141 protein-coding genes and 1 pseudogene (1 of these 142 cut by a window edge) are annotated in these 104749 nt (G+C 58.4%); 85 read left to right on the top strand and 57 right to left on the bottom strand.

Features of this window, described 5'->3' with window-relative positions:
- The 4 genes in view from IB232_RS21990 to IB232_RS21975 are tightly spaced (at most 14 nt apart) and all read left to right on the top strand, a layout consistent with a single transcriptional unit that may run on beyond the window.
- A protein-coding gene (locus tag IB232_RS21990; RefSeq protein WP_192400690.1) for a DotH/IcmK family type IV secretion protein crosses the window boundary here: on the top strand, positions 1–1094 show its 3' portion. It extends 511 nt beyond the left edge of the window; only the last 1094 of its 1605 coding nucleotides appear in the window; its start codon lies beyond the left edge, outside the window; the stop codon is at positions 1092–1094.
- 14 nt (positions 1095–1108) lie between these two features.
- Positions 1109–2977 carry a hypothetical protein gene (locus IB232_RS21985; protein WP_192400689.1) on the top strand — a complete coding sequence of 623 codons (1869 nt, stop codon included), beginning with the start codon at positions 1109–1111 and terminating at the stop codon, positions 2975–2977.
- A complete protein-coding gene (locus IB232_RS21980; RefSeq protein WP_034023930.1) occupies positions 2974–3438 on the top strand; it encodes a hypothetical protein in 465 nt (154 codons plus the stop codon). Before IB232_RS21985 ends, IB232_RS21980 begins: the two co-directional genes overlap by 4 nt.
- The gene (locus IB232_RS21975) at positions 3435–3800 is read left to right on the top strand and encodes a hypothetical protein (RefSeq protein ID WP_034023929.1); all 366 of its coding nucleotides are present in this window, start codon (positions 3435–3437) and stop codon (positions 3798–3800) included. The genes IB232_RS21980 and IB232_RS21975 overlap by 4 nt, the downstream gene beginning before the upstream one ends.
- 168 nt (positions 3801–3968) lie before the next feature.
- Here IB232_RS21975 and IB232_RS21970 read toward each other — a convergent pair whose 3' ends face one another.
- Positions 3969–5606: a DNA topoisomerase gene (locus IB232_RS21970; RefSeq protein WP_192400688.1), complete on the bottom strand. Its 1638-nt coding sequence runs from the start codon at positions 5604–5606 to the stop codon at positions 3969–3971.
- A 630-nt stretch (positions 5607–6236) separates the two neighbouring features.
- Here IB232_RS21970 and IB232_RS21965 point away from each other — a divergent pair.
- The 11 genes from IB232_RS21965 (at position 6237) to IB232_RS21915 (ending at position 11356) form a co-directional block, all read left to right on the top strand.
- On the top strand, positions 6237–8039 hold the full coding sequence (locus IB232_RS21965; protein WP_192400687.1) for a DNA cytosine methyltransferase: 1803 nt from the start codon (positions 6237–6239) through the stop codon (positions 8037–8039).
- 163 nt (positions 8040–8202) lie between these two features.
- Positions 8203–8463, top strand: coding sequence for a hypothetical protein (locus IB232_RS21960; RefSeq protein WP_192400686.1), 261 nt, complete (start codon positions 8203–8205; stop codon positions 8461–8463).
- Entirely contained in the window at positions 8460–8672 is a 213-nt protein-coding gene (locus IB232_RS21955; protein WP_192400685.1) for a hypothetical protein, read from the top strand. The genes IB232_RS21960 and IB232_RS21955 overlap by 4 nt, the downstream gene beginning before the upstream one ends.
- Before the next feature lie 12 nt (positions 8673–8684).
- Positions 8685–8870 (top strand): hypothetical protein, encoded by a 186-nt coding sequence (locus IB232_RS21950; RefSeq protein ID WP_192400684.1) that lies wholly within the window; start codon positions 8685–8687, stop codon positions 8868–8870.
- Positions 8871–8886: 16 nt separating this feature from the next.
- Positions 8887–9339 (top strand): hypothetical protein, encoded by a 453-nt coding sequence (locus tag IB232_RS21945; RefSeq protein WP_192400683.1) that lies wholly within the window; start codon positions 8887–8889, stop codon positions 9337–9339.
- A 111-nt stretch (positions 9340–9450) separates the two neighbouring features.
- A complete protein-coding gene (locus tag IB232_RS21940) occupies positions 9451–9591 on the top strand; it encodes a hypothetical protein (protein ID WP_192400682.1) in 141 nt (46 codons plus the stop codon).
- 18 nt (positions 9592–9609) lie between these two features.
- Entirely contained in the window at positions 9610–9825 is a 216-nt protein-coding gene (locus IB232_RS21935; protein WP_192400681.1) for a hypothetical protein, read from the top strand.
- A gap of 293 nt (positions 9826–10118) precedes the next feature.
- Positions 10119–10382: a hypothetical protein gene (locus IB232_RS21930; RefSeq protein ID WP_192400680.1), complete on the top strand. Its 264-nt coding sequence runs from the start codon at positions 10119–10121 to the stop codon at positions 10380–10382.
- A gap of 17 nt (positions 10383–10399) precedes the next feature.
- Positions 10400–10654, top strand: a complete 255-nt coding sequence (locus IB232_RS21925; RefSeq protein ID WP_192400679.1) for a hypothetical protein — start codon at positions 10400–10402, stop codon at positions 10652–10654.
- Between the two features lie 16 nt (positions 10655–10670).
- The gene (locus IB232_RS21920) at positions 10671–10922 is read left to right on the top strand and encodes a hypothetical protein (protein WP_192400678.1); all 252 of its coding nucleotides are present in this window, start codon (positions 10671–10673) and stop codon (positions 10920–10922) included.
- A 146-nt stretch (positions 10923–11068) separates the two neighbouring features.
- The gene (locus IB232_RS21915; protein ID WP_192400677.1) at positions 11069–11356 is read left to right on the top strand and encodes a hypothetical protein; all 288 of its coding nucleotides are present in this window, start codon (positions 11069–11071) and stop codon (positions 11354–11356) included.
- 65 nt (positions 11357–11421) lie between these two features.
- On the opposite strand, the gene trfA is transcribed toward IB232_RS21915, so the two are convergent.
- On the bottom strand, positions 11422–12303 hold the full coding sequence (gene trfA, locus IB232_RS21910; RefSeq protein WP_192400676.1) for a plasmid replication initiator TrfA: 882 nt from the start codon (positions 12301–12303) through the stop codon (positions 11422–11424).
- 126 nt (positions 12304–12429) lie between these two features.
- Here trfA and IB232_RS21905 point away from each other — a divergent pair, with 126 nt between their 5' ends.
- The 11 genes from IB232_RS21905 to IB232_RS21855 all read left to right on the top strand — a co-directional run bounded on the left by IB232_RS21905 (position 12430) and on the right by IB232_RS21855 (position 20102).
- Entirely contained in the window at positions 12430–13059 is a 630-nt protein-coding gene (locus IB232_RS21905) for a hypothetical protein (protein ID WP_192400675.1), read from the top strand.
- Between the two features lie 16 nt (positions 13060–13075).
- Positions 13076–13564, top strand: coding sequence for a DotD/TraH family lipoprotein (locus IB232_RS21900; protein WP_045665609.1), 489 nt, complete (start codon positions 13076–13078; stop codon positions 13562–13564).
- Between the two features lie 13 nt (positions 13565–13577).
- Entirely contained in the window at positions 13578–14441 is an 864-nt protein-coding gene (locus IB232_RS21895; protein ID WP_192400674.1) for a type IV secretory system conjugative DNA transfer family protein, read from the top strand.
- Positions 14438–15748, top strand: coding sequence for a type IV pilus twitching motility protein PilT (locus IB232_RS21890; RefSeq protein ID WP_192400673.1), 1311 nt, complete (start codon positions 14438–14440; stop codon positions 15746–15748). The genes IB232_RS21895 and IB232_RS21890 overlap by 4 nt, the downstream gene beginning before the upstream one ends.
- The gene (locus IB232_RS21885; RefSeq protein ID WP_045665612.1) at positions 15745–16011 is read left to right on the top strand and encodes a hypothetical protein; all 267 of its coding nucleotides are present in this window, start codon (positions 15745–15747) and stop codon (positions 16009–16011) included. Before IB232_RS21890 ends, IB232_RS21885 begins: the two co-directional genes overlap by 4 nt.
- Complete coding sequence (locus tag IB232_RS21880) at positions 16011–16427, top strand: hypothetical protein (RefSeq protein WP_073666291.1); 417 nt, start codon at positions 16011–16013, stop codon at positions 16425–16427. Before IB232_RS21885 ends, IB232_RS21880 begins: the two co-directional genes overlap by 1 nt.
- A 70-nt stretch (positions 16428–16497) precedes the next feature.
- Positions 16498–16806, top strand: a complete 309-nt coding sequence (locus IB232_RS21875; RefSeq protein WP_139274996.1) for a hypothetical protein — start codon at positions 16498–16500, stop codon at positions 16804–16806.
- A 55-nt stretch (positions 16807–16861) separates the two neighbouring features.
- Positions 16862–17662, top strand: a complete 801-nt coding sequence (locus IB232_RS21870) for a helix-turn-helix domain-containing protein (protein ID WP_192400672.1) — start codon at positions 16862–16864, stop codon at positions 17660–17662.
- 11 nt (positions 17663–17673) lie between these two features.
- Positions 17674–18111: a hypothetical protein gene (locus IB232_RS21865; protein WP_192400671.1), complete on the top strand. Its 438-nt coding sequence runs from the start codon at positions 17674–17676 to the stop codon at positions 18109–18111.
- Between the two features lie 143 nt (positions 18112–18254).
- On the top strand, positions 18255–18680 hold the full coding sequence (locus IB232_RS21860; protein WP_192400670.1) for a hypothetical protein: 426 nt from the start codon (positions 18255–18257) through the stop codon (positions 18678–18680).
- A 27-nt stretch (positions 18681–18707) separates the two neighbouring features.
- Complete coding sequence (locus IB232_RS21855; RefSeq protein WP_192400669.1) at positions 18708–20102, top strand: hypothetical protein; 1395 nt, start codon at positions 18708–18710, stop codon at positions 20100–20102.
- Positions 20103–20117: 15 nt separating this feature from the next.
- Here the strand turns inward: IB232_RS21855 and IB232_RS21850 are convergent, their stop codons facing one another.
- From IB232_RS21850 to IB232_RS21835, 4 genes are all read right to left on the bottom strand, one after another.
- The gene (locus IB232_RS21850; RefSeq protein WP_192400668.1) at positions 20118–20960 is read right to left on the bottom strand and encodes a metallophosphoesterase; all 843 of its coding nucleotides are present in this window, start codon (positions 20958–20960) and stop codon (positions 20118–20120) included.
- Positions 20961–21234: 274 nt separating this feature from the next.
- Positions 21235–21594 (bottom strand): hypothetical protein, encoded by a 360-nt coding sequence (locus tag IB232_RS21845; protein ID WP_192400667.1) that lies wholly within the window; start codon positions 21592–21594, stop codon positions 21235–21237.
- Between the two features lie 8 nt (positions 21595–21602).
- Positions 21603–22769 (bottom strand): tyrosine-type recombinase/integrase, encoded by a 1167-nt coding sequence (locus IB232_RS21840; protein WP_192400666.1) that lies wholly within the window; start codon positions 22767–22769, stop codon positions 21603–21605.
- A 96-nt stretch (positions 22770–22865) separates the two neighbouring features.
- A complete protein-coding gene (locus tag IB232_RS21835; RefSeq protein ID WP_192400665.1) occupies positions 22866–24551 on the bottom strand; it encodes a hypothetical protein in 1686 nt (561 codons plus the stop codon).
- A gap of 150 nt (positions 24552–24701) precedes the next feature.
- Here IB232_RS21835 and IB232_RS21830 point away from each other — a divergent pair, with 150 nt between their 5' ends.
- The 13 genes from IB232_RS21830 (at position 24702) to IB232_RS21770 (ending at position 34571) form a co-directional block, all read left to right on the top strand.
- Positions 24702–25745, top strand: a complete 1044-nt coding sequence (locus tag IB232_RS21830; protein WP_192400664.1) for a type II secretion system protein J — start codon at positions 24702–24704, stop codon at positions 25743–25745.
- A 35-nt stretch (positions 25746–25780) separates the two neighbouring features.
- A complete protein-coding gene (locus IB232_RS21825; RefSeq protein ID WP_192400663.1) occupies positions 25781–26395 on the top strand; it encodes a type II secretion system protein in 615 nt (204 codons plus the stop codon).
- 10 nt (positions 26396–26405) lie between these two features.
- Positions 26406–27215, top strand: a complete 810-nt coding sequence (locus tag IB232_RS21820) for a hypothetical protein (protein ID WP_192400662.1) — start codon at positions 26406–26408, stop codon at positions 27213–27215.
- Entirely contained in the window at positions 27215–29092 is a 1878-nt protein-coding gene (locus IB232_RS21815) for an ATPase, T2SS/T4P/T4SS family (RefSeq protein WP_192400661.1), read from the top strand. Before IB232_RS21820 ends, IB232_RS21815 begins: the two co-directional genes overlap by 1 nt.
- Before the next feature lie 41 nt (positions 29093–29133).
- Positions 29134–30180 carry a type II secretion system F family protein gene (locus IB232_RS21810; protein WP_192400660.1) on the top strand — a complete coding sequence of 349 codons (1047 nt, stop codon included), beginning with the start codon at positions 29134–29136 and terminating at the stop codon, positions 30178–30180.
- A gap of 9 nt (positions 30181–30189) precedes the next feature.
- Positions 30190–31326: a hypothetical protein gene (locus IB232_RS21805; RefSeq protein WP_192400659.1), complete on the top strand. Its 1137-nt coding sequence runs from the start codon at positions 30190–30192 to the stop codon at positions 31324–31326.
- Positions 31316–31852 carry a hypothetical protein gene (locus IB232_RS21800; RefSeq protein ID WP_192400658.1) on the top strand — a complete coding sequence of 179 codons (537 nt, stop codon included), beginning with the start codon at positions 31316–31318 and terminating at the stop codon, positions 31850–31852. The genes IB232_RS21805 and IB232_RS21800 overlap by 11 nt, the downstream gene beginning before the upstream one ends.
- Positions 31853–31854: 2 nt before the next feature.
- A complete protein-coding gene (locus IB232_RS21795) occupies positions 31855–32403 on the top strand; it encodes a hypothetical protein (RefSeq protein ID WP_192400657.1) in 549 nt (182 codons plus the stop codon).
- Entirely contained in the window at positions 32400–32990 is a 591-nt protein-coding gene (locus IB232_RS21790) for a hypothetical protein (protein ID WP_034023621.1), read from the top strand. The genes IB232_RS21795 and IB232_RS21790 overlap by 4 nt, the downstream gene beginning before the upstream one ends.
- A gap of 289 nt (positions 32991–33279) precedes the next feature.
- On the top strand, positions 33280–33585 hold the full coding sequence (locus IB232_RS21785; RefSeq protein WP_192400656.1) for a hypothetical protein: 306 nt from the start codon (positions 33280–33282) through the stop codon (positions 33583–33585).
- Positions 33586–33601: 16 nt separating this feature from the next.
- Positions 33602–33907, top strand: a complete 306-nt coding sequence (locus tag IB232_RS21780; protein ID WP_192400655.1) for a hypothetical protein — start codon at positions 33602–33604, stop codon at positions 33905–33907.
- Between the two features lie 58 nt (positions 33908–33965).
- Complete coding sequence (locus tag IB232_RS21775) at positions 33966–34349, top strand: hypothetical protein (RefSeq protein WP_192400654.1); 384 nt, start codon at positions 33966–33968, stop codon at positions 34347–34349.
- Positions 34350–34358: 9 nt separating this feature from the next.
- The gene (locus IB232_RS21770) at positions 34359–34571 is read left to right on the top strand and encodes a hypothetical protein (RefSeq protein WP_192400653.1); all 213 of its coding nucleotides are present in this window, start codon (positions 34359–34361) and stop codon (positions 34569–34571) included.
- Positions 34572–34581: 10 nt separating this feature from the next.
- Here IB232_RS21770 and IB232_RS21765 read toward each other — a convergent pair whose 3' ends face one another.
- A complete protein-coding gene (locus IB232_RS21765) occupies positions 34582–34953 on the bottom strand; it encodes a hypothetical protein (protein ID WP_192400652.1) in 372 nt (123 codons plus the stop codon).
- An 11-nt stretch (positions 34954–34964) separates the two neighbouring features.
- Positions 34965–35612 (bottom strand): hypothetical protein, encoded by a 648-nt coding sequence (locus IB232_RS21760; RefSeq protein WP_153575600.1) that lies wholly within the window; start codon positions 35610–35612, stop codon positions 34965–34967.
- Between the two features lie 144 nt (positions 35613–35756).
- On the opposite strand from IB232_RS21760, the gene IB232_RS21755 reads away from it, so the two are divergent.
- Positions 35757–36068, top strand: coding sequence for a hypothetical protein (locus IB232_RS21755; protein ID WP_192400651.1), 312 nt, complete (start codon positions 35757–35759; stop codon positions 36066–36068).
- Between the two features lie 223 nt (positions 36069–36291).
- On the opposite strand, the gene IB232_RS21750 is transcribed toward IB232_RS21755, so the two are convergent.
- Together IB232_RS21750 and IB232_RS21745 are read right to left on the bottom strand one after the other, a co-directional pair.
- Positions 36292–37449, bottom strand: a complete 1158-nt coding sequence (locus IB232_RS21750; RefSeq protein WP_192400650.1) for a hypothetical protein — start codon at positions 37447–37449, stop codon at positions 36292–36294.
- 13 nt (positions 37450–37462) lie between these two features.
- The gene (locus tag IB232_RS21745) at positions 37463–37744 is read right to left on the bottom strand and encodes a hypothetical protein (RefSeq protein WP_192400649.1); all 282 of its coding nucleotides are present in this window, start codon (positions 37742–37744) and stop codon (positions 37463–37465) included.
- 188 nt (positions 37745–37932) lie between these two features.
- Between IB232_RS21745 and IB232_RS21740 the strand changes: the two genes are divergently transcribed.
- Both IB232_RS21740 and IB232_RS21735 read left to right on the top strand, forming a co-directional pair.
- A complete protein-coding gene (locus IB232_RS21740) occupies positions 37933–38505 on the top strand; it encodes a hypothetical protein (protein WP_153575603.1) in 573 nt (190 codons plus the stop codon).
- Positions 38502–39431 carry a nucleotidyl transferase AbiEii/AbiGii toxin family protein gene (locus tag IB232_RS21735; protein WP_192400648.1) on the top strand — a complete coding sequence of 310 codons (930 nt, stop codon included), beginning with the start codon at positions 38502–38504 and terminating at the stop codon, positions 39429–39431. The genes IB232_RS21740 and IB232_RS21735 overlap by 4 nt, the downstream gene beginning before the upstream one ends.
- Here the strand turns inward: IB232_RS21735 and IB232_RS21730 are convergent, their stop codons facing one another.
- Both IB232_RS21730 and IB232_RS21725 read right to left on the bottom strand, forming a co-directional pair.
- Positions 39432–40124 carry a hypothetical protein gene (locus IB232_RS21730; protein ID WP_192400647.1) on the bottom strand — a complete coding sequence of 231 codons (693 nt, stop codon included), beginning with the start codon at positions 40122–40124 and terminating at the stop codon, positions 39432–39434.
- Complete coding sequence (locus tag IB232_RS21725; RefSeq protein WP_192400646.1) at positions 40121–40699, bottom strand: hypothetical protein; 579 nt, start codon at positions 40697–40699, stop codon at positions 40121–40123. The genes IB232_RS21730 and IB232_RS21725 overlap by 4 nt, the downstream gene beginning before the upstream one ends.
- 121 nt (positions 40700–40820) lie before the next feature.
- Here IB232_RS21725 and IB232_RS21720 point away from each other — a divergent pair, with 121 nt between their 5' ends.
- From IB232_RS21720 to IB232_RS21710, 3 genes are all read left to right on the top strand, one after another.
- The gene (locus IB232_RS21720) at positions 40821–41666 is read left to right on the top strand and encodes a hypothetical protein (protein ID WP_192400645.1); all 846 of its coding nucleotides are present in this window, start codon (positions 40821–40823) and stop codon (positions 41664–41666) included.
- Positions 41667–41670: 4 nt separating this feature from the next.
- Positions 41671–42939, top strand: coding sequence for a DNA methyltransferase (locus IB232_RS21715; RefSeq protein WP_192400644.1), 1269 nt, complete (start codon positions 41671–41673; stop codon positions 42937–42939).
- 330 nt (positions 42940–43269) lie between these two features.
- Entirely contained in the window at positions 43270–43662 is a 393-nt protein-coding gene (locus IB232_RS21710) for a hypothetical protein (protein ID WP_192400643.1), read from the top strand.
- A 26-nt stretch (positions 43663–43688) separates the two neighbouring features.
- Here the strand turns inward: IB232_RS21710 and IB232_RS21705 are convergent, their stop codons facing one another.
- The 10 genes from IB232_RS21705 to IB232_RS21660 form a co-directional block, all read right to left on the bottom strand.
- Positions 43689–43997 carry a hypothetical protein gene (locus tag IB232_RS21705; RefSeq protein WP_192400642.1) on the bottom strand — a complete coding sequence of 103 codons (309 nt, stop codon included), beginning with the start codon at positions 43995–43997 and terminating at the stop codon, positions 43689–43691.
- 10 nt (positions 43998–44007) lie between these two features.
- Positions 44008–44733, bottom strand: coding sequence for a hypothetical protein (locus IB232_RS21700; protein WP_192400641.1), 726 nt, complete (start codon positions 44731–44733; stop codon positions 44008–44010).
- A gap of 14 nt (positions 44734–44747) precedes the next feature.
- Complete coding sequence (locus IB232_RS21695; RefSeq protein ID WP_192400640.1) at positions 44748–44906, bottom strand: hypothetical protein; 159 nt, start codon at positions 44904–44906, stop codon at positions 44748–44750.
- A gap of 14 nt (positions 44907–44920) precedes the next feature.
- Positions 44921–45298, bottom strand: coding sequence for a hypothetical protein (locus IB232_RS21690; RefSeq protein ID WP_192400639.1), 378 nt, complete (start codon positions 45296–45298; stop codon positions 44921–44923).
- A 13-nt stretch (positions 45299–45311) separates the two neighbouring features.
- A complete protein-coding gene (locus IB232_RS21685; RefSeq protein ID WP_192400638.1) occupies positions 45312–45662 on the bottom strand; it encodes a hypothetical protein in 351 nt (116 codons plus the stop codon).
- A gap of 15 nt (positions 45663–45677) precedes the next feature.
- Positions 45678–45947: a hypothetical protein gene (locus tag IB232_RS21680; protein WP_192400637.1), complete on the bottom strand. Its 270-nt coding sequence runs from the start codon at positions 45945–45947 to the stop codon at positions 45678–45680.
- Positions 45948–45952: 5 nt separating this feature from the next.
- Positions 45953–46606, bottom strand: a complete 654-nt coding sequence (locus IB232_RS21675) for a hypothetical protein (protein ID WP_192400636.1) — start codon at positions 46604–46606, stop codon at positions 45953–45955.
- Positions 46607–46623: 17 nt separating this feature from the next.
- Positions 46624–46860, bottom strand: a complete 237-nt coding sequence (locus IB232_RS21670; protein WP_192400635.1) for a hypothetical protein — start codon at positions 46858–46860, stop codon at positions 46624–46626.
- A gap of 112 nt (positions 46861–46972) precedes the next feature.
- Positions 46973–47320 carry a hypothetical protein gene (locus IB232_RS21665; protein ID WP_192400634.1) on the bottom strand — a complete coding sequence of 116 codons (348 nt, stop codon included), beginning with the start codon at positions 47318–47320 and terminating at the stop codon, positions 46973–46975.
- Between the two features lie 369 nt (positions 47321–47689).
- On the bottom strand, positions 47690–48163 hold the full coding sequence (locus IB232_RS21660; RefSeq protein WP_192400633.1) for a hypothetical protein: 474 nt from the start codon (positions 48161–48163) through the stop codon (positions 47690–47692).
- Positions 48164–48277: 114 nt separating this feature from the next.
- Between IB232_RS21660 and IB232_RS21655 the strand changes: the two genes are divergently transcribed.
- From IB232_RS21655 to IB232_RS21630, 6 genes are all read left to right on the top strand, one after another.
- Positions 48278–49036: a hypothetical protein gene (locus IB232_RS21655; RefSeq protein ID WP_192400632.1), complete on the top strand. Its 759-nt coding sequence runs from the start codon at positions 48278–48280 to the stop codon at positions 49034–49036.
- 16 nt (positions 49037–49052) lie between these two features.
- Entirely contained in the window at positions 49053–49736 is a 684-nt protein-coding gene (locus tag IB232_RS21650; RefSeq protein ID WP_192400631.1) for a hypothetical protein, read from the top strand.
- A gap of 61 nt (positions 49737–49797) precedes the next feature.
- Positions 49798–50004: a hypothetical protein gene (locus tag IB232_RS21645; RefSeq protein ID WP_192400630.1), complete on the top strand. Its 207-nt coding sequence runs from the start codon at positions 49798–49800 to the stop codon at positions 50002–50004.
- Positions 50005–50008: 4 nt separating this feature from the next.
- Positions 50009–50767 carry a GIY-YIG nuclease family protein gene (locus tag IB232_RS21640; RefSeq protein ID WP_192400629.1) on the top strand — a complete coding sequence of 253 codons (759 nt, stop codon included), beginning with the start codon at positions 50009–50011 and terminating at the stop codon, positions 50765–50767.
- Between the two features lie 36 nt (positions 50768–50803).
- Positions 50804–51238, top strand: a complete 435-nt coding sequence (locus IB232_RS21635; protein WP_045666324.1) for a hypothetical protein — start codon at positions 50804–50806, stop codon at positions 51236–51238.
- Positions 51225–51800 (top strand): hypothetical protein, encoded by a 576-nt coding sequence (locus IB232_RS21630; RefSeq protein ID WP_192400628.1) that lies wholly within the window; start codon positions 51225–51227, stop codon positions 51798–51800. The genes IB232_RS21635 and IB232_RS21630 overlap by 14 nt, the downstream gene beginning before the upstream one ends.
- Positions 51801–51921: 121 nt before the next feature.
- Here the strand turns inward: IB232_RS21630 and IB232_RS21625 are convergent, their stop codons facing one another.
- Positions 51922–53253: a HipA domain-containing protein gene (locus IB232_RS21625; RefSeq protein WP_192400627.1), complete on the bottom strand. Its 1332-nt coding sequence runs from the start codon at positions 53251–53253 to the stop codon at positions 51922–51924.
- A 235-nt stretch (positions 53254–53488) separates the two neighbouring features.
- Here IB232_RS21625 and IB232_RS21620 point away from each other — a divergent pair, with 235 nt between their 5' ends.
- The 11 genes from IB232_RS21620 (at position 53489) to IB232_RS21570 (ending at position 58243) form a co-directional block, all read left to right on the top strand.
- Positions 53489–53869: a hypothetical protein gene (locus IB232_RS21620; RefSeq protein ID WP_192400626.1), complete on the top strand. Its 381-nt coding sequence runs from the start codon at positions 53489–53491 to the stop codon at positions 53867–53869.
- Positions 53870–53883: 14 nt separating this feature from the next.
- Positions 53884–54168, top strand: coding sequence for a hypothetical protein (locus IB232_RS21615; RefSeq protein WP_192400625.1), 285 nt, complete (start codon positions 53884–53886; stop codon positions 54166–54168).
- A 183-nt stretch (positions 54169–54351) separates the two neighbouring features.
- On the top strand, positions 54352–54531 hold the full coding sequence (locus IB232_RS21610) for a hypothetical protein (RefSeq protein WP_192400624.1): 180 nt from the start codon (positions 54352–54354) through the stop codon (positions 54529–54531).
- Positions 54532–54544: 13 nt separating this feature from the next.
- Positions 54545–54778, top strand: a complete 234-nt coding sequence (locus IB232_RS21605) for a hypothetical protein (RefSeq protein WP_192400623.1) — start codon at positions 54545–54547, stop codon at positions 54776–54778.
- 10 nt (positions 54779–54788) lie between these two features.
- The gene (locus tag IB232_RS21600) at positions 54789–55100 is read left to right on the top strand and encodes a hypothetical protein (protein WP_192400622.1); all 312 of its coding nucleotides are present in this window, start codon (positions 54789–54791) and stop codon (positions 55098–55100) included.
- Between the two features lie 20 nt (positions 55101–55120).
- Complete coding sequence (locus tag IB232_RS21595) at positions 55121–55741, top strand: hypothetical protein (protein WP_192400621.1); 621 nt, start codon at positions 55121–55123, stop codon at positions 55739–55741.
- 20 nt (positions 55742–55761) lie between these two features.
- Positions 55762–56130 carry a hypothetical protein gene (locus IB232_RS21590; protein WP_192400620.1) on the top strand — a complete coding sequence of 123 codons (369 nt, stop codon included), beginning with the start codon at positions 55762–55764 and terminating at the stop codon, positions 56128–56130.
- Positions 56082–57236: a helix-turn-helix domain-containing protein gene (locus IB232_RS21585; RefSeq protein ID WP_318652303.1), complete on the top strand. Its 1155-nt coding sequence runs from the start codon at positions 56082–56084 to the stop codon at positions 57234–57236. Before IB232_RS21590 ends, IB232_RS21585 begins: the two co-directional genes overlap by 49 nt.
- A 5-nt stretch (positions 57237–57241) precedes the next feature.
- The gene (locus IB232_RS21580; protein ID WP_192400618.1) at positions 57242–57562 is read left to right on the top strand and encodes a hypothetical protein; all 321 of its coding nucleotides are present in this window, start codon (positions 57242–57244) and stop codon (positions 57560–57562) included.
- Positions 57559–57849: a hypothetical protein gene (locus tag IB232_RS21575; protein WP_192400617.1), complete on the top strand. Its 291-nt coding sequence runs from the start codon at positions 57559–57561 to the stop codon at positions 57847–57849. The genes IB232_RS21580 and IB232_RS21575 overlap by 4 nt, the downstream gene beginning before the upstream one ends.
- Positions 57850–57910: 61 nt before the next feature.
- On the top strand, positions 57911–58243 hold the full coding sequence (locus IB232_RS21570; protein WP_192400616.1) for a hypothetical protein: 333 nt from the start codon (positions 57911–57913) through the stop codon (positions 58241–58243).
- Between the two features lie 195 nt (positions 58244–58438).
- Here IB232_RS21570 and IB232_RS21560 read toward each other — a convergent pair whose 3' ends face one another.
- From IB232_RS21560 to IB232_RS21525, 8 genes are all read right to left on the bottom strand, one after another.
- Entirely contained in the window at positions 58439–59356 is a 918-nt protein-coding gene (locus IB232_RS21560) for an Abi family protein (protein WP_192400615.1), read from the bottom strand.
- A 165-nt stretch (positions 59357–59521) separates the two neighbouring features.
- Positions 59522–59704 carry a hypothetical protein gene (locus IB232_RS21555; protein WP_192400614.1) on the bottom strand — a complete coding sequence of 61 codons (183 nt, stop codon included), beginning with the start codon at positions 59702–59704 and terminating at the stop codon, positions 59522–59524.
- Positions 59705–59954: 250 nt separating this feature from the next.
- Positions 59955–60887: a hypothetical protein gene (locus IB232_RS21550; protein WP_192400613.1), complete on the bottom strand. Its 933-nt coding sequence runs from the start codon at positions 60885–60887 to the stop codon at positions 59955–59957.
- 38 nt (positions 60888–60925) lie between these two features.
- A complete protein-coding gene (locus IB232_RS21545; RefSeq protein WP_192400612.1) occupies positions 60926–61186 on the bottom strand; it encodes a hypothetical protein in 261 nt (86 codons plus the stop codon).
- A 21-nt stretch (positions 61187–61207) separates the two neighbouring features.
- Entirely contained in the window at positions 61208–61894 is a 687-nt protein-coding gene (locus tag IB232_RS21540) for a hypothetical protein (RefSeq protein ID WP_192400611.1), read from the bottom strand.
- Complete coding sequence (locus tag IB232_RS21535; protein WP_192400610.1) at positions 61891–62229, bottom strand: hypothetical protein; 339 nt, start codon at positions 62227–62229, stop codon at positions 61891–61893. The genes IB232_RS21540 and IB232_RS21535 overlap by 4 nt, the downstream gene beginning before the upstream one ends.
- A gap of 15 nt (positions 62230–62244) precedes the next feature.
- Complete coding sequence (locus IB232_RS21530) at positions 62245–62865, bottom strand: hypothetical protein (RefSeq protein ID WP_192400609.1); 621 nt, start codon at positions 62863–62865, stop codon at positions 62245–62247.
- Positions 62866–62929: 64 nt separating this feature from the next.
- Positions 62930–63292 (bottom strand): DUF4031 domain-containing protein, encoded by a 363-nt coding sequence (locus tag IB232_RS21525; protein WP_192400608.1) that lies wholly within the window; start codon positions 63290–63292, stop codon positions 62930–62932.
- 132 nt (positions 63293–63424) lie between these two features.
- On the opposite strand from IB232_RS21525, the gene IB232_RS21520 reads away from it, so the two are divergent.
- The 4 genes from IB232_RS21520 to IB232_RS21505 are packed head-to-tail and all read left to right on the top strand — an operon-like array spanning position 63425 to position 69486.
- Positions 63425–63751: a hypothetical protein gene (locus IB232_RS21520; RefSeq protein WP_192400607.1), complete on the top strand. Its 327-nt coding sequence runs from the start codon at positions 63425–63427 to the stop codon at positions 63749–63751.
- A gap of 10 nt (positions 63752–63761) precedes the next feature.
- Positions 63762–65648, top strand: coding sequence for a PcfJ domain-containing protein (locus IB232_RS21515; RefSeq protein ID WP_192400606.1), 1887 nt, complete (start codon positions 63762–63764; stop codon positions 65646–65648).
- 37 nt (positions 65649–65685) lie between these two features.
- Positions 65686–66777, top strand: a complete 1092-nt coding sequence (locus tag IB232_RS21510) for a DUF5677 domain-containing protein (RefSeq protein WP_192400605.1) — start codon at positions 65686–65688, stop codon at positions 66775–66777.
- A gap of 39 nt (positions 66778–66816) precedes the next feature.
- Positions 66817–69486 (top strand): LPD23 domain-containing protein, encoded by a 2670-nt coding sequence (locus IB232_RS21505; protein ID WP_192400604.1) that lies wholly within the window; start codon positions 66817–66819, stop codon positions 69484–69486.
- Here IB232_RS21505 and IB232_RS21500 read toward each other — a convergent pair.
- The 11 genes from IB232_RS21500 to IB232_RS21450 form a co-directional block, all read right to left on the bottom strand.
- The gene (locus IB232_RS21500; protein WP_192400603.1) at positions 69483–70013 is read right to left on the bottom strand and encodes a hypothetical protein; all 531 of its coding nucleotides are present in this window, start codon (positions 70011–70013) and stop codon (positions 69483–69485) included. The genes IB232_RS21505 and IB232_RS21500 overlap by 4 nt on opposite strands.
- 22 nt (positions 70014–70035) lie before the next feature.
- On the bottom strand, positions 70036–71307 hold the full coding sequence (locus IB232_RS21495; protein ID WP_192400602.1) for a hypothetical protein: 1272 nt from the start codon (positions 71305–71307) through the stop codon (positions 70036–70038).
- A gap of 18 nt (positions 71308–71325) precedes the next feature.
- Positions 71326–71667, bottom strand: coding sequence for a hypothetical protein (locus IB232_RS21490; RefSeq protein WP_192400601.1), 342 nt, complete (start codon positions 71665–71667; stop codon positions 71326–71328).
- 62 nt (positions 71668–71729) lie between these two features.
- Positions 71730–72827 carry a hypothetical protein gene (locus IB232_RS21485; RefSeq protein WP_192400600.1) on the bottom strand — a complete coding sequence of 366 codons (1098 nt, stop codon included), beginning with the start codon at positions 72825–72827 and terminating at the stop codon, positions 71730–71732.
- 2 nt (positions 72828–72829) lie between these two features.
- Complete coding sequence (locus tag IB232_RS21480; protein ID WP_192400599.1) at positions 72830–73072, bottom strand: hypothetical protein; 243 nt, start codon at positions 73070–73072, stop codon at positions 72830–72832.
- 27 nt (positions 73073–73099) lie between these two features.
- On the bottom strand, positions 73100–73525 hold the full coding sequence (locus IB232_RS21475; RefSeq protein WP_073666219.1) for a TraR/DksA family transcriptional regulator: 426 nt from the start codon (positions 73523–73525) through the stop codon (positions 73100–73102).
- A gap of 16 nt (positions 73526–73541) precedes the next feature.
- Entirely contained in the window at positions 73542–74153 is a 612-nt protein-coding gene (locus IB232_RS21470) for a hypothetical protein (RefSeq protein WP_192400598.1), read from the bottom strand.
- 332 nt (positions 74154–74485) lie between these two features.
- Complete coding sequence (locus IB232_RS21465; RefSeq protein ID WP_192400597.1) at positions 74486–75028, bottom strand: hypothetical protein; 543 nt, start codon at positions 75026–75028, stop codon at positions 74486–74488.
- A gap of 18 nt (positions 75029–75046) precedes the next feature.
- Complete coding sequence (locus IB232_RS21460) at positions 75047–75613, bottom strand: hypothetical protein (protein ID WP_192400596.1); 567 nt, start codon at positions 75611–75613, stop codon at positions 75047–75049.
- 2 nt (positions 75614–75615) lie between these two features.
- Positions 75616–76173: a hypothetical protein gene (locus IB232_RS21455; RefSeq protein WP_192400595.1), complete on the bottom strand. Its 558-nt coding sequence runs from the start codon at positions 76171–76173 to the stop codon at positions 75616–75618.
- Positions 76174–76175: 2 nt separating this feature from the next.
- Complete coding sequence (locus IB232_RS21450) at positions 76176–77129, bottom strand: OmpA family protein (RefSeq protein ID WP_192400594.1); 954 nt, start codon at positions 77127–77129, stop codon at positions 76176–76178.
- A 130-nt stretch (positions 77130–77259) separates the two neighbouring features.
- Between IB232_RS21450 and rdgC the strand changes: the two are divergent.
- The 4 genes and pseudogenes from rdgC to IB232_RS21435 all read left to right on the top strand — a co-directional run.
- A pseudogene (gene rdgC, locus IB232_RS21445) lies at positions 77260–78177 on the top strand (recombination-associated protein RdgC); the annotation flags it as partial.
- Positions 78163–78414 (top strand): DNA translocase FtsK, encoded by a 252-nt coding sequence (locus tag IB232_RS23630; protein WP_318652305.1) that lies wholly within the window; start codon positions 78163–78165, stop codon positions 78412–78414. The pseudogene rdgC and the gene IB232_RS23630, both read left to right, overlap by 15 nt.
- Positions 78415–78428: 14 nt before the next feature.
- Positions 78429–78932, top strand: a complete 504-nt coding sequence (locus IB232_RS21440; RefSeq protein ID WP_318652302.1) for a hypothetical protein — start codon at positions 78429–78431, stop codon at positions 78930–78932.
- Positions 78929–79417 carry a hypothetical protein gene (locus tag IB232_RS21435; RefSeq protein ID WP_192400592.1) on the top strand — a complete coding sequence of 163 codons (489 nt, stop codon included), beginning with the start codon at positions 78929–78931 and terminating at the stop codon, positions 79415–79417. The genes IB232_RS21440 and IB232_RS21435 overlap by 4 nt, the downstream gene beginning before the upstream one ends.
- A gap of 36 nt (positions 79418–79453) precedes the next feature.
- Here IB232_RS21435 and IB232_RS21430 read toward each other — a convergent pair whose 3' ends face one another.
- Both IB232_RS21430 and IB232_RS21425 read right to left on the bottom strand, forming a co-directional pair.
- Complete coding sequence (locus IB232_RS21430) at positions 79454–79756, bottom strand: hypothetical protein (protein WP_225592470.1); 303 nt, start codon at positions 79754–79756, stop codon at positions 79454–79456.
- 175 nt (positions 79757–79931) lie between these two features.
- Entirely contained in the window at positions 79932–80534 is a 603-nt protein-coding gene (locus IB232_RS21425; protein ID WP_225592469.1) for a 3'-5' exonuclease, read from the bottom strand.
- A 75-nt stretch (positions 80535–80609) separates the two neighbouring features.
- Here IB232_RS21425 and IB232_RS21420 point away from each other — a divergent pair, with 75 nt between their 5' ends.
- Both IB232_RS21420 and IB232_RS21415 read left to right on the top strand, forming a co-directional pair.
- Positions 80610–81617 carry a hypothetical protein gene (locus IB232_RS21420; protein WP_192400590.1) on the top strand — a complete coding sequence of 336 codons (1008 nt, stop codon included), beginning with the start codon at positions 80610–80612 and terminating at the stop codon, positions 81615–81617.
- Positions 81618–81791: 174 nt separating this feature from the next.
- Complete coding sequence (locus IB232_RS21415) at positions 81792–82394, top strand: hypothetical protein (protein WP_192400589.1); 603 nt, start codon at positions 81792–81794, stop codon at positions 82392–82394.
- Between the two features lie 51 nt (positions 82395–82445).
- Here IB232_RS21415 and IB232_RS21410 read toward each other — a convergent pair whose 3' ends face one another.
- The 5 genes from IB232_RS21410 to IB232_RS21390 form a co-directional block, all read right to left on the bottom strand.
- Entirely contained in the window at positions 82446–82952 is a 507-nt protein-coding gene (locus tag IB232_RS21410; RefSeq protein ID WP_192400588.1) for a glyoxalase superfamily protein, read from the bottom strand.
- Between the two features lie 172 nt (positions 82953–83124).
- The gene (locus tag IB232_RS21405) at positions 83125–84114 is read right to left on the bottom strand and encodes a DNA-binding protein (RefSeq protein WP_192400587.1); all 990 of its coding nucleotides are present in this window, start codon (positions 84112–84114) and stop codon (positions 83125–83127) included.
- Positions 84092–84652, bottom strand: coding sequence for a hypothetical protein (locus tag IB232_RS21400; RefSeq protein WP_192400586.1), 561 nt, complete (start codon positions 84650–84652; stop codon positions 84092–84094). The genes IB232_RS21405 and IB232_RS21400 overlap by 23 nt, the downstream gene beginning before the upstream one ends.
- Positions 84653–84719: 67 nt before the next feature.
- Positions 84720–85346 (bottom strand): hypothetical protein, encoded by a 627-nt coding sequence (locus IB232_RS21395; protein WP_192400585.1) that lies wholly within the window; start codon positions 85344–85346, stop codon positions 84720–84722.
- A 38-nt stretch (positions 85347–85384) separates the two neighbouring features.
- Entirely contained in the window at positions 85385–86005 is a 621-nt protein-coding gene (locus tag IB232_RS21390) for a 3'-5' exonuclease (RefSeq protein ID WP_192400584.1), read from the bottom strand.
- Positions 86006–86104: 99 nt separating this feature from the next.
- On the opposite strand from IB232_RS21390, the gene IB232_RS21385 reads away from it, so the two are divergent.
- The 7 genes from IB232_RS21385 to IB232_RS21355 all read left to right on the top strand — a co-directional run bounded on the left by IB232_RS21385 (position 86105) and on the right by IB232_RS21355 (position 91167).
- Positions 86105–86878 carry a TraX family protein gene (locus IB232_RS21385; protein ID WP_192400583.1) on the top strand — a complete coding sequence of 258 codons (774 nt, stop codon included), beginning with the start codon at positions 86105–86107 and terminating at the stop codon, positions 86876–86878.
- Between the two features lie 12 nt (positions 86879–86890).
- Positions 86891–87043 (top strand): hypothetical protein, encoded by a 153-nt coding sequence (locus IB232_RS21380; RefSeq protein ID WP_192400582.1) that lies wholly within the window; start codon positions 86891–86893, stop codon positions 87041–87043.
- Between the two features lie 142 nt (positions 87044–87185).
- Entirely contained in the window at positions 87186–88193 is a 1008-nt protein-coding gene (gene yejK / locus IB232_RS21375; RefSeq protein WP_192400581.1) for a nucleoid-associated protein YejK, read from the top strand.
- A gap of 5 nt (positions 88194–88198) precedes the next feature.
- Positions 88199–89827 (top strand): DNA sulfur modification protein DndB, encoded by a 1629-nt coding sequence (locus IB232_RS21370; protein ID WP_192400580.1) that lies wholly within the window; start codon positions 88199–88201, stop codon positions 89825–89827.
- A 2-nt stretch (positions 89828–89829) separates the two neighbouring features.
- A complete protein-coding gene (locus tag IB232_RS21365; RefSeq protein ID WP_192400579.1) occupies positions 89830–90042 on the top strand; it encodes a hypothetical protein in 213 nt (70 codons plus the stop codon).
- Positions 90043–90318: 276 nt separating this feature from the next.
- Positions 90319–90546 carry a DUF6354 family protein gene (locus tag IB232_RS21360; protein WP_192400578.1) on the top strand — a complete coding sequence of 76 codons (228 nt, stop codon included), beginning with the start codon at positions 90319–90321 and terminating at the stop codon, positions 90544–90546.
- Positions 90547–90855: 309 nt separating this feature from the next.
- Positions 90856–91167, top strand: a complete 312-nt coding sequence (locus IB232_RS21355; RefSeq protein ID WP_192400577.1) for a hypothetical protein — start codon at positions 90856–90858, stop codon at positions 91165–91167.
- A 477-nt stretch (positions 91168–91644) separates the two neighbouring features.
- Here IB232_RS21355 and IB232_RS21350 read toward each other — a convergent pair whose 3' ends face one another.
- Both IB232_RS21350 and IB232_RS21345 read right to left on the bottom strand, forming a co-directional pair.
- Positions 91645–92058 carry a hypothetical protein gene (locus IB232_RS21350; RefSeq protein ID WP_192400576.1) on the bottom strand — a complete coding sequence of 138 codons (414 nt, stop codon included), beginning with the start codon at positions 92056–92058 and terminating at the stop codon, positions 91645–91647.
- The gene (locus IB232_RS21345) at positions 92055–92429 is read right to left on the bottom strand and encodes a hypothetical protein (protein ID WP_192400575.1); all 375 of its coding nucleotides are present in this window, start codon (positions 92427–92429) and stop codon (positions 92055–92057) included. The genes IB232_RS21350 and IB232_RS21345 overlap by 4 nt, the downstream gene beginning before the upstream one ends.
- A 211-nt stretch (positions 92430–92640) precedes the next feature.
- Between IB232_RS21345 and IB232_RS21340 the strand changes: the two genes are divergently transcribed.
- Together IB232_RS21340 and IB232_RS21335 are read left to right on the top strand one after the other, a co-directional pair.
- Positions 92641–93519, top strand: a complete 879-nt coding sequence (locus IB232_RS21340; RefSeq protein ID WP_192400574.1) for a hypothetical protein — start codon at positions 92641–92643, stop codon at positions 93517–93519.
- Between the two features lie 175 nt (positions 93520–93694).
- The gene (locus tag IB232_RS21335; RefSeq protein WP_192400573.1) at positions 93695–94060 is read left to right on the top strand and encodes a histone-like nucleoid-structuring protein, MvaT/MvaU family; all 366 of its coding nucleotides are present in this window, start codon (positions 93695–93697) and stop codon (positions 94058–94060) included.
- Positions 94061–94103: 43 nt separating this feature from the next.
- Here IB232_RS21335 and IB232_RS21330 read toward each other — a convergent pair whose 3' ends face one another.
- Positions 94104–96332: a ThiF family adenylyltransferase gene (locus IB232_RS21330; protein WP_192400572.1), complete on the bottom strand. Its 2229-nt coding sequence runs from the start codon at positions 96330–96332 to the stop codon at positions 94104–94106.
- The gene (locus IB232_RS21325; protein WP_192400571.1) at positions 96329–97519 is read right to left on the bottom strand and encodes a metallohydrolase; all 1191 of its coding nucleotides are present in this window, start codon (positions 97517–97519) and stop codon (positions 96329–96331) included. The genes IB232_RS21330 and IB232_RS21325 overlap by 4 nt, the downstream gene beginning before the upstream one ends.
- A 130-nt stretch (positions 97520–97649) precedes the next feature.
- On the opposite strand from IB232_RS21325, the gene IB232_RS21320 reads away from it, so the two are divergent.
- Positions 97650–98531 (top strand): WYL domain-containing protein, encoded by an 882-nt coding sequence (locus tag IB232_RS21320; protein WP_192400570.1) that lies wholly within the window; start codon positions 97650–97652, stop codon positions 98529–98531.
- A complete protein-coding gene (locus tag IB232_RS21315) occupies positions 98524–99090 on the top strand; it encodes a hypothetical protein (RefSeq protein ID WP_225592468.1) in 567 nt (188 codons plus the stop codon). The genes IB232_RS21320 and IB232_RS21315 overlap by 8 nt, the downstream gene beginning before the upstream one ends.
- Before the next feature lie 157 nt (positions 99091–99247).
- Here IB232_RS21315 and IB232_RS21310 read toward each other — a convergent pair whose 3' ends face one another.
- Together IB232_RS21310 and IB232_RS21305 are read right to left on the bottom strand one after the other, a co-directional pair.
- On the bottom strand, positions 99248–100144 hold the full coding sequence (locus IB232_RS21310) for a ComEC/Rec2 family competence protein (RefSeq protein WP_192400569.1): 897 nt from the start codon (positions 100142–100144) through the stop codon (positions 99248–99250).
- A gap of 64 nt (positions 100145–100208) precedes the next feature.
- Positions 100209–100994, bottom strand: a complete 786-nt coding sequence (locus IB232_RS21305) for a hypothetical protein (protein WP_192400568.1) — start codon at positions 100992–100994, stop codon at positions 100209–100211.
- A 699-nt stretch (positions 100995–101693) separates the two neighbouring features.
- On the opposite strand from IB232_RS21305, the gene IB232_RS21300 reads away from it, so the two are divergent.
- Together IB232_RS21300 and IB232_RS21295 are read left to right on the top strand one after the other, a co-directional pair.
- Positions 101694–102140, top strand: a complete 447-nt coding sequence (locus tag IB232_RS21300; protein ID WP_192400567.1) for a hypothetical protein — start codon at positions 101694–101696, stop codon at positions 102138–102140.
- Positions 102141–102437 (top strand): hypothetical protein, encoded by a 297-nt coding sequence (locus IB232_RS21295; protein WP_192400566.1) that lies wholly within the window; start codon positions 102141–102143, stop codon positions 102435–102437.
- Between the two features lie 86 nt (positions 102438–102523).
- Here the strand turns inward: IB232_RS21295 and IB232_RS21290 are convergent, their stop codons facing one another.
- Together IB232_RS21290 and IB232_RS21285 are read right to left on the bottom strand one after the other, a co-directional pair.
- Positions 102524–103390, bottom strand: coding sequence for a hypothetical protein (locus IB232_RS21290; protein WP_192400565.1), 867 nt, complete (start codon positions 103388–103390; stop codon positions 102524–102526).
- Between the two features lie 171 nt (positions 103391–103561).
- Positions 103562–104167 carry a TetR/AcrR family transcriptional regulator gene (locus tag IB232_RS21285; RefSeq protein ID WP_192400564.1) on the bottom strand — a complete coding sequence of 202 codons (606 nt, stop codon included), beginning with the start codon at positions 104165–104167 and terminating at the stop codon, positions 103562–103564.
- Positions 104168–104749: the final 582 nt, after the last annotated feature.

Here is a 104749-nt window from a genome sequence, read left to right as displayed (position 1 = left end):
CCACCGATGGTGTGAAAGACAGTCTGAAGCTGATCGTTGATGGCGTGCCAACCGGGAGTGCTCCGCTGCTTCAGCCGAACCGGGTTGCGATCGATCACCAACTCATGAATGCATTGGGGCAGTCTCCCGGACGCAACTGGACCAGCCTGAAAGTCAAGGATACCGAGAGCGTTCCATTCAGTATCAGCTACTGGCTATCCCCCAACCGCGAAGACGCCATCATCCGTCTGCGCGGGGCCTCCATGGTAGGCCCGGACTGGTTGACCGAGACCCGCGATGTCGACGGTGTTACTCGTGTCTATCGCTACCGCGCACCGATCCCCCTGATGATCCGCACGCGAGACAGTGCCGGTATTGAGTACCAGGTTCATCTCGAAAATCCGGCGGACATCCTTGCCGGGCGCGAAGGGTCGAGGACGATGACCGTCAAACGGACTTCCCCTGAGCGACCGCCCATGGATTCGGCCCTGCCTTTCGAAGAGCCGCTCGGCCTCGTCGGTCGTGATCGGGTTCAACGTATAGCCCCTGCAAGCAATGGCGCTCAGGAGTCAGTGAAGACGTATGAATCGTTCGACGGTAAGGGCGTTCGGACCAACCGTGTTCAGATCGTCAGCGACCTCACTATCAATCGCGACACAGCTGCGCGCCTGATTGAGGAAACACACCGCAACAGGCCGATCCCAGTTCCCGCGGCCAACGCCGAAAAGGCTTCCAACGTGCAGGTAAGTGCGGTAGCCGCTGAGAAACCCCTCGTGGCCAAGACCGTATCGACTGCCGGCACGACTACAGCTGCCACAGCAACCACCACCGTTCTTCCGAGCGTCGTGGCCACCGCGGCACCCGTTGCAAGCGGTGTCACGTTCAGCGTTCGTAACGGAGGCCTGTACGAGAACCTTTTCCGCCTGACCCAGGAAGCGAAGTGGAACACGCCCATTTGGGATCTGGGCGAGCAGGACAAAGTTGTTCAGGGAGGCTACGTGATCAACGCCCCGACCCCTGAAGAAGCGATCGCAAAGTTCCTGGAGCCCTATGCCGACTCCTACCGCTTCAACGTCCAAATCAGCCCGCTCGAAAAGAAAGTTTGGCTCCACTAAAAGAGAGATCGCCCATGAACACTATCGCGAAATTGGTACTGACAAGCGTCATCGGTGCGGCCCTCTCGGGCTGCTTGCAGAACATCCCGAAAGGCGAGGATGGCGGCAACTACGCCAAGCTGACCGAAGAGTTGAATCAACTCAAGGCGCAGAGCGAGGAATCACAGCGCAACCAGCGCATTAAGATCACCAATGGTCCGCTGATCACTGGCAAAACCATGCCGCTCAAACGTGCGCCATGGCTATCCGAGCGCCGGGTCACCATGAAAGTCAGCGCTCCGCTGAATGGCCTTGAGGTGGTCAAGATGCTGCAGGCCCAGGGCCTCAACATCACCAGTTCCATGCCGCTGGATGGCTTTACCTATGCAGGTTACGGGTTCACGAGCGTGGATGCCGAGACAGCCATGCGCCTCATCTTCCCTGCGATGGGGCTCGACTATGCGGTAGATAACGACCGCCGCATCATCACCATCGTCCCGATGCGCCCGAAGCAGTGGACGTTGAACATCAACTCGCAGCGCTCCACCAACTACTCCTCGGCGTCCTTGAGTGGCACCCTTGATGTCGGTGCGTCGCTGGCCAGTTCTCTGAACTCGGCCTCCGGCGCCGGCGGCGTCAATGGTGGTTCGATGGGGGGGCTGACATCGAGCAGCACGTCTACCGGTGAAGGCGAGGGCGATCGCGAAGGCAGTTCGAAGCTGGAGTCGAAATCTGACTTCTGGAAATCCATGAAGGAGGAGCTCGAATCCAGAGTTTCTGTGTTGGTCCCGGTTGCCAGCGGTGCTGTTGTACCTGGTGTGATCAACTCCGGCGCGGGCATGCCCATCAACGGAATGCCTCCACTCCCGGTCGGTGGCATGGATCAAATGGCTGCAGCCATCCCGGCCGCGGGGTCGGACATGTACCGTTCGCAGAAGCTGGGCACGGTAAGCGTCAACCCGGATACCGGCACGATCACTGTTCAGGCTCCCAAGTGGCTGCAGGCAGAGATCGACGAGTACATCAAGGGCGTCGAGCGCGAGTTCAACACCGCCATCCACTTCGAAGGCCGCCTGATCCTGGTGTCCACCACCAAGGACAAATCGGAAGGTCTGGATCTCACGGCGTTTGCCTCGTTCGCAAATGGCGAGCTCGGCATGATCATCAACAACAACCCGGCTGGTGGCATCACGATCTCTCCCCCTCTGCCTGGCACTCCGGGAAATCCTCCCGTCATGACTCCTGGTGGCAGTGTGATTGGTAGTACCGGCATCGGTTTCTCCAAACTCACAGGTAATCCGGCGAACCTCTTCGTCAACTACCTTTCCTCAATCGGCGACGTTACGGTAACCCAGCGCCCTGCACTGGCCACCACCTCTGGTGCTCCCGCGGAGTTCCGCCGGATTGAAACCGACCTCTTCAGCCAGGTAAGTCAGAGTGCGGTAGCTGGTACTGACAGCAGCTCGGTAGCCACCACCAACACCCAGATCCCGATTCGCTTCGGCACCCTGCTGCGAGTGAACCCGAAGATCGATCTGGACAGCGGTATCATCCGCACCCAGCTGACGCTGAACGTCGCGGTACGCTCGCAGGTCAAGACCATCGACCAGTATCTGACTGACGCCAACGGCACCACCAAGGTCCCAACCACCATCACGCTGCCTGCCAATATCGATTACAACGGTGAGGCACTGCTGCGCGACGGTGACACCATCATCATCGGCGGCCAAATGGAGACCGATGAAACCAATTCCGGTTCTGGGGTAACGGGCTATGAAAAGGCCGGCCCGTTTGGCGGCCTGATTGGCTCTACCAAGAGCCAGAAGCGTGTCTCGACCTACTACTTCGTGTTGACTGCCCGTGTCTATGAGCGCAGCAACGAGCACCGAGTGCCTGGCGCATGAGCAGCGCCCGGCGAATTGATCTCACGCCTGGATCTGTCCAGGCGTTCTGGAAAGAGCGGGAGCCCAAGTTGCTCTCGTTCTTCGAGCAGATGGATAACAAGGAGCACTGGGCGCTGCGTGACATCGACGCAGAGTTCAGCGCCCTGTACGCGGAGGTTGCCCATCTCCTGCAGGTGTACGAGCAGAGTAGGGGCCTAGAGGAGCCGCTGGTGGCAGAAGCGGTTTCTCAACTAACCGCGGCGGCCGCAGCTCTCCCATGTTCAGCATCATCGAGATTCTTCGAGTGGATTGGCGAGCAGTCCCTGGAACTGCCCTATATCCTTCTCGAACACGCCCATCAGAACAGCAAGCTGGATCCCAACTGCAGTGTCATCTGGCAGCGAGCTCGAATGATCGCGCGCTACCAGATACTCAAGGACATCGTGGCGGAGATTACCGGCAACGGAGGCATTCCAGCGTGAACACCTACGAGTCGCTTCGGCTTTGGACGAACGATCCGCTTATTGGATCTCCTGCTCAGGAGATCCTGTCGATCGCGGAACGCCATAAGGCGCCGGCGACACCAACCCGGGTAAGACCGGAAGAGTTCGACATTCCATTCCCGTATCGGTATGACCCGGAGGATGAGCAGCGAGTACAACTCTTCCGGCGCATCGGTGTGTTGTTCGCTGCGCTGGATATCCACTGCTACTGGAACGACGGTCGCCAGGTAATCGGCGTGGCATTGTCGCCCGAGGATCCAATCAGCAAGGCCTGGTGCGCTTTCAATGAGGATGCGATGGAGGTACTCCTCGCCTTCGTTCTGTCGAAGGACCTGTCGTAGGAGCTAGGACGGCAAGCTTTAGTTCGCAGCCGCCGCCGCTGTAACGAGAAAGGCACCCGTGAGGTGCCTTTTTTGTGCCTGCTTGTCCCATCTGAACCAGGTTTTCGAGTGAGATAAGGACTAGCAGCATGTACACATAATCACAAATATGTGACTTTGCGTGCACGGCTATGGGCCCGCTACGTCCATTTCCATGTCCGCGGTTGGTTCATACAGGGGGAGGCCACTCTCGTCTTGGGCTTGGTCCCTCGACAACTCCGCAGAAGCCTCTCGCGCAAGAACACGAAGCGCCTGGTAATCCAGATTCAGCCGATGGATCCCTTCGTAGACGGCAGCGGAAACCCGTTCAAATGGAACCCCATCGAAGAAGTGATCCAGATCTTCTGGGCCCAACAGGCCGGGGTAGTTCTGCTGCAAATACGTCAGAACAGCCTGGCCTTTGTTCGAGAGAGTGCCGTTCTCCTGGATCCATCCCCGGGAAAGCGCCTTGTCGATGTGGCCCACTATGGTCGAGGGCCGACCAATTCCCTGTTCAACCATCCTCTCCATGACCGCTGTATCAAGAGGGATCTTCACAAGCTTTACAGGCTTGATGAACTCCTTCTCTACAACCAGCCAACCGGCGGTGTCCGGGATATCCCGCCAGATTTTCACCTTGATGTCTGGCAACCCCTGCTTGGCCAGGAACGATGAGATCGCCGACTGTTCGACCTCGATCGATTTTACCTTCGCATCGGGCGAAAGGGAGGCGAAAGCACGCCTGGTGAGCAAACCTATGGCTGCGTCGAGCTGGGAGAGCCCTTCCAAACTGTTTGCATTGAAATGAAGGGGGTCGCAAGGGTAGATCGCTTCGTGAGCGCCTGGGGTCTCTCTGGGGCCCGAGGGAGGGAGCCGGGAAACACGTACTCGTTTCCCTAGTTTCCTCATCGCGCTCTCCAGCATTACTTGCGTAGGAGGCGAGATGTCTCTGGAGTCAGTCCGTGGATAGCTGATTGCACCTCTTTCGTACGCCGTCTGAATCAGTTTCTCAGCTTCAGAAAGGCTTACGTTGAGTTGGTTCGCAACCAGGATCAGGGCGTCAGCACCCGTCATCATCGCCGGCGCCGGTTTGGTGGTGAAAACTTCTCTGGTGTGGCCCATCAAGGCCGGATCCATTCGACGAAAAGCTTCGTCGATGGCGGCAAGTGATGCCTCTTTCCCTGAGGAACCTTTCCCCCAGATTCGCCAGCCAGGCTGGTCTGGGTGTGTTCCCGCAACTTTGCAGGTTGGCAAGGGCTGCCGGCTGACAGACTGGACGATCTTGCTGCTGATCCGCCCAGCGATCTGCCCAGCTACGTTTCGATTGCTGCACAGAAAGCCGATGGCTCGATCTATACCGCGTCGAGCCATCACGGCCACGCAGGTTTGCCGATTGATGGCCCGCGGTCTCTGAAGCGCCTGAGATATTCCGTCAGCGTTCAGTGCTGAAGTCACCACCCTCTGAATACTCGCTTTTGATCCTGAAGAGACGAGCACGCTGTTGACCTGTGCCGCGATCAGTTCCCCTTCTCGATCAGCGTCTGTCATGACGTAGATCTGGTCCGCGTCTTTGAACTTTTTCGTGAGGTGGCTGATGGTGCGTTGAGAGGTAGGTGTCCAGCGTTCAGGCGTCAGATCGTTTGGGTTGAGACCCAGCTGATCCTTTGGCATGTCGTAAAGAGCGCCCCCTGTAGCGACGACCTGAGCATTGATCCTGAGCTCCGATAGGATTTTCCTCAGAGAGCGGATCTTGCCTGGGGCCTCAATAACGAAAACCGTGTTTGGCATTGAATTACTACCAGAATTGCAAAGCGATTGATGGTCATTCTATGCCGGGCGACTGGTACTTGCCATCAAAGGATTTCAATTCAAGGGATGATTTGCGCTTTGCTGCGATCCCGCTGGGTCGGAGGTCCTTGCCCTATATAAATATCTTTTTATTAAACATATAGGGGGAGCTGTAAATTTACGAAACTCCATATAAATCAGTGTCTTGCTGCGTTAGCATTCGAATAAACCAACCTCGTATGACGAGATTTACCAACCTCGTATGACGCAGAAAACCAACCTCGTATGACGAGGCCCCTATCTCGTATGACGTACTCCGATCTCGCATGACGATTTCTTCTGAAGGTGATTGGCGCAATCAGCCTCGTATGACGAGGCACGACGATATTTCCAATCTCGCATGACGCATCCTGTGGATAAGTCGCTATTACTATGAATAAATCTACGCTTGTTCAGCGTCGAAATTTTGACATAGCCCGAAAGCTATGAGGTATCAGCGCGTGGTCGAGCAGATCAAGAAGCTGGAATCATGAAGCATTTTCATCGTCCTTATCCTGGACAGTGATGTGCTTAGCCTGGCATCCTTCATTTGCACTGATAATTCACTATCGCAGTTGCAAAGAGAGATAAATGCGCGGCTACTACATCAAGAATATCGGTCAGAATCGCGGTAGGCCTCGCATCTGGCTGCAAGGCTCTGAGGTGTCGCGAGCGGGATTACGCTCCGGTGATTCGTACTCGGTACACGTCACTGGCGGCAGTATTGTGCTGCGGGCGGACCCGAACGGTGACCGCGTTGTTAGCGCCAAGCCGGCTGGAAGCGCAGATACCCTGCCGATCATTGATATCAACAGCCAGGAACTTTTAGCGTTATTTGATGGCATGGCCGCCATCAGAATGGTTCAGCGAGATGGCGAGATCTACCTATCTCCCATTCCGACTGAGCTGCGAAAGAAGGATCGGCTCCGCCGGCTCCGGGCCAAGCTTGAGTCTGGTCAGCCTCTGAAGCTGGGTAGCATGTCACATGGTGGCGGGATTCTCTCCCACGCTGTCCATGAAGGGCTTGAAGAAAACGGAGTCGATTCTTCCCTGGCCTGGGCGAATGAAATTCGACCAGAGCTCATTGAGCACGCCAGTCGGCGCAATCCCCTGTGGACCAGTGACACCATTCCGATCGCGGCCCCTATGCAGGAGTTCGCTTTCGACCAGCGCGCGATGACGCATTTGCCCCAGACAGATATCGCCGAAGCTGGCTGGCCCTGCTCGGGGGCGTCCAAGCCCGGCCGAGCCAAGAGAGGCACCTCAATGCCCGAAGAGCATCCCGAGGTCGGCCACCTGGTGGTCAGCGGGTTGATGATCATCGGTCGTGCGAACCCCGCCATTTTCCTTCTCGAAAACGTGGTCCCTTATTCGAACTCGGCAAGTGCGGCGATTCTCCGGAGTCAATTGCGCGACTTGGGGTACGAGGTTCACGAAAAAGTTCTGCGCGGAAGTGATTTCAATGCTCTCGAAAATCGAGAGCGGTGGTGCCTTGTTGCGGTTACAGAAGGGTTGCATTTCAGTTGGGACATGCTGCAGATCCCGGAGAAGGTCGACCTGCGTTTGTCGGATGTCCTGGATGACATTCCGCTGGATGACCCCCTTTGGGGCGAGATGCGCGGTCTCAAAGCCAAGCAGGAGAGGGACCTAAAGGCAGGCAAGGGGTTCGTCATGCAGGTGTACGACGAAGACTCTCAGCGCGTAGGCACCATGAGAAAAGGCTATGCACGCTGTGGGTCGACTGACCCGAAGTTGCGGCACCCTATGAACCCCGATTTGCTGCGGCCTTTCACGGTGGGGGAGCATGCTCGACTGAAGCAGGTTCCCGAAGAGCTGGTGGAAGGGCTTTCTCGCACCGTTGCACATGAGGTCCTGGGCCAGAGTGTCAACTATGAGCCCTTCCGCGCTGTTGGTGCCGCGGTCGCCCAATGTATTGAGGAATTCGCGCAGTCTCTGGAGAACCGTCCGGCCAATCGCGACGAGCTTGCCCAGGCAGTGGCTTCGGAGTTGCTGGAAACTGCAGGTCTGGTACTCAGCGAGATCCGCAAGCCCGTGCGAGGAGTTCGCTACCAGGGGCCGATCACTGTCCTGGATCTGGGGGTGGCCATCCAGGACATTGGCAACAACGTCGGAATCATCTACCGGGTAGATCAACTCATCACGCCAGAGGGGCGCGTTCCGTCGCTCGGGGATGTCGTGGAGGTCGTCCAGAAACTGGGCAAGAGAATGGATGTGAGATGGCTCACCAGCCAGGAAGTACCCTCTGCGCCCAGTGTAGATCTCCAGGCCCGACTCGGGGAGCTTGGATATCCGCCAATTCAGGCGCCGGCACAGCGCATTGATGTGGAGGAGGGCCATGTTCAGGCTGGCCAGAGTTACAGTTTTGAGTGGTAGCTATGGCTGGCTGCGATGATTTTCGGTGTGCAGGCCGTTAGAGCTCTTCCACATGGCACTCGCCGAGGCGGCCAGCATGGTCGCGTTACGCTTAATCTCTCGCCTTGACGAGTTCTGATTAACAGAACTATAGTGGGCTGGAGAAAGTGGAGGAGTTCCGATCATGACCACCGAATCAATTCTGGATACCGAGGGCAAAGCGCTGCTGCTGGGAGCGATGTACTGCTGTGTTAGCCAGCGCAACGGCTACACCGATTTCGGGCGACTTGTCCGCTATTGCGGCAAAGACGTTGAGTCGGGTCGTGATCTGTTTGCCGATGCCGATACGTGGGAAGAATGCTCGATCCATGGCGAAGGCCTGGCACCTCAGCTGTGCCCGGCTGTCGATCCAACGACTCAGGGCTGGCCGAAGCTTGCCGCATGAAGGAAATCGACATGCTTCAACTCACCCAGGATCAAGTGATGCCTGCTCCTCGCTGGACATTTGCCTGCACTCGCTGCGCATGGACAGGCGATACCCCGGACTTGGTTGGGTTTGGGCACTACGCGGATTGCCCGGATTGCGGTCACTCCTGCACAACTGATGAACCCAGTTTCGAGCCGGCTGCCGGTCAGCTCGATGGCAACCAGTGACTGAGGAAGGCAATGAGCATTAGCAAGAGCGACCGTATCGCTGCGTTGGAAATTGCTTGCCGGGCCGAGCGGGATTCGGTCGAGCGCGCAGAGAAGTCTGGCAATTGCGTTGCTGCTGCGATCAACCGAAATCGTCTAGAGATGGCCGAGAGTCGCCTTTCTGCTGCGGTTGATTGCCGGTCAAGTGATCATCAATGAGTGATAGGAAGCGCCCATGAGTAGGCACCCCCGAACGATTCCAGATCGCGCTGTTGCCGTCGCAATCATTGATGTGCTGGCAGAGAGTATGGGGGCGTCCTTCAGTCCTTGCGCCTTCTACGATGACGACGCAGAGATGCTGGACGACATTGACCGTTTGCTTGTCGAGAGGACAGGCGTTTCCCTGGTCAGGGGCCGGGTCTATGCCTATGTGCATCGCAGACTTATGCGGGTTTGCAACCAACTGGAGAGTTGGGGCGTGCTGGCAGGGAAAGCCACGAGGAACCCTGACCACCAGTACATCGGAGAGCCGAGCGGCTGGAAAGACTTCTGGCTGGCCAACCCAAGCACCGCGAAGCGTCTTCGGCCTGACCTTTACCCAGAATACAAGAATGATTGCGCCAGTGGGCCAGAGTGGGAAATGGATTGGCTTCTGCGTCGCGCTTACCCAAAAAAAGACGCTGCGTAGTCCGCAGCACAAAGTTCAGGAAAACGCCATGAGCAAATCGACCCCGATGACTCTGCCTGCCGATGTGCTGGCTGGTCTGTAATTGGCACCGGCCAGGTGCTGCACGCATTCATGGGGCTTTGCCCTGACCAGGTGGAAGGTGACCAGGTGCGTGATGACGAATGCCCGGCTTGCCGTCTGCTGATTGCTGCCGACCAGGCCCTGGCCGCTGCTGGCCTCGCTCTTCCGGTTTATGCGCCGGAGAGCAACTGAAGTAACGAGGAAACCGCGATGAATCAGTGGTTCTACAGCCATCTTCCGAAAGTTTGGGGCCGCTGGTGGGCTGCGCGACTTCTGGCCACCACCGCATGCTCGGAATGGCTGCGTGCGGATAATCCAGATTTCACGCGCTGGCAGCGAGTGAAGCGCAACGCTCTCTGCCTGGGCTTATTTATCGCTCCGGGCAAGCTGCCTCTTTCCATCACTAAAAAGCCAAGCGCTCAATAGTTCAAGGAAACCCACGCGCCATGCCTACCGTTCTGTGTACTGCAAGAACCAAGAGCGATGATTGCTTCGAGATCGTCTTTGATCCGCTGAGCAGGAGTCCTTTCACTCTGGACTGTGGTTGGACGCGGCAAGGCTCCAAGCAGTTCATAGAACTGCCCCGCATGTACCGCACAGCGCGAGGCGCCCGACAAGCGGCTGCCCTGTTGGCAGGAGAGAGCCTGGATTGGAAAGACCCCGCTCCCAGTGCACCGGCCAAGCCCGAATAACGAGAAAAACGCGTAGGAGCCCGCTCCATGATCGAGCCGACCCCCGCCCAGGTCGCCGCGCTGGCCTTGCCTGGTGAAACCTGGGAGGCAGCACGGCCGCGCGTGCGGCGGCTGCTGGCGGCGGTGAAGCAGTGCGTGCCGTGCCGGCACTGCGACCCCGAGGACCTGGCGCGCTATCGTTTTGCGCCGGGCTGGGTGGATGAAACGACTGCTTGGGCCGATTGCTGCCCACGCTGCATGGCCGACACATACGACGATGGCGAGCCGTTCGAGCTGGACGAATACAACTGAAAGGAACCCGCCCCGCCATGAGCCAGACCGAACCCAAGGCCATCGTAGGCCGCAGCCATACCGGCTATGACCGGCCCGTTACCGTCAATGGCGTGCTGATGGGGCGCGCCAGTTTTGCCAAGTGCTACCCGGTGAGCTGGTGGAACTACCAGCCGGCCGATGGTGGGCGCCTGCAACAGCACGCCGACCTGTCCCGCGTGCGCGACCGCGCTGTGCAGGACTACAAGCGCAGGGAGACCGCCGACGCGGCGCCCGTGACCGTCACAAACTGAAAGGAGCCCGCCCACTATGAGCGCGACCCACGATCCCGCCCAGGGCTGCCCGAAGTGCGGCGGCCAAGGCGGCTACCAATTCACCATGACCGAATCGCACCTGATGACGGGCGGCTGGGGGCGTGTACCGGTGGCCGGTGATAGCGGCTTGAATGTCCGTTGCAGTCTGGTCGAGTGCCTGGACTGCGGCGCGAAATTCAAGGCTCAGGCGCTGGAAGCGCGCGGGGCGCTCGGCGGTGACGGCGTGGCCGACCTGCGCGACGGCTGAGCGCAGTTCGCATAACGGGGGATCGCGTCAGATAGGCACCGAAAGAACGGCCCGAGCGGGCAACCACAAACAGGACTGCCGGCGACCATGAGCCGGGCGACCGGTACACCAGGGCCAGGGGCTTTGGAGAACGAGGAAAACGAGCGATGAACATGCACGAAGTTCGTGATGCAGGGCAGGGGCTGGCTTACATCACCGATTGCACTCTGGCGACAGTTACTGACCTGGCCTCGCGTGCTCGCCCGCCGAAGCATGAACTCAAGCGTCAGATCGATATTGCCCAGCAGGCAATCGAATGGATGGACCGCTTCGGAGTGGACTACTCGAAGACTCGCGCTGCTGCGGTGAAACGGATGGGCGGGAAGGTCGAAGACTGGGCCGCTCAGTTCAACGAAAGTCTGAGGAAAAGATCGCTGCACACCACCGGCCCTTGATTGGGCCTTTAGCAGTACCGTTGGGAAGGGGAAAAGTCCGGCTGGAAGTGACCAGTCAGGGCGAGCTAGAAGCCGGGGAGGGTGTTGAACGGGTTGCGTTCGACATGAACGATGCCGTTGCGAGAGACGCTGTAGTTCGCAATGGCTCCGATCTCCTTGATCTCCTCCAGGGCGGCTTTCACCTTGGCCTTGAAGGAATCACGGTTTTTGTTGCTGGATCCACATAGCTGCTGGATTCGGTCGATGCTGATGTCTTCTGGGTTGGTGTGACTGCAGTACCAGCCATGCAGCCATAGCGCGATTGGCTTGCCCCGCAGAGCGTCACGCTGAGCCCAGTTGATCTGAGTCCATCCAAGGGAGTAGAGCGATAGGAGTTGCTCATCCAACTGGATGATGTAGTCATGGGTGATCTCGTCTTTCCAAGCCTTCAGCATGTTGGATGAGTAGGTGTATCGATCGTCGAATGTGATCGACACCGCTCCGGAGATCATGCGATTGATCGACTCATTGAGCCATCGATAGTGGTCGCCGCCGCGCGGTCGGCCTAGGTAACTCAGCACCGCGCCGGCATGGAAGTAGAACTTCTCGCCCTTCGGGGTGTGCCGGGAGATGTGAATCAGGGTTTCCCAGACATCAAGGTCAGATTGATCGAGTTGCATCCCCGTGAACTTGATGGTCATTCCGTCGCCTTGCTCGACGACCTCTCCCTTCATATAGCGCCTGGTCTTTCCCTGAACCGCAGCGAACAGAGCTCCGCGGATGATGGCGTTTGGCACTCCTCGAACGGTATCGCTCCACTCAGGTAGCGTCGATGGGGCCAGGTCGGTCACCGGGGGGAGAAGGTCGCCTTGGGCGAACAGTTCAAGAGACAAGCCTGATTTCAGACTGGTGTTGCGGTCGGCGGCTTTGCGCTGTAGGGCGCGCACCTGCTCAACTGGATCTGTCATCGGCTTGCCCTTGTGATTTTCAGTCTTCCTCTGGGTGGTTAAAATGTAAACCAAAAAACTATCTTGGAAAAGTATATTTTTGAGATTACTATTTTGTACTAATCGTAATGCGCGGCGGATGTGGGAATGCGAGCTTCAACCTTTCTACAGCTGATGATTTTGGTCTCTCTGGGCGGTGTGAACTATCAGCTGTTCACGGCTGCAAGTAGCTTGCCGGCTCAGCTTGAGCAACTGGCAAAGGTCTCTGGAGGTGTTGAGCTGCCGGCGGATGTGCAGCGCAAGCTGGACGAGATCGAGCGGCTTAGGGCGACCAACGCGGCTCTACAAGCAATCGTGGCAAATGTGAATTTCGGCACTGGGAAAGAAAGCGACCCTGCGCGGGTGGAGTCCTTCCTTCCGCCTCTTCCTACTCCTGAAGTGAGCAGCTCTTTCACTCCTATGCCCGCGACGCTGCAAGCATTTTTCTCTGGCGATAAGGCCAGCGCTGAGCCGGCCCCGGCGCCTGTAGAAAATCGCCAGGAAGAGAAGAAGCAAGGCGATGCGGCTGGACGGATGCTGATCACCCCCATTCGCTTCCGGGAAAACGGTGCCCTGGTTTATCTGGCTTCCGACAGCATTGTCAGGGTGGTGGGGGTTAACGGCCAGGTGTATGGCGTCAACGGGCGCTACCTGGGCGAAAAGGATGGGATGGCGGAATTCGAAATGCTCGGCAGGCGGTTCACTCTGCCCCTGATCGTTGCTCAAAGTTCAAGTTAGTCGCGGAGAACACTGCATGAAAAACACTTTTACCCTGGCGCTTGCGCTTACATTGGCTGGTTGCGCTACTCCGCCGCCGCCGGCGGAGAATCTGAACAACGATCCGTCGGTTGGCCGGTTGGCCGCGGCGGCTGAGTTGGCTCAGCGCGACCTGGAGCGGCTCTCGCGCGCGGAGAATGCTTTGGCAGAGCAGAAGCGTACATCGCTCGATCGCCAGCGCGAAGCGACAGCCCGTGCAGCGGTGGTTCCTGGGTTTGATCGCGTGACAAGCGAGGTGTTCACCCTCCCATACCCCAAGGCCATTGAGCGCATCGCGGTGTTGGCCGGTTACAAATTCGTGCCTGCGGTGACCCTCCCCAGTAACCCGGCGATGGTGAACATCGAAGGAAAGGGGCGAACGCTCAAAGAGGTCATGGGGCAAGTGATGGACCAGGTTCCATCTGATATGCGTGTTCATGTTTATGCGGCTACCAAGACTGTTGTCTTGGCTGCACGCCAGCCGTGAGAGAGGGGGCAAGATGAAGTGGTTAGCGATCCATCTCACGGTCGTCATGACGTTGCTCGCAGGGCAAGTCCAGGCTGCCGATTCGATCCAGAGCGAGGTTGTTTCTCCGGAGCAAGCGCTACTGGATGTTCAGAAAAAGGCCCGAGAAGCGCCTGACCCATCTATGGACGAGGACGAGCGGCAAGAAATCGCCCGCTTGCAACTGATGACAGAAGCGGGGCGCAATTACGGCGTCCAGATGGGGCGGTATAACCGCTGGCTTGCGCAGGTTGAATTCCTCAACCAGCAGTCCATGAAGCTCGACCAGGGTTTTCCGTTTGGGCGGCTTTATCTGCGGTCAGGGACCCTTCAGCCGCCTATCCTCGACTCAGCTGAAGACTACCGTGCGATCGAGGATGACGGCCGTCTTCGTCGTCTCGTGTCCAAGAACTACCGGACACTGGTTCAGGCTCGATTCCGTAACAGCCCGCTGTCATGGCGTGACTTTCTCTTGCCTGATGACGCAGGCCGTCCACCGCTCCCGCGCGAAACCCTGCTGCCTCGCAGTGCCAATGAAACAGAGCTCTGGGAGAAAGCCATGCGCGAGGGCTGGAGCGAAGGCCGTTCCATGGCTGTCGATGAGTTCGATCTGAGGCTGGAGGCCTTGCAGAGAGGCTTCCGAGGGATGGTTCTATACCGTCTTCTCGCCCTGCACGGGATGATCGATCCTCCGAAGGTGATTGAACGGCGGCCTGGTGATGTCGTTACGTCCGAATCTGGCGATGAGCTGTTGATCGGTGTGCGCGAGGAACTGATCTCCCAGGATGCTTATTTTGTTTCTGAGCCAGGTCGTTGGAAAGCGCTCGACTACGGCTTTACTGCTCCAGGTGAAAAATGAACGAGACGACTGAGCCTGGCCTCAATTTCGATGAGAGGGAGCGTCGCCGGTTTTTCGAAGAGTTGGCGGACCGTGATCCCACGGCCGTGGAGGGGCTTAGTCATCTCATTGATGGCGACATGCAGCGGCAGCAAGACCGCATGCGGCGTGCTCCTGACATGTTCACGCCGCCGGCCGGCGTCAGGGAGTACCTCCCACCGGAGTCGTATCGCGTTAAGGATCAGCTTGATGAACTGTTGACCTACGCTGCGTCGGTGGAGGTGAACGACATCAAATTTGGCGACGGTGAGCCGATCACCGTGCGCGTTCACGGACAGATCTTTCGATTGACGCACCGCGCGCTGACGAACGATGAGCTCCGCAATCTGATGACGGAGCTCTACGACTCCTCTTCGATTGTCACCTCCGTCCTTGGTGGCGAACGCATGGACTTCGCCTATACCTGCCGAAAAGGTGGGCGGATGGGCTCGCGGTGGCGGGTGTGCGTAAACCTTCGTGGCACTTACGATGGCATTGGGTTTCGTGTCGTTTGCCGGCAGATCACCATACTCCCTCCTACGATCCAGGAGGTTTATATGCCGCAAGACATCGTGGATGCGGTTATGAAGCTCGATCGTGGGATCATGCTGGTTACTGGACCAACTGGCTCTGGTAAGTCAACGACGCTAGCGGCGTTGTTACGACATCGGATGGAGTCAATCGACCATAGCGACCATCTGATCACCATTGAAAGCCCTATTGAATATCTCCATTCGGAGTACGCCCGCCCCTATTCGGAGGTGACTCAGTGGGAAGTCCCTCGAATGCTTGCAAGCTTCGCCTACGCAGTGGAGACATCTCTGCGTTGCGACCCTGATCTCGTCCTAGTCGGTGAGATGCGTGATCGTGCGACGATGAAAGCAGGCCTGGAGGTCTCCCTCACCGGCCACGGTTGCTTCTCCACCATGCACACCACATCAGCGGTGCAGACTGTTACCCGCTTTCTGCAGGCCTTCGATAAAGAAGAAGTTGGCGCAGTGCAATACGACCTGGTGGACAGCCTACACATGATCGTCAGCCAACTCTTGCGAGTAGGGCCAGACGGGCGACGTGTCGCTCTGCGGGAGCGCCTCGAATTTGATGGGCAGATCAAAGAGCAGCTTCGTTCGGCGAAGAATCTGACGCATGAGCTTCGCAAGGTCATGGAAGCGCACGGGCGTCTGATGGTCGATGAGGCCCGGGATCTGTTCAAGGAAGGCAGGCTCGGTAAGGCAGAGCTCGACCGCATTGAATTCATGGATGCCAAAGAGAGGAGCGAAGTCCTATGAGTGATCTTCCGCCGGTTGCGGCCGATGCCTCCAGTTACGTGAGGGCATGCGGTGAGCCAGAAGCCTTTGGTTACCACCCCGGCTGGATTGTCCTGGTTCTGGTCGCTGTGTTCCTGAACCACTGGTCCATTCAGATCCTATGTGCGCTGGGTATCGGCTTCATCATCTACGCCAAACGACAGAACGCCACGCTTTTCGACATGGTTCGGCGAATTCGTCGATGGATATCCGGCAACGTCCGTAAGCCATTCAGGAGTTACTAATGAGCAGAAAAACTGTTTCAGCACTGATCGTTCTGGCGATCTTCCAGTCGCTGGCGATGTCGACCTGGGCGGGCGAGTTGGTAGTGCACGACGCTGTTGTCGTCACTGATGGTTCGACAAGGCTGGTGAACTGCCAGAACACCAGGGGACTCTTTGTGCTCAACCGGGCGTTGGCGCCTGCAGACGCATACGTCGTGAACGCCGACGTGAGAAATTCCTCGCTCAGCGATGCCCTCGCCCGCATTCTCCCGGCTGGCTGGGCTGTTCGCTATTCGTCGCCGAACGTCGAGAACGAGCAAATCAACCTGGTCGTACAAACCTACTGGGCTGACGCTCTCAAGATCCTGGCCAGCGATTACAACCTCTTCGTGATTGTTGATGGAGAGCGTGAGGAGGTCGTGATTGGGCGCCTCTGAGATTCCGACCTATCTGGGTATTGAGTCGTCAGTTGAGCCCCCTCAGATCCATTTCGTGCGGCGCCCACGGATGGATGCAGACGACGCGATCTGTATTTTGAGCCTGATCCCTGAGGCGCAGGCGCACTTCGCCTTTGTCACCCTGCTGGAGCGTGAGGGTTGCCTGCTGTTCTGGAACGAGTTCGCCGCTGTTCAGTTGAAGCTGACCCGGGGTATTTTCTTCAAGCTTCGGCGGCACCTGCTCTGGCGCAAGTACATGTTCGTCACGCCGGCTGGCGTGGTCCCCATGCTTGAAGATCTGGATGCAGCGGTGTTCGTCCCGTACTCAACTTTCGAGGCGCGGTACAGGCTGAGAATTATTGAAAGTGCGTCAGCATAATCAAGATTTCGTGTATGCTATTGGATAGATAAAAGCAGATACCTGTGGAGGAAACATGACTGCAACTCAGCCCTGGGCAGGCAGCCCCGCATCCTCTGCGCCTTGGCCGCCAGAGGATCGTGCGGTTACTGGTGGGGACGTGCAGGAGTTCCTGAATCGTTACCACCTCGACATCAACTTGATGGAGGCGGTTTTCGCGATTCCTTCTCGCCGGTCTTGGTACGACATGACGACCAAGCAGGCCGATGTGCCCGTGAACATTCCGAAGGCGGTCCTAGTTCGTTTCTTTTCGGCATACCCGCAGATGCTCCCGTTCTATACCACCGAGACGGCTGAAGAGCTCCGTGAGCGTTTGAATCTGTCGCCGGCAGCATTTGGTCTGCTGGTAGGCCGCCAGGAAATCAGTGTTCGCCAGTGGAGTGCTGAACGTGAGCCGCACAAGGTGGTGGTGCATCTTCTCTGGTTGATCCGCAAGTCGTTGAACATCATCGACAATGCGGAACCTGTGCTGAACGGTGAGGAGATGCTTGCCGATCTCGTACGCTTCAGCTTCCTAGAGTGGACGCTGCGCGGTGAAACTCCCTCTCAGCGCCGGACGGATACCGCATCCACGAACGCGATGCTCTTCTCGGAAGTTCTGAGCCTGGTTCCCCAGAACAGCTTGGCACGCGCCACGAAAGGGTTCGATCTGAGCGGCGTCATGAAGGCATTGCCGCCGAGTTCTGATTCGAAAACCGAGGGGCAGGGTGACCTTGCTGTTTCGCCAGAAGAGCGTCATCGTGCGACCAGTAGTGTCCGTGCGCGTCGCAAAGCGAACGCATCGCTGGAACAAATGGGTGGCACGTTCAAGATTTGATGGAGAAGGGAATGCGCCCTGACTATGGCTCTCTTGGGCTTGGAACCCGGGAAGGTAATCTCCGGGTCACGGAGGAGATAACTGCCTGGCTCAACCAGATCGGTGAGCGCGTCTTGGCTCAAGGTTATGCGTCTTGCATCGAAGTCAAGGTGAAGCATCCCCCATTGAGCTCGCGTTCAGTGGGGACCTTTGCGCTTTACCTGGTTTCATCTGCAAACCCGGATTTCGGGGCGACTTTGGTCGTGACCCATCGGGACCAGCGGAACCCTTTCAAGGGCGGTCGTGCCGATGGAGTTTCTGTCCATGCGCAGGCTCGCCTCCTGAAGGATGGCCGGTGGTTGAGCGAGAACTTTAAGACAGGGGCAATCCCCTTAGTCACGATTGATGATTTCGCGGTTCTGGATCTTCTCAAGCGAGTCCTGACTCGCCCGGACAAGCATTTCTCATGAAGCGGGCTCCCAGTCCTGGACCAGGGCTGGTGTACCCAGCATCCCTTCGAGAGCCTCTCCTGGAGGTTCTTAGCGACCTCCTGATATCTTGCTGGCCATCCCCGGATCACCCCATAGAACGCTTTGCTGATGGGTTGGCCAATGTGGTCGACCTCCTATTGCGCGGCGTCACGCAGGTCCAACTTCTGGACGCCCCCTTTGGACTCATCGAGAACCTGGTAAAGCGCGCAAAGCGCGCAAGCGATCGTGTAACTGCCGGATCGCGCCGGCGGCCGGAAGCTGGATATAGCTTCCGGCTTGCTGTCCAGGGGATGCGCGTTGGGGCGGTGTTGCTGGTCGACGTAACGGGTGCTCGGGAAGGTGATCAACCTCTGATCTTTCTGCGTATCGCTGCGCTTTTCTCGGTGGATGAGTTCGATGGTGAGCGTCGAGAGATCCTCAAAGGCGAGTACCAGGCAAAGGGCCTGAGCGATGCGCTTGCGGAGGCTCTGACGCCGAAGGCGCCCGTGGCTGAGCAGACCCTCGACTACGATCTTGAGTTCGACCCAGGCACCCCCACGCCGCGCTAGTCCGGATTGCCGAGGAGGCTTTACAACGTGTCATCCGCAAAAATTCCAATCGACCAGCTTCGTTGGGCTATCGCTGATGCTCTTCATGCGGTCAGTGCGAATGACCTCCCCCAGGTCTGCGTTCGGCTCGGTTTGGAATCGGGAGATGCCAATGAGTCGTTCAGGAGCAAGCGGAAGTACGTTTATAACCGGATCAGCAACAGTGACTTTCCGTCTCTCCTGGCACTCGCTCAGTCTGTGATTGACGAGATCAGCGCTGAAGCTCTGGCTGATCTTGTGGCAGATATCACGGTTCATGCAGAGCATCGAGTGACTGACTTCACTCGGCGATCGTTGTTGGGTGCCTTAGATGGTCTTGAGCCTCTCTTTGGAGGCTTCCCGGTGATGGATGGGCTTGCCATCCTGGCCCCGAATTGGGAGCAGGCAGGGCCATCTGGTGCTCTCTTCAAGACGCTGCGCGACGATGTTGCCCAGCATTACCTGCGGAACCCTGACTATTCAAATGCTGAAGTCCTGGAACACTGTGGCGCTCTAACCTGTTCTCAAGGCCGCTTTTTCGCGCTGCTTGAGCAGTTACTTCACCCTATATGTCGGACGGGGCAGGCCCAGGCCAATCTGGCTGAAATGCTGAATGCGTTGCTCCTGGCTGATGGGTTTATGGTCGTCCCGGCTGAAGAGGTATCCAGGCATCCCCTTTATCGAGTCAGACGTGCCATAGCAGGAGTCTCTGGTACTCCGAAAAATCTCATCTTCGCGGCAATTAACGCTAAGCCAGACCTCTATCTTCTTGATGCGATCAACAACAATATCGGAATCCGGAATGCCTCTGATGCATTGATTTACGATCGCCTGATTCCTGAAGCTGGGTTGACCTGGATCGCGATGGCGAATTGGTGGAGAGATTCGAACAACCAAATGGATCTGGTCGAAGCCAAGAGACAGCTGTACCGACGCCTTGCCGAGTCTGTAAGGGGGGCAAGGTCCCCAGGTGAATACGCTCTGTTCACCACCTATTACACGGAGCTTGTCCCACTGCTGGGTGAGCGGCTGCCTGCCCTAATCCCTCAAGTCTATCTCCACTACGACCCCAAAACTGCCTCACAGCGTGGCAGCAACCCGGTTCTTGCCCGGCAACGTATGGACTTGCTGCTGCTCTTGGATCGGGGCGCGCGCATAGTGATCGAGGTGGACGGCATGCATCATTTTGCGGATGGGAGATCAGCATCGCCGGCGAAGTATGCAGAGATGGCGGCAGAAGATCGTAGGCTCCGCCTGCATGGATATGAGGTGTATCGCTTCGGTGCGGCAGAGTTCGGTGATACCGAGATGGTGGATGGGAGGTTTAAAGTGGGTGAGCGATCGGTCAGGACCGCTCTTGAGTTTTTTCAAGCGCTGCTGCCAAAGCACGGCGTTCAGTTCTGAATCGCGGTGTCGGGGTCAGCGCTCTATCCCCGTAGCGTACTGCCCAAACGGATTGTCACCGATGTTCCCGTCTCGCAGGTCAACGTTGCCTGGGCTTGCCGGGAGGTGCTGGGTTAGGTCGACGGTCTGCATCGCGAGGTTGGCCATCGTCAAGCGTGCACCAGGTAGATCTTCGCGGCCGAGTTCGGCAAACGTTGCGCCGGTGTCCACTGCATAGATGTTGGCCAGGCGCCTCAGTCCTTCCCACTGAGGGGTATGCCCAACAAAGAGCCGGCCGATCCCTATCACCCCCGAGGTGTCCCCCGAGTTCAGTCTCGTGCGTCCCCAGAGCGCAGACTCGATAACCCTTTCATCGCCTGCGGCCAGCTTCTGCAGGAAGGCGCTCCATTCCATGCCGATCGGAACTTCAGCGTGGACGAGCCCTACCGTGCCGCGGGGAGTATCGATCTCTATGACAAGGGGGAGGTCCCGGATGGCGGACAGGATTGCCTCGCGCGTATCGTTTGGGGTATCCAGCCACCAGGAGAAGCCATTCCGTTTCGCCGCCCACTGGAGGACTTCGACAGGCGGTTCACCTTCCGAATAGAGCTGCAGCAGCATGTCCTCGTGATTGCCCCTGACGGCATGGACGTAGGGTTGCCTCAGGAACCGAGCGGTGCGGTGTGAGCCTTGGCCCCGATCAATGAGATCACCTACTGCGAAAAGTCGATCGCACGCCGGGTTGAATTTCGCAGCCTTCATCCCCTGGATGACCAGATCGTAGGCGCCATGGATATCACCAACAACGAAGTCGCGCCCGGCCAGATTGCGGTCGAACTTTTTCGTTACGAGGGGGGATGATCGCGTAGGTCTGTTCATGCTGCCCTCTGCTGCTGGTTGGGATGGCCCATGTAGGTGGCCGCTCTGGTGTTGATCCCTGACGAGTAGGGTGGTCTCGGGATATCCGCCTGGTTGTCTTGGGTTGAATAGGCCGCGGCTGTCCTGGTGAATTGGTTGAGATGGACCCGGCTGTGATCTGGGGTGGTCATCACGCTTCGCGTGGAAGTTATTATTTTTATTGTATTTTTTGTATGTGGTGGTCTGCCCGAGCTGCGCTCGGGCCCATGTGACGCGAAGCGGGGGTTATCCCAGCCTATGCCGGGATGGACTTTTCCTGTTTCTTCCAGGTATTCCTGGCCACTTGATAGAGGTGGGCTGGCTGAAGAGATGGGGGTATCTCATCGCTTTCTATGATGTCGAGCTTGAACTTGGTCGCCATGAGCCGCCAATGGAAGGCGGGCATGACCAGGAACTGGTTTGACCAGCCCGTGCTGACCAGCTGCTCCCGACGGGTAGGGGAGTCGAGCATCATGCAAGCCTTGGAGCCGGTCTCGTTCAACGGGATGATCACGCCGCGGGCACGGTTTTCGGCCTGGGACTTCAGGAAACGGTACAGATCGCTCTTGCTGTAGCGTTCGTTGTAGAGGGTGTCGAGTACATATGGGGTGGTCACGGTGGGCCTCATAGCTTCGATGCGACACGCGTTACGTCGACGTGTCGGTCATGGTCTTGTTTGTGATCGTAGATACGCAGAGTCTTCTCGGAGTTCTGGCCTACGGTCGTCAGGATGGTCTTGGTCGGTACGTTCTGGTCGATCAGCGCAGTGATGAAGGTGTGCCGAAACCAGTGATTGCTTGCCCTGGGCAGAAGTCGCGAGGCGCGCTGCGCGTCTGCAGGCAGAAGGGCTGCTGCGCGCGCGGCGATATCCTTCACGATGTTGAGGACCATCCTGCTGGTGATGCCGGGTTTGCCTTGTCTCCAGACCCGGGGTGGGCACAGAGGGGTGTCTTCGTCCGCTTCAGGAATCGCGGGTAGTTCGTGATCGATGCGCCACGGCATGAGCACGTCGGTGATGTAGTCGTTTGGCAATGGCACAGTGCGGATCTTGCCGCCTTTCCCGCGCAGCTTTACCCACCAGCCGGAGCGATCCTCATAGATCTGCGACTGTTTCGCATGGACGACTTCGCTTACCCGGGCACCGGTGACGGTGAGTGTGCGGATGATCAGTGTGTACTGGGCGCGTTGCTGCTCTTCTGCGGGCGTTTCCGCAGGCATCACAGAGAGGGCCTCGCGGATTGCAGAGGCCATGCGATCGTCGAACCATTTTTCGGTGGAGTCGACCGTGGCCTCTGCAAAGGGGGTAATCCCGTCGGCAAGTACCTCCCGGATCTTTGTGACGTTGGCCATCGGGTCGCAGGTGATGTGCCCGGAGCGAAGCCAGACGCTGTACAGGGCGCCAATTGCGCTGAACGCATGATGAATGGAGCTGAGCGACAGGGCAGAAACGAACGGTCGCCAGTTTGGTGAATCGCGGCGGTACTTCTTGCCGGAACACCAGCGCTCGTGCGGTTGAGGATCCTGCAGGAAGTCGCGATAAGCGTTCAGGTCTTCGTAGGTCAGCTCTGAGATCATGCGCCCTTTTTCAGTAGCCCAAAGCCACAGCCTAGCTATCTCGACCCTGTAGCGGCGTAGCGTATGCGGAGACCGCGACCACTTGGAGAGGAACGCTTTTATTGCGGCGATCTCGTTTGCGGTGCGTGCGTCGACCTCGGGGAGCGCCTCGATGGGTAGGGCTTCAGCGCCCGCAAGGAGCTCGTCGGCTATCAGGTCGACGGGGTTGATCTGCATGCTTATCCACAACTCCTGTGGAAAACTCTGTGGGTTGTGCCTCCAGGGACAATGGTCGTATGGCCTGGTTGCGTATGGTTAAAAAGTGTACAGCAATCACATCTGATGGCCGGGAGTTTCGTCCTGCTGGTGAGGCAGTTCAAACTCGGCAACCTCTTCTTCGACTTCCGCAGCACGGCGAGCTGCAGGCCCTGCCAGGTGGATCACCTTCTTTTCGGTCTGCAGGCGCGAGCTTAGATCGTTGATCAGCGATTGCTGCTGCTGAACAGTGGCCTCCAAGGCCTTGTTCTGCCGCTGCGCGGCCAGCAATTCGTAGGACGTGTCCTTGGCCAGCGCGGTAAGGCGCTGACGCTCTTCGGCACCGGCTTTCAAGGAAGCCTCCAGGCCTTGCTTAATGCTGAGCAGTCGCTCGGTGCGATTTTCCAGCATACCAAGGTGGCGCTCAAGGTGGAGGTTGGTCGCGGACAGCTGCTCCAGCTGAGTGCTTTGACGGCTGATTTCTTGCGACTGATCCTGGATCTTCTGGCGGTCCAGGGTTTGGCTTTCCTGCCAGTTCTGGATGGTCGTATCCAGCTCGTGCTGAATGGCTTCGATCTGGCCGATGTGGTTCCGAATGTTCTCTTGCAGCTCAGCGATCTGCGCCTGGCTCAGGCCGTTCTGCTTTCCCAGCTCGGCGACCTGCTCCAGAAGTTGATCTTTATCCTGGGTCAGGCTGCTGATGGTTTCAGCTTGGCGCGTGATGTCAGCCATTGCGCCTTCGAGCTTGGTCTGGATGGCAGCGGCATTCTGCTCGCTTGATTGAAGCGCCGAGCGGGCATCCTCCAGCTGCTGTTGGAGGAGGGTGATGGCCTCTTCGCGCTGAGAGAGCATCTGCTCGATCCCTGCGCGCTGTTCTACTGCTGCGTCCAGTTGCTGCTGCAGCGCCGCAGTGAGTTCCTTGCCATCGGCGTTCTCTTGATTGGCAGTCGCCAGCAGTTCTTCGACCTGGCCCAGGCTTCCTTTGAGCTGGTCGACAGTCTCCTGGGTGGTGCGAAGCTCGCGCGTAAGACGCAGGTTGTCGGCCATGTAGCCGCTCACTTGCTGCGCGAACATATCGCGGATCTGGTCGATCTCGGGGGTGCTGGCGGCTGCCTCTTGGGTAGCAGCTGCAGCCTGCGCCTGGTGACGATCTTGCAGTGTCGACTGTGCCTGATCCAGCTGCCGTTGGAGTTCCGCAATCGTGGCTTCCTGCTGCTGAATGGTCAGGAGCAGGGCCTCGTCAGGCCCGTTTTGCGGGGTTTCCGCTGCCAGCGCTGCGGGACGGATTGCGGCGTCTTGTCGCGCGAAATCGAGCTGCTGCAGGGCATGCTGGTTGGCAGCCTGCAGGTCAGCGAGTTGACGGGTCAGCGTGCCGACCTGATCGCGTAGGGCTTGGGTGCTGCCGACCGCCTGCGATGCGCTGGAGATCTTGCTGCGCAAATCCGCGTTGGCATTGGCGAGAGCCTGGTTGGCTTCGAGTTGGGCTTTGAGCTTGGTGCGATAGCCGCTGATGAGACCTTTGCGATCCAAAAGACTCAGCAGGCCGGTGCTGCGATCTTCCGCCAGCACCTGCTGTGCGGTCTGAACAATCCGGGCCAGGTCGTTACGGTTCTGTGCCTGCTCCCTGATGGCGATGCCCATTTCCTTCCGCAGGTTCACCAGTCGGTACAGATGGCTTCGCAGGAGGTTGATATCAGCGCTGCTTTTGGCGTCGGCGACGAGGCGACGTACATCGGCGTCATTCAGACTGAATTCGAATTGCATAACAAGCTCCAGAAACTTTGCTTATTTCAATGTAGTCATGGTAGCCAACTAAATGCCTTATAGGAAGGGCGTTGCAGCCTTTAAATGCGTGCTCGGCGTTGCGCGGCAATTTGGTAACGTGTACGCTAAAGAAAAACATTAGTAGGCATTATGATGGGTCGTAAAATGGCGAAGCAGGGTGGTTTCACAATCGTCGAACTGCTGATCGCTGTGGTGATCCTCGGGGTCATCGCAACGGCTCTGGCTGCGCTCTTCCCGATGATGGGTGCGCTGGGTCAGATGGAGTATCGAGAGCGGCAAAAGAGCACCAACGCTTCCATCGCCGCTGCGATGGAAGGGTGGGCTGCTTCTGAGAGTGCATTGGGGGATTTGCCCGCGCCGTATACCGGCGGTGGGCTCACCAGCGCGCCGCTGAATCCTGCGAGCGCCGCAGCGGCAGACGTGGCCTTGATGGACTTAATTCGTCGTGGTCGGGTCGATCCGGCCAGTTTCGTTGATGACGCCTCGGTGCTGCGCAATGTGCGGGTTTATCAGCGGGTCACGGGCCTGACTGAGACAGTCCCGCTTTTTCGCTCAACAGGGCCTGCCGCCACACTGACTTATCAGTTGGGGGTCATCTACACGACTGCATGCGCCCGCACCGGTAGTACCTGTAACCCCAACGCTTCCCTGGGCATCCCTGGTCAGAGCCCGGCGCTCACCGCGGCTAACCGGCAGACATGGGATGTGGTGGATCCAGATCTCGGGGCGGTCTTTGTTTCGAACCTCGGGCTGCAGCGCAGTCGTCTGGATATGACCGCAGAACGCATGCGCAAGATTTCGAATGAGTTGGTGCGCTACTTCAACCTGATGAGGATCAGCGCGGCCCCTACGGCAACGACCAACTTCTATCCCAGCGCTACCGCAGTGAACCTCGCTGGCGGCAACCCCGCGACGAACATGGGCTGCCGTGATGGTTGGTACAACCTCGACGCGGCCAACGTTGATGTGCTGAGCAAGCTTGCGCTTCCGCAGGCCCAGTACGGTGTCACCCCATGGGGTGGCCGGATCCAATACTGCAGAGATTATGACCCGCTGGGCACGAACGGTGCCAACGTGGAGCCGCACTACGGCGCACTCCGAATCAATGGGTCGGTGAGTCTTGGCGCTGCGCCGACAGGGGTGGCTGCCAATGATCTGATCATCACGTTCTAGTGATGGCACGTTTCAACTACAACGAGGTAATTCCCATGATTCAGAAGCATCGCCGTCGTAACCAGAAGGGTTTCACCCTGGTGGAAGTGCTCATCACCATCATCCTGATCGGTGTGATCGCAGCCATCGTCTATCCGCTGATCAACAACTTCGTTTCCTCGAAGGCAAACGCTCAGGAAATGATGTCCGTGGCGCAGAACATCGTGCGCTCGGCGTCGATGATGAACCAGACGATGCGCGCGCCGACTGCCGTAACCTCCAACCCGTTGACCGCGGCCGGCAACAACCTGCTGGATGCGGTGATCATGGGTGACAAGGTGACCGGCATCATCTCGGCGACCTACGCGCCGCGCTACGCCACATCCGGTATTCGCCCCATGTCCGATGCGGTGACCACCATCACCCAGCCTTCCGCTGGTACGCCTGGCGTGTACCAGGTGGGCGATAGCGCGATCAGTCTGACCAATATCAGCAGCCGCCAGATGGGGGTTCAGTTCACCAACGTACCTACCGAGCTGGTTCAGGAGATCTTCCTGAGTCGTGAAGGAGGGACCTTCAACGGCGCTACGGCCCGCACCACTGGTGTGGTTCGTTACGCCGCAGTTTCTGGCGGTACGCACGCGACTGTAACCCTGGTTTACGACCTGTAAGGGCTTCTCGATGCTGGTTCTGGTGATCGTTTTTCTCTTTGCTGCCCTGGGCGCCGGCATGGCTGGCGTGGCTTTCATGCTTCAGGAAAGCTTGTACGAGCACCGAGCCCGTGTTGACGCCTATTACGTGGGAGTTGCCTCTGAGTCCCTCCGGATGCGCATGGCGCGCACCGGCGGGCTCGGTACGGTAACCGTGGCCGATCTGGCATCTACTGATGAAGGTTTCAAGCTCAAAGGGGCGAACGCTGATCGGGTCTATCTGGCTTCTGCGCCGAACGTTTCGGATGGGGTTTGGCGCTTCGATCGTGCCCTTGTTTATGCGCTGGATGATCTTGGGGATCGCACCTGGGATCCCTTGGCGGTCAGCAGCAATTCATGCTCTGCGACGGCCGGTTTCGCAACTGCGCCCTCTTGGTGCGGTCCGGTCAGCGGTGTGGTTTTCGATCTGATCGAAACGCGAGAGACCTACCTGTCATTACTGACAGACGAGGCGATGCGTATGCAGATCACGCTGCAAAAGCTTGCTCGGGGCTACTCCGTTGTGGAGAAGGACACATTCCCGAGAGGACCAATTGCCATTGGCAACGCAAACACCGTTTGTGCCGCCGGCGGCGGCACTTGTCTAAACACCGCTTGCTCGTCACCGGTGGTCTTTCAACAGACCCCGCTTGACTGCTCGGATCAATTTTCTCGCTGGGGTGGGGCCGTGGTTTTCAACCTGGTCTCGGCCAAGCATGTTGCACTCGTTTCTAACGCGACTACCGTACGGCGCGCAGCCGGAACGTCGCGGCAAATTGCACGCGAATTGAGGGTTCCTTGATGACGGAAGGGCAAAACGAAGATCTCGCTCGCGAGTTCCTCACTAACTGGGGTTGGGGCGGCGATGCGCCGGAGCCGGTCCGCCAGTTCGCGTTGAAGGTCGCGAAGGTCAACCCCAAGGGCGACGTTCGTGTTGGGGATATCGTCGTCGCTCTCGGCTATCTCACGAAAGAGCAGGTGGAGAATCCGAAGGATACCCCCCAGCCTCGTGAGCCATTCTTCCAGTTCCTGGCACGCGTTTACCCTCAGGTACGCAAGCACGAAGCCGAGGTCATGGCGATCAAGGATCGCCTGCCGTATTACGCCAAACTGCCTGAAACCCTTGCAGTGCACCCGCTGGTGGCATCCGAGCCGATTCGCAATGAGTGCGAGGCGATCGCTGGCTTGCTTGTCAGCATGCCAACCGGCGACAACTGCCTAGTCTTCTCAAGCTACGAAGAAATGCTTCGCTACCGCCAGCGCGGCGCCTCAGAAGCGGCCGCCAGCGCTCTGGCCAAAGGTCTACGCACCGAAGCGCGTGCGCTTCGCTTTGGCTTTGCCCCTCGTGTGGAGGTCGCAACGCCACTGCGCGCCGCACGGAAGGATAACGGGGGGAGTGAGGGCGGCCACAACGTCGGCCGACTCTTCTATGCAGACCGGACCCGCGGGACTGAACGCAACATCGCAGTCGACATGTTGGAGACCGGAGTGGCTCGAAAAGCCACCGACCTCTCGCTGCGCGTTCTCGAAACGGGTGAGGGCGAGATCTTTTACCGCGAAAATGGGGTGCGCCTGCACAGCTATCGTATCAGCCTGCAGGAGCGTATCGAGGTCACGAATTTCCTGCTGCAAACCACCGGTGCGAATGCCTCGGGCACGCGGTTGATGAAGCCTTCTACCGGCCGCCTTTTCTACCGCGGTCAGACCAACACCTATGAGATGCGCTGCTCATTCATTCCAGGTGACATGCGCAGTGCGTTCAACGATGACGATCAGATGGTGTCGATCTCGGCTCGTTACCTGGAGCAGGAGGACGGTGATGGGTTTGTCGATATCGACAAGCTCAGCTTCGTTCCGAAGGTCAAGGAGCACCTGATCTCAGCCCTCAACGTGAAGCGCGGCATTATCCTCCTGGTCGGGCCTACCAACTCGGGTAAGTCCACCACGCTTGCAGCGTTTCTGGGCCAGCACTACCTCATCTTCGGGGATACGGTCAAACGGCTGTCGCTCGAAGACCCCAAGGAGCGCAGCCTGATTGGTGTGGAGCAGTTCAGCCTCCCCAGTGCAGATGTGTATGAGCCCTACTTGGAAGGGTTCTTGCGGCACGACCCCGATGTGATCCTGCTTTCTGAAATCCGTTCGCGGGCAAGCGCCGAAGTCGCGACCCGGGCAGCGCTGACGGGCCACCTCGTTCTTTCGACATTCCACGCCTCTGAGCCAGTGGAAGGGTACACCTCACTGGCTCACCTTCTGAGCGAGGAACGTCAGCATGACCTGCTGCAGGCCCTGGTGATGATCATCACTCAGCGGCTTGTCCCCAAGCTCTGTCCGGTTTGCTCCGTTCAGCGCGCCCCGGAGCCATCGGAGTGGGCAAAGTTCCGTTACAGCATGGCTCTGCGCGGAATGGATGTGGATGAGATGTCGATCGACAAATCCAAGATCAGATTCCCGGTAACCACCCGCGAAAAACCTGACCACAAATGTGATCGCTGCACGGGCACTGGCTACATCGGGGTCTATCCGGTACACGGCATTCTCGACTTCACCAAGGATGTGAAAGCGCTGCTGCGTGCCGGTGAATTCGACAAGGCTGCTGAAAAGCAGGCGTTCACCCTGGAGGGCCAGGCGATCGATGCGCTGCACGAAGGTTTGATTGATCTGACGGGAGTGAGCACTTGATGAGCGGGAAGGTAAAGATGCTCTCCCTGAGAGAGCAGATCATGTTCACGCGTAACCTCGGGGCACTGCTGAGTGCAGGAATCGATCTGGATGTGGCGTTGCGCCGATTGTCCAGTCTCCTGCCAAAGCAGAGTGAGAAACTCACCGAGATGGCGACTCAGATCGCCTCCGGGCGATACCTGTCGCAAACGTGTGCCGGCCTGCTGCCTGAGGAAATCATTGCGGCCATCGTTGTTGGCGAGCAGTCGGGCAAGATGGCGCCGGTAATGTTCGAGATCCGCGACACGCTGATCATGAAGGAGCGCATGCGCAAGACTGCAAAGTCTCTGCTCAAGCCGGCGATGATGTTCCTGGCCGGTATCATCATCTTCATCGGCTTCGTCGTGGCGGTGATTCCAACTCTGGCAGAGACTTCTTCGAAGCTTCAGCCGCGAGGCCGGCCGATCGAGCGTGGAGCTCTGATGGAGTTCATGGTCGCCCTGTCGGATCTTTTCCGGACCAGCGGGCCTTACATGTTGGCCCTGTTGATCGTGCTGGTGGGGGCGGTGATCTTCTACGCGCGGACTCCCCAGGGGCGGATGGGCGTCTACTCCGTGGTGCTCCGTATTCCATTTCTCGGGGATGCCATCAAGAACATCTCCTTCGCGCTGTGGGCTCGCTACCTTGCCCTCATGTGGCGCGCGGGCTACTCGGATATGCCGAAAGCGATCGGCATCACAGTGAAGTCCGTACCGGAAGTATTCCGAGAGGGCATTGAGCGTTACCAGGCTGACCTCAACCTCGGCAAAGGCCTGGGCGCTGCCTGTGACCCATCGAGGCTCGACCCCAGCGACCCGCGTTGCCAATGGCCGATCTTCCTGCAGGTAGCGCTGCAGATTTCCGAGCAGACGATGGAGACGGATGATCAGCTGACGACGGCCAGCAATTACTTGCTGGAGGATGCGGAGGCTACCGTCAACGCAATGGTCGAGTTTTCCAAGATGGCGGTGTTGGTCCTGGTGGCATCTTCCGCAGCCCTCCCTATCGTGGCCTACCTGTTTGAGGTGGTCACCATGGTCGGGAACACGCTATCGAGCAGTATGAGATAAGGAGGGCGCATGCGCGTCGTTTCTGAAGCACGAGCACTTCTCACGGAGGACTACCGTCCTGGTGAGGCCATCTATCTTGCAGGGGAGGCGGCCTATGTCACCCTGGACGCCGCTTCGCCGGTGTTCGCCGACATGCAGATCCAGCAGCCCCGGCCGGCCAGCTTCAAGATGTTGGGCGATGGCGGCAGCCTGCACGTTGGTGTCCCCAACTCCATCATGGCAGAGGTCACAGCTCAGCCCCGGGTGAAGTTCTACCTGTTGGCAGACGCTTACCTCCATTACATGCGTAAGCTTCGCGGGGACTTCCTTTTCGTAGGTGGAGCATCCAACGACACGGACACCAACCTTGAGTTCTTCATGGTCAACGACGGTCGGGTCACCCAGGTGGTGGACAAGCGGCTTCCCTCCATGAGTTCGAGCGATTTCCCGTCGCAGTTCCTGCTGGCCCTCAATGACGTGTTGAACCGCAGCGGTATCACGGATGATCTACCAGTTTATTGGGCATATCCGTTAGAGCTCCCAGACCGCCTGATGGACGCCTACAAGATCATCCCGGTGCCTGTAGAGAAGCTGAATCTCAAGCGTCTTCGGCTGCGCGCCTTGCGCGCCGGCGGGGCAAGTGAGAGCCCTTTGCGCTCCTTGGCGGGCCCGCTGGCAGGGCTGTTGGTGGGTGGTCTGGTTGCGGCGGCGCTGGTCGGCTTCCAATGGATCCGTTACACGGATCTGCAGAAAGACTTTGATCAGGAAGTGCAGGGAGTAAGCAGCGTTTATGAGCAGGGCTCCTCAATGCTCAATACGCTCTCCAGCCAGCAGCGCATGCTTGACATGGCACCGGCCCAGGGCGACCTGATCAAGCGCTGGACGACTTTGGCGTCCAGCTCGGTGAAGAGCGATGCCGAAGTCCGTCGCATCGCTGTTTTTGGCGAAGGTGCCAAGGGAAATGGCCTGGGCGGCCGCACCACTGATTTCGAAATGGACCTGGCTGTGCCAGTGGACAAATCCGTGCCCGATCGTGTGTTTGCCAAGCAGTTGCTGACCAGGCTCGTTGAGGCCTCCGGATTCGAGATGTGGTTGAGGCCTGGCGAAATTCGGACTTCGGATGGGGTGCGAATCGTAGAGATCGAGGGGGTGTGGAATGTCCAATGAGCGCGTCGTAGCCGTTGTCTCAGGCATCGTGGTTGCGGTGGCCATTGCCGCCGGTGGCTGGAAGGTTTCAACGGGCATTGGTGAGGCAGTCGGCGCCCAGGCCAAGGCACTGGACAACCTGCGCACCTGGAAGGCCGCTTATCAGGCGCTGCTACCTGTTCAGGCGCGTTGGAAAGAGTCGTTCCAAGTCGCTGCTGAACATGGCCGCCAGGATCTGGTCGGAATCGGCCAGTCGCTTCGTATGAGCAACAGCGGGTTGAAGTTCGACATCAATACGCTTCGCAGTGATCGCGTAGAGGCGGTTGTCTTCGAAGGTGCCCCGGTGGGCCTGCTACGGACATGCGTCGCCGGCGGCGATCAGTCTGGGCTGCAGGTCAGTGCTGAGACCATGCGGGGAATGATCAAAGGCATCACCAGCATGGTGCGGCATGACATCGAGCTCAACCGGCTGGATATCTCCTCCAAAGATGGGAAGCCGGTGGCAACCCTCGGCGGTCTTTGCGTGCTGGCACGGAAGGAGGCTTGACCATGGGCACTAAAATGGCAACGGCCGGCAACAGAATCTCGTCCAACCAGGTGGTACTCCTGAATGGGGCCATCATGGCGGCAGCATTGTTGCTCGCCGTGTATGGATCTCCTTCCCTGGCAAGCAAGTTCTCCCAGCTGCCGATCAAGGGCTACGTCAACGAAATCGCGCCCAGTGTGTCAGTCCCGGATAACCCGCAGGCGCTCCCGGGCGCGATGGCGTCCCCAGCCCAGTCGATGGATCCTGCAGAGCCCGACTTGGCGCTGCTGGACGAAATCTTCGTGCCGGCAGCGCCGGTGGTCGATGACGGGGCAATCAAGGCGGTTGAGGCCGAGCAGCAGCTGCGCAACCAGCTCGCATCAGTTCAACTGACCGGCCTCGCGACCGGCGGTGCCTTCATCAATGGGCGATTTGTCCAATCCGGCCAGTCCATTGGCATGATCGTCTCCAGTCCGGAAGGCCAGCCCCTGGAGGTGTTTGTTCAGCTGCGCAACAACGGCGCCCTGCTTGTAGCAGGGGCATATTCGCACCTTCTTGAGTTGAAGCAATGAACTTCAACTGGGCTCTCCTCGGGCTGCTCAATCCGTTTGAGGAGGGGAGCAAGAAACAGCGAATTGTGCTGATCGTCGCGCTTGTTGGGGTTCTCGGGGGTGGCTGCTGGTGGCTCGCCGATACCGGATTTGGCAAGGCCTCTGGCCTTGCCGAGACGAAGTACCGCATCGAGATGATGGGGAAGGCGTTGTTCTGGGAATACCGGGCTAACATGGGCAAGACTGTTGCCGGGGAGGTAGGCCAGACGTTCCGCGGTTACATCGACAAGGGGCAGAAGTCGTACCTGCTCGTGTATCTCTACGACGGGCAGGGGCGCCGGCGGCAGGTTGTCACCCTGGCGAATGTGAACAACGAAACCGTCGAGTTGACGGCGTTTGCTGATCGCCACCGGGGCCGCCAGCTCCGGTTCGATCTGTTCATTCTCCCGACTGAGAGATACCCGCGGGCGCTGATATGGGACATTGAGGTCCCGCTGAACCTAAGCGTCATTGAGGAGGGTGGTGGCCCTGACATCAACCCGCCGACCAACGTTGTCGACCGAATCTTCGCCAATTACTACTGGCGGCTCGTGCAGAAGGGGCACTAAGTGCTCCTTTTCGTGCTCGGCCTATTCCTGATCGGTAGTGGAGCTCAGATGGCTGATGCTGCCAGGTGCCCCACCGAGGGCTCATACACCGATGCTGCTCGCTCGGCATTCTATCTGGGCCTTTTGATACTGCTGTCAGGAGTCGGCCTCTTGCTGTACCTGTTGGGGACGGCGGTGATGGGGCCTGGTATCCCTTAGCCGTCGCAGTGCAGATGGTCGCGAAACCATTAGACGAGGCTGCCTCCTACCCTTATAGTTCTGTTTATCAGTACCAGAGGAGAAGGCTGCCTTGGAATTCCCGGTAAACAAACATGGCGTGCCGCAGTACCCCAAGGGGCACGTCGGCCGGCTTCTTGTCGTGCTCGCCGCGATCGACAAGCTGCGTCCCGCAACAGCGACAACCGTTGCAGAGTTGACGGGCCTCAGCAAGGGTAATATCGACAGTTATGTGGCGTCCCTCAATGCAGAGTTGGGTGTGTCGATCACTAAGAGTGGTCCGGAGTACGTCATTGATTCTTGGGGCGAGCTGCTCAAGAAAGCCGGCGTAAAGAAGGCTTTGACGGTTCTATTTAACAGAACTAACATGGTTTCGTGACTGTCGCGAGGTGTCTATGGAAACTGCAACGCTGTTGGTTATGCTGATCGCCCTGGTGGCGGTTACCTATCTGTTCCGCTCTGTGTTTTCGTTGGTCAAGCTTTCCGGCGATGTGGATTACGTCAACATTGTCATTGGACTCGTGGGTGCCTGTATTGCAGTGGCTGGCATCCAGTCGGGCTTGAAGCCCGATTATGCCGCCAGCTTGGCCGTTGTCGGGATTGCGACCTTGCTTTACTCGGCATTCGATGCTCGTGACTCCATCCGGGATGCGCAGCATGAGCTTTTGAGCCAACAAAAGAGCCTCAGCGAGTCGCGCTGACTCCACTGATGCAAATGTTTGTTCTTTGCTCGATGCGAACTTAACCAGGTAACCACTGATGGCTTTGATCACGGGTTTCGCAATTGACGAGGCTGCTGAGATGGAGCTCGCGGACGGTGGCCGCTTCGGCGACACGTTGTTTGGCGGCCAGGTTATTGAGGCCGCCCGTGAGCTCCTACAGCAGTCTGAGCAAACGGATGATTCATTGCCTCTTGGCGAGTTCTTCGAGCGCCGCGAGGACATGGGGGGCGGCCGGCTGCGTCTGATCCTGGACGGGGATTCTGACGTGTGCGTAGCGGTTATCAGCGATGAGGGGGAGATGGCAGATGTCGAGTTCTGCGTTCCCTTTTCAGGTGGCGGTCGATCGCCGAAGGTGCGCCAGGCGCTGCTCGACCTCTGTCGTGCGATTCGGGATGAGAACGCAAGCAATCCGCTTGATTAGGAGAGGCATATGTCCGCCAGTACCGTTACTCACAGCTTTGACGATGCAGCTTTGGAAGCATTGCTGACCAAGACTTGGTGGGAAGGCTTCAACACGTCAACGGAGCGGTGCAATGGTGAGTTCCCATATGACGGACAGTTGGAAGCCAATTGCGCTTCGGATGTGCGCATGCTGATGAAGGAACTTAACGACCAGCTGCAAGGTGCTGCAGAGCCTTGCTGAAAGGCGAGGCTTACGCCACGTAGACGAATTCAATCCGGGTCACTTCTGACTCAGCAGTACAGCCGCGGTGGGTGTGACAGAAGAACTGTATGAACGCGGCTGGCTCTCGCAGGGTAGGGTGATCACCGAAACCCTCTTTGATGCATTCCGCAAGCCCGTATGCTGGATCATCAAGCAGTGCGCGCAGCGGCTCTCGGCGCACATCTACCACCTGGATGGTTCTCAGTCGGTTGAGCTTCTCGCCGGCGCGTAGCCCCTGACATTTCTCAACAGCGCAAATGAGATCACCGGCTTTCAGGTGGAGCCACCCTGCTCGGCGGGTAACCGATTTGGTTCCGCGACGAACTTGATCTTTGGTCAGCATGAAGCTCATGTTGCGCATGGCGCGCAACCTCAGAAGCGAAAATCGAAGTCGCTGTCTGGCGGATTTTCACGGAGCTTCTTCTGGGCCCGCTCGATCATACCCTCCGCGGCTTTTCTCGCGTCCTCGATCCAGTGTTCAGGATGCTCTTTCCGGTAGGATTTGAGCAGCCTGTGACGCTCGCCAGGTGCTGCCTGAGCAACTTCTCGCGCCATCTTGGAAACGCTCATGCCGCGTTGCACCGGCGCACCCATGCTTTGGTTTAAGCTGCGAAGAGCGGAAATGAGTTCGCCCTGGCTTTCATGGATGCTGTCGACGCGACGATGCTCCAGGTAATCGATCGCCGGCGCATGAAGGTACTCCGGCAGCGCCATGATCCGGCCGAAGAGCGTGATCGAGTTGACGCGTGGCGGCAGGTTGTTGAGTAGTCCGGCCAGGAGCTGCTTTTCAGCTGCTGCAGTGTCGAGTTCGACGGGGCTCCCGGCCCTGGGGCTAAGGAAGTAGGTCGCGGCATCCTGCAGGCGGACGGACAGATACCAGTGACGTGACTCCTCGACTACGGGGAACAGTGACTGATGCCCGTGCGGGATCTCGAAATCAACCGGGTGCATATCTCGGTCTTTTGGTAGAGCGTTTCCCTTCTCAAAGGGGAATGACCAGGTGCTTGCCGGGTTCTTCATGCTGCGCGGCCTTTTCAATTGAGACTGCAATAGGAAAACATGAACAAAAATAGCACATCGTTACGGTGTTGCCACGTCTTGCTGCTGAATGATTGTGGGTGTATGCTCGCGGATATGCGTTAGTAAATAATCGGAGCTTGTCCGGTGATCAAACCCCTTGATAGCGCGCGACTCTCGGACATCGAGAGGGCCCGCAAAGAGCACCAGAAAACGGCGGTGGCGTTGGCCAGGGCTGTTGCTGCTGCATTTCCCAAGGGAACGCGCGTTCGCGTCCCGATGGGGAAGGGAACTACCGAAGGGATTGTCTGTGGCAAGCCTTCCTCGGAAGAACCCATGCGGGTTCCGGTGCAGCTTGACTGTCGGCGCGACTTCCAGCGCAACATCCTCTTCCAGGAGGTTGAGCTGCTCGATGATCTTTTCGAGGGTCAGGGCGCGCTGGCTATTGCCCCGAAGTGATGGTGGGGCGATGCGGCCAGGCGCTTGGGCGTTGGGTATTTCGTGCCGTTTCAAAGCCGTTCTTATTCAATTCTGTCTGGGTGGCCAGCTTGCGATTCTAATCGCTGTACAGAATGTCACAAGCGCTAAAGCGGCGGCAGTGGAATAAGAAACGACTGGACAGGTTTTCTGATGGCATAAAAAAGCCGCCCGAGGGCGGCTTTTCATTGCCTGGTGTGAGTGCCTACATCGAGACGCGGAAGTCCGCGGCGAACACTGGCTCATCCTGGTCGAGGATGTTGTTCCGCTCGACCACCTGATAAACCGAGTAGCGCAACTCGGGCACGTTGATGGTTTGCTCGTGCTCCAGGGGTACTTGGCTCAGGATCACTCCACGGCCTGTAATCGCCAGTCCGTCGCTCAGATCGAAACCGGTTCTGATCTTGGAGTTCAGGGTTTCGTCCGTGGGCTCGAAGTTGCCCTGGTTGTAGTGGTCGGAGAACTCACCCGAGTACGAGCGAACAGCCACCGGGATGTTCAGACGCCGGCTGAGTGTCAGCGCCTGGATCGCGGGGTTGGTGGCCACCTCGGTGACGCGCAGCATCTGGCCGGCCATGCTGGTGAGCGATAGGCGGGTTGTCTCAACCTGAATAGCAGTCTGCACCAGGGGGAGGATGTTGCGGATGCCGGGAGCGCCTTCCTCGGCGCCTTTGGCTACGTTGAAAGCAGCCAGCAGGCGATCCGGCTCGGGTGCAAAGGAATGCAGTGCGAGCTCGGCCGAGCGCCTGGTGATCGGGGTCTTTCCGGCGTTGCGGAGGGCTTCAGCCATTTGATCCGCCATGGCAAAGATCTGACGGTCCGCCTCGATCTCGGTCGCTTTTGCCCGGGTGTAGTAGTTGGCCCTGGGCAGCTCGCCAGCCGCACAGCCCTGATGCTTCTGGATGTAGTTCAGGGTTGCGTTGGCTACCTGCCGCTCATGTGGATCCTCGGAGAGGTAGAGAGGGGTCAGGCGGGCGGCGATATAGAGATCCCACGAACCGGCAACTTCGGCCTGCGCAGTGAGCGTGTCGATCTCGTTTTCGAGATCTTTCTTGAAGGTGCTCTCAAGCGCGAAGGTGTCCCGCTGGAAATAACCGGTCTTGCCGTGCTCGGTGTCCACGGTCAGGTTGATATTGGCGATCCGGCTGATCTCTGCATCGTGAAATGTCAGGTGGCCGGGCGCCTGCTGAGCCTGCAGCAAGTCGGAAGAGTGATCGGGGTTGAAGTGGCTGATGGTGAGGCTGGTCAGCCCCGCGACTACCGCGGCCTGGATGGCGCGAGATAGCGAGATATCGCCATGCCAGTAGCTTACGACCGAGGTCACCCCCAGGGTTTGCAGTATGCTCTTTTGAGGTTTACGCATTTCGTTTACCTGCTTACAGAGTTACTGGCACGAGGGCTTCATAGCTGGAAGCTTCGTGTTTCAGGACCAAGGGTTTCCCCGCCTTCAGCTCTTTGCAGAGTTCAGGCGCGAGCTTTGAGAAATTCAGGGTTTCGCTGCCGTAAGTGATGGTCAGCTGGTCGCCGGTCAGGCGAGCGCTAACGGCTTGATCCTTTTCGGGAGCCGTGGCGGCGATTCCGTCAGTAATCAGCATGACGCAAACCGGCACCTGGCTGTCATTCAGACCTAGTTGGGCTGTGTAGCTGCTGATATTCATGGGTGAGCCTCGTAAAGGGGCAATATTCGTTTTGACATTGGGCAAGTATAGCTGATCAAGGGCCTACAGTGTCCATTGGTTGACCTTCCTGCTTGCAAAGTCAGTCCTCATTGTGGTTACTGATTGCCGTTCGATTTTCTTTAAACATTGCGATACTGTAACCGCATAAATTCTGGCGAATACATCGAATGAGACAATCCACGCGCACCTCGGTGCTGAAGGCTTTGGACGCCTTCGCGACAAAGGGGGTTTGGGTATTTAACGTCCGGGCTCTGTCTCGCCTGAGCGGCGTAGATGAGCATGGACTTGTTGTTTACCTCGGCCGCAACGCCGATATCGTCGGCGTCCGCAAGGTTTTCCGAGGACATTATCTTAACCCTCGTGTAGATCCGCCTATCCATGGTCTCGCCCAGCTAGTCGCAATCCTTCGTCCAGGATCGCCGTCGTATTTGTCCCTGGAGTCTGTTCTTCATGAGGTCGACTGGATCAGCCAGATCCCGAACCGCATGACCTTCGTTACCACGGGACGCTCTGCTCTCTATCAGACCCCGCTTGGCATCATTGAGTTCAATCGTGTATCCGGCGATAAATTTTCGGAGTCACGGCTCTCGCAAACACGATTTGACCCTATCCGACAGATTCGGGTTGCAACACCCGAGCTGGCACTTGCTGATCTGACCGCGATCGGAAGGAATCTTGATCTGGTGCGTCCGGAAGCCGAACGCAACTACGACTATCTACTGGAGGAGCGGCACCCTTGAGCCCATACACACTGAAGGACCATGTTACGAAAGCGATGAGCTTGACTGACAACCAGCTGGCTCAGCCGGTTGTTCTCAAGGAGATCTTGCATTACGAAATCCTGAATGCCTTATCGAACAGCGATCTTGGCGATCGACTGGTCTTCCAGGGAGGTACTGCGTTGCGGGCCTGTTATGACGGCACGCGGCTGTCGGAGGACCTCGATTTCGTGTGCGGCTCTGGCTCCCCGGAGCCGCTTGATGTTGGGCACCTGGCTTCTGTCCTGCAAAAGGCTATGCAGACCCGGTACGGCATTGAGTTCGATGCCGTCGCAGGCCCCAATACCGATCTCGGTGATGGCGTTGGGGTCAAGCGTTGGACGTTCAAGATCAAGGTGCCTTGGGAGTCGCAGATGCAGCGCATCAACTTCGAGGTATGCAACGTGCCCTCGCTCGATGCTGTCCCGGTGGTGTTGCGCAGCCCCTACGAGCATCAGCAGGGTCTGCAGGGGATCGTTGTCCTGGCCGAGAGCCAGGAAGAGATCTACTCGGACAAGCTCGTCGCGCTTGGGCTTCGCTCCCACCTGAAGGCAAGGGACGTATGGGATGTGCACTTCCTGGCACAGAAGGGTATTCAGCCGAACTACGACTGGGTGGCGCAGAAGGTAGCGTCCTACGGACGTACCGATGATGAGTTCCTCGCCGGTCTAGATGCAGCTGTTGAGCGCATGCAGGCGCCTGACGCTGCTGAAAAATTCTGCTCGGAGATGGTTCGGTTCGTAGACAGCCGGATGGCGACGATGTTTACCAACAAGCCGGCATTCGCAGGCGCGTGGCTTCGCCATGCAGTTGCCGATCTGGTGAAGCTCAAGGAAGCCTACCCGGATTTCGCGCGGGGGCGGGATGAGCTGCTGTCCCCCGCGGGGGCTGGATATGACGGCCCATGATCAGGGCTGCTGAAGAATCCGTTGAAGTGCTTCTTCGTCCGGCACTGCTCCTCCAGGAGCGGTATCCCAGATGATCCGTGGCTCGCTGCTGGCCGCTGAGGAGCTTGGCCCGATCAGTGCGGCGGGTTGTTGAGCCGTTTGCAATTCTCCGGGCAGAGTCTCGGCAGGAGTGAACGGCTCAGGCGTAACCGCAACGAGCATTTTGGCGTTCACGCGGGCAAGGAAGGCTTCGCCGTTGGCGATTTCAGCGGGGAAGCTGGTTCTGCTTATGGGCTTTTCCGGTCCAGCGCCTGCGCTTGAAACCTGAACGCCCACCCACACTTTGACTCGATCGCCGTGGATGCTGGTGGTCTTGGTGCGGATCAGCACCCCTTCTCCAGCAATGTAGGCCTCCAAAGCTGTATTCGCTTCTCGCGATGGAGGCAGAGTTCTCTCGGCAAAAATGGACGGGTGGGTTGAGCCAAGGGCGGCGATGAGGCTTTCTGGGCTGGATTGCTCAACGGGGAATAGAAATGCGTTGTCTTCGCCGGCCGTGCTATGCAGCGCCAGGGCCGCCTCAGTTTCCGCTGCATTGCTCTCCGTGCTGATGAGCATGACGTGCAGGCCTGGCAGGCCGGCCCCTTCATCCACAGGAGCGGCGAGTGCGATGAATGGCCACGCAATGGCAAGGGCTAGGCCGGCTCTGACCTTCATTGCTTTGGTACTTCCTCGGTCGGTGCTTGATTGACTTGGATCTGTGCCATGGCCAGGCGCTTATCCGCGCACTCCGCGATGGAAGACATCGTGTCCGGCGTAATGCTCGGTGCGCTCACGTCACTGAGGCAGCCTTGCATGGACTGCATCCACTTCAGCTGATCGAAGTCCTTGTTCTTGGCGCGCTCTGCCAATTCCTGTTGAAACAGTAGGTAGATGCGGGCGATCGCTTCTGCGCCGGCGGCGGCCTCATCAGTAGTCTCGATCTGAGCAGTCGCCTCCTTCGGCGGCGGCGGGGTCTCCAGGGGCGCATTCTCTGCAAAAGCGGAGCCGGCAATGATCATCCCCAGTGCAACCGCTGCGAAGGATCCGGCGAGAACCAGCCATGGAGCAAACGGCTGCAAACCGCGAGGCAGCTTGACGTACAAGATTTCCAGCAGCACGAAGATGCCGTAGGCCAGGATGCCGCCCAGCGCGAAAATCGTTCCGAACTGACGGGCAAGCAGAACAGCCGTCAGGATGGCGGCGGCCATGTAGAGCAGGTTGAAACGCGTGGGTGTCATGCGCAGGGTCATGAGCCGGTTCCTGTTTCGGTTGGTAGTCTCAAAAGAATACCATTGCTTATAGTTGCGCGCCATCTCGCTTTTCGTTAAGACTAGGCACGAGTGCCTATTTATCTAAGTCAGCGAGAGCGTGATGAGTGAGTTCAAACTGCCGAACTGGCTTGAGGCTTATCGTTCCGGGGCCAGGCAGGGCTACGCGCAAGCGGTGCTGGCGTATGCCGATTACTACTGCCTGGACGGTTCGGCAGATGGCGATCCCTCAATTGAGGAGCGGCTCGGCTATCAGGCCCCGGCAATGACGGCCTACGCCAGTCGCACCGGCACGAGGAGAAATCTCGATGCCATGCGTGCCGCTGGATGGCGGCTGCTTGTGTCGGCCGCGGGAGTTCTGCGCACCGAAGGTTTCAGCCGCTATGCGCTTGATAACGGTGCCTGGTCTGCCTTCCAGCAAGGGCGGCCATTTTGTGAGATTGCGTTCTGCCGGGCCGTAGACAAGCTGGGCGAGGGCGCGGACTGGGTAGTCCTGCCGGATATCGTCGCCGGCGGTCAGGCATCCCTGGATTTCAGCTTGAGGTGGTTGGAGCGATTGGAGGGATTCCCGCGCACGCTGCTGATCGCCGTTCAGGACGGGATGCACCCTGATGATGTTCGCGACTACCTCAACCCGTCCGTGGGGGTCTTCCTGGGCGGCAGTACCGAGTGGAAGCTGCAGACGATGGAAGCCTGGGGGATCCTGGCGCGCCGTCGGAACTGCTACTTCCACGTCGGGCGCGTCAACAGTGCCAAGCGCATCGCGATGTGCGCCGCGGCGAACGCGAGCTCGTTCGATGGCACGAGTGTTACCCGGTTTGCCAACACACTACCTAGGCTTGATGGGGCGCTGAAGCATCGCATCGATCAGGCGGACCTGTATGCGCTATCAAGGGCGTCAATTGAAGACACGCCATACGACTGTCGGTGGCCCTTGAGGCCGGAGTGAACGAATGGACAACCAGGTGGCAGCCGGCCAGCTCAATCTCTTTCACCATGTGGCAGAGGTCTACAAGGCCGCGCCAGATGTCGCTCTCGATAACGAGAGTTTGTACAAGCTCGTCGCAAAGCGTGCAGGTATCAACGACGCAACGCTGAACTACCGCATGCCGATTGGCACCGCGGGGAAACTGCGCAGCAAGGCGAAGAGGGCTATTCGCTGGCAGCAGCAGCAACTCAAGCATCTTCAGGTTATCGAACGTGTCCCGGGTGAGCGAGGGGTCTGGCGGCTCACAGAGAAAATGCGCAGTGGTCTTCACAAGGCACGGCCAGGGATGACGCTACTGGCATTCAGCACCGATCTTGGGATGGCTCTCTGGGGAACAAGCCCGCATTCGCTGGCAAAGCTGGATGAGCCCATCGAGTTGCTGCTCACCTCGGCGCCCTATCCCTTGCGCAACCCTCGGGCCTACGGCAACCCGCGCTGCGAGGAGTACGTCGATTTCATCTGCGCAGTTCTGGAACCGATCGTGCCGAAGATCGCCGCAACGGGTTCGCTAGTCCTGAATCTATCGAACGATGTCTTCCTTGAGAAATCTCCGGCGCGATCGACCTATCTCGAACGGGTTACCATCGCTCTGGAAGATCGGCTTGGGCTGTACCTGATGGACAGGGTAATTTGGGCAAATCGCTCGAAGGCGCCTGGCCCGGTTGCCTGGGCGAGCAAGGCGCGAAATCAGCTGAACGTGTGTTGGGAACCCTGTTTGTGGATGGCGCCGGATCCGCTGAGGTGTAAAGCCGATAATCGCCGCGTGCTGTTGCCGCATACGGAACGACACAAAAAGCTGATGGCCGCCGGCGGGGAGCGGCGCGATGCGGAGTATGGCGATGGTGCCTACAGGATTCGTTCGGGCAGCTATGGGAACCTCACCTCTGGGAGAATCCCGCGAAATGTCCTTGAAATTGGCCACGCTTGTTCGATCGGCAGGGCGCACCGACGTGTCCTGCAGGCGCTGGACCTGCCGACACACGGAGCCGGGTGGCCACTATCGGTTCCCGACTTCTTCATTCGATTCCTGACCGAGCCGGGAGATCTGGTGGTTGATTTATTCGGTGGCCGTTGTATGACAGGCCTGGCGGCGGAGCTCAATGAGCGCCGCTGGCTGTGCCTGGAGTTGATGCTTGAGTACATCCGCGGGGGGGCCGAACTCTTCCGGCCGTTCAAGGGGTTCTGGATCAACCCCTCTCTGGGCGGCCCTGGTGAGCTTCACCCTCAGGGGTGATCGATTGGAGTTTCTGATGGCGAAGCAGTCAGCCCGCGACCGGGCGAACAGATTGAGGAGCGGATGCTGCCCGCTGCACGGGCTTGCCATGTCGCAGGTAGGACTGACTGGCGATGAGGCCCGGCCGTTCTTGGTCGAGTGCACTCGGAAAGACTGCGACATTCGAGGTACATCGGCTGAGCCTTACGGTGAGGTTTCCTGCTCGATGATTTCAGGCACCTGCTTGGGCCGCGTTCTGTACCTGGCTGAATAACAGGTCACGATCCGTTACTGTAGGTCGCAGTGGTTCAAGTCTGAGCCAGCCGACGAGCCCGAATAGGACCCCGCTACATGAAGTCAATCAAGCAGCCCTCGCCGATCCCTTTCAGGCTCCCCTGCGTCGTCAATGTACGAGATTTGCCCCGCGAGCAGATCAATGCGTTGGTCGATTCCATGGCCCAGGACCTTGGCGCCAAGTTCTTTCGCGACAAAGAACTGTTCATGGCCGTGCTCGACGATCACTTCGAGGCTGCGCGTCAGCCTTGTTCATTCCTCTATGGCCCCTTCATCCAGCTCGTGTGGGTGCCATCTGGCGATCTTCGAATCACTACCTGCGACGCTATGGTTGGCGGCGAGACCTGCTATGCAGTTGACCAGTTTCAGGAGCTCGTGAGTTCGGGAGTGGCCGGTCAGCATATCGGCTTCGGACCGGCCTCCGTTGATGAGGCGGCTCCTGGGCGTTGACCTGCTGACGTTAGGGCGGTGCCCGATCAGCGTCGTCTGTCGAAGAAGTTACCGCCCCGGCGAGGATATGGCGCTGCCGCCAGGCGTTGTGCGGCCGTGCCGGCCTGGGCCAGGCTGACTTCCTGCTGCTGATAGCCGACGTGCAGAACCTCATCGCCCTCGACACCAGAGAGGACGATCATGGCGGCGAGGGGAAGCCGCTCTATTTCGTTCCCCTCGATGTGTTGTGCGATCGCCCTGAACCACTCGGCGAGCCGCTTGCGCTCGGCCTGGTTGGCCATGACCTTGGCGTTGTGTGTTCGGGATGTTTCTGGAAAAGGGAAGATTTCTGCCATGGCGGTGAGTCTAGTCTTGGAGGGAGATATCAAGGCCGTCGACTTCCAAGAAGAAGTCTCGTTGACTGAAGACCTTGACCATTACCAGCTGAGGATCGTGTCGGCATGGCATGCTCAGGTCAAGCGCCTCGCCGCCGCGGGCGGTGACGGCTGCAGAAAGCACCACGCCGAGCTTGCGCCAGGCCTCGAACGCCACCTCAAGTAGATCTCGTCCAGGGAAGTCGCTGATTACCCAGGTACGCCAAATGGCAGGGCATGAATCGCAGTCAGGGCCGATGAGGCTTCGCATGAGTTTGTCGGTGCGGCAGACCTGCTTGTAGCGGACGTAGGCCTCATCGCTGCTCTCCCAGGGGGCGACCTTGAACGGGAAGGAGATCTTGAGCTTCCTCCCCTCCACCGTGCCAGCGCTGCCTGTGCTCTCCAGTTCGAGCATGCCCTGGTGCACCAGGTAGTTCCGCGTCTTGCTGAGCTGCTTGAAAAGAGCGCTGCTCTCCAGGTCGGTCAGTTCCGGTCGGATCAACTCCTTCAGCCCCTTCTCGTTCTGAATGGTCATCTTGAGTATCTGGGGAACTTCTTTCAGAGCCCGAATGAAGCTGTTGAGCGCGTAACGGAAGGCGTCCGGTTGGTGGTAGTGCGCCTCCATCTGATGCAGATGCCAATGGCACTCCGACCATCGGTCGAGTGCTGGGCTGATAAGTGCATGAGGGCAGGGCATCGGTTCGGTATCGGCAACCATTGAGGGTTGCCTGCTCACTGGCGGCCAGAGATGGCTTTGATCGCGTCAGCGGCATCGTAAAGGCCGAGGCGGTTAGCGAATGTGTGCAGGTCGGCCAACTGGGCCTTTGTCGAATCTTGGCGCTGTGGCTGCTGCGGTATCTGATCCAGCAACTTCTTCAACTGATCGTGCATGGCGGTTTCCTCCATTACGACTGGGTGTCTTCAAGCAGCGAATAGCCTTCGTTCGGCGCGCAGAGGATGAAGGACACCCCCCAGTACAGATGGCTCACTATCAGGCTCTTTCGAACCTTGAACTGCATGTGCTCAGTCTGGGAGAACTGAGCAGCACCTGGGTGGTAGTCGGGCAGCCAATACTCCGGACCGAAGCTCGCCAGTTTGCGCCGTGCTGCGCGAATCAGCTGGTCGGCCAATTCTTCCTCTTCAAACATGAACGTGAGGTGGATATGGTCGCCTTGCGGTTCAAGAGGCTCTACTCGCTCAAGGTAGGACGGGCTGATGTTTAGAGCATCACAAATCTCTTCCAGAGCGTTGCTCAACTGCTGAATTTTTATCTGCTGATCCATAGGCATTTCCTGGTTATTCCCGTTGTACGCCAAGCTGAACGGCCAAAGTGTTGGCAGTTAGCAATGCGTCTTGAACGTTCAGATGCTCATCTGCAGTAACCTCGATACCCGCCGTGCCAACAAAATCAACCCACCCCTCTTGCGTCGCCCCGTCGATAGTGCGCTTCGCTAGAAAACCGGGTTCCTCCGATGCGTGCAAGGCAGTATCAATCGCAACTGGATCTGTGCTGTCGGCGAGAAAAACCCGCTCACCTTCAACAACGGAAATTGTGCAGCCCGCTGCAATCAAGCCTTCAGCAGCTGCGATGATGATGCGCTGCTCAATGAGGCGGCGGTCGGCTTGGCCCTGCGAAATGGATTTCATCTACTGGTTTCCTCATTATGCGCAGTCGGCACGCTTGCGCGCTTCGCTTGCCGCGACGATATCGTCCAGCAGCCCCCGCCATGTCTCCATGTCGATCAGCCCAGCGTCGTGCAGCGCGGTGACATAGCCCAGTGTCATTGAGTGCTGGGTGCCGGCCATGCTAATCGTTGGCTGCATCCCGATCAGTTGAATATCCATGTACACCTTCGCCAGCAGCTTGGCCGTCTTCGGTGGGGCATCGCTGGGAAGTAGGTAGGCGAACTGGTCACGGCGGTTCTTGCTCATCGCATCTAGCTCTTTGGCCTAGGAATTTCCATCATCACGGGCGGAGCAGAGGGAGGAGCGGGCTCAACGCCCGGTGGATAGATCACCTCGAAAGAAGGCTTGCTCTTGTGCGCAATGACAATAGACCCGACCGTGGCCAGCGCGATCCCCAAAAGGAATGCAAGGAGCAAGCTTTGGAAGTTGTTTTTCTCGCCAAGGGCACCTGGTTGAAATTCTCGTGAAGGCTTATGCGCAGCGAGACTTTGTTCCAGGAGCTGGTTTGCCACCAGCCAGCGGTCTTGACCAAAAAGCGCAACGCCAGTCTCTTGATCAAGTCCGAGCGCGCCCTGTACAGCACTTTGAATGCCCATCCGAACTGGCGAGCTCATCTCTGTAAAGTTCACGCAATGGAGCGCGCGGAGCACGCCGTAGTTGACCTGCTCACTGCCCTGGGACATCGGCAGATTCAGGGCCTGCCTGCATTCATTCAGGCCGCTACGCAGCTGATCGAGGTGGCAGATGTTGAAGTATTCCCCGGAGCCTAGCTGCGTATAGCGCATCAGCATGGCTTCTTGAGGCCAATCGCCAAGGAGCGGCTCGGGTTGTGCGGCGCCTTGGGTATCTTGACTCTCCACCTCGGACTGCGAGAGGGTTTCCAACGCATTATCTTGAGCGCTCATGGGTTTCCCTTGCCTGTTCAGTGAGCCGCTTTCGCGCCAAGTTCTTTGGCCTTCGCGCGAGCTTCATCTGCGATGTACTCGCGGAAGTCCTCGTGCTGTTCGATCATTTCGAGAATGGTCATTTCATCCTCATTGGATGCTCCGGTGACTTCGCCACCGTTTTTCTCTACCAGCGTTCGCACGCCATTGACGATCTCGCGCGTGGCTTCTTGGTCTTCCGGCAGCCGGATAACGTAGGTAACGAATTTGCTCATGGTTCAATTCCAATTCGGTTTCTTTGAACTACTTTAGTTCTGGTTAACAGAACTCGGCAAGGACTGTTGCGGATATCCACAGCGGTTCCGGCCGGTTCCCGTCGGGCGCTAATCAGCGCTGCTGCGCGGACGGAGAAAGCGAGCGTCTAAACTCTTTCCCGCGCTGCTTCAGAAGCGCATCGAAATCCTTCGAGTTGGCATCAATCGGCGGGTTGAGCCCTTTGCCCCAGGCTTGATAGCTCGGGCACGACGTTTCACTGCACTTGGATGCGATCATCTCCAGCAGGTACTGACAGTACAGCTTCTGGTTGTTGTCGGCCCGGGCGGGCTGGGTCGGGTTCTGAACCTCGCTGCAGCGGTACTCAATGAACTTCGTCGTGAGCGCATCGCGCTCGGGAGACGGCTGGTAGGAGCTAGCGATCGCCGGTGCAGATATGGCGATCAACAGGACGGTGATCATTAGGCTTCGAGCCATTGCATGCTCTCCTTCAGGTTGGTAGATCGGCTGCTGTCCAGCCGACAAGTTGTCATGTGGGGCGCCGCCGGCAGCGCTGCAGTACCGCATCTGCAGGTTCGACTGCGAAGCATTCGGCACTGCAGAATTTCGCGATGGTTCCGTCGTCATGGTCGCGGTAGCTGCCGTACCAGATCCACGATGGCCCCCATTCTGCGCAGTAGTGGCAGACGCTGCACCGGTGTAGAAGTGGCTGACCGAGCTCGCGGCGGATCAGATTCTGCTGGAACAATGACTCCGGATCGATCCGAACCTTGGTGATGCCTGCGCGGATCCGTACGACCGTCATCGCAGAAGCCCTCTTGTGTGTGCTCGTTACACCATGCCGGCTCGGTTGGGGTGTTTGCCGGCGGCGCCTGCGAGGAGGTCCTGCTTGTATTGAGTTGAGCCATAAACCGGCGGCAGGCCGCGGGAAATCTTGCGCAGATCCTCCGCGAACTCGGCGTGCTTTGCGGCGGCCGCCATGGCGGTCGAGTAGGCCTGCTCGCCCATCTTTCCTTGCCGGATGTTCTCGGCGTGCGCCAGGTAGCCGCGGCGCAGTTCTTCGTGATACTCGGCCGCGGTGGCGAAGGCTTCGGCGCGAGCGCGCTGCGCGAGATCGCCCGGATTCATCTCCAGAATATCTTCAGCCTTTACGAGCTCGCAGCATTCGCTGCAGCTGCTTTTCAGTTGCGCGATATCGGCTTCGGTAGTGTCGGGCCCAAGAAGGTGGAGGCTCACTTTTCCATCGTTCTCTTCGGTGAGCATCAGGGCGGTCGGGGTGGGCATTCTGAGGTGCGTCGAGGTCATCGTTCTCTCCAGGCAAAGACGCGTCCTTTCGCTTTTAGGCGGTCGGCGCTATTCTGTTCAAGAATATACCTCATGTTGTGGTATTACAATTTTGAAAGAATATAGGTGGTCGGCATGACGCAATCGTTTCGGTGGTCCCGCGGCAGCGAAGTATCGCCAGATCAGTGGAGAGCTTTCTGCCTGGCTGTATCGGTGATGCTCTCCCGAAGTGCTTCCATTCCCCTTGGTGATGAGCATGGCCACTTGGTCGAGGCTGACGCCGCCTTTCTGCGTCTGCCCCCTCTTGGGGCCGGCGCCGATGCGTTTGACGCCCTGCCCGTCGCAGTTCGGATCAACGGTGTCGATTCCGAGTCGGACACCCCGTTCGCGCTGCAGCGGGATAGCCATGAAGGAGCATTTTCAACCGAGCATGCTCATGGCCACCTGGTGTACGGAGCACTTCTGTTAGCCGCGAGTACCCTGAATGGCTTCAAGCTGCAGGTTGAATGCACGGAGCAGGAAGGCGGTTACGGGATGGCCCTTGCCCAGGCGGCGCTGGTGGAAGTGTTCCCGAACCTGCCGCCGGCGAGCGTCGTGAGTTTCTTCGCCTCTTTCCCCGGCGCCGAGGAAGCGCAAGCGATGGCCGGACGAGCCGCTGGGTATGGAAAGCTGATCGCTCGCGTCGACGAGTTGATTGCCTCCGCGGATGGCAAGGAGCCCGCTGGCCGATTTGAAGTGGTGACGCTGCGCACCGCGCGTGCCGTCCGCCATCGGCTGCAGATCGGCGTTGATCACAAGTTCGATGCCGAATACTCGTTGCACAGCTTGGAAGGCTTCTTCAACCAGTCGAAATTTCTCGAACCCGCGCCCCAGTGGGCCGAACTGAATCCGTAATGTCGAGGGCGGCCCAATGAGAGCTATCAAGGTTTTCGAGCTGTACCACCTGGATGTATCCCTGTGGCGCGACGTGCCTCTCTCCAGCGCTACGGCTCAGGAGTTTCTGGCCTTCTATCAGGCGGCGAAAGATGCTGGGAAGCTGACGCATGTCGCCTCAATCCGCGCGGCCGGCCTGTCTGACGTTTTCCGCCTGAGCAACACGGTCGAGATGCCCTGGTACGAAGCGGCTGACATCGTGATGCACGTCGCAGGTGGAGCTCGTTCCACGTCTGTTGGCGACCTGGTTGTTACCGGTGGCGTGGCTCACCGTGTCGCCAGTCTCGGGTTCGAGCCGGTGGAAGGCCTTGTCATCGGTGAGCCGGGCCCGCGCAGCGGCTTTGCGCTTGTGCATGCTACCGATGGTGTGTTCCTGGGCACGGCAATGGGGTTGGCCTTCTGGAGCAGCCTCGATCCTGTCGGGCAGGAGGCGGCCGTGTTGTTCCCGTCCGAACAAGAGGCTGCAGAGTTTGTGTCGACCTGGACGCTGGGCGGCATGACCGAGCAGCAAAAAGCCTCCTTCCTGGGTGCGCTGCGCGTGCATGAAGTCGAGGCAGATACCTTCAATGGTACGGCCGCGTCGATCGCGGCTTGTGCCAAGGCAGGGCTACCGGCTTGGGATCCGTCTGTCGAGGAAGATCTCGCGCCGACGTTGCACTGATAAGGATTGACCGGGTAGGCACAAGTGCCTATCTTGTTTCGAAAGCGATGAGGATACGAGCATGAGATCACCTGAGCAGTCGCGCCGGCGTGAGGTTCGCGTGACTTTCGAGAGCGGTAAGACGCTGGAGACCGCGATCAACGGCACCGAGGAAGAGATCGTCCGCTACTACAAGGACAATTCCTTCAATGTCGGCGTGGCTGGCAACGACGACATGCAGGCGGTCACGTCCGTCGAGTTTACCGATGCGCAGCCGGGCGTGAATTGATCCCATGCCTGACTTCTACTATCAGATCAAAGGCCGCAGGCCGCCTGAGTTCGAGGGGGATTCTCCCTGGGCCTGGCCCCCGGTGTTCAGTGGGCTCGTTTCGGCAGCTGATCGCAAGGCTGCCAAAGCGATGATTGACGAGGAGTACGGCCGGACGTTCCCGCTTCGAGTTCTTCGGGCTGACGTTGAGCAGCATGAGTACCTTCTCCACATCCAGGAAGTGGACCCCAGCAACGACTACATCCTTCGGCGGTTTCGCGATTCGGTATGCAAGGAGTGCGGTAGCACCTTCAGGCTGATCGACAAGTACAACGACCACCACGCCGATCACAAGGGTCCTGATTACTGCTCGCAGCGGTGTGCTGTGGATGGAAAGGCCCGTGAGGTTCAGGAGTTCCGGCTGACCCACGAAGGGAAGTTGCCTGCGGTGATCTACCAGATTCGGCAGCGGTCGACTGGGCGAGTGTACGTGGGGCAAACAACCCAGCCGTTTACGCTGCGGTGGTGGCAGCACATGACGAACCAGACAGGCTGCAAATTCCATGAGGCGATGCGGTCGTCTCCGGTGACCGACTGGGAGTATTCGGTGCTTGAGGTGATTGAGTTTCCGAAGGGTTGCTCGACAGCCGATTACCTCACGGACCGCGAGAGCTACTGGATCGCGAAGCAGAACTCTATTGAAGCCGGCTTCAATACTGCCCGGCCCAGCGCCGTAGATCGCTACTCGGTGCAGGACGATGCCTGTATCGAGGCTGTGGCTTGAGTACAATCCGGGCCTGAAATCCCCAAGGAACTGAATATGCCAACCCTCAAATCAACCCTGATCACCGGTTCCAAGCCTGAGGCCGGCACTTTGCTGCGCGTCCAGGAGCAGATGGGCCTGCGTCCCGGGCAGTCCATGCAGTTCATGGTCTACCAGGTCGAGTTCGACCGGAAGAAATACTACTGCTGCTGGTCTGGCGGTGAGATGAAGGGCGGTGAGCCGCACATGACGGTGGTCGGTCAGGCCGCGATGGAGGCGCTCGCCAACCTGCCGCTCGGCAGCAACGACGCACTGATCATCCAGGAGCTGAAGCTGGGACCCACGCCGCTGCGGAACAAGATCAAGGCCACGCTCAAGCGGGCGCCGGCGAACTCGAAGATCTGCTTCCTGGGTGATATGCAGGGTGAGCTAGATGGTCACATGCATGTCGCCTTCAATATCCAGCCCGGAACGCTCGATGTTGCACACTAGCTCTCTGCAGCTGACCCTCGCCTACGTGGTGGCCGCCGCCGGCCTGCAGGAGGTGGTCTTTGCCATTTCCTCTGGCCAGGCACGGGAGCTGTTCTCGGAGGCGGCCGGCGTTGGATTGGAGGCTGTCACCAGCTGTGTGCGCGCCCCATGGGCTGACCAGTACGCAGCGGATCGGAGAGTCCCGGCGAGAGTTCGTGTTGCGCACGGTCTCCCGGTGGCCTGCGCCTGCTGCGGCGCCGCGGCGAATGATGGTCCCGACGCGTGCTTCGATGAGTACCAGGCGTACTGCTCCCAAGAATGCCTGATCAAGCACGATGAACAGATCCAGCAGCGTGAGGTGGCCCTGCTGGAGGCGCGTGAGGTGGCCCTGGCCCTTTGGCCGGAGGCGAGGGTGGTCAAGGTCGAGGAGTTGGGTGGCCGATACAGGGTGCACTTCATGTATGGTAGCCCTGAACGCCATGCATTTTGGTTCGCCGACGACGATCAGGTTCAGGTGGCCCCCGTCGACATCGAGGCATGGGCGGACTTCAATCGGCGCATGAGGTTGTCCCGCCAGATCTGACCGGGGTGGCCCTGCTCACGTATATTTTTTGTGTTATGTCTAGTTGCCTGGCTGCGCCAGGCCATGGAGCGCGCCGCTACGCGGCAAGCAGGGTTTGCCCCATCCCATGGCCAAGGTTGCCTCACCCCAAGGTGACTGCGTTGCTCCCAACCTGCTGATCAAGTTCCGCTGGATCAAAGCCCGGGTTTACCCCCACCTCTGCCAGGTTTTCCAATGTCCGATCGCATTGCTGACAGACCAGCTGGCGGACGAGTTTCACCTTGTCCCATTCGCCTTCGGCCATCCAGGCCTTTTCCATGGATTCGCGCAAATCGTCGCTTTCGGCCAACTCGCGCAGCTGCAGGGCGAGGCCGGCGAGCATGCGCAGTGCCCGGGGTGGACTTACCCCCATGTCGGTGGCTAGTGCTTCCCAGTCTGCCGGGGTGATCTTTTCCGGGTCGTGGTTGCCGCCTACGGCGAATGCCAGGTGACGATCATGGGTGAAGGGTAGGGTGCACATCAGGTCATAGGCCGGGGCGAGCGCCCAGGTGCCGCCGGCGTCCTGGATCACCGAGAGGTTCTTGGCGTGGCCATCGCAGTTGCCGGTGAGGACGTTGAACATTTGCCACTGGAGCAGCTGCTCGACCTGCTGATCCGGATGGTGGGTGATCCCGCGCAGGAGCGCCGCGCAAGCGGCGAGGGAAGGGCCTGAGTTGGCCTCGCGCTTCTGGGCGGAGGACAGACCCAGCGCTTGGCAGAGGTCCTCCTGATGCAGGCGCTGCAGGTTGCCGGCCTCGTCGTACTGACGGTCGTAGCGGCGCACCAGGAGGTAAAGACCCTGATCGGTGCGGCCGACCTGCGTCCATGCCGCGGGGACGCTGGCGGCACGCGCCAGGTGCGTCAGGTAGAGCTCGTTGATGATCAGCGAACCCCAGGGGGCGAACTTCAGCAGGTGCGATGAGGCCTGGCTGCCGGTGGGCAGGTAGAGTCTGCCGTTCTGCGCGAGCGCGGGGATCTTGTCCTGGTTGCCGGGGAGCGTCAGGCGAGTGTCGCTGAGGTTGTCGGCGCCGTAGAGCGCGTAGCGCTCTTTTCCACTCGCCCATAGCCTGAGGGCTTCGAGGTCGATCTGCCGGCGGCCTGCAGGTTCTTCCGGGGCTATCCCGTCCGGTATGAGGCGCACGGCGCCCGGGCAATCCCCGGCCAGGGTGGCTAGAAGGTCAAAGTCGGTGTCGGGGAGACCCAGACGTGTGGCCAGGGCCTGGCGGGCACCCTCCTCAGGCAGCAGGTTGGCAAACCAGTTATGGGCCCGCAGATCCCAGTGGTCGAAGGATTTCGCGGCCAGCGGCAGGCTGTTCGAGATGGCCAGCCCAGGAACGGGATCGGCGTAGGTGAAGGCCATGGTTCGCTTGTCACTGGTCAGCAGCAGTTCGCCTACTCGATGCGCGCCGCGCCAGACCTGCAGATGTTCGGCCATGATGATCCCGCTCCTTTCAATTTGATCCATGAAGAGTAGGTGAGACAATCCCGGAGATGAAGAGTTGGCCGCTGATGTGATCGTCGCGGCCGGCAGAGTGCTCACCAATTGGTGGACGAATCCTCGGTTCTGTCCACCAATGCCCCTGTGCAGGGGGATGGCTGCTTGACATATAGGCACAAGTGCCTAATTATGGGCTCAAGACTACCTGCGGCTTCACCCAAGGAAGACAGTCATGCCTCGCACAATCGAAAGCATCGTCGAGAACCACCGTGTTGCAGCTGCGCGTCGTGCCGCGGGCCAGCCTGTGTGGGATCGGAAAATCGACATCAAGGCGATTTTGCGCGAAGACCAAGCAAACACCTCGAATGAGCACGCTGCGCTGGTTGCCAACCGCATTGGTGCGTTGATCCGTAGCAAGGTGCCGGCGAGCTGGTTGGATTGGGACTCGTCCGATTTGGATGAAGATCTGACCAACATCGTGGAGGGCATGGAGACACTGAAGCCCGACAGCTATGTGGGCGAAGTGGAGATTACCCCGTTGAAAGACCTGAACGGCATGCTGGACCAGCTCTACGACTGGGCTGATGGCAAGCGTGTTTGGCTCGGCCATTGATGAAAGGAACCAAGATGAAACTTTTCGGAGTACAGCTTCGCCAGCCTGGGCTTTCAGACCTCCCATTGGTGGGATTTATTCTCGCTTTCGCAGCTGCCTTGGTCGGTTTTTCCATGCTCGTCCTGGGATGGGATATCGGGCGAGCAAGCGCGATCATATACGGCTTTACAGCGGCAGCCATTGCAAGCGCTTGCGGTGTCGATTTCCGGGCGCACGGCCTCCGTGGCTTGCTGGTGGTCATCGTGATTATGGTCTCCCTGGTGGTATCCACCGTGGGACTTCATCTCTTGTTCAATTAGGAAATCTCGGTGTATCTACTCCAGCGCATTGTAGGGCGCAAAGCCTACGGAGCTTTCCGCCGCGGTCTCTGCTGTCGCTTGGGTTTCCACGGGCCGAAGGTCGGCCCGGACGGCTCGGCTGCGAACGTATGCAGTTGGGGCTGTGGTTTGGTTTACAACCCGAACATGTGGCAGGACTACGTTGTGACACTCAAGGATGGCGAGAGCTATGAAGTCCGAGCTACCAACGAATTTCATGCCGGCTCGGTCGTGGCGTATGGCCTGCAAAACGGTGGCCAGGCGAAGCTCGATGGTCGCACCGGAAGGCCGTTGGAAGGCGTCAAGGTGCATCGCGAAAACATAGCCAGCATCAGGCTCAAATAGTTCAAGGAAGCCAATGAAGAACGTCATTTTTGCCCTTGTCACGCTGACCCTCCCGGCTGGCTGCGAGGCACGCAATGAAACAGGCCCCAATTTAGGAATGGTTGCTGGTTTGGCTCTCTTGGCCTCTGTCACTGCTGGATTACTCGGCTATCCGATGGTAGGGCTGGGTCTGGCCGCTCTTGGCATCGTTTCCGGCGTAGCTCTCGGGTTGTCCAAGCGCAACAAGCACCAGGCACAGCCGAAATAGGAAATTACTGATGACCCCCGAAAAGGCCCTGTCGGAATCTAAACGAATGGCAATAGAGAACCTTCCCGAATTGGCGAAGGAGCTTATTGCCCATCAACAGGGAGCACCTCTTGATAAGCTCTTTGTGCTTCCGGAGCTTGTGAGTATCTGTGCCGTCTTCAGTGGTGATGAAAATCCATTGCATGCTGCTGCTGACGTAATAACTCAGGCCTCTCTGGCCCACGTCGCTGGTGCAAAGCCAAGTGGCTATACGCAGACCTTTGAGCAGATGGCTTTTGGACTTTCAAAAGCAGCGCGGATCGTTACTTCGACCCAAAATTGAATAGTTCGAGGACAACATCCATGAAACAAGATCAACAGAAACTGCAGGTGAGGGAAAACGCGAATGATGCCGCTGCCCGTTCTGCAGCGGCACTGGCTTCCGAGCCCTGGGTGTTCTGGGCCCTGATGGGGCGGTGGGGCTTCATTGCGGCCGCTGTTCTGTACTGGGTTGGGGTGATCAGTGTCAGCCCTCTGGATTTCGCCGAGTGGCTCTGGAGTTTGGCGTCCGGTACTCGTGTCGCTGAGGTAGAGCCATCCCAGTTCCTTTCCGGCCCGCTGACGTTTATTCACCGATTCGTGGGTGGCGTGAGTTGGGCGGCTCTGGTGCTTCCGTGGGTGGGTTATGTCCGCTATCGCGTCGGCATCATCGAGGCCGGCTCGAAAGAGGCATACCACCAGCGTCGCCGCGAGGAGGCGGAGCGCGCTGCGCAGCCTGCGCCGGTCGGTGTCCTGGTTGGGATGAGCATTGCCAAGGGTGGCTTCTTCTCTTCGAGTGAGACCTTGGTGGAGACCTCTGAGGGCTTCTTCCGAGTGTCAGGGCTGGTGGGCACCGTCAAAAAGGGCGAGCCCGTATTCAAACAGTGCGGCCAGCTGCTGATCGGCGACGAGGGTGCCCAGCGGCGCTACACCGTAATCAGCTGATACACAGGAGGTTCGCCAGTATGGCCACCCAACTGATCCACAATGCCTTCGCCAAGGCGGGTGTCCCGCTTTGGGTCACCCCGTACGATGCCCGCGTGGCCCTTCGGATGCGGAACTACCATTCCTCGGTCGCTGATGAGCTGGCCGAGTGGATGGCCAGGCGGTTGAGCATGAGCTTCGCTGCGGGCTACCTGGGGCGTAAGCCGTTGCCGATTCGTGGCGAGGATGTCACTCGCCAGCTGGCGAAGATGGGCTATTGCGAGCAGAACGCGGCCGAGATCGCCGGGATGATGTGTGAAAGCCACCCGCTCCTTCATCAGAAGGGTTGTGATCGCCGGTCATGCGACTCCGGTTACGCGCTGCCGCTCTCCGAGATGGCTGGCGGTTGATGCCTGAGTTGTCAGTCCAATATCCAGACCTGCCGTGGGAGCTCCGCTGGCGATTGATCAAGGCCGCGGTGAACTCTGTAGGCGAGAGCATGGCCAGTATCGGCGATCGCCATGGCGTGAGTGGGGTCGCGGCGGTGAAGGGCAAGCGTTACCCGGCCGCCCAGGAAGCGCTGGCCAGCACTCTTGGGGTGTCTGCTGCAGCGCTGTTCCCTGAGCGGTATGCGGTCACCTGGTCTGATCAGTATCAGCGCGAGGTCGAGAAGGTGCTTCCTGGCCTCGCACAGCACACCGGCGCCGAGCTGCCCAGCGTGACCAAGGTGAAGGAGTTGCACTCCCACTTGAGGAGCATTCCGGTGGAACTGGATCAGCTTCCTGACACTGCAAAAAGCCGGCTGGCCTGGATCAGAAACCAGCTGAAGGCGAGAGGATTCAGCATCACCGAGGTGGCCCGCCACCTCGGTGTGAGCCGGGCAGCGATCAACAACCTGGTGGTTGTCGCTTATGCCGACGTGCAGGCGTTCATCGCTGAGTGCCTGGGGGTGAAACCCCAACAGCTGTGGCCTGACCGATATGATGCTGATGGTTCGCCGTTGCCGACTGGTCGAGCGGTGAAGTCCGCGCCGTACCGTGACGTACCGTCCTCTGTGCTGGATCTGCGAGAAGGCCTCTGGCTGCCGGTCGAGTCGATCGTTGGGCTGCCCGGGCTTTCAGCATCGGTCGACGGCATCACGGGGGCCGCGAGACGACACGGGTGGCAGATTCGCGATCGCTCGGGTGTGTTGGAGATCGCATTCGGTTCTCTGCCGGTGGAGGCGCGCCATCACCTGGTTGGCAAAGTTGATGCCGGCGGCCGTGCGCCAGTTGGCCGGCGCGTGCGCAAGCGGTTCAAGCGAGCCTCTTTCGAACTCGACCGGCTCACCGATGGCGAGCGGAAGGTCCTGGGCGTTGAAGCTGGTGACGGCATGTCGACGGTCACCATCACCAGCGTGGGCGTAGACAGCGGCAAAATTGAGGCCTGGCAGCAGGCTGCACTCGGCCCGGATGAGTTGCGCCAGGTCGCGGCAGCTTTCCTTGAGGCTGCCCAAGTCTGTGAGATTGGAGGGTGATGGAGATGAAGCCAGCAGACGCGCAGCTGCTTGGATTGGTCAACGCCGTCCGGGAGTTCACCGGGGAAGGCATGATGTCTGTCAAAAAGGCGCTCGCCGCTACCGGTAATGACCCTCTTCTCGCCTGTGGCTATCTGAAGTACAGCGGCTGCCTGATCAATCTGAATGGTGGCGACCGTGAGGCGTGGACACTGAGAAATGCTGAGGGGTATGCGAAGCTGCTGGCTCTCGCTGAGGATGGCCGGATCGTATGGCGCGCAGCGCCTGAGTCCGCGCCTGCCGACGCCTCAGTCAACCAAACTGATTTAGAAGGGCCTGGTCAATGATGACTCAACTGGAAGCCGCCATCGTGAACGCTGCTCAAGGCCTTCTGGCCGATGAGGTGCGGTTCTACCTCCTGCTCAAGGATAGGGCTGACACGGAAGAAGATCAGCGGGACTACGACCGGGCTCGCGGTGGACTAACAGCTCTGCTTGCCCTGGCCCATCAGGCCGACAGCGGACTGTCTGCAGCTGCTGTCGAGGCGTTGCACGATATCGAAGCGAAGGAGATTGCCGCAACGAATGAAGCGCGCGAGGCGCTGGGCACGAGCCCGCTTCGCGTCGGGGATTGAGGGTGTTGCACGCTGTAGTGCAACAGGATGCAACATCAAGCTCATGAGATAGGTGTCCAGCATGACTGAAGCCACGACGAAGCCCTTCACGAAAGAAGACATGCTCTGGGAGTTGTATTCCACCATCAAGGATCTGGCTCGGCAGAATTCGACCGAGTTCCGCGGGCGCTACTTCGGTGAGTGCCGCGGGATTCTCCGCACGCTCTACCTGCTTGGCATGGTCGATGAGGTTGAGCACGCAGAACTCAAGGTCAAGATCGATACAGCTCACCAGCAGGCGATCGCACAATGCGAAGCTGCTGGCGAGTCGCTGGATCCTGTCGTGGCCCAGAAAGAGGCTTTTCGGAGCCAACTCAACGTCGACCAGCTGGTCAGCCAAAGGGAAGGGGGCTGACATGGCGTTGATCGAGATCGCCCTGGACGAACGAGTTCGCCCGGAAGGTGAAGCTTGCCGACATCGAGGACAACCTCAACGTGCTGCGCCTGGTCGAGCTGAGTGAACAGGATCTGCGGCGCGTTCAGAAGTACCACAAGGCCTGGCATTACCTGCAGGTGGCGTGAGCCCCGGTAGCCGCGCCTGGTTGCGCGGCTAGTTCCAGAAGGGCCTGGTCTCCCAGCCTGGGACCAGCCCGAGAATGGCTGGGGTCATCCCGGCCTTCGCCAGTGTTGCCGTCGGCAACGTGGCCATTAGCCCCTTGAACTTGTCCTTCCAGTCCGCCGTCGGGTCAACGACCCGCAGCAGGGCCTGCACGGCTACTGCCCGGGCAAACACGCGCCCCCGGTCGGCGTGAGCCGGAAACTCCTGCTTGATCGCCTTCGCGAAGACCGGCGTGTCCGAGGTAATTGAGGTGTTCCACAGCCGGCCGTGGTGGGCGCTCAGGTTGCGCAGCAGCGTCAGGCTCTTCAGCCAGGAGCAGACGACCGATTCGTCGTAGCCAAAGCAGGCGGCGATGCTCTTGCGATGATCCAGGTGCAGGCCGGCCAGTAGCCGGGACAACTGGCCGATGCTCATGGCCTCCAGCACCGCCCAGATTGGTGGAAAGGGCGGGCTGTTGTAGGTGTCGTAGTAGTGCCGGATTGGCGCGTTTTTGATCCTCAGTCCGAGGACGTTCTTCAGAAAGTCGCGGTGCTCATCGAGCCCCTGGAAGTGGATCGCGTCGAGGTAGAAGTGCGGGCCGCAGCTGCGGTCGTTGGCCAGGGTGTTGGCGATCGCCGCGCGGAAGGCGACCTCAATACGGTCGATCGCGTCGAGGCAGACGAGTCGCAGGCGGCGGTCGAAGTCGTAGAGGGCCAGGATGTCGTCGAATCGCACGCCTGGGTGAAACTGCTTGGCAGCGTCCTGAAGAGGGCGCATGTAGATCAGCAGGCGGAAATAGCCGATGAATTCCAGGGCCTTGATGGCCTTGTCGCGTTGGCCGCGGGTGTTGAGGCCTTTCGTTCGGAGGTGACGCAGCAGGGCGTGAGGGGTTTTCGCAGGCTTGGAGTAAAGCGTGGGGGCATGGGGCATGCCGAAGCTTCCTGCTGGCAGTAGAAAAAACTAACCCCCTGGTGCGCAGTACGGGACGAGTCCCGCCCGAGGCGTGGGGGTTATTCTTGAGACCGAGTATTGCTCAAATTTGAGCATGACGCAAGGTGAAGTACGGTTATCTGGCGTGATGTGGCGTGAACTGCGTCAGTGGGCCTGTGGCGGCGCATAGCGCCACACGAGAGCAGCAATGGGCACATAGAGGCCAATCAGAGCGAAGAATGCGGCCTCGTGCACTGCTGCGGAGGGCACATAGGGCGTGATCACGGTAACGGCTGTGAAAGCCAGCCCGAGCCAGCTGAACAGCTTGAATGCGGCGCGCTTGGACATGATAGACCTTTCGGATGCGGTGATGCGTCGAATATAGCGGCCTGGGCGGCCGGTTCAATGGCGACGAAAGATCTTGTAGCCGGCGCCAGTTCCGGCGCCGCGCGGCGCCGTCTACTGCGGCGCGGCCCTGGCCGTTCGTCGGGAAGCTCCACTGAAGCTCTCGGCGCCGGCCGCCGGCGCCGTGGACTTGGACAGCCACCCAGAAAAAAGCCGGCTTACGCCGGCGTTTTCCTGCACTGGAGGGCTGTGGTCAGAGTTCGCCGCTGAAAAGTGCGGTGCTGGCCGGCGCCGGCTCGGCGCCTTCCACCACGTCCAGGGCCTGCAGGTCGACCAGCAGCGCCCGGCGCGGAGTATTCGGATTGTCGGGGTTGGTGTTGTCCTGGGTCGCGGTGATCAGGCCGTAGAGCCATATGCCATGGTCGTTGGCCAGGAACGCGTCTTGCAGGCGGCGGGCGGTAGCTTCGTCTTCGACCTTCAGGAAGTTGGCCGTCGGCCCGTTTTCAAAGCCGAGGCTGTAGATCCGGTTGTCCGAGAAGGTTATGTAGGCCTTCTCCGGCGGCATTTTGCTGTAGGCGTCCCAGCCAACGGTCGCCTTGCGCTTGGCGTTCTCCAGCTCCGGCCGGAACAGGCGGTTCTGGATCTCGAAGCCTTTGCGCTCGAAGTCGTAGGGCTGGAATTCCATTTCCTGCGCGGTGAAAAACATCTTCACGTAGCGGTTCTCGGGCGCGGCGAGGATCTGCTGCTCGATGAAGGGCTTGATGCCATTCAGTGCATCGTTCTTGTTGAACGGGTTACCAGCGTTCTCGGCCTCTTCCAGCTGCTTGAGCAGCGGCTGGAGGTCGGGTTCGGCCTGCTCGATGTTGATCGACTTGGCGATGAACTCAATGCTGTCCATCTGCTCGGCCTGCTTGTTGTACATGAAGGCCAGCTGGTTGCCGGTGGTGATCTCCAGGTACTGGTCGAAGCTCGGCGCCGGCCCGGGGGCGCCCAGGCGGAACTTCGAATCGGCATTCACTTCGCGCGGGTTCTCCGCGACGGCCGGCTCGGCAACCTTGGTTGCCGCCGGCGCTGCCGCTTGAGCCTTGGCCTGCGGTGCTGGTGACTTGTCGTCGCCGCATGCAGAGAGGAGCAGGGCAGTACAGAGCAGGGCGCCGATCGCGCGGCGCGGGTGGTGGTGGATCATCTGGGAGTCCTGTTGTTGGTCAAGAGGGGTGTTATTGGTCAGAGCCAGCCGTATTGCGGTTCGATCTCGGTGCCTTCGTGGTCGGTGAGCGAGATTCCTGTGAGCAGGCCCTCGCCGCCGGCGATGTGCTGGCAAGCCTGAGCGATCGCGGCGTCGTTGTCCGCGGCTGCGATTTCTACCTCGCGCTCGACGTGATCTTCCGTGAGGAAACTCAGTAGATAGGGGCGATCAGCCTGGGCGGTGCTGGCCAGCGGCAAAGGTTTCGCAACGCTGCGCTCTGGGTGAGGTTGTCGAATCATCGGTGTAAGTTCCTTGGCGTTTCAGCGAGGCGCTGCGGCGGCATCCGCCGACGGTATGCAATGGAACAGCTCAATAGTACCTACCGTGGCCGTTTTGCAATTCGTGCGGATCAGCTCGGTGACTGCGTTGCGATATTCGTCCTGATAGCCGAAGCGGATGCCGATGAGCGGCAGCACCGAGACGACAGCGAAGACAATCAGGCCGGACATCTGCAGGTTGTGAATGGTGGCCGCCGCAACCTCGCTGGGCGCCGCCGCGTTGAACGCGGCGAGCAGCGCTGCAGAGTCCTGGGAGATGGTCGAGACGATCAACCAGAAGGAGGTGAGGGGGACCGCCACGAGGAACACGGCGAGAAGGTTGAGCGAGACCTTCAGTAGGTTCTTTCCTTGAGTGATCGCAACAGTCGGATCCTGAAAGGCGCGTTGCTGGATGGATGCAAGCTCCTGGTCTCGCATATGGCCGACCGGCACGCCGTTGAGTTGCACTTCCCAGGTCTGGGTAGCGTCTGCGTTGATGCGCTTTTCGTAGCCGGCATCGATACGGCCGCGCATGTAGCTGATGGCCACACCGAATACGGCCGACATCAGCAGAGCGTGCACGGCACCGTAGCCGTTGTTCAGTGTGCCGAAGAGGAGAGTGAACAGCAGGGCGGCGGCGGCGGCCATCCCGATGTTGATCATGAGCTTCTGGATCGCTGCCTTGGTCATGCTTGTGCCTGCTCTTCGGTGTTTGGGTTTGTTGATTGGGGGGCGAGGGTGTACCCACCCTCTTGGAGACGCCGGTGGAGCATCTCTTGGGAGCCGCCCCAGAACCCGGTGTCCTTGCTCCACTTCACGCGGTGCGAGTAAACGGTGCGGCGCACGGAGATGCCCGGCGCGCCGCCGTCGTACTGGGGATTGCCCGGGAGCATGACGCGCTCGATGCGCAGCGCGTCAATGGGGCCCATCTTGCGCCAGACCTGGCCGACGGCCAGCGGGTGCGGCTCGAACTCGGCGACGTGTTCCCAGCCGCCTGGCAGATCATCGGGTAGTCGGTCGCTCATGGCGTGCTCCTGGTGTCAGTCGTGCTTGATGCGTTCGACGGCCGAGAGTTGGAGGATCAGTGCAAACTGCTGGCCTTCATGCTCCCAGGCGCGAACGGTGTAGTCGCCGGCGGCCAGTTCCTTGCTGCTGGACACCTGGACGGTGCCGACCTTGCCTGCGGCGGTTTTGAGGTTGTGGAGGAAGAGCACCGAAGTGGCAAAGCGATCGCCCGTGTTGCTTGCCTTCAACTCTGGGGTGAGGCGCAACAGCTGGCCGGTCGTCTCGGCTTGTTGCCGGCCGCGCAGACCGCCGGGGATCTGCTCAGGCACGGTGCGGACGTTGGTGTCCATGTCCTGGTACATCGCCGGAACGCCGTCAGTGGTGTCCAGGGCTTGCTGGGCGATGATGGTGTAGCCGTCGGCGCCGGCGAGCGCTGTGGGGGCTTCGCGCAACGGAGTGCCGTTCTTGATGTCCAGCTGCTCTGCGTCGACGTGATGCTTGAGCTCCACCAGCAGGCCACGGTACTGCAGCAGGTACTTCGAATTCAGGTGGGGGTTGATGCTCGGCGGGAGTTGTTCGGTGGCAGTGGCCGGACCAGCAGCCACGACCAGCGAGGCGCACAGGATGGCGCAAAGCGAAGAGAGGGACTTTTTCAAGGGAAGCTCCATGTTTTCGGGTTGAGTCTCAATAATATAACGCGAAAGGCGCCAGCGCTCATATTCAACTCGCTGCATTTTCTTCTTTCTCGCTGACCTTGATCGCGTAGCGGTATTCGAGGCGCCACTCAATGGCGTCGTCAGGGCTGCCCAGCGAGCCGGTCACCTGTCGGCGCCGTACCATCGACGCGACCTGTTGAGCGGTGATTTCCAGGGCGCCGCGCTTCACTGCAAGCGCGCGCTTGGTCAGCGCGATGTCGAAGTGCGATTTGTAGGTGCCCTGGTACTGGTGATACCTCAGCTGCACGCCAATGGCTGCCGCCATTGCGCGCAATTCGTCCTCGGCGTCGGCGATCATGTGGCACATGACGTAGGTGCGGTTGCCGACTTTCAGTGAGGCTCGCATATCGTCGACATAGACAGCCATTGGTCTACCTCTTGGCATGACAGGCCGGCGCCACAAAGCTGCCGGTCTGTGTTTATTTGTGAGTCTCAGTAATATAGCATTGCGTGCATATCAAGACGATTTGCTAAAGGTGCGGCCTTTAGGAAGGACAGCATGCAATTCCAAACCACTGAACAATTCAGCCAGGTCGCTGCAGAGCTACTGCGGCATCACTACCTCGCTCAACTGGCCGGCACCTACCTGGCCAACCCTGACGCCCAGCTGGCGTGCATTCATCAAGGCATTGAGCCATTCGAAGCGGTCAACGCCGTGGCCCGAGAGTACGGGCTGCCGCGCATGGAGATCGGGCTGTTTGGGCTGTCGCTGGCTTCGCCCGATCGACCTCTGGTCGAGGACGACCAGCTGAACGCCTGCGAGCGGCTCGGTCTGTTCGAGCTGCTACAGGATTTCGCCCCTTATGCAGAGCGCGCTTCGGCGTAGGAGGTAAGGCATGCTGCTGGATGGAGCGGTGTCGGAACTGGTTGCCCCAGGTAGTTCTCCGGCGGCGTCCGGGAATGATGCAGTCGTCGCGGTGGCGAACACATGGGCTGACCATTTCAATGTCAAGCCCGGGAAGCGCGAGCAATTCATCGAGCGCTATGTCCGCCGGGTGCGTGAGCACCGTTTTTGGGTTTGCTCCGGGGATATTGGCGGTCAGCGCTACACAGCGTGCCGGCTGGGAGAAGTTCTCTTTTTCTACGATGGCGTGACTGTTCAGGCGCGATGGCTGGCAGGGACCAGGTTCACAACCGAAGGTGACCTGGGCTGCTGGGGCGGTCCTATTCATACCCGGGTGAAGGCTCCCACGGTGTCTCCATCCGGACAGTTAGTAGGTCAACTGCTCCGGAGGCTGAAGCCTGTCTTCGCGAAGAAGATTCCCTGCGCGGCCGTCTTTGACAGCATGACGACCTTCAGCAAGGATTTCCGCAAGCTCGCTTACGCCGAGGCCGCGGGCGATATCGACTACTGGCCGAACGACGAGAAGAGTCGTGATTGTCGCTATTCGCGACCGCGTGCGGCTTTCTACACCCGTTTGGGTGCCGGGACGCTCAAGCGCTTTCTTGCTGAGCTCGACCCTGAGATCGTTCGAACTGTGCGGAGCATCGGGTGCCCGAGTTTCACGCTGTACAACTGGATCGCCGCCGGAGATGTCCAGCGGCGAATCCAGGCTGTCCGCGCGTATCCGCTTCTGCTGCCCTTCCTGATCCTGCGGTGCGAGCATCGCGATAAATGCTACGACCGGGCGCCGGTGACTGCGCCCTTTGGCATGGCCCCGCTTTCGATGGGTGTTGGAGAACTGGTTGACCGCGGCGAGCGGATCCAGGCGCTGTTGGCAGAGTTTTACGAATGGCCGGAGCGGTCAATCAAGGCGGTGGGCTCCTTCGCGCTTCACCAAACTGGCGCTGTCCTGAACTTTATCGGGCGTCAGGGTTGGGACTGCATGCTGTCGCCAGTGCTGCATGCGACGCTCTTGGGCAACAAGCGTCCCAAGAGTAAGGCGGAGTGGGCTGTTTGGTATCGCCTCTATAGCTACCTCCCTGGCGCGCTACTGCGCCCAGTTAACGCAGAGCGCTGGCCGGCTTTCCTTGCGGGATGCCCCGAGTGGAATTCGCCGCAGTGGGAAGATCTGGTGTCGAGGGTATACGACCTCCGCGACCTCGGCCTGCACGATCAGTATGACTATGACGACCCTGACGAACAGTGGCTCTACGATCCGGAAAGGCGCCAGACGTTCACGATTCCGGCCTGGCCTCTTCGGCGCTTCCTGAATCTCAGCGCGCAGTGGCACGAGGCGCGTGATCAGCTCGTGCGCGAACTGGCCAAGGCCGACGAAGAGGCTGCGGCGAAAGGTGATCGCGCATGGACTGCGATGCTGCCTGCTGGCCTGGTGCACGAGGCGACCGGTGTCGAAGTCGTCGAGTTAACCCTCCCCGAGGAGCTGTTCCTGGAGGGGCGTGCGCTGCGCCATTGTGTGGATGGCTACAGCGACGCCTGCTACTCGGGCCGGAGCCGTATCGTTTCATTCCGTAAGGACGGGCGATCGCTCGCTACCGCCGAATTCCGCCTCAAGCCCTGGAAGAACAAGCCTGCTATCGCGCACCTTTACTGCGCTCAGCTGCGCGGTAACCGCAATGCCTCGATTCCTGAATCCAGCGATGCCGGCCGAGCCTACGCCTGGCTGATGAGGCAGATTCGCGGTCGGAGGATCCAGACAAACCCCGTGTGGCCGGATGTGCCGTACAGCCTGCGGCCGGTAAGGATGCGTGATCGGGATGCGCAGGTCAGAAAGGAAATGCGGGTATGGATGGACAAGCGAATAGGCGAGATAAGGGATTAAGCATGGAAAATCGAAATTTTTTTGAGGGCTCTGCTCAATGAAAGCCTCGCTTGATGGCAGGGTTCTTTTCGAAGAGCTCGAAGAGTTCTATCCAAATATGCTCGCAGTCCGCAACGATGAAGCTATTTATCATCGGCTACTCCCGTATATATGGGAGCTTATAAGATATTCGCGAGAAATGTGCCACATGGATGGAGGGTATACAGAGCCAAACGTATTTTCTACGCCGGTTTTGCATTTAATTAGCTCATCGGCAGAGGCGTTGGAAGGGGCTGTCCGGTGCTATGAAGCTGGTCTTTCTTCTTCTGTCGCAACTCTTGCGAGATCATGCCTAGAAAAAGCTGCGAGCGCATATTATGCATCTGGCGGCGGATTGGACGAAAATATTATAGGGGAAACCAATTATAAGGAAGCCATCACAGAGCGACGCATGGCGACCATGAGTCATATGGTGAATAGGTTTCGTTTGCAAGCCAGTGCGTATCCTGAATTATCTCCCCGATGGTTGGAAATAAATAGCATCTGCGATAGCTTGGGAAAAGAGCTCGAAAAAGTGTCTGGCAGAAAAAAGCATGTCTATCCAGATTCAGTAAGAAAGCTTTTCAAGAACTGTGGGTTGGGGTCGTTGTATGCAGCCGGTTATTCTGATGCTTGTCTGGCTGCCCATTACGATTCTGAGAAATTTTGCATTGCTTATAGTCAGCACGGGATGGATCTCGAAGTTTTCGCAATGGCCGGCGTGAGATTAATTGTCCAGGCATCCTATGTTCTCGCAAGTTGCGTGCGTGCAGCGGATATTCTTGCTGAAGACGAGATTGAAGTCTGCGAAAATTTGCGTAGAAAAATGGAGGCATCAATTAAGCAATTGAGCGTATCCGAAGATAAAACGATAGCACGGTTCAAAAGATGTTTAGGGTTATGGGTTAAAGGATATAAAATTTATCGAACGGAAGCTGGATTCATATTTGCCGTAAGGCAGCATGATGATCATGTTGCTATAGCGTTTTCTACGAAGGGACTGCGGGTGCTTCCGAGCGTTGATGATTTGGCATCAATCAAGATTTACAATGCCAAGATAGAACAGTGCAAAATGTCGCTCTTAGTACGCTACCGTTTAGTCCCATCATAAGTCATGGATACTCTGTTGCTTGCCTAATGGAGCTATCGCATGCGCAAACTGGATGAATTGAACGACTCGTTTATAGGCGGGCGAAAAGCATCTGAAAGCCTGTTGGCGATGTTTTTTGATGCGGAGTATGCGGCCGCGAGTGCCTTAATATGGCAGTCGCTAGTACGCGCTAGTGTCGCTATCTGGAATCGCGAAAATCCCGACAATCCGACCACCATTGAGGCCTGGGCCGCGCGCTACCCGGTCGAGATTGTCAGCGAACGCTCCACCGACTTTCAGCCGGGCGCCAGGGCGCTGTCCCAGTTCGCCGGCGCGCGAGCTCGCACTGCTGACCTTGCCCGGCTTTCACTTGCGCAGGAGGCGGAGGCCTCGGGCGTACCGGCCGAGCAGATCCGTCTGCAGACAGGCTGGCATCGAGGTGTCGATCGCGCTTGGCGATTCGAACTCGACGACTCCGAGGCCTGCCTGGGGCCCCAGGTGCTACAACGTCAGCAGCAGGCATCCGCCGAACTGAAAGCCGCACTGGCGGCGCTCAACGCCCGTGCCGATCAGCTGCGATCGCAGGTGCGTGTGGGCGAGTTGTCGCCGGAAGCCGCTGAGCAGGCCTATGAGGTGGCGCGTGCACCGGTGCTCGTGCTCCAAGATCGACTGCAGCCGTTGCTGGCGATCGCGCCAGGTGCAATGCGCGGCCTGGCCGCCGGCGCAACGCGGCGCTTGGATGAGGTGCTCTTCCATCCAGCGCTGTTTGCGGCCTATCCCGAGTTGGCCGCGCTTGAGGTCCGGGGCTTCGACGCGGATCCGTTCGACGAGACGCAGGGCTACTTCGACGGCCGCACGCTGCACGTTCGTGTGAGCGGTACGACGGCCGATCACCAGCTGGATGTGATCATCCACGAGCTGCAGCACGCCATCCAGCACATAGAGGGCTTCGCCCCCGGTGGGATGGTCGAGTATTTCAAGGACATCTCCCTGGTTGAGCCGCAGACGGCGCCGATCACCAAGCGCCTGCATGAGCTGCTGGATTCCGACCCCGAATTCGGGAGACTCAAACGCCTGCAGCATCGAACCTTTTCGTCGATCATCGGCGCCTACGGCACCGACGAGGCGCGTGGGCGTGCCCTGGACTGGGACCAGGTGCCGGATGCCGAGCAGCAGGCCTACTTCGCCCTGGGTGAGCAGCTGCAGGCCTTCGAACAATACTGGGAGTACATGGATCTCGAAGACCAGCGCAGCCGCATCGAGCGCGACAGGCCGGTGCTGAGCGCTGTTGAGCAGTACCGGCGGCTGGCGGGAGAAGTAGAGGCGCGCAACACGGTTTCGCGTCGGCGGCTCGATGCGGCCGCACGGCAGGTAACCCCGCCAGAGCAGACTGAAGACATCGCGCGTGACTTGCAGTCCGTCGATATCCCCGGGCGCCGGCCGCGCCTGGCGGCCGACCAGGCCCCAGATGGCGTTCGTGTGCTGTCACAGTCTGCAGCCCTGCCGGCGGCTGCGCTGCGCGAGATGAACTTGCAGCGCTGGAGCACGGAGCGCCCGGCGCTGCGCGCGGCCGATGGGAGCCTGCAGGTGCTGTATCACGGCACGCAGGCGGGCGATGCCCTGACTCACTTCATCCCGGGTGGCGTCGATGGCGTTCAGCTGACCGGTGATGCATACGGCGTGGCCAGCTACTTCACTTCCAGCCCGGGCGAGGCCAGCGCCTACGGCACCGACGGCGCGGTATTTCCGGTCTATATCCGCGGCGAACTCCTGGACCTGGCGGCGCCCGAGCTGCCGGCCGAGGAGGTGGCTCGTCTGAGCGCATTTGCCAACGAGGTGCTGCTGCCGGCCGATCGCGCCCGCTTCCCGGTCGGGCGGTGCGAACGCCGCTTCACTGAGGAGCAGCTGGAAGATGCGAAGGCCTTCTTCCAGTCTTGCCGCGATAGCTGGCAGCGCCTGGGGGATGGCATGGAGCGGGCCAGGCCTGAGGTGGACAAGGATGGTGATGAGTTCCTCGTCCGGTTCACGGACTTCGATGCCCAGGTTGAGATCCGCACCGGTGAACAAGCGCACACGCTGTTCAAGGCGATCGGCTGGGACAACCTGCCAGCCGCTGGCTATGACGGCATGGTGATGACGCGCGAAGGCGGGCAGCGGTGGGTCGTCATGCATCGGCCAAGTGGCAACGTGAAAAGCGCGATCGGCAACTCGGGCGAGTTCAACGGCTTCGACCCGCACATCCTCCACCAGGTGGCCGGTGGAGGTGTCGAACGAGGTCAGATCCGCTTTGGTCGAGACCTGTCCTTCCAGATTGTGCTGTTCGAGCATGCCGACGCTAGCACCTTCATCCACGAATCAGCGCATGCCTATCTGGAGATCCTCCGCGATATGGCCGCGCGTACTCGCGCGGCTGATTCGCAGCTGCGAAGGGACTGGCAGACCGTCAAGGGATGGCTCGGCGTGACAACCCTTGGTGATGACGAACCCATTCCTGAACAGGCTCACGAGCAGTTCGCCCGCGGTTGGGAGGCTTACATGCGGGAGGGTATCGCGCCGAATGACGACCTGCAGGGCGTCTTCGAGCGCTTCAGCGAGTGGCTGTGCGAGATCTACCGGTCGATCCGGGATCTGTTTGTCGAGCTGACACCAGAGGTGGTGGAGGTCATGGATCGGATGCTCGATGCCGGCCTCGATCAGCCGGCTTTCGGGGATGAGATCAGCTTGGGCTAGGGGGAAGGCGAAAGGCAGATACTTTGGCCGGTCGGCTCCGGCCAGGCGTAGCCAGGTTTGGGCTCATCGTAGTTCGCGCAGGGAACGCCGGCTTTCTCCTCTACCGCGGCATGAAGTGCGGGCATGTGGGGGAGCAGCCAGTCAGGGTAGGGAAGGAACGCCCTGACGTTCTCTGGGATCTCGGCGCACATGTTCCCTTCGCCCCAGTTGTCGTAGACGATGATGCCCAGATTGCTGAAGGAGACCGTCGCGTAGAAACAGTGGCAGCTGGTGGACGAAATACCTCCATCAGCAGGGTCTCTCTGCTGCGAAGCGAGCATGAAGGGCTCGTCGACCACTTTGTAGTGGCTCAGCAGCGCATGGCTGATCTGCTGCAGTGCGTGCTCCCAGGTGCAGTGCTCCTGCCCGGTCAGGGCCTCAGTCTGTTCCCGGCTCAAAGGGAACTCTTCCTTGTTTTCAGTCAGCGCCGTTGCCCATTTCCGCATTGCTTCGCGCACAGCGGCACTTTGCTCGCCAATTCTTCTCATTCGGTGCCTCCGGCTTGCTTGATCAGTAGGGGGAGGGTGCTTCGAGATAGAGCGCAGGCTCGTTCTCTAGAAGCCTTGCGGCGATCGCGTCGCACGTCACCACCAGGCCCGCTTCATCTGCGAGCTGCGTCAGCACCGGGATGCAGTAGCCCTTCTGGCGAACGGCTTCAAGTAACTCGATCCCCTGTGTGCAGTGCAAGCGGCCGGCGGCATCGAGCACAAACGTGGAGTCGTGCTCCAGGTTGCCGACCTTCAGGCCCCAAGTCAGCGCCTCGACGCGCGCCGGATCCGGCGTCTCCGCCGGCACCGATACCTCGCCCAGGGCGAGGCTATCCAGCGTGGTGGCCACCATGATCGGTGCATCGCCAGGACGGCCGGCGATCGCCTGATCGAAGCGCTCCTGGTGAGCGGAGATGACCTCCGCAGGTACTTCATGGCCGAGGGCGAGAGCCCGGACGGTCTCGCTGAAGTGCCACTGGAGCAGATCCTCGGTGAGGTACTGCTCAGCGGTGCGCGGCCAAGTCGACGAAAAATCTCGATGCCTTGCCGGGATCACCCGGACAGCGCCTGCTTCATGCAGGGCCTTCATCGTGCTTGCCGAGAACCCGATCGAGGTGTGGCCGACGTTGCCCATGATGGGCGACTGGCAGAAGTCATGGATGCGAACCGCCTCTTTGTCGGCCTGGAAGGCCTCCTTGAATGCGTCGACCAGGTGATATTGCGGATTGGTCAGGTCGGGGTCTTCGCCGGTGCTGAAGTCGTGGGCTGCCGCTTCATCTGGGCGGGGGATCATCACCAGGCGCCCATACGGTGTGGCCGCCGCGGGCACCGCGACATATCGCCTGCTGCCGTCCGGCATCTGCTGGAATGAGGTCTTCACACGAAAATTTTCGTTGGCGTAGCCGTCACCGACGTAGCCGAGCCCTTCAAGGTAGCTACGGACCTCCTGAAAGGTGACCTTCTTGCCGGAGCTCCAACTCTGGGCCCGGCCGATGTGGTCCTTCTTGTGCACCGTCGCCGTGGCGCCCAGCTGCTGCGCCACGTCCCAGGCGAAGCTCTGCTCGTCAGGAGGAACGGGAGAGTCAAGTTGGTGGCTGCTGATGCTGAAGCCGATGCTGGAGTACCAGCTTGGGATGTAGATCTGCGCGATGAGAGGCTGTTCAGCTGTCCAGAACACCTTGTCGTATCCGCCAGGGCGCGGCACAGGGTTTTGCCAGGGCTCGCAACTGCCGTGGAACAGGGCCGTCTCAGCGAATTGGAGTGGGGTCAACAGCCAGGGTTGGGAAAAGCTCATGGGGGCACCTTGTGGCAATCAGAGGCCGTAGGCCGGCGCGGGATCGGGCTGGTACGTTTGATCCGCTTCCGCCTGGTACTGCTCGACCAATGCATCGAATGCGATCTGCAGGAGCGGCTTGTGATCCTCGGCCGATTGCTCATTGTCCATCTGGTCGAAAGCTGTGACGGTATCGAACCAGGTGAAGAAGGCCTCGAAATTCTCGAATGCGAGCAGCTGGCGGACGCCTTCGTCATGGCCATCGGCATCGAGCAAAGCCTGAAGCGATTCGATCATCTCCTCAAAGGAGGGGAGGGGCTCATCGGCGGGGATCTGTGCGGCCGCGGCCTCATAGGCTTCGCGGTAGCGAACGTCAGACATGGCGACTCCTTTGGTCAGAAAGCACAGGAGCGGCACATGGCCGCCCCTGAGGTTCGTGGTGGTTAGCGAGAAGGGCCGGCAGGCTGATCCCAGTTGTCTGGGATGAAGTCCTTTGGTCGATTCCAGTCTTCCGGAACCGGTTCGTTCGCCATCAAGGTCTCGGCTTGGTGGCCGAACATCTTGCCCTGTTCGACGATCGCGTGGCGCTTGTCCATGGACTCGGAATGGAGATCCAGGGCGCGTTCGGCGTTCTGCTTGGCATCGGCCAGTCGGCGCTCGATCTCGGCGTTGCCTGGATCGTTGCGCAGGTCGGTCTGCAGCATGTAGACGATGTTCTGCGTCTCACGCAGTTGACGCTCGGTATGGCCGAACTCGGCGCGCGAGGCTTTCTCGCTACGCGTCCAGTCTTCGAAGGCGGCATCCACATTGCTATGGGTCTGGGTGATCGGGACCGAACTGATTTGCAGCAGGCTCATCAGATCGGTGCCGGCCCGAGCAGACTCGGAAGGGTTCTGAAGCGCCTGAAGCTCGGTCTGCTTCTGCTGCAGCTTGCGGGTGTTGTCGGCGATCTGCGACTCGAAGTCCGCGATGAGGCTCGGATGAACGCCCGGGGTGCTCTTGGCCTTGTCGAGGTTGGCTTGAAGGCCGCGACCCACGTCCTTGGCAAGTTGAATCTCCCATTCGAGATCCGAAACTTTCTCGTCGGCCGGGCTGCGCGCCGCGGCAGCGGCCGGAGTCGCGGTCTCACCGGCTTTGATCAGGTCGCCGAGCGGCGTCTGGTTATTGGGTCGGGCGCTGGCTTCTTTCAGCGCCGAGGTCAGCTTGCCGAGCACGGTTACGGCCACGGCGAGGGCCGGGGCCAACACGAATGCGGCTTTCATCAGAAAGCCAGACTTGGCGTTATCGTTGCTCAGCAGGCTCTGCACGAAGCCCGCCTTGCTGCCATTGCTCAGCTGGTCCTGCAGCAGCGTCAGCCCCTTCCGCTTGAAGAGGTCGACCAGTGCATTCGAGGTGGTGGACTTGTCCGGGCCATCCGGAGAGATGAGGTCGGCGCCCTTGGCTACCAGGCCCTGGAGTCGAGGGCTGTCTTTGAAAAGGCCAGACATCCGATTGAAGATGGCGCGGCTGCCGGTGTTCATCAGGGATTTCGTGATGCCCATGGTCAGGCCTCCTGTGCTGCGGTCTGTTCAACCAGGTCGCAGAACTCGTCGAGGTTGACGATGGCGGCGACCACATCGGGTTCCTCGTCAGTAGTGCTGTCGGCTTCAACGCCTTTGAGCAGCGCGGTGTAGCCGGCGATGTAGCTCAGGCTTTCAGCCTTCGATTCATCGGTCTCGCTGCTGCCCTGGATGAGCTCAGCGCAGCGCTCCAGTCGCTGAAGGCGTTTTGCGGTCTCGATTTGCATGGTTCGCTCCTTGAGGTTACTGCTGGGTTAGGCCGCGCCGCGGATCTTGTAGTGATGGCGCTCGCGTGCTTCCTGGCGTTGCTTGGCTTCGATGCACAGCGTGGCGGTGGGGCGCAGCAGCAGGCGCTGCAGGCCGATCGGCTCGCCCGTTTCCTCACACCAGCCGTAGCTGCCGTCGTGGATGCGCTCCAGCGCTTTGCTGATCTTGCGGCAGAGTTGCTCATTGCGTTCGGCCTGGCGCAGCGCGTTGGTGCGTTCTTCTTCGGAGCTGGCCCAGTCGGAGATGTCCGCGATGTTGGGACGGTCCTGCATGGTTTCTCGTGCGTCGTGGTGACGTTGGCGCGCTTCTTCCAGCTCGGACTGCAGAAGGGTCTCGAAGAACTTCAGTTGGGTTTCCGACATGTACTGATCGGCCGGCATGGCGAGCAGCGCTTCGCGGGTGAGGGTCGACATGGGAGGCGTCTCCGTATCAGTGTGGTGAGGCCTGGCCCAACTCTTCGTTGAACAGGCAATCAGGTTCAGGGATTGGTGTATGAAGCAAGGCCGCCTGTGGTTGCCGCTGCAGCTCCTCGCAGAATGCTTCCAGGGCACGGAGCAGAACTTGTCGGGATTGCGTGGACGTAGCGGCGCCCGGAACTAAGTCCTCGATCACCTCACTGGCGACCGTCAGGGCGCGGTCACCGCGGCGGGTGCGAAGGCAGGCGCTGAGCTGATCGGCGAGGTGAGTCGATGCGAGTGCTTGCTGCAGGACTCCTTTCGCCGCTGTACGGGCTTCGCGGCTCGGGTAGCTGCCCAGGCCAGACAAGTGGAAGTTCACTTCGAGAACAGCATGAGGGACCAGATCTTCGTTGGCGGCAACGTGCTGACCCAGATCCGCCGGGTAAGCGACGTTCTTCTGGAAGTCGACGTAAACAACCTGCCCCCTCAGCCCCTCTGGCGTGTGGCCTGCCGCAAGCGCCTCGTCCGCAAGTGCTACGCCAACCGGCTGGTCGTCATTGAGCACGACCAACTCTTCAAATTCGGTGAGAGCGCCGGCTTGGTGCTGGTTGCTTCCTGGCAAGTATGCGCTGGGTTGCCTCATTGCTGCTCCTGCGGGCTTCTCGCATGTTTACAAATAGGATTGCGGTAATATAGCAGCGTTGTTTGAGATAAACAAAGCCATAAAGGCGGCCAGAAATTACCACTAATCCAACAAACACCCTGTGGCGTCCACCCATCCCCTCTGTTCAACCAGGTAAATAGAGGTGGTGGGGAGGATGAGCGAACATAGTTGGATTAGTGGTAATCCCTTCCCTGGCCCGGGCGGGCGCCCGGGGATTCGATGTCGTAGGGTGTATGGAGTAAAGCGAGGCATAAAAGCGCTCCGATGGACATAAAGGCGCATCGCTTGGCATAACAATGCGCGGAGATGCATCAGATTGACGGCCCGGCCGAATCTACGAGTTCAATGGACCGCTCCTGTAGAAGGATCTGCCCGGCGAGGAAGTCCGCGAATGCGGCCCCCATGCCGCTGCTGCTGATGAACTGGTGCATTTCCTCGGCGTAGTCCGCTGGATCGATGCGGCGCCCACGAAAAATTTCGTCGGCCGGCGTGTCCGGGCTCATGCCTTCGGCTTTTGCGAGCAGCTGCAGGTTGACTCGGCCGTCCCCGCGCGTGCGGATGACCTCGCACCACACATGGCCCACGCCATTGGCGGCGAACCAGTCCCGCTCAGCTTCGGGCATTGACTCCTCTTCACCCTCGGCGAACAACTCCCACGCGGTTCCCCAGCGAGCCAGATCGGTTTCGCTCAGTCCTGGCAGCGGCCGTGGAACACCGTCGTTGAGGCCTGGCTTTGCCTGGCACATGGATCTGAAGTCCGCATATTCGGCGTCGAGCAGGTAATCGGTCAGCGCGGTGACGTTGGGTGTGCGAGCGGCTGAAAGTGCCGCTGCATGGTCGATTTGATTGCTCATGTGGTTCGTCCTCGGGGGCTACAGGCCGCTGGGAAGTGGCTGGTGGTCGAGATCGATCTCTTCCTCTCCCGGTGGAATCATGGAGTCGGCGAAGAGATCCATGGCGCCGATCCAGTTTTCGAGGCTGTGCCCGACGTTCTGCTCGGCCTGTTCGAGGGATTCATAGGGGCCGCCCCAGACCCCGGAGCTGCTATTCCCCCAGTCCGTGCACTGGAGGGTGGAGTAGTACACCCGAATACCTTTCTCGATGCGCGATCCCACCGCGTAGTTGCCTCTGTGTTGCTCGTCGAGGCTGGTGACTGAAGGGCTGACTACTTCGACCTGGATGCAGGCTTCTTCGGCGGCAAGGATCGCCATGGTTTGAGCGTCACGCTCGGCCAGGGATTCGCTGGAGTAAGGCTCGGTGCTCCAGCGAAGTTCGAGCGGCTCCCCTGGCCGAGACTTCTCGATGCCTGGGAAGAAGCGGTCTTCGATTCGGCCAACGAGGGGGACGACGTTCGAGCCAGGCGCAGCGTTGCCGCGCACGATTCGGTCTTGATAGAGGTTCGGCACATTCCGCGGGCTGTAGGAAGAAGGCTTGCGCATTGTCAGTGCCTCGCCAAGTCAGGGCAGGTGGAAGGTTCCGGATCGCTGTTCTGCCAATCCCGAAGCGCTTCTTTGGCACGGGACTCTGCCTGCGCTCTTGACTCGAACGGTCCCTCCCAATCCGGCTCCCCTGGGTCTCCGCCTTGATACGAGATTTGGAGGGCGCAATAGTCCGCGGACTTGCCGGCCTCATGGAGGATGCCCAGTAGGTACTGCGCCTCATATAACCCGTCATCGCTGGAGTTCCAGCTGCCGAAGGAAGCTATTTGAACTGAAGGCTCTTCGTCAGCAGCGCGCTTGGCTTCCTCGTCATCCCAGGCGCGGTTGTACCAGCCGAGGGCCAAGTCCTCGGCTTCCTCTTCGGCCAAGGATTCGCGAGAAAAGCGCTCAGTCGCCCAGCTGATCTCAGCTGGGCCCGCTGGCGATGCTTTCTGGATGCCCGCATAGAACAGGCCACCAATTCGACCCACTACGGGAGTCGCCACTGCGTCAGCTACCTGGAAAGCTTCGCCGTGTCTGATGATGGTCGGCTCGGCAGTTGCCGTTCTGGGACTGCGCATGATCAGTACCGTCCGTAACTGTCGTATTGGTAGTCGCGGATGGTGCTGTTGACCTCGCGAGTCGCCTCCTGGGTTGCGCCTCGTGTAGCGGTGGCCATGCCGGAGCGCAGCCCCGCGGTCGGGCCGTTGGTGATGGCTTGCGAGATGCCCTGCAGCAGGGAGTTGCTCAGGATTCGCGTCGAGGCACTCGCGGTGTAGGGCGCCTGATATACAGGTGCCGGCGCGTACTGGTAGCGCTGCTGAGTTTGGGCAGGCCGGTACTGCTGCGGCTGCTGGTACTGCGTATGGGGTTGCTGTTGATAGCCCGGCTGCACTGCGCCGACGGCTCCAGGTGTCACGGTCATCTCGACTCGACGGTTGGCCGCACGCCCCTGGGCATTGTTGTTGTCGGCGATCGGCGCGCTGTCGCCTGCGGCCAGGACGGTCAGGCGAGCAGGTTCCACGCCTTGGCTCTGCAGGTACACCGATACAGCGTTCGCGCGCAGCTGGCTCAGCTGCAGGTTGGACTGAGGCGTGCCGGTTGCATCGGCATGACCGGTGATGATCAGGCTGCTGCCCGGGTAGCGCTGCAGCGAAGCAGCCACTTCGTTGAGCGCCTGCTGTACCTGGGGAGTGAGTCGGTAGCTGCCGGTCTCGAAGGTGATGCTGTCGGGCAGAACGAGGTTGACCTTGTCGCCGTCGCGCTTAACGGTGATGCCGGTCCCAAGCATCTTCGAGCGCAGCTCGGCTTCCTGCTTGTCGACATAGAGGCCGTAGCCGGCCCCGCCTGCACCGCCCAGCACGCCACCCAGAAGCGCGCCCTGGGCGCGGTTGTCATGGTTGATGACTGCGCCGGCGACCGCTCCGGCAAGCGCGCCGATGCCGCCGAACTTCGCGGTGTTCTGGTAATCCTGCGGGATGCTGGAGCAGCCGGTGAGGATCGTGAGCATCAGGGCAGGGGTGATGAGCTTCTTCATTGGAGCGGTCTCCGCGCGTGTTTGATGGGCAGAATTTACGCTTCGCTTGCGCTTTAGTCCAATGTTTTGCTATTGATATTGCGTTAGCAAACATTCAGGGCGAATAAGCCCGCACCGAAGGGGATACACCATGTGGTTCCGCAACCTGCTCGTTTACCGCCTGACCCAGAACATCAACCTCGACGCCGAGGCTCTGGAAGTAGCGCTGGCCACCAAACCTGCGCGCGCCTGTGCCAACCAGGAGTTGGTGACCTACGGCTTCGTCGCTCCGGTCGGGAAGGGACCGGATGCCCCGTTGGTTCATGCGACCAATGGGTTCCTGCTGATCGCGGCCCGTAAGGAGGAGCGAATTCTGCCGGGCAGCGTGGTGCGCGATGCGCTGCAGGAGAAGGTCGAGGAAATCGAAGCCGAGCAGATGCGCAAGGTGTACAAAAAAGAGCGCGACCAGCTGAAAGACGAGATCGTCCAAGCCTTCCTGCCTCGCGCGTTCATCCGCAAGAGCGTCACCTATGCCGCAATCGACGTGGCCTCCAACCTCATCTACGTCGATGCCTCCAGCACGAACAAGGCTGAAGACATTCTGTCTACCATGCGCGAGGCGATCGGCTCCCTGCCTGTTCGCCCGATCAGCGTCAAAATCGCCCCGACAGCGACGCTGACCGATTGGCTCAAGACCGGCCAAGCCAGCGAGGGCTTCTTCGTCCTGGACGAGTGCGAACTCCGTGACACCCACGAGGACGGCGGGGTGGTCCGCTGCAAGCGACAGGACCTCACCAGCGAAGAAATCCAGCTGCACCTCTCCTCCGGTAAGCAGGTCACTCAACTGGCGATCGCCTGGAGCGACAAGCTGTCCTTCGTGCTCGACAGCAAGCTGACGATCAAGCGCCTGCGCTTTGAAGATCTCCTGCAGGACCAGGCCGCACAAGACGGTGGCGACGATGCTGCCGGCCAGCTCGATGCAAGCTTCAATCTGATGATGCTCACGCTGCGGGAGATGATGCCGCTGCTGCTGGAGGGTTTCGGCGGCGAGGAGATCCCGCAGGGCCTGGGCACCGAAGCGCCGGCATCCGTTGAGACGGACGATCCGCTCTACGACCAGGCTGTTTCGTACGTCCTGACTTCGCGTCGAGCGGGGGTCTCGGCTGTGCAGCGTAGCCTCAACATCGGCTACAACCGCGCAGCACGCTTGCTGGAGTTGATGGAGGCTGCCGGCGTCGTCAGTGCAGCTTCAGCCGAGGGCAGCCGTCGTGTGTTGATGGCGCCGCCGGCGGGTCAGGTCGCTTAAAGAGGATCAGCCCTGTGGACTGGCAAGCTCAGTGCGGGATCAAGAAGATCGTGCAGGAGGATGGCTACGGGTGTGGAGCCGCCTGTCTTGCGATGGTTTCCGGGATCACCTACGCCCAAGCGCGGCAGCAGTTCGTCGAACTGGGCCTTGGGGTCCGCAGGTCAGGGCGTCCACCATTCTCGACATCTTCCAGCGAGATGCGCATGGCTATCGCGAATGCTGGATTGCTCCTGGACCCGCGCCGTTGGCGCGGGTGGAGCCACTTTGAAGGGTTGGGCGTCTTGAAAGTTCGAGACGACTGGAGGGGCGCTATTGGGAGGTGGCATTGGGTCGTTGCGTTTAGGCACCAAGTCTATGGGGTCACGATATTTGATCCCCACTCGCATTTCCCGACGTTCTCCAACATCCCGCCCGATGAGTTATGCATGCAATTTGAAATCTATGAGCCCAAGGGCGAATGGCTCCAAGTCGAACAGAAGTTCGCGCTTTCCCTACCTTCAGTGGAGCCAGTGAAATGAGTGTGCGAGACGATGCCATCGTGCTCGATGAGTTGCGCTCGAAGGTGTACCAGGATCTTCGTCACCTTTCCTTGCGAATGCCTGTCGGCGTGAGCATTGAATCATGCACTATCGCTGGTCAGCCCGCTGGCCAGGGTTCGCTCTTTGATCCTCCGGCAGCGGATGCTGTTGCCGGTTACGAGTGGCCGCCGGGTAGCGGGCGGTGCCTGACGGTTCAGCAGCTGATCGACAGCTGTCCCGTTGGCAGAGAGGGAGATCAGGTCCCGGTCACGGGGCTCGATCGATACAACAAAGGCGCCCCTTTGGCGTCGGCGCGGATCTTGGCCGTCAGCCTCGGGCACCTGGAGGACATTTCAGATGACGAGATCCACGCTGAAGGGTATGCGAACTGGACGGAGTACGCGTTCCACTGGAACCAGCGCTATCCGAAGGCTCCCTGGGATCTGAACCCGCTGTGCTGGATTATTCGGGTTGTCCAGGGGTGAAGAAAAAGGCCGGCTTATAGCCGGCCTTTTCCGTTGTCACTGCTTTGCCAGTTCCTGCTCGAACGCGTCAGCAAGCTCGTCGTCGGTCACGTAGTCCGGGATCATGTTGCCCAGGCCCTGCATTGCGCGGCCGCACTCAGGGGACCCATGGCGAAGGCCATCGGAGAGTGCCGGCTTGAGCATGTTCACCGCGCCGACAAAGCCAGTGTACTGGCCAACAGCATGCCCCTCGAAGAAGCCTTGCTGTCTGCCGATCTCCAGGCCTTTGGCAAAGGCCGCTTTAGCCGGTTCAAGCGCATAGCGATCGAACAGTTCGTCAGCAATTTCGTCTGGTGTCATAGGATTCTCCATCAATTTCAAGTTGGATTGCGCCCCGATGCATCAGCGTAACCCAGCTTGCATTCAGGCCTTGAAAGCATAGCGCCATGACTTGCGGCCGCCCAGCGCGCGGCGCGCGGGATGCTCTTTTCAGCCCAGGCATTGCATCGCAATGCCTGGGACCCCGCGGGAGCGCTCAGGCTGCGCCTGGTGCAGTTCCATTGTTGCTGAGCGCTTGAAGAAGCTGCCCTGCTTGAGCCTCAAGCATGCGGATGGCCACGCAGCCCACATTGCGTGCATCGTCGATGCCGCGATGATGAGTGCCAATCCATTCAAGCTGAAGCTGGCGGACGGCCTGACGTAACCCCACTGCCTTGGATTTGTGTTCCTTGGCGAAGCATCTCTTCAGGTTGATGTGTCTCGCCGGCGGCAGGAGCGGCGCAAGACCATGAAGCTGCCCGTCCTTGATCAGCTGGTTTCGATCGTAGTTCCCCCAGGAGCACCAGAGCCACTCATCTCCGAAGGGCTGGAGGAAGTCATTGACGGCGGCAAGGGCATCCGAATACCCCGGGGCCGAATCCACATCCCGCTGAGTGATCGTGGTGAGCTCCATGCAGAAAGGGGTGAGTAGCGGCCTGATTGTCGGCCGTATGAAGCTGTTGAATTCAGCAACAGGCTCGCCCTTGGCCAGGTCAAGCATGACGGCGCCGATCTCGATAGCTTCCATGAACTGTTCGAAGCCTGGACTGCTGTCGCAAGTAGCCTCCAGGTCCACGCACAGCAGGTAGCGTGCCCCCATTCCCATATCCTAGATGCCTATAAACGTGTACTCTCAGGCTAGCAATAATACACAAAGATCAACGGATTCGATCAGATGGCTGCGGTGGATACGGCCCGTGTAGACCAGGTGGCGATAATTGAGGTGCTTGAGCAGATCGAGCGCTTCAAGTCGGCGCTGTGCGCGTGGAAGGCAGCCCACCAGGAGCTGTTTGCCGGCGCTCAGGCCGACCACCGGGGCGGCTGGATTTCCGGTGCCCATGGCCTTCAGCCGTTCCAGCCGAACGAGGCGATTCCTGATGATCTGCGCCGCGCGCTATGTGGACTTGAATCAGACGAACCAAGCTTCTTCCGCGCCAGCGGTCCTGTTTTTGTTGGTGGTGAGCTAGCAAACCTGGTGCAGCAAGCCCACCAGGCCCGTGTTGACCTCGATGTTACCAGCAGGCCGCTGCGCCGATTGCGCGCTGGCTTGCTGGCACGCCTTCCACAGGGAGGGGAGGTCGGTGGCGGCAATCTGCAGCACTGGCTCAAGCTCAAGCCGCACCAGAGCATATGGCGCGCAGTCACTGCGACATGCGGGGTTCCCCGCCTGCAGATCAGATATGCGGTTCGGCCGCTCCTGCTTGTCGGCGCGCAGCCGGTTCTTCCGCGCAAGGCCTCGTTCAGTCTCACCCCGCACCGGGTCATCAGCCGCCGGCATCCCGAAAAGGTTCTACGGGCACTCGAAGAGCAGCTGGAGTCCGCTGATCGAGTGGATGCGGCCAGGCGAGACCTTGCACGTTTGGCGTCTCTGCTTCGCGCTCCAGTTCAGCCAGACCTGGCCTACATCTACAGCGGGGACATCATCCACCATGTCAACTTCACCTGGGGCGAGGGCAGCCGTCGCAAGGTGAAGACATCGCTTCCGCTGTTCTGGTGCGGTACGCCGATAGACATCCCTCCGCCGGATCCGGCAGCCGTACCTCGGCGCCGCCGGTCGGATACCAAGTACAGCAATGTCCCGATCTTGGAAACCCTGCCGATATACGCCTCCATCAAGGGTGTCGATAGGTTGAGCAGTTCCCCTGCACAGCTGGTCGACCGCCCGGTCACTAATTCCGACTAAAGTCGGAATGACAGAGCGGCATGGGTCGACTTCGTTCAATTCGGCGGTTTTACAGCGCCAAACATTTGTAACAAATCGAATTTTTGAATTTATAAGCTTGTTAGAATGTGAGACAGTTCGCAGGTGGCAAACAGCCATCACTGTCCGCTCCTAGCAGTTTTGAAGCGCCTCTTTATGGATAAAGTATTACCGGTCAGCACCAGGGCCTGGCGCGAAGCTGCTGAACAGCGCTTTGCGAATGAAACAAGCTCTTCCGCACGTTTCACCGCGTACACCAATGACAACTGGATTGCCGCAGAGCCCCCTCTGAAGGCATCGGGAAGCTGCTGGGGAAATGTCCTGGTGCAGTCTCCGATTGCTGATGAAGCGCCGCATGATGCCTGGCCGTCTATTCGCTTCCTGTCGACTTCCGGCACCGTTGTATGGGTGTCTCGCCCAGATGAGCACGGCATCGGCCTGAAGCTGCACGACGATGAGTCGAAGGAGTTTTTCGTCTCTTTGCCCGTGGCGCATGACGCATTCGCTTTCGGCGAGCGGATATCCATCGTGCATGCTATTCACCCCGCCACGGCGCCATTGCACCTGGCCAGCGTGAATCTGACGAAGGGGGAGTGGTGGGAGCACCAAACGTCTCGCGGTGTCGCCAACTTCTTCGACGTTGACTCGCCGGCCTTCAGCGATCGGATGGATGCGCGCATCCGCGATCTGATCGGCTCGATGGCGCCTGGGGCGCCGATGAAGTTAGTTGGGGCCCGAGCCAATCTGCGACTCGCCTGAAGAGCAAAGGCCAGGGATACCTGGCCTTTATACGGCTCGCTACGAACGAATTTAGCTGGCGACAGAAGCTGCGCTTCGGCGACCGATGCGATCCAGTAAACTCCTGGCAGCCTCCATTTCCGCGTCGCTTGTTTCTTGTCGCTTTGCCAGTCGGCCGAACATGGCAAGAAGATCTGCCAGAGAAATATTCTCATCCTCCAGTGCGGCTGCGATCTCCTGGTTCTCGCGAATCCTCTTAGCCTGTTCGAGGGCATTGCTCGTCTTCACAGAAGGAGTACGTTCGATGCCGGTCGCCGCTGCCGACGGGCCGGTTTCACCCTCAGCGCTGGCCACTCGCTCTACGGCCAGCTGCTCAAGCTGCATATAAAGCTCAGGAGAGACATGCTTGCTTGGCGTTTCGGCTTTCTCTACCGAGGCTTCAGCAGTCCGCCAATTCTTGAATGCGTGTGCAGCCGCTACGGCCTCCAGGGCTTGCGAGTGAGTTATCTCAATGCCTTGGCTGGAGAAGTGTGCGCGCAGGAGTTTTGCCTGCGACTTGAGAGATTTAGTCGTGTGCATGGTGTGCCTCTACGATACTGGCGCGCATGAGAGCGTGTCGCTCCCTCCGTTACGACGTGCCAGCCGTTAAGACCACCACGAAGAGAAGAGCTTGCTTTCGCCATACCTGAAGAGGCGGAGGGGGGAGGCAGCAAGCGGCCTCCGCATAGCCTAATCAGGTCGATACCGTTTGTCACTCTTGAGCATTCGAGGGGGCTTTCTCCAGCTGCTCAGCAGCCCGTTGCAGCGTTGTGATCCTTTCCGTGAGTTCGGCCAAGCGCGCGGACGATGCGATTGCTTCAGCCTGGAGCACCTGGTTGCGTTGTTCCAGTGCCGATCGCTGAGTCGAAAGGTCTTCAACCTGCCGGCGAAACGCGGTGTTCTCGCCCTCGGCCTGGGCCGTCTTCTGTTTCGCCTCACTGAGTTGCGTCTGCAGGCCGGAAATAGATCCGTTCAACACCTTCAGTTCCCTGCGATGTTCGGTGCGCTCCTGGTCGAGTTGCCGCATGAACTTGGCGGTGTCCTTCTCGTAGCGTTCCAGTTCGTTTCGGATCTCCAACTCAAGCCGTGCGACCTTGGCCTGATGCTCGGTCGCCATCTCGGCCACCACCTGGTGGCGATGCTGGGTCTCCGTATCCAGCTTGCCCTGCCAATGGCGTATCTCTTGATCTTTCTCCGCAAGGGCTTGCTGGTGAGCCAAGTGTGCAGTCGAGAGTTTCTCCTGCTCCTGGTCGAGCCGCGCGCCCAGTTGGCGCAGCTGCTCTGTAAGACCTTCTTCGCGCTGCGAGGCCATATCCAACTGTTGCTGCAGTAGCTCGATCTGCCGGTCTCGCTCCGCGAGCTTTTCCTTGGCCTGCGCGGCCAGCTGCTCAGCCTGGCTGGCTGACTGCTGGGCGCGCCGGTTTTCCTCATGGAGGAAGACGCGTAACTCGTCGAGCTCGCCGCGGGCGGCGGCTTTCAGCTCCAGCCAGAGTGTGCAGAAAGCATCCTGTACCGGCTTGGGGTAGTCGCCGGCGGAAGCGCGCTCCGCCACCTCTGCGAGGATCTGCTTGACCTCCATGAGGATCGTGTTGCTCGACCCCTTACCGGTGATCTCGCGAACGCGCCGCCATGCCGGGGTTTCCCCGGCGCGCAGAAGGGACATGACAGCTTCGAAGGTTTCAGGGCTGTACTTGTTGCGCATCGGAGACACTCCCGCGCTGGCACGCTGCCGGCGACGCTTGCATTTGGGTGAGGGCGGCCTGCAGCCGAACGACCTTGCTCAACACTGCGTCGAAGTCGGGTGCTGGCATCCTTGGGTAGGTGTTCCGCCAGTCCTCGCCATAGAGCATCTCCAGAATCGCTTCCGGCATCTCGTCGACTTGCTCGGTCAGCGGTATCGCTTCAGTGGCTCGGTAGAAGACGCGGGCAGTAGGCAGATCAATGCTCCGCAGGCGCCGCCGGCGGATGATCATCGACTTCGCCTGGCGTGCGATTTCAACTCGATCAGGAGACGCTCCGCTCCTCTGCGTGAGCAGCTGAGCAAGGTGTTCTGGGGAAGCTTGTGCGATGAATTCAAGAGGCGAGGCCGGCACGCTGTGCAGACATGTCCATGCATCGGACGCCGCGCCATCAGCGATCGTCAGCAGTAGCAGGCTCTGCCCCGGCTGATCTATATAGGCGGTGAATGGTTCACCGCCTTCTATCGAGATGGCGGTGCATTGCTTGAGCCTGGCAGTCATCGGGAATCCTAGTTTTCACGTCATCCCAATATATGCTTTTGCAATGCACAAAATCAATATTTCGGCGTTAGAGGCTGGGCGCGCTGTCGCCGCCCTGGGGGGACCGAGGGTCAGGAAGTTCGTACATGTGTGTAGGAACTTCACTGGTCTCCACAGGCACGTTGGACTTGATACAGGTGGGGTTAAAGATCACGCCAAGCACCTCGTTGCCCTCTGCGCTCTCAAAGCTGGCATCGATCCCGTTTGCCAGGAAAAGCGCAGCTAGCGCGAGCCCCCGGGCCCCATGCGCCAAGTCTGCTTCCACGCAGAGGTTCAATATCGACTCGGCCAGGCAGTGAGGGGCATCTCCTACCAGCACTCTGGAGGCGAGATCCCTCCGTCCGGATGCCGCGCGGAGCTTGGTTAGGAGCTCCGCCTGGGCGCGCTTGGGGATGAACTTGCGGACGAAGTTCTCCACCTCCGCAATGGGAATAGCTGCAGATTCAAGCAGCAAACGCGGCTCTAGTTCGAGTTTGCGAACCTGTCCATCGCCCCTGGCGTTTTTCTGCGCGCTGAGGAAGTGGGTTGTGCAGTGGATGCCCGGCGCTCGCTCGTTGCGGCCTTTACGGCCGGGGTGAATGTCGGCGGCGCCGTCCCACTGCCGGCCGCCGTGCCACATGACAATACGGGGAAGCTTTGTGTTCGATGAGTGCATTGTGACTCCTTTCTTGGGCCAAACAACGCATCATCATCTCACGGAGTCGCTAGCAGATCATTGGCAGGTGCTGGGGAGCGCTGAACGAGTTGGGCCATCACTCTCTCGGCGCCGTGTTGCCACAGCATGGCCTCAAGAATTCCTGCCGCGGTGATGGCGTCACCGTCGGCGCGGTGCGCCGTCCCTGGTGTCACATCATAGGCCTTGGCGACTGCGCCGAGCTTGCCGCGCTGAGATCCGCTGACCTCAATCCAGATATCCCGGACATCGAGCTGCAGTTCAGGCTCACAGATGGTGAGGCCGTACCGATCCATGCAAGCCTGCAGCACACCCACATCAAACGCCCGGCTGTTGAAACCAGCGACGACATGCCTCTCGAATACCGTGGAAACCCAGGGGTGAAGGCTTGGATAGTCACGGGCCCCGGAAACCATTTGGTTCGTGATCCGGTGTACGTCTGTTGCGCTTTGAGGAATAGGGAAGCCCGGGTTCACCAAGGTAGCCTCGCGCTTGACCACCCCACTCGGCGAGACGGCCAGGTAGCCCAACTCGACGATTGCGACATCTGGGTCAAGAAAGCCTGTTGACTCACAGTCGATGATAAAGATCGACCGCTTGAGCTCGCGGGCGAGCTTTGTGATCAGAGGGTAAGGGTTCATGTCGCGCCTAGGCTTATGTCGTAAAAGATTGCTTGATATTCTATCGCAATATCATAAAGCAATGCTGCAGGGCCTTCGGCGCCTTGCCCGATGGTGGACATGAAAACGCTCAATGCTCAGGTGCCGATTCAAGCAGCGGTCGACGCAGATGGCTCTGGACGCATTCGATCGCTCGATCTCATCAAGTGGCTTGCCATCATCCTGATGGTTCTGGACCACCTGCGCGCCGTCTGGCCTGCAGCTGAACCGCTGACGGTTCCAGGTCGCATGGCGCTGCCCCTTTTCTGCCTCGCGATGGCGGCGAATGTCACTCGGCAAGCCAAAGGGGAAGCGCCCTGGGCGCAGAACCGGCGCTATGTCATCTCTTTGATCGTATTCGCAGTGATCAGCCAGGCTCCGTATCAGGCCCTGTTCGGCCCTGGGCTGAACATCATGTGGCTGCTTCTTCCTGCCCTTCTTATTGCCCTGGCGGTTCATCACCGAGGCCACGCGGTTTCGCTGGGAATCATTGGCCTCATGTTTACGATCGCCGCCAGCAGCCGGCTTGGCTACCACGCGAGCGCTGTGCTGATTCCCGCGGCTATGGTGGGAGCCATCACGGCTACGGGCTGGGCCCGGGCTTTCTGGGCCTGCTGCGCCGCAACCCTCTGTGTAACGGCCAATCTGCTGATACCCGGTGTTCCAGCATTGGCGTCCGATGGCGAGCCGTTTGTTCTGCTGATGATGGGAGCGGCATTTGTGGCCCCTGTGTTCGGCTTGTGGTTACTGCGACAGCGCGTCCAATTCCTCCCGCCCCCGGTTGGGCGGTGGGGTTACCTATTCTATCCCGCGCACCTCGCAGCCTTTGCGCTGTTGCGCCTGCTCACGCACTAGGAGTTGAGCTCCATGAAGAAGCAAAAGCCAATGCCGCCCGAGAAGATGGAGAAACCTAAGGGCCAGCCAAAGAGGCGCGATAGTGAGCTTCGCGAGGAGATGGGGCCTTGGCTTTCCTGTCCGCCGATCATTGATCCCTGGGAGGATGGCCTGATCGTTCGCTGATAGCGAGCTCATGCCTGCTCACCTATGCACGGTGCATAGGGCGCACGCAGGTCCGAAAGCGCTGTTTGTGCAGTTGTTTACTATTGCAATTACGTTTAGATACTTCTAGTCTACTCCTGACCATTACACAGGAGTTGGCAACATGCCCATCCGCCACAGCATTGTTCACCTGATCGACAAGAAGCCCGACGGCAATCCTGCAGTGCTGCATGCTCGCGACAGCGAACTAGCCTCATCGGACGCAATGGAGAATCTGCTGGCCGATCTCAACGAGAGCTACAACGCCAAGCAGGGCAAGGCCTGGGGCTTCTTCCATGAGGAGTCCGGCGCATACCCATTCAGTGGCTGGCTGAAGGCCTACCTCAGTGGCGAGCAGGACTTCACGACCTTCAGCCGCCAATCTGTGGAGCAGCTGCAGAAACTGATGGAAGAGTCCAACCTGTCCACCGGCGGGCACGTTCTCTTCGCCCACTATCAGCAGGGCATGACCGACTACCTGACCATTGCTCTGCTGCTGCACAGCGATGGCGTGGCGGTGACCGACACGCTCGAACTCACTCCGGCCAAACACCTGGACCTCGGCCAGTTGCACCTGGCCGCGCGCATCAATCTCAGCGAGTGGCAGAACAACAAGCAGTCCAAGCAGTACATCTCGTTCATCAAAGGCAAGAACGGGAAGAAGGTCTCGGACTACTTCCGCGACTTCATTGGCTGCCAGGAGGGGGTTGACGCCCCCGGCGAGACTCGCACGTTGCTCAAAGCCTTCAGCGACTTCGTGGAGAGCGAAGATCTCCCCGAAGAAGCCGCGCGCGAGAAGACCGGCATCTTGGTCGACTATGCATCCTCGCAGGCCAAGATGGGCGCGCCGATCACCCTGGATGAGCTGTCCGGCCTGATCGATGAAGACCGTCCTCGGGCGTTCTACGACCACATCCGCAACAAGGATTACGGGATGTCCCCCGAATTCCCCGCGGATAAGCGCACGCTCAATCAATTCCGGCGTTTCACCGGAAGGGCCGAGGGCCTGTCGATCAGTTTCGAAGCCCACCTGCTGGGCTCGAAGGTCGAGTTTGACGAGGAGCGCAACACGCTCCTCGTCCGCGGGCTGCCGACCCAGCTGGTCGACCAACTCAAGCGTCAGAAGGGCTGATTTCCATGCATCATGCAGTCGTGACAACCCGCGATCTGACGCTGAAGCGGACCACCTATCAGCGCGGTGAAGTGGTCTCTTTGCATCGCGATTCCTTCTCTGCCCGCGATAACGCGCGGAAGCTGAATACCAAGAGCAACGCAAGTTGGAAGGAGGACGACTTTGTAGCCGTCCATTGCGCTGATGGACTGAAGAAAGGTGATGTCCGCGAGGATCTGGTGCTTGAGGCAGAGAAGCAACAGATCCGTGACAAGGGCTTCCGCCTGATGCAGGCGATCCTGGCGGAAGAATTGACCGGCAAGCCAGACGTGTATGCCGAAAGTGCCGGGCTGATTTTGTTTGACCTCGGGCTGACTCTTGAGCAGCTGCGCGATATGTACGAGTCCGAAGTACGGCAGAAGCATGCCGAGCATGTACTGTGGACTCAAGAAATGGCACAACGCAAGGCTCGTGGCTTCGAGGCGCAACAGAGCGTCAACTCGCTGCGCAACCAACTCACCTTCAGCGTGCCAGCTGTGCGCGGCGTCCAGGCAGGCAAAGAGTTCTACCTGACCCAGGTGCCCTACGGCGTGCTGGCGAAGATGTTCGTATTCGATGACGAGCAGGTGCCCGCGGAGCTCCGCGCGCAACGCACCCTGAACCCCAAGCGCGCCCAGGGCATCAGTGAATACATGCTGTCGAATCGGGATGACTATGTGCTGCCGTCCCTGACGGCCAGCGTTGACAAGGCCATGTGTTTCGAGCCGGTCGAGGGTAACGACCGCCTGGGGACTCTCTACATCCCCATGGACGCTACCATGCTCATCAACGACGGCCAGCACCGGCGCTATGCGATCGAGCTATGCCTGAAGGCAGACGCTGGCTTCCAGCACGAAACCGCACCGGTCCAGATCCACTTCGACCAAGGGCTCAAGCGCAGCCAGCAGATCTTCTCGGACATCAACAGCCGCCAGGTGAAGCCGAGCAGCTCGATCAATGCGCTGTACGACCACCGCAACCCATTCAATGCCTGGGTGCTGGATTTGCTGGCGGCCATGCCGGATGTGAAGCGCCGGATCGACTTTGAAAACGCGAACCCCGGGGCTCGCTCTTACAAGCTGTGGAGCCTCGTCTCCTTCAAGCGCTTCGTCACCCTCCTGACGGGCGTTGGCGACAAGACGATTGGCTTGATCGATAAGGAACACCTCGGCGAGATCAGTGGGTTCGTCGTCCGCTTCATGGAGGAGTGCAGCAACCACATTCCTCAATGGAATTCCATGCTGCAGGCGCAGATCCCGGCGTTCGATGTACGTGAGCAATTCGTTATCGGACATGCCGTGTTTCTTGAGGCTCTGGGCATGTTCGCGCGCGTGGCGCTTTTCCATGGCACCTACCTGACGGCCGCGGAGCGTGATGCGAAGCTGATCACGCCGGATCGAGCCAAGTGGATGCGCCTGGTAATGCTGCAGGGTATCTCGCCGGCCAAGGACCATCCTGACTGGCAGGGTCGCTGCGTACACCTGGGCAAGATGCAGAAAACCACTGATGGCGTGAAGTCGACCGCAGCGGTCCTGCTCAAGCTTGCCAGCATCGAGCTACCAGCTGACCTGGCTCAGGTTGATGCCCGCGTACTGGCAACCAGGGACGGGAGTTGAGTATGGCCTCCGCCGGCAACGACGAAACGCTGTACCGCGTTGGAAACTTCCTCCAGCCTCTACCAGGCGATCCCGCGGTCAAAGGGATCCTCCTGGCACGGGAGGAGGCCCGGCGCATGGCCAGCGACGCGACGTGCACTCCGATCGCCATCTGGGGCCAGCATGACGAAACCATCGCGCTCTTCCTCAATGGGGAAGAGTTTCAGCCTGTTTGATCAGCTGGGGAACGCTCGCAGTGAAGAAGGGGGATCCGATTTATTGTCGTTGCCCAGCCTGCCGCTCAACGGACGTTAACCTCTATGAGCACTTCACGGTGAGCGACCTGTATGAGGTTCGCGGTGGAAGGCTAGCGGATCGTCTGAGTGAGGAGTCCCCACAGGCGACGGGGCAGGTTGATGGTCGGTGCGTGAAATGCGGTCACCGGTGGAGGCTGCGGAAGAATGTGATCCAAGAGGCTTACTTTGCAGCTGACGAGAGCAGGAAAACAAGCGATGACGACGCCTGACAACATCACGAAGGAAGGGGTTGAGGTTAAGCCCGGGCAGGTCTGGAAAGACCTAGATAAGCGCTCCTATGGACGGCAGTGCAAGGTGATTGCCGTCGAAGACGGGAAGGCCAAGATGCAGCATTACGCTCGTGGTCAACTCGGAAGCAAGACCACCGTCTCCATCCGTCGCATGTACAAGCACAGCACCGGCTGGGAACTGGTTAGCGAATAAGGAGGGGCGACTCGCTATGAGCAAGCCGACAGCACGTCAAATAGCCGTTATGCGATTTCTCGCACGAAGTTACCCGGGCCCTTGCCTGCTGAATGAGCTTGATCAATTCAGCCCGGAGCACCCGGAGATCATCACGGCTCGGCAGCATGTGCCGGCGATCCGGGCGTTGTACCGCAAAGGCTGGGCCGCTCCATGGAAGAACTGGGGGCACTGGGCGTCAGTGATGACCGACGCCGGCATGGCAGTATTCCGCGAAGCATGTGAGCCTGCGGCAAAACCTAATGATCAATCAATTCGAGGGAACCAAGAATGGCCGCAACCGCCAAGAAGCTGAGTAAGGCACAGCAATTCATCAAGGACATGATCCGCCACCGCGGTATTGAGTTCGCTCAGATCGGGATGATGGTCGAGGTTGATGGGGGCATCGGCACGATCCAGGGTATGAACGACAGCGCGAACCTGGACGTTGTGTTCACCAACAAACTCAAGTACGGCAAGCACGTTCATAACTGCCATCCTATGTGGCGAGTGAAGTATTTCGACGCCGACGGCAAGCTGATCGCCCACCACGATGGCGACCGCTGGCTGATCAGACCGGAGCAGAAGGCGACTGCAGTATGAGTGCGCACCCAAAGCAGGCCACTCGACTGAGTGCCAATATGCGCTGGGTTCTTCAGGGGCTTTGCGATGGCAAGCCGCACGACCATGGCTGTTCCGGCCGGTCCGAACACGGCGCCCGCATTCAGACGCTGATAGCTTTGCGCAGACGAGGGCTCATTGACGAACATAATCGCCCAACCACTGACGGCTTAACGTTGTGCCCGCCGGCGGGGCCCAAGTGACCGGTATGCGCAGGGATCTGCTGGATAGCTATGTTGCACGCTTGCGTCAAGAGGCCTCCACGCACTATTCGATCAATGTCGAGGTGCCCTATATGGTCGGCCGCAAGCGGTACGCAGCTGGCCTTCCTTGGAGCAATGCTCATCGACTTACCTACCGCGCGCAGCGCCTGGCTCGCCTCGGCTATGCCGACGCCGCTCACGGCCGTGCCATTCGGCCAGATGCCGAAGCCTGGTCATGTCTGAATGGGAAAATCAGTCAGGGGCTGAAGGAGTGGGGCGGTTCGGAAAGCCCAACCTGCACGGAGGCTATCTGAAGAGCGATCTCGATCACCTTGTCTGCAGGGATCGTGACTGCGGTATCCAATAGCCCCTCAGGGCTCTCGTACTCTTCAGCCCTTATCGGGCTGTGAGTAGACGGGATGCGGTAGGTTTGGATTTTTCGAGGTAGCGATGGAAGCAGGCACTCCTCGACGAGTCGGATCAGCACCGCATGGGCAAACGAAAATGAGCGCCCATCACCATTGCCCAGCGCTTCATCAGAAACCAGAGCAGGGCACTGATCCTCAACGTCATACAGCACGTCATCCAAAACGCTGCCGTCGGCGAATCCCCAGTTGCTGAACAGATCAGCAGCGCTGAGGGTTACGCTGGCTTGATGTGCGAGCCTCATGGCTGCTGCGGAATATCGTCTGGATGGATCCCAAAGAGTCTGGCTACAGGCTCACGGAGCGCATTACGCAGGCTCGCCAATTCCTCTTCCAGGTACGCGATACGGGCCTGGGCCTCCGACACCCCGGTCTCGGCCATGAGCGCCGCGGCGGCATAGGTTTCCATCCGGACGTAGCTCAGTTCACCGAAGCCATTGAGGCTGTAGCCGGTCAGTTGAGCGAACTGCTCGCGGTCTTCAACGCTGAAGTCTTTGATGGCCAGCATATTCATGTCGATGCCGCCATTGTCGAGCAAGTAACTCACGATGGCATTCGCTTTGAAGCGCAGCGTGCCTTGGGAGTCAACGGTCAACGGTTGGATAGGGTGGTTCATGTGTGGGAACTCCTCTGTGCGATGGCGCGATAATAGGCACATGTGCCTATTATCGCAATAGCGCTCCACCGACATCAACTAGTTTTTGAAAATAAAAACTGTCGCGAAAAAATAAAAACTGTCGCAGGAAGAAATTATCACCGGCCCCTTCCTGCGACAGGCTGGTTTTGCCATCTCAAACCTAGTCTTGCGGCTGGGTTCCCGAATTCTATTGCCCATCATGCTTTTTCGAATTCAAAGTGAAGAGTCTGTCCGTTCGTTCATTGCACGAAATATCCTAATTAATCCTAAAGGATTTAATAAAGAGAACCTTGGTTATGCTCTTAGGCGGGCAATTAATTCCAAGCGTGTTAAATATGTAGCTGAAGAATTGGGTTGGGAAGAGAAATTTGGGTTAAATCGTCTTCTGTATAATCATACCTATATGGTAGAGCGGATAATCATCCGAGATGAAGATCAGCGTAATTATTCATTAGATCAGTACGGTGGGGCTTGGGAAGACCGTAGAGATTTAGATAGTGCGCTAGGGTATTTCTGTCCAGATTGCGTGCGTGAAGATATCGATCTACTTGGGTTTTCCTATTGGAAGAGATCCCACGCTTATGATGTTAAAGTATGCGCTAAGCATAATGTGAAGCTTATCGGCGAGTGCCCGTTTTGCTCTATGCCCTTCCACTATGCAAAACATACTTTTGGGTCTATGTGGGTAGGGTGCAATGGGCGTATGTTTAGTGAATGCAGTTCTGTAGCGAACAATGATACAGATGAGTTTAATAAATCTAGGTTTTATCGCGATGTTTGTGGCTATAATTACTATATATCCAGAAGTGCGGCGGTGAAGGCCATAGGTCGTAAAATTTCCATTCTTCCTGATAGTGAGATATTAAATTTAGAGAATGATGTTGGCCGTCGCTCAAAAGCGTCTTTTGCTATTTTTCGAGGTTTAAATAACAGTTGTACGGGTGAGTCTCTATCTAGCTTTTCAAGTGATATACTGTATAAAGGATTTAAGCTTTATGGAGGGTTTAGTGAGTTTATAGCTGAGGTTGAAAGTATTAGCGGTAGGCTTGCTGTAATACGTGATTATTGATCTTCACGTATTGGCTGTAATTAAGGCTGAGTGTGATATATGTGGGTTGGTGACTCGCTGTACAGTCGTGATAGGGAAAGCATCGTTCTGCTAAGCTTGATAGAGCTTTACTAACTAAGGAATCTAGGTAGAGTAGCTGAACGGGTCTATCTGCTTTGCTAACGAAGGTTTACATATGTCAAAACTCGCTGAATTTAAAGCGCTCGAAGCACAGTTGGCTGCTCAGCTAAAGCAGCTCGATCATCTGAAGAATGATGGTGAACTGAAGCGCGAAATTGAATTCGAAGAAAAGCTCCGCGCTCTGCTAGCCGAGTATGGCTTTAGCCTGAAAAACATCATCAGCATCTTGGATCCGCAAGCACGGACAAGCGTCGCGGTGGCAGTTTCTGTCCCACAAGGCCAGCGTCGTAAACGTCAGCTAAAGGTTTACAAGAATCCAGAGACTGGCGAGGTAGTGGAGACCAAAGGTGGTAACCACAAAGTATTGAAGGTTTGGAAGGAAAAATACGGTGCTGAGACCGTAGAAGGCTGGCTGCAGTAAGAGACCGACCTCGAAGCCAGACAACGCCTGGCCTCGAGGGCGTTTACTGCACAGTAAGAGAAATATCGCTCTTCGCGACAATCATCATCAGAGCTGGCAGCCCTTCCGCGCTCATCTTGCGATGCACAGTATTGAGCAGTGCCTCATCTTCTTTGCTGGGCTGTGCTGACACGCCATCCGGATGTGAGTGCCACTCGCCTAGGTAGTCCACCACGCGCGCTGTTCTATCCAGTACCTTTTCAAGCTCTTCCTGCTGTCCTGCCTCGCCCCTAATGAAGTGTGTTGGGCTGGATTGGCTGTCAGGAGGTGTAGGTAGCACGTCTACGATCACGAGTGTTTTTGCCTTTAGATCGGTCACGCCTACGATGGAGCTGCCGGTTTCATTGGGCAGTGCAGCTATACGCGCTTGCCTGAGCTTATCGACGAGCCCTGCGTCGTATTTGATAGTCCAGCCGTTCGAAGTCGTTGTTAAAACTTCAGATATGGAAACCTCATGAGATGCGACTGCACCCGACTGTTCCTCATAGGTCCAAGTACAGATGCGCGCTTCGGGGTTTGCTACTGATTGTCTCAATTGCCGCGAAAGGACGCCGGCATGTAGGTGGACACACTCATTAGCAATGCGTACCGAAATGTCCCGGCAGCCGCCACCTACCCACCGATCGCCGAAGTGATTTGCAAGGTGTGCACGGCCCCAGTCATTGCTGAGGATTGCCCGATAGTACTGTCCTTCCAATCCATCAACGCGCAGCTGTCGAGCCTGATCCTCAAGAATCATTACGCTAGAAAGCCCTGAAGGTGTCAGGAATAGACTCGCTATGCGCGGAGTATTTGGATCGCGGGCGAGCTCGCGGGGTGCTTCGAGGGTGGTTGTCACGTCTACTACCAGTTGGGCTTCTTTCAAGGTGTTGAGCACGTCTGCGTCCTGCGACAAGATGCTCTTCGCGATAGCTCCAGGTGGGGGCTCCTCTGGGTAGATGTTCGCTACGTGATTTTGCATGACGCTGACTTTCGATTGACCAATTCCGTAGTCGAACGTTACGTGGCGGCTGAGGTTGTGCGGCATCAAAGTGTCAGGATCGATGAATGTCCAATGTCCCCATCCCTGACGGATCCACAAGTCAGCCAGTGCGCCGCCAAGCGCACCTACGCCGGCTAAAACGCCACTGAACCCAGCTCCTTCAGCTGCGATAGCTGATAGGTCCCGTGCCATCTTGGCTGTGAGTGCAGGCCGCACCTCTACTGGTACTAGCTCAAGGGATTGCCAGGCAGTGCCGTGCTCCCTCCCAACCAGTTGTATGCGCAAGCAATGCCCTTGTGGGTCGGGCAGGCCTAGCATGTCGAATGATTTAGCGAGCTCGAAAAGAGAAGCCCGCATCATGTAACCCAATACATCCATCCGCTCATAATCACCCTGCCTGGTACGGGGAACCCATATAAGGACCAAGATTCCTTCCCCAATACCCTGCGAGGGCTTCACTCCTTCAGCGATGGCTTCATAAACATACTCATACAGCTGCTGCCCAAGCTCACTACCCCAGATCTTCAGCTGATCTTGAAGCTCACCAAGCGTTTCTGGTGTGCTGACAACAGATGTTGAATCTACTGATGGAACTTGGATGGATACGACCCGCATTGCTTTGGATTGCAATTCCTCGCCATTGGATGGAAAGGCACGCAGCATCACGGATTCGCCTACGCTGGCTCTTCCAATCGAAAGCGTTTTCCCACCTGCTGTTGCGTATTCGGCGTAGTTCGCGGGAAGGATCAGCTGGTAGGGGCTCATGTAGAAGAGCTGCTCCAACGGCTGGTCATCTCGGTGCAACTTCAGTTGCGCCGAATCTCTGAGCCACCAGAACATCCGCGCGATGAAGCGTTGAGCTGTCCAACTCCGCTCAACCGTCGCCCAGTTCGCCTCATAAAGACACAGCGTTCGCGGACGACCAGGTTCTCTCGCGTGCTGATGTGAGAGCGACGGAAAATCCTTCCGTAAGGTATGAACCAGCACCTTAACGCGGTATTGAGGATTGATACTTATCGCAAGGCGTTCTTGGCGGCGAATCCCGGCCGGGTTGCCGGCATCAACTGTGCCGTCCCCCGCATCGATGACGATATAGTCGGTTCGAACCGACTCAGTTGCCTCGAAGCGCAGTTCGCGAACCTCAGTGTAAGGGCACGCATTGAAAGCATTCAGAAGCGCTACAGTTTCGGGATAAAGCTCCCCTTCCTGGGGAGCTTCAAGCAGCTCTCCGAGTACAAAGTACTCGATCATTTACTACTACCGGCCCGAGGGGCCGCAGCTGCCGCTACCGACGTGGTGGTGGCCCCGGCCAAAGCAGCAGCCACAGCAGCCTTTTTGACTTTGCCTCCGTGCTCCACGGTGAACTCCATAACGGCCTCATCTTTGAGATCACCAGTACATCCAAACCAGCCGTCCACATCGCTCAAGATGTCTTTGTACTCGCGTCTCGCACGGATGTTCGGCGGGTCAATATCGTCGTCGAGAATCTCTTTGCTGCTCGCAATGATGGTGGCGCCGTTGCGAGCTTGGCCAAGGGCATTGCGCGCGCCCTCGTTGAGCTCGGCGTCCTCCTTCTTCTCCGACCAGCTGTCATAAGACAGGGTGCGCCAGGAGCAGTGGTGCGGTGCGAGTAGCAGGTCGTACTCAAGTACTTCAGGGGTGTCCTTGAAGCGCTCCCACATACGCTCCCAGATCAGCACCGCTGCGTCGCCGCCGACCAAGAACCGAGTTTTGGCACTGGCGTATGCGGCGGAAGAGATTTCGATGTTCATGATCACGCTGGATTCGTTCTTACCCAGGCGCTCTTCAAGATTGGCGTCTTCATCATGCGGCGCAGGAGCAAGCAGATGGGCACGGAAAAAGCCAAAGCATTCATCGCCATTGATTCGGCTGAACTTCTCGCCCGACTTGATAACGATTGGGAGGAGTTCATCGGTCTTACCGTTGATGTCCTCGCCCATGATAAGAATGCGGTTTCCACTTCCCGCGCTTCGATAGGTCTTCCAATACTCGACCCGCCGGCGTGCCTCTTTATCAAAAGCCTTCGCATCATCGCAAAGCGTATGGTTCTTCGAGCGGCGTTTGAAGATCAGCGGGGACGACCACAGCTCACGAATAAGGATGCGCTTCTCTTCCTGAGGCAAGTTGTCGTCTGGGTAGTCGTAAGGCTTACCAAGCCAGAAGTGCTTGGCCAGTCCACGGCAGTGGTCCTGATCCGGATGGCTCAGAAGAAACACGTCCACATAGGGGCGCAAGTCCCCATCTTTCAGCAAGCGCTTGCGGAGCGCGCTCGCAACGTCAGGGGTGTCGTCGTCCGGATTATCGGCTGCTACGCGAATGTTGCAGTCAATAAGAATGGTCGTGACGCTTGTGTCAGCAAGCCGCACGAGGGCCATGTCACCATTGCCGACTTGGAAAAACGTGATCTTCGCCGCCATAAGTCCCTCCCCGGGTCGCCGTGCGAGCTTGAGAAAACCTTCACGTCGGTTAAGATACGTATAGAAAATCAACCCGTCTATATACTATGCGAATATTTTTTATGCCCATAATTCCGAAGGCTGTACGCTAATGAGCAATCCGACTGCGCGCACAGGTCGGTGGGGGCAGGACCGCCGCCTAGAGTTCATTGACTTCCGGCTCTACTGGGAGGGGCGTCTCAATCGATCAGACCTGACGGCGTTCTTCAGGATCTCGGTTCCTCAGGCGTCATTGGACCTGGCGGCCTATCAAGAGCTGGCTCCAGGCAACATGGTCTATGACCGGACGCAAAAGACTTATGTGGCGGCCCCTACCTTCAAGCCTGTGCTGACCAGTTCAGACAGTGGCCATTACCTTAATGAGTTGTTGTGGCGAGAGATTGGGACTGTCGCTGCCAGTGATAGCTTCATAGGTTGGGCGCCACCTGTAGCAAGCCTGCCGTCACCTACCCGCCAGGTAGACCCGCAAATTCTCATCAACGTGATCAGGGCCTTGCAGAAGGAAGAGGCGCTGACTGTCGACTACCGCTCGATGACGCATTTCGATGAGCCAACCGTGAGAACCATCTACCCGGCGTCTTTCGCACATGATGGCTTCAGGTGGCATGTGAGGGCTTTCTGCTTCAAGGAGTACAAATTCAAGGATTTCGTACTGGGGCGAATTGCGTCAGTCCTAGACTCTCATGTGCCCCCTTCACCGGTTCCTGCGGACACTGAGTGGGAAACCTTTGTTGATGTGGTGATCGGCCCGAATCCTGCCTATTCGCTTAGTAAGCGTCGTGCCATCGAGCATGACTATCAGATGGTGAAGGGAGAAACCAAGATTCGAGCGCGTAAGCCGCAGCTCTACTACCTCAATCGGCGCCTTAACCTGAACGTTAATCCTGGTGATCCGGTCGACGAGAGCCAGCAGATCGTCATGCTTCGCATCGAAGAGCACTTGCCCGTAGGGGAGTCACAGCCAGATGTCTGACAGCAGCTCGCAAGCCCAAGCCCCAGCAAAAACTGGGTGGATGATCTTCGTGATCATCATCTATCTAACGGGATTGCTGGTCTTCGCGACTTACTCAATAGGGGCTATGGGTTTAGGTTGGCTGCCTGCGCCGTATGCACCGCTACGTGTGCCGCTCATGTGTGGTGCTATCGCATATGTAGGTGGCGCGTTGTACTGCTTCCGCGCGATCTATCTGAACAAGTGCGTCTACAAGCGCTGGGATCCCGACTGGCATGTCTGGTACTTCATTCGCCCCCTCACCAGCACCATAGCCGGGGCAGTCAGCTATTTGTTCCTCAAGGCCGGTTTACTCGTCTTGGAATCGAGCTCAAATGCCGGCGCCAGCGAGATAGGTTTCTTCGCGCTCGCATTCATCGCGGGTTTTAACGTCGACAAATTCGTGGCGAAGATTGAGGAGGTGGCAAAAGCGGTTTGGGGAATCGAGAAATCGAGGAGCTCTCAGGTGCGGGCTAGCGAGCCGCCACTGCCCATTGATAGCGTCTCTACACCCCCACCGCCCGACACTGGTCGACCTTAAAGCGCAGGACTATTTAGATCGAAGGTCCGGCCGCACCCATACTGCAGCAAGGTTTGCTGGATGATCCATGTCCATCCGTAGCCGTCTGAAATCAAGAGCAGCATGTAAATCCTCTATACATGGCGCCCTTGATGCTCCAATGGGAGGCCATGCCTGTTCAGAGCGTATATTCAGTCTCCACCTCTAACGAGCCTATGTATCCTGGGAATCTATTCTTCCCGAGATTCTCAAGATAGTCGCGGTGATAATTATTACTTGTCACATATATATCTAGCTTGTCTCCCGCACAGTCCATTGTGATGTGGCCAGCGCTGTTCTGGGTGATAATATTGTATCCAGTGTAATAGTGAAGGTGACGCGATGGGGCCTCGCCAATCACGATAATTTGAGGGTCGAGCTTTTCGAGCCAAGAGTCAGGAATCTTTCCTGATGCTCTGCCGTGATGGGATGCAAAAACCACAGTTGTTTTTTTCAGCTCAATATCATCGGCGATACTTTCCATGAAGTCGGTTTCAAGGTCGCCGAGCCACATGAAGCTTGCGCCTCCATCTACCGAGTACCTTAATACGCAGGAGACATTATTGAAGCTTTCGCCAGCATCGCATTTACGAAGAGCATCCTTAAAATCTTCGTTAGAGGTATCCGGCCAAAGAACCTGGACGCCGGAGGAGCCTCTCTCCGTGTCACCTTCGTTGAGCCACTTTCGCTTAACTCCCTTCTCAAGGTAGAAAACTTTTTCTCCATCCCTCAAGGCGCAGTAATGAAGAAATGAGTCGGTCAGATCATCTTTTCTAGCTTTATTTTTCACACAGTAGAAATTTGTTATAGGAAGCTTGGCGTCAAGTTTCTCTATGCCTTTGAAATGATCTTCATCAGGGTGTGTACAAATGAAGCGATGCATCCCCTTTGTCTTCGACACATCCTTTAACTCTGCGATGATCTCATCAGAGTTTTCAGCAGTTAAATTACAGTCAATCATGGTGAAATTATCCCCGCCATGAAGAATGTAGAACATGTCACCATTGCCAACGGACAAGCTTTTAATCGTAGGCATTATGCCTCCTTGCAGAAGTGATGATCCTGTTTGCATTTCTCAATTAATTCATACGAAATTTCGGCTACGCTTCGGCTTTGGTTGGTGTCTTTCTCGGCCTTGGTGTAGGCAATGTGCCCAGACACTCGAACAAGCGCTCTGCGTAGACAAAGCCCATTCGCTTGACGGCGTCCTTATCGAAATAAAATAGCCAGGCAAGTAGTAAAGAAGCCGAAATTAAGATTGTCAGCCCCGATGCAAGTCCTGGGTTGACCAAGTGAATCGGTTCAAAATAAGGTGGTTCAGCCCGAATGGCTCCGGCGATCAACCCTCCGTATCCTAAGCCACAGAGGCAGGACAAAATTCCGACAATTTTCATTGCAACCATGTTTCGATGAAAACCGTAGGCAATATTCTCCTTGAGTAGTAAGTTTTTGTTGTTCCTAGTTAATTCCCTAAGGCGTTTGGTCGCGCCTATGTAGATATCATCTGCTTTATCAGGATCCAAGGCCTCATCCTGTGCACTTGGCATAACAATGCCTAGCTTTGAGAAGATTTCTTTGTGGTATCTCTGCTTACTGATGCTATCTAAAAATTTATCACGGTGCCGCAAGGCTAATGTTGTTGGCAGTCCGCCCCATTGCTTCAGGAGTTTTTCCTCAAGCCTTTTTCCCCGTCCTCGCGCTACGCTCGCCAGCGCATAGATTGCACCACATCCTCCTAAGAGCCCTATTACGCTCGTAAGAATTGGGTGTTTTGCTCCATATACACAGAGTAAAGGAACGAGCAGCGGGAGTGAAACTAAAAGCCCAGGAATCACTCTGGCTTTCCGCTCGTAGGGGTCTTTTACTAGTTCAAATATCGCAACCATTTTTATTCCATTAATTGGGTTTGCAAACAATGACTTTAATTTTATCGTTAATATAATCTAGATCACGACACACCTAGCTATTACAGGCGTTGCTGTCCGCCATATGTGCCGTAGCCGTCAGATCGCGGGCGCATAGTCGAAATACTGCCCTTGATAGAGGCATTTGGCCATTATGTCAATATCAGGATACGGGAGACTACTATTTGCCGATTGAACCCACAGCCAAAAGCGGATATTCGGGGGGCGATTGCTTTCAATAGCGTACGGTCAGCCCCAGGCCGCCGCCACCAAGCGCAGACACAGGATAGGTCTAGAAAATTCGGCGCAACTCATTGGATTGCAGTAGCAAAGGAAAACTGATGGTACATACAAGCGCAATACTTAAAAATGCGGCCTATCGACTGGAGAAGCTCTGCCAGGTTCAGCACCTACTCGTGTACGAGTACCAGGCTGGTACCTACCGGATCGTAACACCAGTAATCACTGAGCACGTCCACACTGGTCTCGATCAGGGGCCCGCTGATCAATACGAGTTCTTCCGGGCAAGGGCCACTCACCGACAGGCTATAAACGCAAACTTCCACACCTGTTACAACCAAGTCTCTGTGACGGTCTGCCACCAGACCGAAACAGTGAAATTCGGGCCGAGCGGCCAACTGATCATGGAAAAAGCGAGGCACCGGCCTGGGGCCAAGTCTCATGGCATGTGTGATTGACTGGCTATTGGCGCGAGGGATTTCGCACTACGCGATCGACCCAGGTTCACTTGCGGGAGTTGATGCTTCGAATGACAACGACCGTCTGCAGCGCAATCGGTTCTACAAGGCCTTCGGCTTTAGGCTCTCGAACTGGAACGGCACACAGGTTGATTTGGACGTCGTTGATGGGACCTTCACTGCGGACAACGTGGGTGCCCTTTCAGTACCTGAGCGCTACAAGCGTCGACTCCAATATTGGCCAACCTTCGAATCTAACCTACGGGATGAGCGTCAGCTTGGTGTTGAGAGCTTGGCAGAGCACAAGTGCATCGACGAGTGGACTCACGGGAAGTCGTGGATTGGTCGGAAGATTCTTGAGTGGTGGAAATGGCCGGTTCGTTTTGCGACCCGACACAAGCATCCGCTGAAGGAATGGGAAAAAAGCTAAATGCCTCGTCCTGCATTCCGCGTCACCCTCAAAAAAGTGGACGAGAATAGCTCCAAAATTGCTGAGCCATTATGGCCAGAAGCAGACCACCACGAACGGCAGCTACCGGCCGATTCTGTTGAAAAGTCGGCATTGGCCGGGGGCTCCTGCTCAGTCTCTAAAAATCGGATGATTAGCGTGCTGCCACGCGAAATCTGGAGTAGTTCAGAGGCGGCATTTGCTCAGATTTCAATGTCAGCCGCGCAATTTCGTGGGCAGAAATTGCACTGGGACTTTTTCAACAGAATCGGCCATTAGCTGCCGCTCACGAGCTTCCGCGCTGGGTCAGTAGAAAGGAGCTATGGAGCTAGCTTGGAGGCTCGCTGACTAGCTCTTCTGACCGGTTAGAGTTCAGTTGCAGTTTTAGCGCGCTCTAGAAGATAGGCTCGGATCTGTGGCTCAAATCGCGAGACCATCTCCTCATCATTTGTGCTTCGATATAAGTCAATAAGCTGATCAGGATGAGTCGCCATTCGGCGAACTGCTGAATCCAACTGGAGTGCCATATTTTTCCCCCAGCTGCTGCGAGTGCAATAAAAACCGGCGTGCCCCATGTGTATGCCTTCCGCTATAGGAATGCTGATAAGTTTGGCGGAAGAGCTTTGGGACTCATTGGTTCGGCTGACCACAATAGGATATTCAAGGGTGTAGTCATATCTGCCATAACTGATCATGGACAGCAAATTACCACCCATGGAATTGCTGCTGATAGAGGCTATCTTTTTCTCTTTCTTCGCTAAAAGTATTAATGCAGATAAGTCAGCAGAATAAGTTCGCGCGGGAGTGATTACCCCCTGCAGGCCTTCTGTTTGGATTAGCTTTTCAAAGCTGACCACCCCATTGGTGAGCGGCAAGCGGTCCTGAATCTCAGGCCGGACAACGAGATGCATCGGAAGAGCAGGGACAAATGGCACGAAGTAACCGACCTCATCGCGGTCAGGATGTTTTACCCCGATAGTTGTACAGAGGGGCGTACCTGAGGACATTTCATGTATCACGCGATTAGGGACGCTTACGATATAGTGATGCTCAAGTTGAGGAAGCTCGGACTCAATCAGCTTTTGGACAGCATATATTGCGCCATCAGACGGTTTGCCATCCTTTAGTTCAGCGAGACCAACAATCGGCAAGGTGTACCAAGTTAACTCCTCCGCAAGTGAGGGTGTCGAGATTGCAATTAGCGACGATAAGATAATTATTATTCTGCGCATATAACCTTCTAGTAACCCATTGGGTCACTTTAGAGTCAGGGGTCGAGTGAATCCTGTGCCTCCTTGCTTGATTGATGCGGTGATCCGAGGAAAAGCCCGTCTCATCCATGGCGCTAATCTGCTCAGAGACAGCATAAGGAGGCTTTGGGGCAGCTTTATCGGATGTAGTTCCTATGCGCTCTTGAACGCAAGAATGCTGCGCCGGGCTATTTCGAATATTTCATCTTTAGTAAAGGCCTCTCCGGTGACGACGCTGCGGAAGAATAGGGGGGAGCAGGCCAGCTCAAGCAGCTGACGAGGGCTTGTACCTGTGGGTAGCTCACCCCGTTCGATGGCTCGCTCGACAAGCTGGCCACTGACGGTGAATCGCTCTGACCAGAACTGAATCCGCGCTTGATTAATCGCCTCGATACCATTCCCCTGCGTCATTGCTGCCTGTAGCAAACCTGCTATCAGCGGCGACTGAAGTGTTGCCGCTATGGTCAACATCAGTTTGCTCAAATCACCGTGTAGCGTGCCGGTATCAGGAAGCGGCACATCCTGTCTCACGCGGAGCAACGCAATCTCAAGAACCAGCTCAGCTTTGCTTGGCCAGCGGCGATAGACGGTTGTTTTGTTGACTCCTGCTCGTGCAGCTACCTCTGGCAGCTCCAACCGCTCGTAACCTCCCTCCTCAAGAATTTCCAGCGTGGCAGCGTAAATGGCCGCAACAACTTGGCTAGCCCGTCCTCCAGGGCGGGCACGTTTGCTCACCCCAGCTTGCTCGGCATCACTCATCGAACCTCCTGACTAAATTCCATATCGCTGTAGCAACGATTGTTGCATTAGCACTTGGGCATAGAAAGTCAGTCTCCCAACCTACCTGCCCCCCTACGGTAAGGCCCATGCCAGAGCCTTCGCCTCTTGGTTCCTGTGTGTCCGAATCTAAACGAGCCGTGCGAAATCCCCCTACCTAGCTGCGGATTGGCGATCAGCGCGCACGATCAGAGTGGTTTACTTTCCGCATTAAAGCAACTATGGTTGCGTTAATGGTGCTTGGTAACCATGCTCATGACCGCTTTCAGCTCATCGTCCGCGAGGAGGTGTCGGGGCGGCCCTAAGCAGGGGTACAGGCGCCTTTGAGGTCAGAGTTCGTTTCGACGCCGCTCTGAACAGAGGCTCTGGGTACCCAACCTCTGGTTTACCGGGCCAGGGTCGCAGAGTCGCTATCCATGACCGCTCTGGGTCGCATTAACCAACCCCAGTGGAACTGCCATGAAAACAACAACAATGCGTTATGGGCGGCACATGCCTCTCAGTGCTATCGCGGCGGCTATTGCAGTGATCAGCGCGCCTACTGCTCAAGCAGTTACGTTCAAC

Origin of the sequence: Pseudomonas sp. PDM15 (assembly GCF_014851565.1) — a bacterium.
Classification (GTDB): Bacteria; Pseudomonadota; Gammaproteobacteria; order Pseudomonadales; family Pseudomonadaceae; genus Aquipseudomonas.
The sequence above is the reverse complement of the archived record's forward strand: the minus strand, read 5'-3'. Positions and strand labels throughout refer to the sequence as shown.

What these genes read in the sequence shown, in the direction of transcription:
- IB232_RS21985 (WP_192400689.1), top strand. Translation starts at nt 1,109, where the DNA reads ATGAACACTATCGCGAAATTGGTACTGACAAGCGTCATCGGTGCGGCC.
- IB232_RS21980 (WP_034023930.1), top strand. Translation starts at nt 2,974, where the DNA reads ATGAGCAGCGCCCGGCGAATTGATCTCACGCCTGGATCTGTCCAGGCG.
- IB232_RS21970 (WP_192400688.1), bottom strand. Translation starts at nt 5,606, where the DNA reads ATGCCAAACACGGTTTTCGTTATTGAGGCCCCAGGCAAGATCCGCTCT.
- IB232_RS21965 (WP_192400687.1), top strand. Translation starts at nt 6,237, where the DNA reads ATGCGCGGCTACTACATCAAGAATATCGGTCAGAATCGCGGTAGGCCT.
- IB232_RS21960 (WP_192400686.1), top strand. Translation starts at nt 8,203, where the DNA reads ATGACCACCGAATCAATTCTGGATACCGAGGGCAAAGCGCTGCTGCTG.
- IB232_RS21955 (WP_192400685.1), top strand. Translation starts at nt 8,460, where the DNA reads ATGAAGGAAATCGACATGCTTCAACTCACCCAGGATCAAGTGATGCCT.
- IB232_RS21950 (WP_192400684.1), top strand. Translation starts at nt 8,685, where the DNA reads ATGAGCATTAGCAAGAGCGACCGTATCGCTGCGTTGGAAATTGCTTGC.
- IB232_RS21945 (WP_192400683.1), top strand. Translation starts at nt 8,887, where the DNA reads ATGAGTAGGCACCCCCGAACGATTCCAGATCGCGCTGTTGCCGTCGCA.
- IB232_RS21940 (WP_192400682.1), top strand. Translation starts at nt 9,451, where the DNA reads ATGGGGCTTTGCCCTGACCAGGTGGAAGGTGACCAGGTGCGTGATGAC.
- IB232_RS21935 (WP_192400681.1), top strand. Translation starts at nt 9,610, where the DNA reads ATGAATCAGTGGTTCTACAGCCATCTTCCGAAAGTTTGGGGCCGCTGG.
- IB232_RS21930 (WP_192400680.1), top strand. Translation starts at nt 10,119, where the DNA reads ATGATCGAGCCGACCCCCGCCCAGGTCGCCGCGCTGGCCTTGCCTGGT.
- IB232_RS21925 (WP_192400679.1), top strand. Translation starts at nt 10,400, where the DNA reads ATGAGCCAGACCGAACCCAAGGCCATCGTAGGCCGCAGCCATACCGGC.
- IB232_RS21920 (WP_192400678.1), top strand. Translation starts at nt 10,671, where the DNA reads ATGAGCGCGACCCACGATCCCGCCCAGGGCTGCCCGAAGTGCGGCGGC.
- IB232_RS21915 (WP_192400677.1), top strand. Translation starts at nt 11,069, where the DNA reads ATGAACATGCACGAAGTTCGTGATGCAGGGCAGGGGCTGGCTTACATC.
- trfA (WP_192400676.1), bottom strand. Translation starts at nt 12,303, where the DNA reads ATGACAGATCCAGTTGAGCAGGTGCGCGCCCTACAGCGCAAAGCCGCC.
- IB232_RS21905 (WP_192400675.1), top strand. Translation starts at nt 12,430, where the DNA reads ATGCGAGCTTCAACCTTTCTACAGCTGATGATTTTGGTCTCTCTGGGC.
- IB232_RS21900 (WP_045665609.1), top strand. Translation starts at nt 13,076, where the DNA reads ATGAAAAACACTTTTACCCTGGCGCTTGCGCTTACATTGGCTGGTTGC.
- IB232_RS21895 (WP_192400674.1), top strand. Translation starts at nt 13,578, where the DNA reads ATGAAGTGGTTAGCGATCCATCTCACGGTCGTCATGACGTTGCTCGCA.
- IB232_RS21890 (WP_192400673.1), top strand. Translation starts at nt 14,438, where the DNA reads ATGAACGAGACGACTGAGCCTGGCCTCAATTTCGATGAGAGGGAGCGT.
- IB232_RS21885 (WP_045665612.1), top strand. Translation starts at nt 15,745, where the DNA reads ATGAGTGATCTTCCGCCGGTTGCGGCCGATGCCTCCAGTTACGTGAGG.
- IB232_RS21880 (WP_073666291.1), top strand. Translation starts at nt 16,011, where the DNA reads ATGAGCAGAAAAACTGTTTCAGCACTGATCGTTCTGGCGATCTTCCAG.
- IB232_RS21875 (WP_139274996.1), top strand. Translation starts at nt 16,498, where the DNA reads ATGGATGCAGACGACGCGATCTGTATTTTGAGCCTGATCCCTGAGGCG.
- IB232_RS21870 (WP_192400672.1), top strand. Translation starts at nt 16,862, where the DNA reads ATGACTGCAACTCAGCCCTGGGCAGGCAGCCCCGCATCCTCTGCGCCT.
- IB232_RS21865 (WP_192400671.1), top strand. Translation starts at nt 17,674, where the DNA reads ATGCGCCCTGACTATGGCTCTCTTGGGCTTGGAACCCGGGAAGGTAAT.
- IB232_RS21850 (WP_192400668.1), bottom strand. Translation starts at nt 20,960, where the DNA reads ATGAACAGACCTACGCGATCATCCCCCCTCGTAACGAAAAAGTTCGAC.
- IB232_RS21840 (WP_192400666.1), bottom strand. Translation starts at nt 22,769, where the DNA reads ATGCAGATCAACCCCGTCGACCTGATAGCCGACGAGCTCCTTGCGGGC.
- IB232_RS21835 (WP_192400665.1), bottom strand. Translation starts at nt 24,551, where the DNA reads ATGCAATTCGAATTCAGTCTGAATGACGCCGATGTACGTCGCCTCGTC.
- IB232_RS21830 (WP_192400664.1), top strand. Translation starts at nt 24,702, where the DNA reads ATGATGGGTCGTAAAATGGCGAAGCAGGGTGGTTTCACAATCGTCGAA.
- IB232_RS21825 (WP_192400663.1), top strand. Translation starts at nt 25,781, where the DNA reads ATGATTCAGAAGCATCGCCGTCGTAACCAGAAGGGTTTCACCCTGGTG.
- IB232_RS21820 (WP_192400662.1), top strand. Translation starts at nt 26,406, where the DNA reads ATGCTGGTTCTGGTGATCGTTTTTCTCTTTGCTGCCCTGGGCGCCGGC.
- IB232_RS21815 (WP_192400661.1), top strand. Translation starts at nt 27,215, where the DNA reads ATGACGGAAGGGCAAAACGAAGATCTCGCTCGCGAGTTCCTCACTAAC.
- IB232_RS21810 (WP_192400660.1), top strand. Translation starts at nt 29,134, where the DNA reads ATGTTCACGCGTAACCTCGGGGCACTGCTGAGTGCAGGAATCGATCTG.
- IB232_RS21805 (WP_192400659.1), top strand. Translation starts at nt 30,190, where the DNA reads ATGCGCGTCGTTTCTGAAGCACGAGCACTTCTCACGGAGGACTACCGT.
- IB232_RS21800 (WP_192400658.1), top strand. Translation starts at nt 31,316, where the DNA reads ATGTCCAATGAGCGCGTCGTAGCCGTTGTCTCAGGCATCGTGGTTGCG.
- IB232_RS21795 (WP_192400657.1), top strand. Translation starts at nt 31,855, where the DNA reads ATGGGCACTAAAATGGCAACGGCCGGCAACAGAATCTCGTCCAACCAG.
- IB232_RS21790 (WP_034023621.1), top strand. Translation starts at nt 32,400, where the DNA reads ATGAACTTCAACTGGGCTCTCCTCGGGCTGCTCAATCCGTTTGAGGAG.
- IB232_RS21780 (WP_192400655.1), top strand. Translation starts at nt 33,602, where the DNA reads ATGGAAACTGCAACGCTGTTGGTTATGCTGATCGCCCTGGTGGCGGTT.
- IB232_RS21775 (WP_192400654.1), top strand. Translation starts at nt 33,966, where the DNA reads ATGGCTTTGATCACGGGTTTCGCAATTGACGAGGCTGCTGAGATGGAG.
- IB232_RS21770 (WP_192400653.1), top strand. Translation starts at nt 34,359, where the DNA reads ATGTCCGCCAGTACCGTTACTCACAGCTTTGACGATGCAGCTTTGGAA.
- IB232_RS21765 (WP_192400652.1), bottom strand. Translation starts at nt 34,953, where the DNA reads ATGCGCAACATGAGCTTCATGCTGACCAAAGATCAAGTTCGTCGCGGA.
- IB232_RS21760 (WP_153575600.1), bottom strand. Translation starts at nt 35,612, where the DNA reads ATGAAGAACCCGGCAAGCACCTGGTCATTCCCCTTTGAGAAGGGAAAC.
- IB232_RS21750 (WP_192400650.1), bottom strand. Translation starts at nt 37,449, where the DNA reads ATGCGTAAACCTCAAAAGAGCATACTGCAAACCCTGGGGGTGACCTCG.
- IB232_RS21745 (WP_192400649.1), bottom strand. Translation starts at nt 37,744, where the DNA reads ATGAATATCAGCAGCTACACAGCCCAACTAGGTCTGAATGACAGCCAG.
- IB232_RS21740 (WP_153575603.1), top strand. Translation starts at nt 37,933, where the DNA reads ATGAGACAATCCACGCGCACCTCGGTGCTGAAGGCTTTGGACGCCTTC.
- IB232_RS21730 (WP_192400647.1), bottom strand. Translation starts at nt 40,124, where the DNA reads ATGAAGGTCAGAGCCGGCCTAGCCCTTGCCATTGCGTGGCCATTCATC.
- IB232_RS21725 (WP_192400646.1), bottom strand. Translation starts at nt 40,699, where the DNA reads ATGACCCTGCGCATGACACCCACGCGTTTCAACCTGCTCTACATGGCC.
- IB232_RS21720 (WP_192400645.1), top strand. Translation starts at nt 40,821, where the DNA reads ATGAGTGAGTTCAAACTGCCGAACTGGCTTGAGGCTTATCGTTCCGGG.
- IB232_RS21715 (WP_192400644.1), top strand. Translation starts at nt 41,671, where the DNA reads ATGGACAACCAGGTGGCAGCCGGCCAGCTCAATCTCTTTCACCATGTG.
- IB232_RS21710 (WP_192400643.1), top strand. Translation starts at nt 43,270, where the DNA reads ATGAAGTCAATCAAGCAGCCCTCGCCGATCCCTTTCAGGCTCCCCTGC.
- IB232_RS21705 (WP_192400642.1), bottom strand. Translation starts at nt 43,997, where the DNA reads ATGGCAGAAATCTTCCCTTTTCCAGAAACATCCCGAACACACAACGCC.
- IB232_RS21700 (WP_192400641.1), bottom strand. Translation starts at nt 44,733, where the DNA reads ATGGTTGCCGATACCGAACCGATGCCCTGCCCTCATGCACTTATCAGC.
- IB232_RS21695 (WP_192400640.1), bottom strand. Translation starts at nt 44,906, where the DNA reads ATGCACGATCAGTTGAAGAAGTTGCTGGATCAGATACCGCAGCAGCCA.
- IB232_RS21690 (WP_192400639.1), bottom strand. Translation starts at nt 45,298, where the DNA reads ATGGATCAGCAGATAAAAATTCAGCAGTTGAGCAACGCTCTGGAAGAG.
- IB232_RS21685 (WP_192400638.1), bottom strand. Translation starts at nt 45,662, where the DNA reads ATGAAATCCATTTCGCAGGGCCAAGCCGACCGCCGCCTCATTGAGCAG.
- IB232_RS21680 (WP_192400637.1), bottom strand. Translation starts at nt 45,947, where the DNA reads ATGAGCAAGAACCGCCGTGACCAGTTCGCCTACCTACTTCCCAGCGAT.
- IB232_RS21675 (WP_192400636.1), bottom strand. Translation starts at nt 46,606, where the DNA reads ATGAGCGCTCAAGATAATGCGTTGGAAACCCTCTCGCAGTCCGAGGTG.
- IB232_RS21670 (WP_192400635.1), bottom strand. Translation starts at nt 46,860, where the DNA reads ATGAGCAAATTCGTTACCTACGTTATCCGGCTGCCGGAAGACCAAGAA.
- IB232_RS21665 (WP_192400634.1), bottom strand. Translation starts at nt 47,320, where the DNA reads ATGATCACCGTCCTGTTGATCGCCATATCTGCACCGGCGATCGCTAGC.
- IB232_RS21660 (WP_192400633.1), bottom strand. Translation starts at nt 48,163, where the DNA reads ATGACCTCGACGCACCTCAGAATGCCCACCCCGACCGCCCTGATGCTC.
- IB232_RS21655 (WP_192400632.1), top strand. Translation starts at nt 48,278, where the DNA reads ATGACGCAATCGTTTCGGTGGTCCCGCGGCAGCGAAGTATCGCCAGAT.
- IB232_RS21650 (WP_192400631.1), top strand. Translation starts at nt 49,053, where the DNA reads ATGAGAGCTATCAAGGTTTTCGAGCTGTACCACCTGGATGTATCCCTG.
- IB232_RS21645 (WP_192400630.1), top strand. Translation starts at nt 49,798, where the DNA reads ATGAGATCACCTGAGCAGTCGCGCCGGCGTGAGGTTCGCGTGACTTTC.
- IB232_RS21640 (WP_192400629.1), top strand. Translation starts at nt 50,009, where the DNA reads ATGCCTGACTTCTACTATCAGATCAAAGGCCGCAGGCCGCCTGAGTTC.
- IB232_RS21635 (WP_045666324.1), top strand. Translation starts at nt 50,804, where the DNA reads ATGCCAACCCTCAAATCAACCCTGATCACCGGTTCCAAGCCTGAGGCC.
- IB232_RS21630 (WP_192400628.1), top strand. Translation starts at nt 51,225, where the DNA reads ATGTTGCACACTAGCTCTCTGCAGCTGACCCTCGCCTACGTGGTGGCC.
- IB232_RS21625 (WP_192400627.1), bottom strand. Translation starts at nt 53,253, where the DNA reads ATGGCCGAACATCTGCAGGTCTGGCGCGGCGCGCATCGAGTAGGCGAA.
- IB232_RS21620 (WP_192400626.1), top strand. Translation starts at nt 53,489, where the DNA reads ATGCCTCGCACAATCGAAAGCATCGTCGAGAACCACCGTGTTGCAGCT.
- IB232_RS21615 (WP_192400625.1), top strand. Translation starts at nt 53,884, where the DNA reads ATGAAACTTTTCGGAGTACAGCTTCGCCAGCCTGGGCTTTCAGACCTC.
- IB232_RS21605 (WP_192400623.1), top strand. Translation starts at nt 54,545, where the DNA reads ATGAAGAACGTCATTTTTGCCCTTGTCACGCTGACCCTCCCGGCTGGC.
- IB232_RS21600 (WP_192400622.1), top strand. Translation starts at nt 54,789, where the DNA reads ATGACCCCCGAAAAGGCCCTGTCGGAATCTAAACGAATGGCAATAGAG.
- IB232_RS21595 (WP_192400621.1), top strand. Translation starts at nt 55,121, where the DNA reads ATGAAACAAGATCAACAGAAACTGCAGGTGAGGGAAAACGCGAATGAT.
- IB232_RS21590 (WP_192400620.1), top strand. Translation starts at nt 55,762, where the DNA reads ATGGCCACCCAACTGATCCACAATGCCTTCGCCAAGGCGGGTGTCCCG.
- IB232_RS21585 (WP_318652303.1), top strand. Translation starts at nt 56,082, where the DNA reads ATGCGACTCCGGTTACGCGCTGCCGCTCTCCGAGATGGCTGGCGGTTG.
- IB232_RS21580 (WP_192400618.1), top strand. Translation starts at nt 57,242, where the DNA reads ATGAAGCCAGCAGACGCGCAGCTGCTTGGATTGGTCAACGCCGTCCGG.
- IB232_RS21575 (WP_192400617.1), top strand. Translation starts at nt 57,559, where the DNA reads ATGATGACTCAACTGGAAGCCGCCATCGTGAACGCTGCTCAAGGCCTT.
- IB232_RS21570 (WP_192400616.1), top strand. Translation starts at nt 57,911, where the DNA reads ATGACTGAAGCCACGACGAAGCCCTTCACGAAAGAAGACATGCTCTGG.
- IB232_RS21560 (WP_192400615.1), bottom strand. Translation starts at nt 59,356, where the DNA reads ATGCCCCATGCCCCCACGCTTTACTCCAAGCCTGCGAAAACCCCTCAC.
- IB232_RS21555 (WP_192400614.1), bottom strand. Translation starts at nt 59,704, where the DNA reads ATGTCCAAGCGCGCCGCATTCAAGCTGTTCAGCTGGCTCGGGCTGGCT.
- IB232_RS21550 (WP_192400613.1), bottom strand. Translation starts at nt 60,887, where the DNA reads ATGATCCACCACCACCCGCGCCGCGCGATCGGCGCCCTGCTCTGTACT.
- IB232_RS21545 (WP_192400612.1), bottom strand. Translation starts at nt 61,186, where the DNA reads ATGATTCGACAACCTCACCCAGAGCGCAGCGTTGCGAAACCTTTGCCG.
- IB232_RS21540 (WP_192400611.1), bottom strand. Translation starts at nt 61,894, where the DNA reads ATGACCAAGGCAGCGATCCAGAAGCTCATGATCAACATCGGGATGGCC.
- IB232_RS21535 (WP_192400610.1), bottom strand. Translation starts at nt 62,229, where the DNA reads ATGAGCGACCGACTACCCGATGATCTGCCAGGCGGCTGGGAACACGTC.
- IB232_RS21525 (WP_192400608.1), bottom strand. Translation starts at nt 63,292, where the DNA reads ATGGCTGTCTATGTCGACGATATGCGAGCCTCACTGAAAGTCGGCAAC.
- IB232_RS21520 (WP_192400607.1), top strand. Translation starts at nt 63,425, where the DNA reads ATGCAATTCCAAACCACTGAACAATTCAGCCAGGTCGCTGCAGAGCTA.
- IB232_RS21515 (WP_192400606.1), top strand. Translation starts at nt 63,762, where the DNA reads ATGCTGCTGGATGGAGCGGTGTCGGAACTGGTTGCCCCAGGTAGTTCT.
- IB232_RS21510 (WP_192400605.1), top strand. Translation starts at nt 65,686, where the DNA reads ATGAAAGCCTCGCTTGATGGCAGGGTTCTTTTCGAAGAGCTCGAAGAG.
- IB232_RS21505 (WP_192400604.1), top strand. Translation starts at nt 66,817, where the DNA reads ATGCGCAAACTGGATGAATTGAACGACTCGTTTATAGGCGGGCGAAAA.
- IB232_RS21500 (WP_192400603.1), bottom strand. Translation starts at nt 70,013, where the DNA reads ATGAGAAGAATTGGCGAGCAAAGTGCCGCTGTGCGCGAAGCAATGCGG.
- IB232_RS21495 (WP_192400602.1), bottom strand. Translation starts at nt 71,307, where the DNA reads ATGAGCTTTTCCCAACCCTGGCTGTTGACCCCACTCCAATTCGCTGAG.
- IB232_RS21490 (WP_192400601.1), bottom strand. Translation starts at nt 71,667, where the DNA reads ATGTCTGACGTTCGCTACCGCGAAGCCTATGAGGCCGCGGCCGCACAG.
- IB232_RS21485 (WP_192400600.1), bottom strand. Translation starts at nt 72,827, where the DNA reads ATGGGCATCACGAAATCCCTGATGAACACCGGCAGCCGCGCCATCTTC.
- IB232_RS21480 (WP_192400599.1), bottom strand. Translation starts at nt 73,072, where the DNA reads ATGCAAATCGAGACCGCAAAACGCCTTCAGCGACTGGAGCGCTGCGCT.
- IB232_RS21475 (WP_073666219.1), bottom strand. Translation starts at nt 73,525, where the DNA reads ATGTCGACCCTCACCCGCGAAGCGCTGCTCGCCATGCCGGCCGATCAG.
- IB232_RS21470 (WP_192400598.1), bottom strand. Translation starts at nt 74,153, where the DNA reads ATGAGGCAACCCAGCGCATACTTGCCAGGAAGCAACCAGCACCAAGCC.
- IB232_RS21465 (WP_192400597.1), bottom strand. Translation starts at nt 75,028, where the DNA reads ATGAGCAATCAAATCGACCATGCAGCGGCACTTTCAGCCGCTCGCACA.
- IB232_RS21460 (WP_192400596.1), bottom strand. Translation starts at nt 75,613, where the DNA reads ATGCGCAAGCCTTCTTCCTACAGCCCGCGGAATGTGCCGAACCTCTAT.
- IB232_RS21455 (WP_192400595.1), bottom strand. Translation starts at nt 76,173, where the DNA reads ATGCGCAGTCCCAGAACGGCAACTGCCGAGCCGACCATCATCAGACAC.
- IB232_RS21450 (WP_192400594.1), bottom strand. Translation starts at nt 77,129, where the DNA reads ATGAAGAAGCTCATCACCCCTGCCCTGATGCTCACGATCCTCACCGGC.
- IB232_RS21435 (WP_192400592.1), top strand. Translation starts at nt 78,929, where the DNA reads ATGAGTGTGCGAGACGATGCCATCGTGCTCGATGAGTTGCGCTCGAAG.
- IB232_RS21430 (WP_225592470.1), bottom strand. Translation starts at nt 79,756, where the DNA reads ATGACACCAGACGAAATTGCTGACGAACTGTTCGATCGCTATGCGCTT.
- IB232_RS21425 (WP_225592469.1), bottom strand. Translation starts at nt 80,534, where the DNA reads ATGGGGGCACGCTACCTGCTGTGCGTGGACCTGGAGGCTACTTGCGAC.
- IB232_RS21420 (WP_192400590.1), top strand. Translation starts at nt 80,610, where the DNA reads ATGGCTGCGGTGGATACGGCCCGTGTAGACCAGGTGGCGATAATTGAG.
- IB232_RS21415 (WP_192400589.1), top strand. Translation starts at nt 81,792, where the DNA reads ATGGATAAAGTATTACCGGTCAGCACCAGGGCCTGGCGCGAAGCTGCT.
- IB232_RS21410 (WP_192400588.1), bottom strand. Translation starts at nt 82,952, where the DNA reads ATGCACACGACTAAATCTCTCAAGTCGCAGGCAAAACTCCTGCGCGCA.
- IB232_RS21405 (WP_192400587.1), bottom strand. Translation starts at nt 84,114, where the DNA reads ATGCGCAACAAGTACAGCCCTGAAACCTTCGAAGCTGTCATGTCCCTT.
- IB232_RS21400 (WP_192400586.1), bottom strand. Translation starts at nt 84,652, where the DNA reads ATGACTGCCAGGCTCAAGCAATGCACCGCCATCTCGATAGAAGGCGGT.
- IB232_RS21395 (WP_192400585.1), bottom strand. Translation starts at nt 85,346, where the DNA reads ATGCACTCATCGAACACAAAGCTTCCCCGTATTGTCATGTGGCACGGC.
- IB232_RS21390 (WP_192400584.1), bottom strand. Translation starts at nt 86,005, where the DNA reads ATGAACCCTTACCCTCTGATCACAAAGCTCGCCCGCGAGCTCAAGCGG.
- IB232_RS21385 (WP_192400583.1), top strand. Translation starts at nt 86,105, where the DNA reads ATGAAAACGCTCAATGCTCAGGTGCCGATTCAAGCAGCGGTCGACGCA.
- IB232_RS21380 (WP_192400582.1), top strand. Translation starts at nt 86,891, where the DNA reads ATGAAGAAGCAAAAGCCAATGCCGCCCGAGAAGATGGAGAAACCTAAG.
- yejK (WP_192400581.1), top strand. Translation starts at nt 87,186, where the DNA reads ATGCCCATCCGCCACAGCATTGTTCACCTGATCGACAAGAAGCCCGAC.
- IB232_RS21370 (WP_192400580.1), top strand. Translation starts at nt 88,199, where the DNA reads ATGCATCATGCAGTCGTGACAACCCGCGATCTGACGCTGAAGCGGACC.
- IB232_RS21365 (WP_192400579.1), top strand. Translation starts at nt 89,830, where the DNA reads ATGGCCTCCGCCGGCAACGACGAAACGCTGTACCGCGTTGGAAACTTC.
- IB232_RS21360 (WP_192400578.1), top strand. Translation starts at nt 90,319, where the DNA reads ATGACGACGCCTGACAACATCACGAAGGAAGGGGTTGAGGTTAAGCCC.
- IB232_RS21355 (WP_192400577.1), top strand. Translation starts at nt 90,856, where the DNA reads ATGGCCGCAACCGCCAAGAAGCTGAGTAAGGCACAGCAATTCATCAAG.
- IB232_RS21350 (WP_192400576.1), bottom strand. Translation starts at nt 92,058, where the DNA reads ATGAGGCTCGCACATCAAGCCAGCGTAACCCTCAGCGCTGCTGATCTG.
- IB232_RS21345 (WP_192400575.1), bottom strand. Translation starts at nt 92,429, where the DNA reads ATGAACCACCCTATCCAACCGTTGACCGTTGACTCCCAAGGCACGCTG.
- IB232_RS21335 (WP_192400573.1), top strand. Translation starts at nt 93,695, where the DNA reads ATGTCAAAACTCGCTGAATTTAAAGCGCTCGAAGCACAGTTGGCTGCT.
- IB232_RS21330 (WP_192400572.1), bottom strand. Translation starts at nt 96,332, where the DNA reads ATGATCGAGTACTTTGTACTCGGAGAGCTGCTTGAAGCTCCCCAGGAA.
- IB232_RS21325 (WP_192400571.1), bottom strand. Translation starts at nt 97,519, where the DNA reads ATGGCGGCGAAGATCACGTTTTTCCAAGTCGGCAATGGTGACATGGCC.
- IB232_RS21320 (WP_192400570.1), top strand. Translation starts at nt 97,650, where the DNA reads ATGAGCAATCCGACTGCGCGCACAGGTCGGTGGGGGCAGGACCGCCGC.
- IB232_RS21315 (WP_225592468.1), top strand. Translation starts at nt 98,524, where the DNA reads ATGTCTGACAGCAGCTCGCAAGCCCAAGCCCCAGCAAAAACTGGGTGG.
- IB232_RS21310 (WP_192400569.1), bottom strand. Translation starts at nt 100,144, where the DNA reads ATGCCTACGATTAAAAGCTTGTCCGTTGGCAATGGTGACATGTTCTAC.
- IB232_RS21305 (WP_192400568.1), bottom strand. Translation starts at nt 100,994, where the DNA reads ATGGTTGCGATATTTGAACTAGTAAAAGACCCCTACGAGCGGAAAGCC.
- IB232_RS21300 (WP_192400567.1), top strand. Translation starts at nt 101,694, where the DNA reads ATGGCATGTGTGATTGACTGGCTATTGGCGCGAGGGATTTCGCACTAC.
- IB232_RS21295 (WP_192400566.1), top strand. Translation starts at nt 102,141, where the DNA reads ATGCCTCGTCCTGCATTCCGCGTCACCCTCAAAAAAGTGGACGAGAAT.
- IB232_RS21290 (WP_192400565.1), bottom strand. Translation starts at nt 103,390, where the DNA reads ATGCGCAGAATAATAATTATCTTATCGTCGCTAATTGCAATCTCGACA.
- IB232_RS21285 (WP_192400564.1), bottom strand. Translation starts at nt 104,167, where the DNA reads ATGAGTGATGCCGAGCAAGCTGGGGTGAGCAAACGTGCCCGCCCTGGA.